We start from the raw sequence: 115,343 nt of genomic DNA, 5'->3' as shown, positions 1-115,343 counted from the left end.
TTCAATGATTGTGGAAGAACTGACCAAAGAAGCGAGACGCCAGAAGATTCCGAAGATTATGGCGCTGACTTATGCCGTTAATTTCTTTTTGAAGAACGGATTTCATATCGTGAACAAGGAGATTTTTCCCGAAAAGGTATGGACAGACTGTGTCAACTGCTCCAAACAGGACGCCTGCGACGAAATTGCCGTACTCAAAATGCTGGACTAATTCCTATTGCTATCTAATATAACCACTTTCCCGCCGGGCGCTCGTCCGTCTGATGGGGGAGTGGTTGTTTGCTTTGTCACAAAAATACTATGAAACGTTTATCTGCTCCCTTTCGTACGGGTAATTAGAAGCTGGAAGGACAAAGATAGAGGATATGTCCGAAGATTAGGATACCCATCGGGAGAGGAGCGGAACAAATGGAATTCTATCGCAGTACTGTGCCTGAAACGCTGAAAGAGGTAAACGGCACCGATGCCGGCCTTACAGCGGAGGAAGCACAGAAGAGGCTGGAAACGAGCGGGTACAACGAGTTGAAAGGAAGAGAAAGGGTTCCGGTCTGGAAGCTTTTTTTGGACAATTTTAAAGACCCGCTAGTTATTGTACTGCTGGTTGCCGCAGGGATTCAGGGCGCGCTTGGTCATGTTGTTGAAACCCTGATTATCGTCTTCGTGCTCTTGCTCAACGCGGTGATCAGCGTGGCTCAGACCCTAAAAGCCGAAAGCTCGCTGGATGCGCTGCGTAAGCTGGCGGCGCCTGAAGCCAAGGTAATCCGCAGCGGCGAGACGAGGAGAATCCCGGCACGGGAATTGGTCAAAGGCGATATTGTGCTGCTGGAGGCTGGTGATTATGTGCCCGCGGACGGACGCATTTTGAAGAGTGAAAGCTTGAAGGTTGAGGAAGGAATGCTGACCGGAGAATCGGAAGCCGTAGAGAAGCATGGGGATGTGATCGATACGGAGGCGCCTTTGGGCGACCGGCGCAATACGGTGTACAGCGGATCTTTAATCGTGTACGGGCGCGGCAGCTTTATAGTTACCGGGACTGCGGGTGATACCGAAATCGGCAAAATTGCGGGGCTTATCGAGAGCGCAGAGGCGAAGAGCACGCCGCTGCAGCGTAAGCTGGAGAGCTTCGGCAAGAGGCTTGGCGTTGTCATTTTGCTGTTATGCATTTTGATATTCGGCATTCAGGCCTTGCGGGCTTGGGTATCCAGTGACGGTGCCGAAATGAGCAATGCCATTCTCGATGCGCTAATGTTTGCGGTTGCGGTAGCCGTAGCCGCCATACCCGAAGCTCTGTCTTCGATTGTTACCATTGTTCTGTCAGTCGGAACGAGCAAGATGGCCAAGCAGCACGCGATTATCCGGAGGCTGCCTGCGGTGGAATCACTCGGCTCAGCCAGCGTTATCTGCACCGACAAGACAGGGACCCTTACCCAGAACAAAATGACGGTTGTCGATTACTACCTGCCTGGCGCCGGGAAAAAGCTGTTTCAGGACGACTACGAGGAATGGTCGGAAGGGGAAAGAAGACTGCTGCATATCGCGGTCTTATGCAATGACTCTCATATTAATGAAGAGGGAAAAGAACTCGGCGATCCGACTGAGGTGGCGCTGATTGCGTTTAGCCGCAGCAAAAATAAAGACTACATGGAAATTCGAGGTAGATTTCCAAGAGAAGCGGAGATCCCTTTTGATTCAGACCGGAAGCTGATGACCACGGTCCATACCTTCAATGGACGCAAGACGATTCTTACCAAAGGCGGCCCGGATGTGCTGTTCAGCCGCTGCGACCGGGTGCTGCTGGACGGGGTGGAGGCTCCGTTTACCGATGAGATGCGCTCTAAGTTCATACAGGCCAACGAAGACTTTTCCAGCCGGGCGCTTCGTGTGCTCGCCTACGCGTACAAGTCGATTGGCGGCGATTCCAAGGATGTCGGCCTGGAAGATGAGCACCGGCTGGTTCTGGTCGGTCTCACGGCCATGATCGATCCCCCGCGCGAAGAGGTATACGATTCGATTGCGGAATCGAACAAAGCCGGCATCCGTACCATTATGATTACCGGCGACCACAAGACGACCGCGCAAGCCATCGGACGGGATATCGGCCTCATGTCAGGGGATGCAATTGCCGTTACCGGACAGGAGCTGGATGCGATGTCCGACGAAGAGCTTGACCGGAGGCTTGAATCCATCGGCGTCTATGCTCGTGTCTCGCCCGAGAACAAGATTCGGATCGTAAGGGCTTGGCAGAAGAAAGGGAAAATCACGGCGATGACGGGGGACGGCGTCAACGACGCTCCGGCGCTGAAGCAGGCCGATATCGGCGTGGCGATGGGCAGCGGCACCGATGTCGCCAAGGACTCGGCCGCCATGATATTGACCGATGACAACTTCGTATCCATTGTGAAGGCGGTCGGCGTCGGCCGGACGGTGTTCGACAATATCAAGAAGGCGATCGCTTATTTGTTCGCCGGCAATTTGGGCGCCATTATTGCGATTTTGTTCGCCTTGATCTTTAACTGGATCAATCCGTTTACGGCTATCCAACTGCTATTCATTAATCTGGTCAATGACTCGCTGCCCGCCATCGCGCTCGGCATGGAGAAGGCGGAGCCTGATGTCATGAAGCGCAAACCAAGAAATATTAAAGAAGGAATCTTCGCCGGGGGGACCCTTCAGGTCGTTATTACACGCGGCCTGCTAATCGGCGCGGCGGTCATCGCCTCCCAGTACATCGGAATGCGGCATTCGCAGGAAATCAGCGTCGCGATGGCCTTCACCACTCTTATTTTGGCCCGTACGCTGCAGACCTTTGCCGCCCGCTCTAATACACAGACGGCGTTCCAGGCCGGATTCTTCAGCAATAAGTATGTTCTCGGAGCGGTCCTGCTGTGCCTTTGCCTGTATGGGTTCACGGTTCTGCCCGGTGTCCGGCAATTCTTCTCCATACCGGCTCATTTCGGGCTTGAGCAGTGGCTGACCTCCGCCGGACTGGCGCTGGCCGCCGTGATTTTAATGGAAGTCGTCAAGCTGCTGAGAAACGGTTTATCCGGCGCCAAAACCACATCTTGATTAGCGAGGGCTAAGCCCTAAACGGAATATAGATCGGCGTCATACTATTATCGAATTTCTTACAACAGCTCCGTGATCCGGCAGCGAAGGCACACTCCCGGCAGAGTCTGAGGCCTTCGCTGTTCCGGCGCGGCGGCTGCATGTTACGGATGCCGGGATCATGCTGTAAGCAAGCGCCGTTGTTCATAAAATCGCCCGTTCTGCCATGCCGACCGACTTGACAATGTTAATGTCATTTTGGTATTTTTGTAATAGCGGTTAGCACTCATCTAAGTCGAGTGCTAACGAAAAAATCCACAGGGCGGTCAGGAGGGAATGATATGTTAACCGAACGCCAAAGAATGATCTTAAATGCCATTGTGGATGACTATATCCGTTCGGCCGAGCCGGTAGGATCTCGCAGCATATCCAAACGGGGCGATGTCAAGTACAGTCCCGCGACGATACGTAATGAAATGGCCGACCTGGAGGAGCTTGGATTCTTGGAGCAGCCGCATACGTCAGCAGGGCGGATTCCATCCCATAAAGGTTACCGCTACTATGTGGACCACCTTGTTCCCTGGAATCCGGCAGGATCGACCGAAACGGAAACAATCCGCGCCTTTTTTGCCGAAAAGCTGAATGCGATGGAGCAGTTGATCCAGCATGCGGCTATGATTTTATCCAATATGACGAATTACACTTCCATCCTTTTGGGACCGGAGGTTTTTCATACTTCACTGCGCCATTTTCAGCTGCTGCCGCTGGATGACAGAACCGCCGTGGCGATCATCGTCACCAGCACCGGACAGGTAGAGAACCGGAAAGTAAGCATTCCGCCGGAGATTTCTGTCTCCGAAATGGAGAAGGTTGTCAATCTGCTGAACAGCAAGCTGGTCAATGTGCCTTTATACAAGCTGAAGAGCAGGCTGTATTCCGAGCTTGGTCAGGAAATGCAGCGTCATATCTCCCATTACGAGGAACTCATGCAGATGCTTGACACGGCGCTCGAAAGCGATTCGGAGCAGCGGGTTTACCTCAGCGGCGCGACGAACATGCTGACACAGCCCGAATTCCGCGATGTGGACAAGGTAAAGGACATCCTCGATCTGCTGGAGGAGACGCCGACCCTGCTCAAAATGCTGGCACCGGCCGTCGGGGGAACCGGCATAAAGGTGCGCATCGGCACCGAGAACAAGCATGAAGCTTTTGCCGACTGCAGCCTGATTACCGCGACGTATTCGATCGATGGCGAAGCGGTGGGAAGCATAGGCATCCTTGGGCCGACCCGGATGGAATATGCGAAAGTATTGGGCATCTTGGGCGTTTTATCCCGAGATTTGACAGCGATGCTGGGTCACTGGTATAAGTGAGTTTAGTGCATAATGAATGCCGTTAGTAATATAAGGGGGTGAACATACTTGAAAGAGGAACAGGTTCAAGATTCGGGTGTGACCGAAGATAACGCTATTAACGAGGAAAGCGCGGCCGATCAGGCCGAGGCGGTCTCGGATAACGATACAGCAGCGGCTGGTGAAGCCGTTCAGGAGGCTTCCGGAGACAGCGATGAAATCAAGCGACTGCAGGAGCTTGCGGATGAGTATCAGGGACGCGTGCTGCGCGTTCAGGCCGACTATGACAATTTCCGCCGCCGCACGCTGAAGGAGAAAGAGGAACTGGCTCAATACGCCACCTCTAAGCTGGTTACGGAATTGCTGCCGGTACTCGACAATTTTGAGCGCGCGCTGGCTACGGCGCCGGCCGGCTCGGACGGCGATGCTTTCTCCAAAGGCGTAAATATGATTTTCCGCCAGTTGGAGGGTGTTTTGAAGTCTGAGGGACTTACGCCCATGGAAACGGTAGGACAGCCGTTCAATCCGGAATTCCATCAGGCTATCATGCAGGTGGAGAGCGAGGAGTATGAAGAGGGCATTGTTACGGAGGAAGTCCAGAAGGGCTATCTGTTGAAGAACAAGGTACTTCGTCCCGCTATGGTCAAAGTCAGCATGTAATCTGCCTACATAAACGCATGAATCGCCGGAGCTTCTTTTCGGCGGTATTGCCGCGTCCAGCCGCCGCATGTGGCGAGGGCATTAAGGCTGCGGGGGCAGAATCCCAATCGCAAAACAACTTAAGCGAATGCTTACGAAGCGAGTTTTACTGAAGTTTTTTTCACGGCAGTATCTCAATCGCAAAAACTTTTAAGGAGGCAATTTACTGTGAGTAAAGTTATCGGTATCGACCTTGGAACCACGAACTCATGCGTGGCTGTAATGGAAGGCGGCGAGGCCGTCGTTATCCCTAACCCGGAAGGCGCGCGCACTACCCCTTCGGTTGTAGGTTTCAAGAAAGACGGGGAGCGCATTGTCGGTGAAACGGCGAAGCGTCAAGCGATCACGAACCCGGACCGCACGATTATCTCGATCAAACGCCATATGGGCACAAACCATAAAGAAACGATCGACGGCAAGGACTATTCGCCGCAAGAAATTTCTGCAATGATTCTGCAAAAGCTGAAATCCGACGCCGAAGCCTATCTTGGCCAAGCGGTTACACAGGCGGTTATTACGGTTCCGGCCTATTTTAACGATAGCCAGCGTCAGGCGACCAAGGATGCGGGCAAAATCGCCGGTCTCGAAGTTCTGCGTATCGTGAACGAGCCAACGGCAGCAGCGCTCGCATACGGTCTGGAGAAATCCGAAGACCAAACGATCCTCGTCTATGACCTTGGCGGCGGTACGTTCGACGTTTCCATTCTGGAACTGGGCGACGGCTTCTTCGAAGTAAAAGCGACGAGCGGCGACAACCGTCTCGGCGGCGACGACTTTGACCAAAAAATTATCGACTTCCTCGTAGCCGAGTTCAAAAAAGAGCAAGGCATCGACCTGGGCAAGGACAAAGCGGCTGTTCAACGTTTGAAAGACGCGGCAGAAAAAGCTAAGAAAGAGCTGTCCGGCGTATTGACCACTACGGTCTCCCTGCCGTTCATCACCGTTGTAGACGGCGTGCCGCAGCACTTGGAGGTCAACCTGACCCGAGCCAAATTCGACGAACTGACAGCAGATCTCGTTGAACGCACGCTCGGACCGACTCGCCAGGCGCTGAACGACGCTGGCATGACTCCGGCCGACCTGGACAAAATCGTGCTTGTCGGCGGTTCCACGCGGATTCCTGCCGTCCAGGAAGCCATCAAGAAGCTGACCGGCAAAGAGCCGCATAAAGGCGTTAACCCGGACGAAGTTGTTGCGCTTGGCGCAGCGGTTCAAGCGGGCGTATTGACCGGCGACGTGAAAGACGTGGTCCTGCTGGACGTAACTCCGCTGTCCCTCGGTATTGAAACCGCAGGCGGCGTATTCACGAAGATGATCGAACGCAACACGACGATCCCGACCAGCAAGTCGCAAATCTTCTCGACCTTTGCCGATAATCAGCCGAGCGTTGAGATTCATGTCCTGCAGGGCGAACGCCAAATGGCGAATGGCAACAAAACGCTGGGACGCTTCATGCTGAGTGAAATTCCTCCGGCACCTCGCGGCGTTCCGCAAATCGAAGTTACCTTCGACATCGACGCCAACGGTATCGTAAATGTGTCCGCTACGGATAAAGGTACGAACAAGAGCCAGAAGATCACGATCACTTCCTCCGGCGGTCTGAGCGATGCCGATATCGAGCAAATGATGAAGGACGCCGAGCTTCATGCTGAAGAAGACCGTACCCGCAAGGAACTGGTGGAAGCGAAGAACAACGCCGACCAGCTCGTCTATTCCACGGATAAGGTCATCAAGGATCTTGGCGACAAAGTAGACGCATCCGAGATTGAAAAGGCGAACCAGGCGAAGGACAAAGTGAAGTCCGCTCTGGAAACCGACAATCTGGAAGAGATCAAGGCGGCTACCGATGCGTTGAACGAAGTTGTACAGCAATTGTCCGTGAAGCTGTATGAACAAGCGGCGCAAGCTCAGCAAGGCGCTGAAGGCGCGGCTGACGCTGGTGAGGGCGCAAAGCGTGATAACGTAGTCGACGCGGATTATGAAGTGGTTGACGACGAGAAGAATCAAGGATAAAGTTAAACGATAGCGCAAGTTAGGGGAAGGTCAAAACCGGGGCATCCCGCGTTTTGGCTTTCCTTTTAATGTGTAATAGGGATATGTTCCTGTACGGAGGTGAAGGCAGTGGCAGATAAGCGCGATTATTATGAGGTGCTCGGCTTAGGCAAGAACGCTTCAGAAGATGAAATCAAAAAAGCGTACCGCAAGCTGGCCCGTCAGTATCATCCGGACGTGAACAAGGCCAGCGATGCCGAGGCTAAATTCAAGGAAGTGAAGGAAGCTTACGATATTCTGAGCGATCCGCAAGGACGGGCCAGATATGACCAATACGGACATATCGATCCTAACCAGGGAATGGGCGGCGGCTTTGGCGGCGGGGATTTCGGCGGCGGTTTGGGCGACATTTTCGACATGTTCTTCGGCGGCGGAGGACGGCGCGATCCGAATGCGCCCCAGCGCGGCAATGACTTGCAGTATACGATGTCCATTGAATTCAAGGAAGCCGTGTTCGGCAAAGAGACCGATATTACGATTCCTCGGACGGAAACCTGCGATACCTGCTTCGGTTCCGGAGCGAAGCCGGGCACGAAGCCGCAAACCTGCTCCGTCTGCCATGGCAGCGGACAGCAGGAGGTTGTACAGAACACGCCGCTTGGCCGGATGGTCAACCGCAGACCGTGTTCGAACTGCGGAGGCACGGGCAAGATTATCAAGGAAAAATGCTCAACATGCGGCGGCGGCGGCCGCGTGAAGAAGCAGCGCAAAATCCATGTCCGGATTCCTGCGGGCGTGGACGACGGCGCGCAGCTGCGCATGAGCGGCGAAGGCGAAGGCGGCCTGCGCGGCGGCCCTGCGGGCGATCTCTATATTGTCATCCGCGTTAAGCCGCATGATTTCTTCGTTCGCGAGAACGACGACATCCTGTGCGAGGTTCCGCTGACGTTCGCCCAGGCGGCGCTTGGGGATGAGATCGAGATTCCGACCCTGACCGAGAAGGTCAAGCTCAAAATCCCGGCAGGCACTCAGACCGGCACGTTCTTCCGCCTTAAAGGTAAAGGCGTTCCACGGCTTCGCGGGAACGGTACCGGCGACCAGCACGTCCGGGTCATTGTGGTGACGCCAAGCAAACTGAGCGACGAGCAGAAGGACCTGCTTCGCCAGTTCGCATCCTTCGATGGCGAGAATACGCATGAGCAGGGGCAGTCCTTCTTTGACCGCATGAAGCGCGCTTTTCGCGGAGATTAGTACAGGCTGCTATTGAACGGATTTGGATCAAAATAACAAAACGGCAGTCCCTCCTTTACCGGAGCGGCTGCCGTTTGTTGTATAATGGAGTACAAGTGCGCGGCGAACGCCGGCAAAATGCAGCAAGGAGCCTAAGGATGAAGACCATAATCGATATTGCCCGGGCTGCGGGTGTGGCCAAGAGTACGGTCTCCCGCTACCTTAACGGCGGATCAGTCAGTGAAGAGACAAGGGAAAAGATCGAGCATATTATCAAGCAGCATAATTATGTGCCCAATACGTTTGCCCAGAGCCTGAAAGCGAAGAAGACCAGCATTATCGGCACCATCGTTCCCCGGCTCGATTCGTTTGCGGTTTCGCAGACTTTGATGGGAATCGACGAAGAACTACGGGACCGGCAGTATCAATTGCTTATTTCTAGTGCCAATCAGGATATGAACCGGGAGATTGAAGAGATTTACGCTCTGGCGCGGCAGAAAATTTCGGGTCTGCTGCTGATGGCAGCGCAAATTACGGAGCAGCATTTGAAAGCGATCCGGGAGTGCAGAATTCCGGTTGTCATGATTGGTCAGCAGCATTCATTGCTTCACAGTGTAGTCCATGACGATTTTCATGCGGGCTATATGATGGGCCAGCATATCCTGAATAAAGGCCACCGCCGCATCGCTTATCTGGGGGTTACCGAACAGGATATCGCGGTGGGTGTAAAGCGCAAGGAAGGCTTTAGAAAAGCGCTGGGCGAACATAAAGACTGCGAGGTCCGGTATTACGAATCGGGCTTCAGAATGAATGAGGCGGTAGCCGCCGCAGAACGTTTACTGGAGGATTGGGTGCCTACGATCATCGTTTGCGCAACCGACAATATCGCGCTGGGCGTGATGAAGGCCGCCTTTTTGAAGCAGATCCCCATTCCGTCCGGCATTTCCGTAACCGGGTTCGGGGGGTACGATGTCACCGAAATCATACATCCGGCTTTAACGACTGTAAAATATAATTATAAGCGGGCGGGCAAGCTTGCCGCCGAAAATATCATTTCTTTAGTAAACCGGGAGCCTGTAGAAATGGTAACCATTTTAAATTGTGAGATTATCGGTAGAGAAAGCGTTGACAATTTGCAGGGACGCATCATATAATAACCTTGGAACCGGTTCCGATCCTTTTCAAATTTCTCTTTGGAGAGGCGCTTTTAAAATATAAGAATTTATAAGCTGAGCGCTTATGATTTTGTCTTATATTTCTACGAGAAACGGTACCGTCCCTAAAAGGACGGCGAAGCCGTTTCTTCTTGTTAAACTGGTTGGAACCGGTTTCTTATTTTTTTAGACTAGTTGGAACCGGTTCCGGTAAAGGGGAGTAAACTATGAAAATGAGCAGAGCGCAATTATATCGGCGAATCGATCAGGCGGAGACTGGGGAGTGGGAATCGCTAAAACAGTTGGCGGAACGAAGTCCCTGGAGGCAGAAGTACCATATCCAACCCGTAGTGGGGCTGCTTAACGACCCTAATGGCTTTTCCTTTTTTGAAGGGGAATATCATCTGTTCTACCAATGGTTTCCGCTGGGAACGGGGCACGGCATGAAGTATTGGTATCACACTTCTTCTTCCGACCTTGTTCATTGGAAGAACCGCGGGATTGGCATCGCTCCTGGCGGCCCCTTCGATTCACACGGAGCCTTTTCGGGAAGCGCCATTGAGAAAGACGGGAAGCTGTACCTGATGTATACAGGGAATACCCGCAGTCCGGACTGGATCAGACATCCCTTTCAGTGTATGGCCGTTATGGAGCCGGATGGGGTCATTACCAAGCTGGAGCAGCCGGTTATTCTGAAAGTTCCCAGAGGCTATACCGATCATTTCCGGGACCCGAAGGTGTGGATGGAGGGCGGAAACTACTACTGTGTAATCGGTGCGCAGCGCCTCAACGAGACGGGAAGCGTTGTCTTGTACCGTTCGCCGGACCTAATCCAGTGGTATTTTGAAGGGGAGATTGGCACAGACTTGAAATCATTCGGCTTTATGTGGGAGTGCCCGGATTATTTTGAACTGGATGGAACAGGCATTCTGCTGTTCTCACCGCAGGGCCTGTCTCCGCAGGGCGACCGGTTCCGCAATATCTATCAGGCAGGTTATCTGACCGGACGGCCTATCCATCTGGCTGATCGGCAATTTGATCACGGCGAGTTCCGCGAGCTGGACAGCGGTTTCGATTTTTACGCACCGCAGACAACACAGGCTCCTGACGGCAGACGTCTGCTGACAGCCTGGATGGGGCTTCCTGAAGTTGAATATCCGACGGATGATCATGGCTGGGCGCACTGCCTGACGCTTCCCCGGGAATTAACCCTTAAGAACGGCAAATTGATGCAGAGCCCGGTTCGGGAATTGGTGAAGCTTAGAGGCCGCAAGACCGAGGTGCAGACGGTTATGAATGACGAATCGCTGTCCATTGCAGAGCTTGCGGGCACGGCATATGAGCTGCTGGTTGAAATACGGGACGGCGGAGCAAACCGCTTCGGCATCGAATTCAGGGCTGGACGGCATGAGAGAACGGTAATCTATTACGATCGCGTAGAGGAAAAATTGGTGCTCGACCGTTCCCTTTCCGGACAAAGCTTCGCCTTGGAATACGGAACGGAACGAAAATGCCCGCTTGAGCTTCGCGACGGAACGCTGACGCTGCATTTATTCGTGGACGTTTCTTCGGTAGAAATTTTTGTGAATGACGGGGAGGAAACCTTCACAGCGAGGATTTTTCCGGAAGAGGAAAGCACGGGAGTCAACTTCTTCGCGGAAGGCGGAAGGGTAGCATTTGACGCAATAAAATGGGATACTGAGTAAATTAGGGGAGGCCAAGATCACTATGTCCGAAAATCAAAAAATCGCCGAGCAGGTTGTAGAAGCTGTTGGAGGAAGAGGAAATATCGTTTCTTTTGCGCACTGCGCCACCCGTCTGCGCATCATGGTACGCGATAAAGAATTGATTGACCAGAAACGTACGGAGAGCATCGATAAGGTTAAGGGAGCTTTTTTCAACTCGGGGCAATATCAGGTTATTTTTGGCACGGGGACCGTTAACCGGATCTTCGAGGAAGTGGAAAAGCTGGGTATTCAGAGTACGTCGAAGGAGAATCTTAAGCAGGAGGGGAAAAAAGCGGGGAATTCCCTTCAGCGGGCCATTCGCACGTTCGGGGACGTATTTGTCCCCATTATTCCCGTCCTGGTGGCGACCGGCCTGTTCATGGGCCTGCGCGGTCTGCTGACTCAGCCGCAGATTCTTTCCCTGTTCGGAGCCGTTCCGGAAGATATCTCGCCGAACTTTCTGCTGTTCACACAGGTGTTGACCGACACCGCCTTTGCTTTCCTGCCCGCTCTTGTCGCTTGGTCGGCATTTCGGGTATTCGGGGGCAGTCCGGTGCTTGGTATCGTTCTTGGGCTGATGCTGGTCAATCCGGCGCTGCCTAATGCGTACGCCGTCGCGGGAGGAAGCGCAGAGCCTCTCAAGTTTCTCGGATTCATTCCTGTCGTTGGCTACCAAGGCTCCGTTCTGCCTGCCTTTTTCATCGGTTTACTTGGGGCTAAATTAGAGAAGCGTTTACGTAAGCGCATTCCGGAAGCGCTTGATTTAATTCTGACGCCTTTCCTTACGCTGCTGATCATGATCACGCTTGGATTATTCGCAATCGGACCTGTGTTTCACTCTCTTGAAACCGTTGTCCTAAATGGAACCACCTATCTGCTTGGACTGCCGTTTGGCATCGCCGGTCTGCTGATCGGTTTCTTTCAACAGATTGTTGTCGTTACGGGTGTGCATCATATCTTTAATTTCCTGGAAATTCAGCTTCTGGAGAAGACCGGCTCCAATCCGTTCAACGCCATCATTACATGCGCAATGGCTGCTCAAGGCGCGGCATGTCTCGCCGTTGGGCTGAAGACGAAGAATCTCAAATTGAAGGCTCTGGCGCTGCCATCCTCGCTGTCGGCTTTTCTCGGGATTACCGAGCCAGCCATTTTCGGGGTGAACTTGCGCTTCATGAAGCCTTTCATCATGGGGCTTGTCGGTGGCGCAGCGGGCGGATTTCTGGCTTCCCTGGTTCAACTGTCCGCTACGGGCATGGCGATCACCGTTATCCCCGGTACCCTGCTCTATATGAACGGTCAGCTTCCGCTGTACATTTTGTGCAATCTTACCGCCATGGCTGTATCCTTCGTTCTCACCTGGATGTTTGGATACCGTGATGCCGAATCGGAAGGTACGGAAGAGCTATCGGCTGCTGAGACGGGGTATGCGCAAGGTGCCGGCTTGACGGTTCAAGCTTCCGGGGACACCGCCGGTCAGACTGTGGAACCAACAAAGGTTCCGGTTTTTGCCAAAGACCGCGCTGCCTTGACGGACGCTCCCGGAACGCTCTCCGTGCTGTCACCTATAAGCGGAACGCTGGTGGATCTGGGGCAGGTGCCCGACCCGGCCTTTGCCGAGAAACAGATGGGCGACGGTATTGCGATCCAGCCGGATGAAGGAAAGGTGTACGCTCCTTTCGACGCCGTCGTGGCACATGTTATGGAGAAGAGCAAGCATGCGGTGATTCTGGAGCATGCCAGCGGAGTGCAGGTGCTGATTCATATTGGAATCGACACCGTATCTTTAAAAGGCGAAGGATTTGTGCTGAACGTTCACACCGGCGATCAAGTGAAGGCGGGACAACTGCTGGTCGAATTCGACCCGGAAACGATCCGCAGAGCGGGACTGTCCACTGTTACTCCTGTAATTATTCCAAACGGAATTGAAGGCGTGCTTGATTTTAGCGTCACTGCATCCGGAAAGGTAACCGCAGCCGCTGACCGGATTATGAAAGTGAACTATGCGGTTGCCAATCATGCCTGAGACGGGAAAAAAGGTTGAGGTTCATATACTCTTGGAGGATTATTAATGATCTTCCTTTAAAAGAGGATGGCGCGATTGAATGCGCTGTCCTCTTTCTGTTGGGACGGGCGCTTATGGGGATAAATTGACGCTTACCTGCGCACTCTAAGCCTGAAATCACGGCGGGTGATTACCCGTACCCAAAGAGGAGCGTGCGACGAAATGATGTCCGAAAAAAATATACTCGCCTATTTCAAAAGCCCGGAGGAAGCGGAAGGCGCTTCGCGCAAGCTTCAGTCGCTGCGGGTCACTGATATATCTATCGACCGTTTCAGCCGTTACGGAGGCGGATTCACTTCCCAGGCCAGTCCGGCCAATGGTTTAATCTCAAGCCTGGGAACGGCTGCTGCCGGATATCCCGACGCGGGCGTAATGGCTGCCGCCGATCCGAGTGCGAGCGGGATGAGCCATGGAGGGTCGGGAGGGCCGACAGGGCGGGATATTTTGCTGACCGTCGTGGTTGATGAGGGCTCCTTTCACCAGGCTCTGTCCATTATTGAGGAAGCTGGGGGTATGATCTGATGTCCAAGAATGAGAAGCTGAAGAAGCTGTTCGAAGCCAAGAATGAGGATGTCGAATTTTCCGCTGCGGAAGCGGACCGGGACGACATCAAGGCTTTGGACCGGGCGCAGGAAGCGGATCGCAGACAGCTTCACGAGATCATAGAGGAAGAAGAATAGCATCACATCATCCTTTGATGATATCAAACCGGGCGAATGGATTTGCCCGCCGTCCAGTGGGCGGCCGATCACGGTATCCCCAAAGGCTGCGTCGGCAAATTCTCTAATTGGTCTTACGCAATGTAAACACGGCCTGTGACCGGCAGCTCCGGAATGGAGCTCGCGGCGCAGGCCGTATTTTTTATAGCATATGTGAAGAAGGGTTCCGCCTTCCTGCGTCGAATTGTGAATGTTTAGGAGGGATACATTAGGATGACAATCATTTTAGGCTATCAATTCGAGGAGTATTCAATACCGCTGTCGTTTGCGAACCGCTATTTTATTCTGGAATCGGCCCCGGATGGTCTCAAGGTCAGCGTTCTGCATCATCAGGAGGATAATCCGGTGTTCGAAATTTTGAAGAATGAGCCCGTTGGGAGTCCGTATTCGAACGTCGTTAATTCCGTTCCCGGCGTGTTTGCAGTTAGAGAGAATAGCGGCCGGCCTGTCTATCAGCTGCAAGTCGGCGCCGAGGCCAGAGCGGCCTTGATCCTGGAGGATGGAAGTGAACTGGAAGTTCGTTTTTCCAAGGATAAAATTCAGGCCGGCAAGCTGGAAGCGGACAACACTAAATTCGCAGGAGGAATAGGGGTTAAAGTTAGCCCGAGCGGGAGGATTGGGATCGGCAACTATTTGCCGCACGGCCTGTTGAAATGGTTTCAATAAGAAATGAAAGTACAGATTTAGGGGACGGTCTGCGGCCGGCCTCTTTTTTTATACCGGCGTGCCTTAAAAAATGAACCTTTTTGCCTCGCCGATTGTTATATAGACGAAACCGACAGAAAGGAGGGCCCTTGTATTGGATGACCGTGAGCTGTTCCAGAGTTACAACCGGGATGTATACAGAACCTGCTATTATATGGTGCATAACGCGGCGGACGCCGAAGATTTATGCCAGGACGTGTTTATTGCTGCATTCCGCAGCCGCCGGGATGAGATCGGGAACCCCAGGGCATGGATTTTGAAAATCGCCGTCAATCATTGCCTGAATCATCTGAGCCGCCGACGCAAATTGAAGCTGAAGGTCGAGGACAACCGGCATCTTCTGGCTGTTGACGCGAATAAGCCGGTGGAGCGGATTGTGGAGGACCGGGAGACGTCGGGGGAATGGGCCGTTTATCTGGAACGTCTCCCCGTCAAGATCAGGGCGGCCGTTACGCTGAGGTATATGCATGATTTCAGCTTGTCCGACATTTCGGAGATGCTGTCCGTTCCGCTGGGAACAACTAAATCGAGGCTGCATAAAGGGCTGAAGCTGATGAAGAAGATGCTGGAGAAGGAAGGACATGCAGACGAGGAGGGGAAATATGAAGAGACTGGAAGACGAACTCAGGCTTCGGTTAAATGATGATGCGCAGGTGCCTTATCCCGACTTTGGCGCCATGTGGGAGCGGATAGAGAAGACTGTCCCGGCCGGGCCGGAAATAAGCGGGACCCTTACCCCTGCGTTCGTCCGGAAGCGGAAGGTGAAGAGAATCGCGGCTGCCGCAACTCTCGGAGCGCTGCTTGTCGCCGCCCCCGTCTATGCGGCCATTCATTATGACTTAGGCTATCTGCTAAACGGGAAAAGCGGCATTCAGGCGGCGCTTGAGCAAAATATGGGTCAAACGCTGGAGCAGTCTGTCACCAGGGAAGGCATTACCATGACCTTACGCACGGCAATAGTTGACGATAACCGAACTGTCATTTTGTACACGCTGAATGCCGGGTTCCGTCCGCCAGAGGAGTTTTGGAATTTCAAGGGCTTCTCGCTAAGGGATGCCGAGGGAAAGCCGATCGAGGCGGAAGTGTCCAACTTACTGAGGTGGGATGCTCCCAATCAGAGATATTATGGTATTCTCGAGACCGATTGGACGCCTTCGCATAACACCCGAGTCCAGCTGGTTGCGGAGGAACTGCGGAAATACAGCCAACAGGAGCAGGAAATCAATCTGAACCCGGCTTCCAAGGAGCCGCAAAGCTTCAACATCGGACGGGAAGGAATGCAAAAAATAAAGATTCAACCGTTTACCCAAGGGACGGATAAAATGATGTTCGCCTCCACAGTTACGTTCGATCGTCCGGAAGTCAAGTCGTGGGCCTTTCCGCAAATTGTCGCTTACCGGGACGGAACGGAAGTAAGGCCACTGCCCGGGGGGACCTTTGGAACGCCAGATGGAAACGGAAATTATAGCTCGCAGCAGTATTTTGACCCGAAGGACATTCCAGCCGGGAAGACGGTATTCAAGCTCCAGTATACGCGGATAGACCATACGGTGGATGGACCATGGACATTCGATCTTCAGCTCAGCAAAAAACAAATGCAAAGCGGAACGATACAGACGGCGCTTAACTTGCCGCTTGAAGCCGGGGACAGCGTCAACATGCTGGAGAAGATGGTGATTACACCGACGCAGATTCGGCTCGTTATCAGAACCTTGGAGAAATATCAGGAAATTCCTTATAAAAGATATAGTTTGGAAGTTGGCGGCAGAACGCTCGAAGGACCGAGATATTATTCCATAGAGGATCCCTATCGGATTAGCCTGCGCATTGAGCGGCCGCTCGATCTGAAGGTGAGCAAAGATACACCGATTGTTTTTGTGGGCAAGTACAAAGTAACCGTTCATGAAGACAAGCAAATGTCGTTTCAATTGACGGGGATATCGGGTAAAAAGCGGACGCTGGATACAACGATCGGCGGTTATCCGGTAACGTGGACCTATTACAAGCAGGGGGCCGACCTGTACGTGGAAACCGGAAGCGAAGATGCCCGTTTCGGCGGCATTAACCAGACCTATATTATGCAGGGCAAAGAGAGATTGCTCGGGAAACAGCTCACGGCCAACTTTACAGGGGACGGCAATAACAAAGCCATCGACGTTTATAAGAATTTCAAAGGGACGGAAGCGGAAATCCATATGTTTTATTACACAATTGACGATCCGGAAAAAGAGACAAGGGTCACGCTGCAACCCGGGCCGACGAACAGCGGCAGTCCGGTACAATAAATCAATGAACGGGCAGGTCAAGGTTGCCATAGGCCCGTTAAGTAGATAGTAAAAAGGAATTTATCAAGCGGCGGCCTGCTGCCGGTACTGGGACGGTAGCAGGCCGCCTAGTTTTCTGAAAACGTTCCTTATTGATGACAAAAATTATTCAGTTCTTCTGCCAATTCCTTCAGATTATCTTCCATCGGACTCTCATGTTTCTCCATCAGCCGGAAGGCCAACTGACTACAGGCTTCCTTGTATTCAGGAGTCAGACTGCCTGAGAAATAGAGGGCTTCTACATAATAATTGACCAAATTATACTCTTTGGATGTCCATTCGTTCAGCGCGACCAACTGTTTCAGACGATGAAGGGATTCCTCTGCCAACGCGCTGCCTAAAGGCTCCATTTGAAGGAAGATATCGTACTGAGAGCGGCCAAGTGTGAATGGGAATACCGAACTGTAACTGTCATGAACGGCATCAAGCCAATAATCCAGATACTGGCTCGCCGTCAAGCTATTGTTTTTGTTGATCTCTTCGGCAAAAAGCTGGTCCTTTTCTCTTATATCCGGAAACAATTTATAAAATAAATTCGGCTCAATCGTTTTGCGCATGACGAGGCTGTAGTCTAAGGAATCATCGCCAATCGAGGCGAAGGCTATAAAATTATCGGTTCGGTTTAGTGCGGCGAAAGCGCCTTCGGCTGTTAACCGCTGCATCGCTTTTAAGAAAAGGAGATTATATCCTGCATCGATGATGCCCGCTTCAAACGCGATGAGCGGATGATCGTCTGCATCTAGAGGCACATCTTCTGTCATGAAAGAGGGGGAGTCGCTTAGCATCCTGAAATTAGCCAGAACTTCACCGTATCTCCCCATATGATCGGTCCAAAAATCGAATTTATAGTCTCCCAGGCTATATTTTAAGCTACTGTCATCTTTAATGTCAGGATATTTGGAACGATAGTTCTGCAAAACTTGTTCATACGCAGGAAGTGTATTGATATATACTAGAACTTCCTTATGCTCACTGGTGTATAAGCTGAACGCGTATACCTCCTGATTGTCGGCACTGTTCGCAAAAGTGTGGATGACTTCCTTACTGCCGTTCACTAAAGTATCAATAAACTTTCCAGCGTCTATTACTTCTGTGTTTCTCGGTGATTCCAAGCTGAATCTAATTTTGTCTCCCTCGCATAATACATAATAACCGGACTGATAAATCGGTGTTTTTTCCTCCAGCAACCTGCCGAGTCTTGAATAATAGGTATTCATTTAGTATCCCTTTCTGTTATATGTTGAATATTTCACTAATTAATTCTTCGGCAGAGATATTCTACATCGTTATAGATGAAACTGAGAGGAAAAGGGGAACATTGGATAAATATGAGCTGTTAGGGACTACAACCGGGCTGTATACCGGGCCTGTTACTATTTGGTTCACGACGCGGCGGATGCCCAGATCAGGGCGGTAGTTACACTGCAGCTATAACGAGGATATTCCTGAGAATGCAGCAACGATTATAAATGAACGTTTTTTGGGAGCGGGCCTTGCGCCCCTCCCTTTTTTTCGTATACAGTTATTAAACTGAAAGATTATGACCGCCTGGCCCAAATGTTGAACGGAAATTTACACGGGCGGTATAAAGGAGAATGAGCCGTGAATGAGACAAGATGCGGGTGGGTAAACAGCGATCCGCTTTATATAGCTTACCATGATGAAGAATGGGGCAAGCCGGAATACGACGACCTCAAGCTGTTCGAGCTGCTGATGCTGGAAGGGATGCAAGCGGGCCTGAGCTGGTACACGATTTTGAAAAAAAGGGAGAATTACCGCGCGGCCTTCGACGGGTTCGATCCGGACAAAATCATGGCATACGATGACGAAAAAATTGAAGAGCTGATGAATAACGCAGGGATCATACGCAACCGTCTCAAAATCAAGGCCATTATTAATAACGCGCGCATATACGGCGAAATTTCCAAGGATGAAGGAGGCTTCGGCCGTTACTTGTGGAGCTTTGTCGGCGGCGAGCCGGTCTTGCCTGACCGGGAGAGCCTAAAGGATGTTCCAGCGTCGACGCCGCAGTCGGATGCCATGAGCAAAGCGCTGAAAAAGAAAGGCATGAAGTTCGTCGGCAGTACAATCTGCTACGCGTTCATGCAGGCATCCGGGATGGTGAACGACCATGTACAGGACTGCATCTGCCGGACAAGTTAGGAGAGACATTATTGAAATCGATTTTACTGATAGCAAAATACGCGCTATCCTCCGTACCTGAATGCGGTGTCCGGCTGATATACGGGTGTCTTCGCTGAAAAGGTAAGCCATTCTATTTTTAATTCTGAAATACTTCCAGGCCTGCTTGCAATTTCAGAAGCTCGGATTTATCCGTTCTTTCCCAAGGGAGATCCAGGTCCTTCCGGCCAAAATGACCATAAGCGGCAGTTTGCTTGTAAATCGGCTTGCGCAGATCCAGCATCGCAATAATGCCTGCCGGGCGCAGATCGAAGTTGTCGCGGATCAGCTCCACCAGCTTGTCTTCGCCAATCCGGCCTGTCCCGTAGGTATCCACGTGAATCGACACCGGATTTGCCACCCCGATGGCATAAGCCAGCTGAATTTCGCATACATCGGCGAGACCAGCGGCTACAATGTTTTTGGCGACATAACGGGCGGCATAGGCTCCGGAACGGTCCACTTTCGTCGGGTCCTTGCCGGAGAAGGCTCCGCCGCCGTGGCGGGCATAACCGCCGTAGGTATCCACGATGATCTTGCGTCCGGTCAGACCGGCATCCCCTTGAGGTCCGCCGATGACGAACCGCCCGGTTGGGTTAATGAAGTATTTCGTATCTTGATCAAGCAGCTCTCGCGGCACAACCTGCAGAATGACATGCTCTTGGATATCCACTTGAATCTGCTCCAGAGAAATCTCTTCGGCATGCTGGGCGGATACAACGATGGTGTTGATACGTTTGGGTTTGCCATCCTGATATTCAACCGTTACTTGGGTTTTTCCGTCGGGACGCAGATAGTCCAGCAATCCGTTCTTGCGGACTTCGGACAAACGGCGCGCGATCCGGTGAGATAGAGCGATAGGCAGCGGCATCAGTTCCGGTGTCTCGTTGGTGGCGAATCCGAACATCAATCCTTGGTCTCCGGCTCCGATATTCGCGGTTTCTTCGGCGACCAGCGCCAGATCACGGTGCTCCAGCGCCGCGTTTACGCCCTGCGCGATATCGGCGGATTGCTCATTCAGCGACACCAGCACCGCGCAGTTATTGGCATTAAATCCGTCCTGGGCCCGCTCATAGCCGATGTCTCTAATCGTATTGCGCACGATGGACTGGATGTCCACATATCCGGATTTGGAGCTGATTTCTCCAATGACCAGCACAAGGCCGGTAGCCACGGAGACCTCGCAGGCAACGCGGGCATGGGGATCATTCTCCAAAAATGCGTCCAGCACGGCGTCGGAAATCTGGTCGCATATTTTATCCGGATGACCCTCCGTTACAGATTCGGATGTAAAGAGATAATTTCCTTTTACAGACATAAGCTCAGCCTCCAACTGATAGTTTGTTTACTGCTGCAAGAGTTATTTTGCCAGCCGATCCAGATGCGTAATAAGCGGATGCTCGTCGCGTTCTTTATTTTTGCGGGCAGTGTAGGTATCATCTGTAATCTCATCGGGCTCAATGATCCAGACTGTGGATAAATCGAACTCCGGATTTCTTTCCAAGGCGAGCTTGTAATAATGCTCAAACACCGGGCCGGAAATCACCGAGTAGACCGGATAGCCTTTGATCTGAAAGCTCTCTTCTCCCTTGGAGAGATGAATGGCGACCTTGCGCTTGAACCAGATGCTGTTCACGAGATTCACATTGCTCCGGGACGTTTCGATCAGCTCAAGATAAATAATCTGTCCTTCGTCGTTTACCGTAATGGTGTTATCCGATACGAGATGAGGGATGCCCTGCTTGTCGACGGTTGCCAGAACTTTTGCCGCCTTGGAATCTTGAAGAAGCGCCTGAACGCTTTCGGTTAAAATAGACATGAGCGTATCATTCCTCCTTATTCTAAATTTCCTCTGTCCAGATCACTATCCGGATGATTGCCGCATTTTCTGTAGTTGTCCATATCGACATTCAAACGGTATTTTTTTCTTAAGTCGCTTAAGCCCTTGGCCAACCGTACATAGTATTCAAGTGAAGGGTTCTGTTGGTTATGGAAGGCCGAACCATGCATGGGCACCCACACACAATGGACGATGCTAACCCCCTGGCTTGCAAAATCCTCCGCCTCTTCCAGCACAGCTTTCAGCGCGTCATCCTCATTGGTAAATCCATGGGGCTGCGCCATTTCGCATCCGCCCACGATTCCGCTGCTGACATTTCCGGCTCCAAAAATATCGACGGCCCGGATGATTCTCCGCTTCCACTCGGCATATCCGACTTCTTTATGCTTGCCTTTGCAAATCCAGGCGAACAACGCCTCGTTCGGGATTTCAATATCCGAAGTGTATGTCATCAGTCCGGTGTTCTCGTAAAGCCTGGCAAGCTGTTTCTCGCTGAAAGCCGAGGCAACTATGGTGCTGGGGAATTTCTTGTCTTTGAAATTGTCTCCGGCGGCCTGCAGCATTTCAATGTACATGTCCACTTCATCATCAAATATTTCCGCGCCGCTGAGAATGGATCCAGAACTCATCTTGATATTGGTAAAAGCGCCTGGCTGCTTCAAAGCCTCTTTCACCGTCTCGTATACATCCTGTGCTGTAAGCTGCTTCGACATATTGCATTCTTTCTCGCTTTGCGCGGAGTTGGCGTTGATATTGCAAAATTTGCAGCCGTTCCCCTTGTTCCAGAAGTGGCAGTGGCTGTTGGGATCGATCTCGAGCCTTTGCGGCCTGGAAGAGGCCACCTGCCACATCGGAGTGCCGGAGCTGGTGAACTTGTCATAATAATCCGGTTTGTACCAATAGTGTACCTCTTCCACGATTTCGCCCTGATCGGTCAGAACCAGCTTGCCGTCAATCTGATCTACCACGTAAGGATTCTTGGCCGTCTTGGAAGGCATGCCGATAATCGACGTTCCGTCCCTGAGCAGAAGTGAGACCGGAACGGCGGCGTTCTCATCTCCGTTGGAGCCGATCAGCACTCTTTGCTGATATTGATGCTTGCTTTTGTCCAGCGCTCCCAGCGCCCGGTCCGTATAAATAAACGACCTGCGGGTAACATCCGATTTGATAATGACAAAAGGGGATACATCCTTGTATTTATCCATAACTTCCCGTAATGTTAATTCTCTTGTCTGTCCAGAAGCGTGAGTTATAACTGCACACATCCGCATTCACCCCAGCCTTCATTTTTTGATGGAAAAATGTCTTCCAAATTCACGCAGCATCAGCCCTGTTAGATTAAAGGTTAACGCCTCTGGTTCCACTGTTCACGAAACAACGGGAGTACCTGTTGTCCAAAATTCTCTGCTTCCTCCAAATGGGGATAACCGGAAAGAATAAAGGTGCTTATACCGATTTCCGCATAGCGGATGAGCACATCCGTAACCTGCTCCGCTGTCCCGACAATCAGCATCGCCCCTCCCGAGCGAACGAGGGATAAGCCGCTCCACAGGTTGGGGCCTATAACGAAGTCGTTCGCTGCAGACTGTTCCCTGAGCTCGTTCTGCCTGCTTTGGTTGGCAGCGTCCGTCTTTGCAAAAGATTGCTGCGCTTGCTGCAGCGTGTCCGATGAGGCACGGCTAATCAAGCTCCACGCAGCCGCCCAGGCTTCTTCCTCGGTGTCTCGTATAAGCACTTGCGCCCTTAATCCGTACCTCGGTTTGCGGTCAATTCCAGTAGTCCTGAGAACCTCCTTTCGAACATCCTCCATCTCGACAATCTGCCCTGCAATCCATTCATGCGGCTCACCCCACATCAGATAGGTGTCCGCGTGCTGGGCCGCAGCTTGCCTGGCGATCGGCGAGCTTCCTCCCAGATAAAGCGGGGGATGCGGTCGCTGTACCGCAATCGGCGTGTGAATCGGTCCGTGAAACTGAAAATACTTACCTTCAAAAGAATCTGCGGCTGCGGCAGAGCCATGTTCAGCTTGGCCAAAGAATTCAGATAATGCGAATTCAGATAACGCTGATCCGGCCGATCCGGTCCAGGCAAGCTTCATCACCTGCATGTACTCCATCGCCCGTTCGTACCGGTCATCATGGGCATGGGCGAGCGGGTCGCCGAGCTGTTCCAAATCCTGAACCGAACTCCCGGTAACGACATTGATCATGGCCCGCCCCCCTGACAATTGATCAAGAGAGGCGGCCATGCGGGCCGCGAGCACCGGGGCAATCAATCCGGGTCTGACCGCTACGAGAGCGTTAAGCCGAGTAGTGTGGCTCATCACTGCTGATCCGACGACCCATGAATCGAGGCATGATCCGCCTGTCGGGATCAGAACGAACTCAAAGCCGGAGCGTTCCGCCATCTGCGCTACCTCAACTAAATATTCAAGCGAGGGTTCTCTCTCCGGAGCAGTCCCTACATAGCGGCCGTCGCCGGATGTCGGCAAAAACCAGCCAAATCGAATCTCTTCTGTATGCAAGCTCATGATAGCCTCCTTATGTCGTATCTTGATGACACCATTGCTGGTTTAGTTCTCCGGTGAACCGGTCGAATTCATATAAAACTTATAGGATTAAATTTATATTCTGATTGTAACAAGCGTTTCAGATATCGGGAATGTCAATTGGTGTTAACTTCTATTTGTCAATTTACGTCTTTTTTCTAGATGCTGAACAGATCGTATTAGAAGAGGGGGAGAGAGAATAGGATAGATTTTTGGCGGAAATATTTATATTTTTCAATTGAGAGGATGGATATGTATTTAAGTATAAACTTGGCAAAAAGAGGGCTCCAAAACCATAAATTCAAATGGCTCTGGGGCACCCCCTATGGTTTGAAATATAAAAATCCCCTCAGCCTTTAACAGAACCTTGTGTAAGTCCGGAAATGATTTGGTTTTGAAAAACGCTGTACATCGCAACGCTTGGTATAATGCTGATGACAATCGCTGCGAACATCGAGGTGAAATCGGTTGTAAACTGGCTGGCGAAATAACGAATGCCCATTTGCAGAGTCCGCACCTGTTCGGAGGATGTCAGCAGCATCGCATACAGGAACTCGTTCCAGCTGCTTAAGAATTGAAACGTCGCCGCGGTCACGATGCCTGTTCGGGAAATCGGCACAATCACCCTAAAGAACTTTTGATAGAAATCGCACCCGTCCAGCAGCGCGGCCTCTTCCAGCTCACCGGGAATCGAATCCATAAAACCTTTGATAATAAAGACGGACAGCGGAAGCGAGATCGCCGTATACGTTAAAATCAGCGCCAGCTTTGTGTCATAGAGGCCGAGCGTCCGAATTAAAGTGAAATACGGAACCATCAGCGCGCTGACCGGCACCAGGATCCCCGTGATCAGGGTTGAAAATATAACCGGTCCGAACTTGAACTTATACCTGGAGAGTACATAGGCGGCCATGGATGCAACTAGTGCGTTCAAGGCGGTTGCCGAGAAACTGATGAGAACCGAATTTGAAAATAACAAAGCCAAATGCGCCGACTTGAACGCATTCACATAATTGCCGAACTGCGGCGGGGCGGGTAACCGGAAAGGATCGCCAAGCAGTTCGACATTCGTTTTGAGCGAAGCCATGACGAGCCAGAGCATGGGGAAGAGTGTGTAAATAAGAAACAAGGTCAAAATAGCCCGGGATAATAACTTTTCAAGCAGCGCATTTATTTTCATAAGACTTCTCCTGAATTACATGTCATATTTGGCGGCGTTAAATAATCTGCGTACCGTTAGAATGACCAAGCCGCCGAGAACAATCAGCACCGTGCCTAAGGCATTGGCCGTCCCGTAATGAAAGTTCTGCAGTTCTTTATAGATATACAGCACCAGGACCGAACTGCTGTTGGCCGGACCGCCGCCCGTCAGCAGCAGAACCTGCTCGAATTGCCGGAGCCCGTTTACCATTGCAAGCGTAACGCAAGTAGCTATGGTTCCTCTAATCAGCGGCAGCGTAATGTGCCAATCCTGCTGCGTGCGTGTCGCTCCGTCAATGCTTGCCGCCTCATAGTAGGACTGCGAAACCGAGGAGATGTCCGCCAAAATAATGACCATGAAATAGCCGATATACAGCAGTCCGTACACGAGTACGGAAGGGAAGGCGCTGCTCAGCCCTCCGAGCCAGTTATGCTCCCATTCGGATAACCCTATCAAACGGAGAAATCCGTTCAGCAATCCCCGTTCATTGTTATAGATGGCTACCCATAACATCGTGATTGCGATACCCGAGATGACATGGGGGAAAAAGTAAATCGTCCGCAGCAGCTTCCAGCCCTTTGGCTTTCGAGCCAGCAGCAGGGCGACTAAGATGGCAAGCGGTACCTGAATCAACGCCTCCGCGCAGGCCCAGACCAAATTGTTGCGAATGGAGATCCGAAATACTTCATCATGAAACAAGACGCTGTAATTTCGGAGGCCGACAAACCCGGGACTGCTCATGCCGTCCCACTTCATTAAACTGACAACGACGACATATCCGACAGGATATAGAAAAAAGGCGGTAAAGAGCAGTAAGGCCGGCAGTAGAAAAAGGATAGCGCCTGTACGGAAATGGGTTGTTCGCTGCATATTCTGCCCTCCTTTGCTCCAGCTTCCAGCGTGCCGGATTTATTTTGATTCAGCTTGTTTAAGCTGTTCCACGAATTGTTCCGGCGTATATTTTCCCAGCACCAGACCGCTTAACGCTTGCGGGAATTCCGCGCCGACGGCGGGGCTCACGCTTGCCCGGAAATGGGGGATAATGTATGGCGCGGCTTCCATTCCTTTTTTCATCCCGGTTTGCAGGCGTTCCACTTTATCGTCCTTTGTAACCTCGTATTTAATGACGAACAATGATCCGGAATCGAGCGATATTTTTTTCACATTGTCCGGGGAGGTCAAATATTTAAGAAATTTCACAATGGCTTCTTCTTTCTTTTTATCCTTTTGTTTGCCTACTGCCAGACTTGCCTGCGTAAAGCCGATGTACTGCCCGGGTTGTCCTTTGCCGCCTTCGTAGACAGGGGCAGGCGCGACCTCGACGGAATCGTACAAATGATCAATGCCTTCCTTTTTGATTCTGCCGATAAACCAGGGCCCGTTCAGCAGCACAGCGGTTTGCTGATTTAAAAAGTGGCCGCCTGCATTGTCCAATCCGACCGCATCTCCCGTAGTGTAGTCAAAGAGCTTTTTCAATACCTCGGCGGCTTGAACAAAGGCGGGGTCGTCCAATCCGTGTTTGTACACATCCGGCCCTCCAATCGCGGACAAGAGCTGGGAGTACCACAGCATGGAGACCCAACCGTCGCCTCCGGTCATTTGCGTGGCGGGAGCGATGCCTGCGGCTTTCAATTTATCAAAAGCGGCGAACAGCTCGTTGTACGTTTTGGGGAATCCGGTAATGCCTGCTTGTTTGAACAGCTTGCTATTGTATAACACCGGCGTTACGCCGAACTCGAACGGAATGGAGTATACTTTGCCGTCGTATGTAGCATTGTCAAAGGCATGATCCAGGAACGTGCTTTTCCACTGCTCGTCCAGATAAGGCGTAAGGTCGGCCAAGTTTCCCGATTTGTAATAGAGCTCCCCGTCCGCTGGATTATCGAAAGAAAAAATATCCGGTGTTGTCCCCGTCGTAATATTGGTGCGGATCTTATCCTTGTAAGCGCCGTAATCGGGGATCTCTTCAACGACGACTTTGATTTTGCCTTGATTCTGTTCATTGAAAGCTTTGACGATTTGAGCGAACGTTGCGGCTTTAGAATCTTTCGCTACCCATATGCTGGGGAATTTGATTTCGATTTCGGATGCTTCGCCGCTGTTCGCGTTTTCTCCGCACGCGCTTAACAGCATGGAAATGACCAGCAAGATCGCAGGCAGCGTAAGCAAGAGCGTTCTCTTGTTCATCGTACGTACACTCCTCAAAAGGGTTATTAGTTAGCAAACAGTATGTTATTATTAGCTTCTCTAGTGGTCTAGTCAATGTCCAATAAATTAACTTGGTTTACTATGTTTTATATATTATCAACCCCGATCTTCATAAGTAAATGTCATTTTAAGTTGTTCATGCTTGTCATTTTAAGGTCATGACGAATGATTCCGTAGAATACAAGAGACATGGATGAGAGGCATTGTGAACCTTGTAGAAATTATATATTATTTATAAAAATGAGATTTCCATATCATTAAAATCGCATGGTAAAAAGAGGTATGTTATATGAAAGACAGGATGATAGAGGATAATCATGAGTTTTTGGAGTTATGCCTTTTTACCCCTTCCGAATACGAAAAGTCCGGAGCCGCTTGGCCGATTCGCCTTGGACACAATATTGCTAAACCGAATTATCATATTGGCCCCCGGACGACGCCCTATTATTATTTGATTTTTGTGCTGGAAGGACAAGGAACATTTCATCAAAATGAACAAACCTTTGAGCTCCGTAAAAATGATATATTCTGTCTGTTTCCACAGGTCATTCATGAATATTACACGCGTCCGGACGATCCGCTCCGTAAAGTGTTTTTTGCCTTCGACGGGAGGCAGGCATCAGGGCTGCTTGAGAGAATTGGGCTGACCATGCACAGCCCGCATGCAGCCGGTATTTTAACACCCGAAGCGATTCAACTGATGTGGGAGTTCTTCAGATTGGTGAATTCGGATAACGATACGGACCTGGGACGGCTTATCTTATTCCACCGTATCTTCGACCAGCTCTCTGCTGCGGTTGACGGTTCTGCCCGTAATGACCGGAGGGATGTCTCGTGGCTGCAAAAAGGGCATGAATATATGGAGATTCACTATGCGGAGGGCATCACAGTCGAGAGAGTAGCTGAGTATGTCGGTATAGACCGCACCCATTTTACCAAACAGTACCGCAAGGCTTACGGAATCACTCCCATTCAGTTTATCCAGGACCTCAAAATGAAGGAGGCCCGATCATTGCTGGATCAGACCTCCTATTCCTTGTCAGAAATCGCCTATTCAGTCGGCTACCCCGATATCTTCTCCTTCTCGAAAGCATTCAAGAAACGTCATGGTGTCGCACCCACTCAGTATCGGGATACGAAAATCAAATGCGAGCAGCAAAAATGAGTCAAGTATGAACGTAATATAGCCGTTTGAGGTCGCCCACGCCTCCCACGCTAGCGCCTCCGGCATAGCCGACACCACAAAGGGTTCACTTGTCTCTGAGCCAGATCATGCGGCCGCCCTTAGACCGGCGCGTTCTGCTGTGGGTTTGGCGCATAGCGCAGCGGTAAGGTATAATAACTACGACTTCCGTGTGGAACATGCGGAGCAAGCGCATGCTTTCGGAGCGAGCTTTGCGCAGAACATCGAAGAAGCATATGCTATCAAAACTTAAGCGACAGCTTCCGAAGCGATTTTTGCGCAGGACTTCGAAGAAGCATATGCTATCAAAACTTTTAGGAGGCTTCAGGACCGCAATGCTATGGCATGAATTGACGATACATACAACCGAAGAAGCGCAGGAGATGATATCCGCGCTGCTCCAGGAAGCTGGAGCGGGCGGAGTTTCGATTGAGGAATCCGGCACGCTGAGCAAGACGCGCGACACGCGCTACGGGGAGCTCTACGACGAGCCGCTGAACGATATTCCCGAAGGGGAAGCAGTGATCAAGGGCTATTTCACGGAAGGATCGCCGATGGACAGCATTTGCGCGGAGCTTGCGCCCCGCGTCATGGAACTGCGTGAATTCGGCATCGATCCCGGCAAGGCCGACATCAGTTGGAAGACGGTTGACGAGGATGATTGGGCTCATGCCTGGAAGCAGTATTTCAAGCCGCTACGGGTCAGCGAACGGCTGACGATCAAGCCGGTGTGGGAGGAGTACATTCCCGTGAGTCCGGAGGAGAAAATCATTGAGCTGGACCCTGGGATGGCCTTTGGCACAGGAACCCATCCGACGACCGCCCTCTGTCTGCGGGCGCTGGAGAAAGCGATCTCGGGCGGGGAAGAAGTAATCGACGTCGGCACGGGCTCGGGTATTCTGGCCGTCGGCGCGATGCTGCTCGGCGCACGATCCGTTCTTGCGTTGGATCTGGACCCCATTGCCGTTCAGAGCGCAGTGGAGAACGTGGAGCTGAACGGTCTATCAGGCGCCATAACGGTAAAGGAGAGCGACCTTTTGTCCCTCCTCGGCGGTGAAGGCGCGGCGGAGACGCCGGCCGGAGCGATGTGGCCCTCGGCCAGACCGTCGCAGACACAGGAAGCGGACGGCGCGGCAGGTGAGGATGCGCCGATATTCGGCGGCGCGGACAGCGAAAGCCGTGATGAAGACGCCGGCCAGGCTGACGGTTCCGGTTCACCACAAGATGGACTCGGCGTGAAGCTGCCGGTCAAGATTGTGGTGGCCAATATTTTGGCAGAAATTATTGTGCTGTTTACGGATGATGTGTACCGGGCCCTCCAGCCCGGCGGAATCTATATCACATCCGGCATTTATAAAGATAAAGAAGGACTGGTAAGGAAGGCTCTGCTGGCATCCGGATTTGAAATTAAGGAAGTAACGAAAGAAGAAGATTGGGTGGCGTTCACAGCCGGAAAGAGGTAAAGATGGATTTTTTGCAAAATATTATTCGTATGCGGCTGGATGAGCTGCCTTTTTTTCTGGTAACGATTTTGATTGCCTTTACGGTGCATGAGTTCAGCCACGCTTATTTTGCCAACAAGTTCGGTGACCCAACCGCCCGCCTGCTGGGACGCATGACATTGAATCCGGCGGTGCATTTCGATTTTTTCGGCATTCTTCTCCTGCTGATCGCGGGCTTTGGCTGGGCGCGGCCGGTTCCGGTCAACCGCGATAATTTCAGCCGTCCGCGTCTGATGGGGATCATCGTGTCCCTCGCCGGGCCAGTCAGCAATCTGCTGCTGGCGATTATTGGCTGTCTGATCTATGGGGTGCTGATCGCGACAGGTGTCTTTAACGCCAATCCGGCGGGTAAGGGGGAGGAAGCTGCACAGCTGTTTTTAAGTTTATTCACTTTCTGGAACTTCTTCCTGTTTCTGTTTAATTTGATCCCGCTGCCGCCGCTGGACGGCTACCGTATTGTTGAGGATCTCGCACCGCGTTCCATACTGGGGAGACTGCAGCGGTTCGAGCAGTGGGCGATGTTCTTGTTCATGCTGATCGTATTTATTCCCGCGCTTCAGGCGCGTACGATCACACCTTTGAGCATGTGGGCATATATGATGCGATCGGATACTTTTAATTTTTTTCTTCAGCTTTTTAAGTAAATGAATCTGCAGGACTGTTCATCATGTAACAAACGTTGTATGATGGAACGTGATTGAATGGAAACGGCGGCAGGGCCCGGTAGGCGAGGGACACCGCCGTTTTCGCCTGAAATAGAAGAATGAATAAGCTCTAAATACAGAACAGGATGTTGATAAGCATGCAGCGATACTTCGTATCTCCAGAAAATTTCGGAGAAGGCAGCGTATCCATCGGCGGCGAGGATGCCCGTCATATCGCCAGAGTGATGCGCGGCAAAGCCGGGGACAAGCTGATTGTAAGCGACGGCGTGTCCCGTGAGGCGCTGGCCGAAATCGCATTGATCGGCGAAGGCGTCGTCACCGTCTCCATTATAGAGAACATGCCGATGACGCAGGAACCGCGTGTCAAGATTACGGTGGCCCAGAGTCTGCCCAAGGGCGACAAGATGGAAATCGTCATTCAAAAATGCACCGAGATCGGCGCGGCGGCTTTCCTGCCCTTTTTGTCCGAGCGCACCATTGTGCAGTACGATGAACGCAAGGAGAGCAAGCGGCTGGAGCGCTGGCGCAAAATCGCCAAGGAAGCCGCAGAGCAGGCGCATCGGAACATCGTTCCGGAAGTAGCCGCGCCGCTGCCCTGGAAGCAGTTACTGAAAGCTGTAAATCGCTATGATGCGGTCTATTTCTGCTACGAGAAAGAAGAAGGGCTCCAGCTGCGCTCTGCGGTTGCACCGTGGGCCGCCCAGCTTGGAACCGCAGATAAAGCCTCAGTATTGGTCATTGTCGGACCCGAGGGGGGCTTTAGCGAGAACGAATGCCGGGAGGCCGAAGAGGCGGGCGCGGTGTCCGTCGGTCTGGGCAAGCGCATTCTGCGCTGCGAAACGGCAGGCATGGTGGCCGCCGCATGCATTTTATATGAAACCGGAGAAATGGGGGAAGCTTGAAACATGCCATCCGTTGCATTTTATACTTTAGGCTGTAAAGTCAACTTTTACGATACCGAAGGCATCTGGCAGCTCTTCAAACAGGAAGGCTACGAGCAAGTGGACTTCGAGGGGCAGGCGGATGTTTATCTGATTAATACCTGCACGGTTACCAATACTGGGGATAAAAAAAGCCGGCAAATGATCCGCCGCGCCGTCCGGCGCAATCCGGATGCGATTGTGGCCGTTACCGGCTGCTACGCGCAGACCTCTCCGGGCGAGATTCTGGACATTCCCGGCGTTGATCTGGTCATCGGCAACCAGGACCGCGACCAGATCATCCGTCATGTGAACAGCATCCGGGAATCGCGGCAGCCCGTCAACGCCGTCCGGAACATCATGAAGACGCGGGAGTTCGAGGAACTCGACGTGCCGGGCTTTGCGGAGCGGACGCGGGCTTTTCTCAAGATTCAGGACGGCTGCAATAACTTCTGCACCTTCTGCATCATTCCGTGGTCGCGTGGACTGTCCCGCAGCCGCGATCCGAAAGCCATCGTGAAGCAGGCGCATCAGCTGGTGGGGGCCGGGTACAAGGAAATCGTGCTGACCGGCATCCATACCGGCGGCTACGGCGACGATCTCGACAATTACCGTCTCGCCAACCTGCTTTGGGAGCTGGACAAGGTGGACGGCCTGGAACGCGTGCGCATCAGCTCGATTGAAGCGAGCCAGATCGACGATAAGCTGCTGGATGTGCTGAACCGCTCGTCCAAAATGTGCCGTCATCTGCACATCCCGCTGCAGGCCGGACACAATGAAGTGCTGAAACGGATGCGCCGGAAATATACGACCGAAGAGTATTTTGCCAAAATGCAGCTGATCCGCCAGGCGATGCCGGATGTTGCCATCACCACCGACGTTATCGTCGGCTTCCCGGGAGAGACGGACGAGATGTTCCGGGCAGGGTATGATTTTATGAAGGCGGTCGATTATTCGGAAATGCATGTGTTCCCTTATTCGAAACGTACGGGTACGCCAGCGGCCCGTATGGAGGATCAGGTGGATGAGGAGATTAAGAACGAACGTGTGCAGCAGCTGATCGACTTGTCCGAGGAAATGCAGCTGGCGTATGCCCGCAGATTCATCGGACGCACGGTCGGCGTCATTCCGGAGAGATCGGCGAAAGGCGCGCCCGGACGGGATGTCCAGCACGGCTTCAGCGACAACTACATGCAGGTGCTGTTTGAAGGTGGCGATGAGCTGCAGGGCCAGCTCTGCCAGGTGAAGATAACCGAAGCCGGTGTGAATGAGTGCAGGGGCGAACTGGTCGGCGCAGCCGGGGAAGCCCTAACGCAGCTTTAGTTAAGCCGCCGCTGCCTGCTCGAGGGTTTCATTCTCCTGAGGATGGGACCCTTGCTTTTTTATGAATTTTTTTCCAATGAGGGTAATGATTTCGGACAGGATTGTCGATATACTTGGAAGGGTTTGGAGAAACCTGTGCAACTATTCATAACCAAAGGAGACCTACCATGTTATCGAACAAGAAAATGACTCATTGGGTTCTGCTTATCACCCTTTTCGTTTCAATCCTGTTCCCGACGGGGACTGCAGGGGCCGCTGCCGGCGACGTTAATAGCATCGAATTCGACAACGCGTCCAAAGTTGAATTGACAGTCGGCCAAACGCCAAAGCAGCTGAAGGTACTCGCTGCGGTGGAAGGAAGCTCCTCCAAGAAGGACATTACGGCGGCCGCCGTCTGGACATCGTCCGATTCCGGCGTGGTGACCGTATCCGGCGGTCTGCTGACGCCCAAAGGCAGCGGCAGCGCCATCGTTAAGGCTACATATAATAATTCGCTGGCAACCATTGAGGTCTCCGTATCCTATCCTTATAAAAATCTGAAGCTTGAACATGAGGGCACCGGCAGCTACAAGCTGGGCGATAGCGGGAGCCTGCTGCAGGTCACGGCGACCGCTTCAGGCGGTGCTTCGGAAACGGCTGTGAACGACGTGACGGACGATGCCGAATGGAGCAGCTCCAATGGAAATGTATTGACCGTATCGGATGGCTTGCTCACGCTGGTCGGCGAAGGATCGGCTACCGTCACGGCCAAATACAAAGGGCTTACCGCTTCCTTCAAGGCGACCGTGGTGCTGCCATATTCCGGGCTGGAGATTAGAAGCGGCGGGGCAGCCGTGGACGAACTGGAAATGCTGATTGGAGACGATGCCGTGTCCTTAAGCGCCTATACCAAGGCGTCCGAGCAGAGCGATGTGAAGAATGTGACCGCAGATGCGAACTGGACTTCCTCCAACACATCCGCCGTGACGGTGGAGAATGGCGCTATGAAGGCCATTGGCATCGGGAAAGCGACGATTAAGGCGAATTATCTGGGAGTTTCACAGTCGGTCGACGTTTATGTGCGCGCTCCTTATGAGGCGCTGCTGCTTACGCCGTCCGGCGATCAGACGCTGTTTATCGGCGAAACATTGAAGATGAAGGCCGAGGTGCGCAATGCCGCGAATTCAACCATCGATGTGACAAGCGATGCGAATTTCAGCCTGGACAACAAGCTTACTGCGGCGCTTAGTACGGGCGCCGAGACCGTCATTACCGCCAAGGCAGCCGGAACTTCGCCGGTTAAGGCGGAATACAAGGGAAGCTCCAAAAGCTTCAAACTTACAGTTTATCCGACACTGAGCGCTATGAAGGCGGACAGTACGAAGCTTGAGCTCTATACCGGGGATACCGCTGGACTTCCGAAGGTCAGCGGAACCAAACTGGACGAATCCACGGTGGATATCAGCCAGGAAATAGAATGGACTTCAGCGAACGAGGATATCGCCATGATCAAGGACGGTAAAATCTCGGCGGTTTCCGCAGGAACGGTCCATCTTACGGGGAAATGGAAAGAGGCTCAAACGGTGTCCTCCAAAGCGGACATTCGCAGTAAAAGCGTGGATGTCGTGCTGACGGTAAAGGACAAGGTGCTTGTGCTGATCGGTCCCGAGGATAATCTCGGGCTTGTAACCGGCGAAGAAGCACAGCTGCCCGAAGTAAATGCCGTTATGGAGAACGGCGACGAGAAGGATGTTACGGACGAGATCGCTTGGACGCTTTCGGGCAGCAATGCCGTCATCAAGCAGACAAGCTCCGGCAAGGTCATCAAGGGACTTGTTAAAGGCTCTGCGACGCTGAAAGGCACTTACTCTAACAAGAGCATTTCCATACCGGTCAAGATTGAGCAGAAAATCGTTAAAATTACGGTGGACCCCGCCGTTCTGGAAATGAACATTAAGAATACCAAATCCATAAAAGCCACTGGATATACGGCGGCAGGCAAGACTGTGAATCTGTCCTCGGGCATGAACTGGACTTCATCTGATACGAACGTGGCTTCCGTCAAGGGAACCAGCGTCAAGGCGTTGACGGAAGGATCGGCTGTTTTGTCAGGCTCTTACCAGGGAATTTCGGTTACGGTCAAAGTATCCGTAGTCCCGAAATTGACCAAGCTTAAAGTGAGTGAGAGCCAGATTAAGCTGTCTCCGGGAAGTACGGCTACGGTATCCGTTACAGCCGAATATGATACCGGGAAGACGGCGAACGTAACGGGCAGCGTCGTGTGGACAAGCTCCAAGCCGTCCGTGGCGTCGATTTCCCAGAGCGGCGGCATTGCTGCTAATTCCAAAGGAACAGCGTTCCTCAAAGGTAAATTCGGAGGCAAGACTGTATCGGTAACGGTGACGGTAAAATAGAATAAACAGTATGAATGGAAGGCGGCCTGCTTACTGCAGCCGCCTTTCCAGCCTTGACCAGACGGGCAGGTAACAGAAAGGCAGCGCCAGCAGCGAGCAGGCGACGTTAAACAGCGTCTGCGCGTGGGCGATCTGCGAGGCAGGTCCCCCGCCGATCCAGGCGGCTGTCTCCTGGATCAGACCGGTCAGGGGCAGGAACAGAATAGCGCCGCCGACATTGAGCGCAACATGCGACCAGGCGACGAAGACGCCGGACGGGCTGCCGCCGATGGAGGCGATGACTGCGGTGACGCAGGTGCCGACATTGGCGCCAAGCACAATAGCGATGCCGAGCTCGGGCGGCAGCGCTCCGGAAGCGGCGACGCCCATCGCCATGCCAATGACGGCGCTGCTGCTGTGCACCAGCGCTGTCAGGCAGGCTCCGGCGGCAAAGCCCCACAGGGCGTTCTCCGCCGCCCGGTTCAGGAACCAGCCGAAGAGGCCGCTTTTATGCAGCGCAGGGCCGATGGACTGCATGACGGAGATGCCCCACAGCACGAGGGCGAATCCGGCGATCGCCAAGCTCGCGAACTGAAGCGGCTGGGCGATTCTGCGTCCGGCTTCCGCGAGACGCAAGCGGTACGGTTGGAGCTCGCCGAGCGTGACGGCCGCGGCCCATAAAGCGAGCGAGGCTGCCAGCAGCGGAGCGGCGAACCTGCCGATCTGCAGGCCGATTAGTTCGGTCGTGAGGCAGGTGCCGATGTTGCTGCCGAGAATAATGCCGAGCGTACGGGCATAGGTCAGCAGCCCGGCGTTGACCATCCCGATCGACAGCACCGTTACGGCGGTGCTGCTTTGGAGTATGGCGGTGAGCAGGCTGCTGGAGACCATGCCCATGAGCGGCGTGGCCGTCGCTTTGTTGAGGACGCCGGTCAGTAGCGGACCGGCCAGCTTGGACAGCGCGGTCTCCATCAGCTTCATTCCGGCAAGAAAGATAATAATGCCGTATAATACGGGGAACAGCACATCGCGCATCATAGCAGCGGTTCTCCTTTTTTAGCAGGGTTGTACACCAATATATGAATGCGGCGACCGGGACATGCATGCGCATGGGACCTATATTTAATTACAACAGGGAGTTGAGGCTAGTGGCATCGGTCATTTTACAGCGCAGCCGCAAAAAAAGGCTGGAAGCAGGGCATCCGTGGGTATACGGAAACGAAGTGGAGACGGTGGAAGGAAACCCCGCCCAGGGAGGGCTGGTGGAGGTACTCAGCCATCAAAGAAAATACTTGGCGACCGGATATTACAATCCGGCTTCGCAGATCCGAATCAGAGTCGTGTCGCACAGTCCGCTTGCGGAGATGGACACGGCCTTTTTCGCCGACCGGTTTGCCCGCTGTCTGCATCACCGCGAGCGGTTTCTTGCCGGGGAGAACGCCTATCGCTTGGTGTACGGTGAGGCTGATTTTTTACCGGGTCTGATTGTCGACCGCTTCGGCGACGTGCTTGTTGTGCAGCTGCTGACGCTCGGAATGGACAAGCGCCGCGCCGAAATCGTCGAAGCGCTGGTGCAAGTGTTGAAGCCTAAAGGCATCTATGAACGCAGCGACGTCAGCGTGCGCGAGCTTGAGGGATTGGAGCAGAAGACGGGAGTTCTGTACGGCGAATGTCCCCGCCATGTCACGGTGACCGAGAACGGACTTAAGCTGATTGTCGACATCGAGCAGGGCCAGAAGACGGGCTATTTTTTCGATCAGCGGGAGAACCGCGCATCCATCGCTCCGCTGATGACCGGCTGGGGGGCGCGCAGCGGGATTACGCTTCAAGAGGTTGACGATGAACATGGATCGAGACGGAAAATCCCCGTCAACAAGAGCGGCAAGGAGGTCACCTTCCCATACTGGGACGGCGCGACCGTGCTCGAATGCTTCTCCCACACGGGCAGTTTCACGCTGAACGCCTGCAAATACGGAGCTAAAAAGGTCACCTGTCTCGACGTTTCCGCCCACGCGATTGAGAGCGCCAAGGCCAACGTGGAGCTGAACGGCTTCAGCGACCGGGTGGAGTTCGTCGTGGACGACGCTTTTCAGTATTTGCGCAGCCAAGTGAAAGGGCTGGAGGAACGGGCGGAACGCGCCGCCGTGAACGCCGAAGATGCTTCGCCGAAGAAAGCCGCAGCTATAGCGGGAGGAGGCAAATCCGCCTCCAAGCCGGATACATCCAAACCGATGACAGCTGGAGGAGGACGGACCTGGGATGTCGTCATTCTCGATCCGCCCGCCTTCGCCAAGACGAAGAGTGCGGTCAAGGGGGCATGCCGAGGCTACAAGGACATCAACCTGCATGGCATGAAGCTCGTGAACGAAGGCGGCTATCTGGTTACCGCAAGCTGTTCCTATCATATGCGGCCGGAGCTGTTTCTGCAGACGATCGCCGAAGCTGCCGAGGATGCGGGCAAAGTGCTGCGTCTTATCGAGTGGCGCGCGGCCGGTAAGGATCATCCGCAAATTCTCGGCGTGGACGAGGGGCATTACTTGAAGTTTGCTATTTTTGAGGTCACCTCAAAGTAATCAAAGAAATGTACAAGCTTCATTGATGGATTTACGGCGCCGCCAATCAAAGGAAGCGTGATGTTTACCGCCTGCATAGTATCATTTATGAGTCAGTGCAAAGGCGTTACCGGGCTGTTCTTGAGGGTCTGACCAACAAAGACCTTAAGGACAGCCTTTTTGCATGGACCTTGATATGTCTGGGAGCCATTCCCTCTTTGCAGCGGGATTCCATCCTAGATGATGGAAAATAACAAACATATGTTCTATTTTGCGTTTGTATGATATAATAATAGGACGGATAACAGCTTTTCTGTCCGCTGAGGGCGGCAGAAGCTGTTATATAGAACGCATAAATTGCATTTTTATTTGTGGAAGGAGTCTATGAAGCATGCCGGTAACGTTTTTGATCGGCCGTTCGGGCAGCGGTAAGACGGCGACAATATGGAGTTCGATCTGTGCGGCACTGCGCGAGGATCCGTTAGGCGCCCCGGTCATTCAACTGGTCCCGGAGCAGGGCTCCTTCAGCGCCGAGCAGGGGCTGCTTAGCGCCTGCGACAACCAGGGCAGCCTGCGCGCGCAGACGCTCAGCTTTCCGCGTCTCTCCTACCGGGTGAAGCAGGAGACCGGCGGAAGAGGCGGCGTGCCGATCGGCGATGAAGGCAAGAAGATGCTTCTTTACAAAATCTTGAGCCGGCGCAAGGAAGAATTGAAATTGTTCGGAGCTTCGTCGGACCGTCCCGGCTTTGTGGACCGGTTGAGCCGGCTGCATTCCGAGTTGAAGCGGTGCTGCCTCGGGACCTCCGATCTGGAGGAACAGTTGTCCCGGATGCGGGAGTCGGCGAACGGTAGTCCGATCCTTACCGGCAAGCTGGAAGACTTGAATATCGTATTCGCGGATCTGGAGCAGGCTATGTCCGGGCTGTATATCGACGAGGAAGATCGGCTGGCCGAGCTTTCGGAGCTGATCCCCTCTTCCTCTTTCGTATGCGGTTCCTCTATTTTCGTGGACGGCTTCCGGGGGTTTACGGCCCGCGAGTTTACAGTACTGCGCCAACTGATGCTGCACGCCGCCGACATGACGATCGCGCTGACGCTCGACCGGCCCTTTCTTGACGGGCACCGGCCGCATGAGCTGGAGCTGTTTCATCCTGCGGCTTCCGCTTACATCAAGCTGAGGGGGATGGCAGATGAGCTCGGCATTGATGTCAGGGACGAAGTGCTGGCGCCTACGGTGCTGCCGCGTTTTGCAGCGGCGCCCGCATTGGCGCATTTGGAGCGCGGCTTTGACCGTAGGCTGATGTACGAGGAACCGAAGCCTGCTGAAGATGAGATAACGATCCGGGCGGCTGCGAACAAGCGCGCGGAAATGGAAGGCGCGCTGCGGGAAATGCGGAGATTGGCGCGCGAAGAAGGGGCGAAGTATGGCGAAATGGCTGTATTCGTCCGCAAGCTGGAGGATTACGATTATTTTGTGCCGGCCCTTTTCCGGGATTACGGCGTACCGTTCTTCCTTGACCGCAAGGCGGGAGAGCTTCACCATCCGCTGGTGGAGTTTATCCGTTCGGCGCTGGACATCGTCCGCCGCCGCTGGCGGTATGAGGATGTATTCCGCTGCGTCAAGACGGGCTTTCTGCTTCCGCTTGACGGCAGCTTGACCAGGGATGATATGGACACTCTGGAAAACTATATTCTTGCCTGCGGCATTCAGGGCTACCGCTGGACCGATGAGAAATACAAATGGAAGGCGATCCCAAGCCTTTCGCTGGAAGGCGGAGGGAAGACCGATGCCCGGCTGGTGCCGCTGATGGAAAAATGCCGGAAGGCGGTAACTGCGCCGCTGAAGGCTTTTGAACAGAGAATTAAGAAGAGCCGCAACGGATTTGATCTGTGCAAATCGGTATTCGGGCTGCTGGAAGACAGCGCCGCCGCGCGGAAGCTGGAATACATGAGCGCCGCAGCGCTGGAAGAAGGGAGAACACAGGAAGCCCGGGAACACCGGCAGCTGTGGGGCGCCGTCCTTGATCTGCTGGATCAGATCGTGGAGATGATGGGCGAGGAGACTTTGAGCTTCGATATGTTCGCGGGAATATTGGAGACGGGGCTTGCCGAGCTGCGGATGGGCCTTGTTCCTCCGGCGCTTGATCAGGTGCTTGTCGGAACGATGGACCGGACGCGGGTCTCGGGAGCCAAGTACGCTTTTTTACTCGGCTTTAACGAAGGGGTCGTACCGGCGCTGTTTCAGGAAGACGGCGTGCTGTCCGAGGTGGAGCGTTCCCTTCTGGAAGGAGCGGGGATGGAGCTTACGCCCGGATCTTCCCGCCGAATGCTGGATGAACGCTTTTTGATCTATACTGCGCTGACTTCGGCTTCACGCAAGCTGTGGGTTAGCTATGCCTGTGCGGATGACGACGGCAAAGGCCTGCTTCCTTCGGAGATTATCCGCCATTTGCGCAGGATGTATCCTCTACTTGCCGAGAAACCTCTGCAGAGTCTTCCGGTGTCCGCTCCGCCCGAGGAGCATCGCGATTTTATCGGCCATCCGGAGCAGACTCTGCGTATGCTGATCGTTCAGCTGCGCCAGTGGAAGCAGGGACAGGATATCCCGGAGATCTGGTGGGAGGTCTATAACTGGTTTGCAGAGAGAGCGGAATGGCGTCCGCGTCTGCAGATCTTGATAAGCTCGCTGTTTTACCGCAATCTTGGCATGCCGCTCCGGAGAGAAACGAGCTTCAGGCTGTACGGCGGCTCCACGCTGCGGGGAAGCGTCTCGCGCATGGAGAAATTCGTCTCCTGCCCGTTCTCCCACTTTGCCTCTTACGGCCTGCGGCTCAAGGAGCGGCAGCTGTACAAGCTTCAGGCTCCGGATATTGGGCAGCTGTTCCACGCCGCGCTGAGCACCATGGCGTCGAAGCTGCAGAGCGAGGGACGAAGCTGGGGCGCTCTGACGCCCGACGAATGCCGCAATGAAGCCGTAAAGACGGTTGATATGCTGGCGCCGATGCTTCAGGGAGAGATTTTGAAGAGCTCGAAGCGTTATGGCTATATTGCCCGCAAGCTTAAGAATATTGTCGGGCGGGCTTCGGTCATTCTGGGAGAACATGCAAGGAGGGGCAGCTTCGACACCGCTTTTTTGGAGCTGGATTTCGGCCCGGGCAAGCCGCTGCCGCCGCTGCGTATCCCGCTCCCGAACGGCTGCTTGATGGAGGTCGTAGGAAGGATCGACCGCGTCGATACTGCTGAGGGCGAGAACGGAATTCTGCTGAGGGTCATCGACTATAAATCCAGCCGCAAGGATCTTAAGCTGCACGAAGTGTATTACGGTTTATCGCTGCAGATGCTGACCTATCTGGATGTGCTGTTAACCTATGCTGAGGAGTGGCTGGGGGAGCCCGCGTTTCCGGCGGGAACGCTGTACTTTCACGTCCATGATCCGCTGCTCTCATCGCCAAACGGCATGAGCCGGGAGCAGGCGCAGCAGGAACTGCTGAAGCGGTTCAAGATGAAGGGGCTGCTCATGGCGGATCGCGAAGTCGTCTCGCTAATGGATACGAGCCTGGACAAGGGGCATTCGAGCATCGTGCCGGTTGCGCTGAAGAGCGACGGCAGCTTTTACAGCAGCGCCTCCGTCGCTACGCCCGAGCAATGGGATCGTCTGTTGTCTTCCGTAAGAGGGACGATCACAGAGATTGGAACGCGCATCACGGAAGGGGACGTAGCCATCACGCCGTACCGGATTCAGCAGGAGACCGCATGCACGTTCTGTTCCTACAGAGCAGTGTGCCAGTTCGACGAGGCCGTTGAAGGCAACGGATACAAGCATTTAGGCAAGCCGGGCAAAGACGCAATCTGGGAGATGCTGTCCCGCAAAGACGAAGGAGGAAGTAGACCGTGATCATGCCGGCAAAACCGGAAGGAAGCATATGGAGCGACGATCAGTGGCGGGCTATCGCGGAGAGCGGGGACGACATTCTTGTGGCGGCGGCGGCCGGCTCCGGCAAGACCGCAGTGCTAGTCGAGCGGATCATCCGTAAAATCAGCGACGAGAGCAGCGGCTTCAGTGTGGACCGCCTGCTGGTGGCGACATTCACAAAAGCGGCCGCATCCGAAATGCGGCAGCGCATCCGTGAAGCGCTGGACCGTGAGCTTGAGAATGATACGGACAACGCCTATTTACGGCGCCAGCTGGCGCTGCTCGGCAAAGCCTCCATTACGACACTGCACTCCTTCTGTCTTGAGGTAATACGGCGTTACTATCAGTTGATCCCGCTTGATCCCGGCTTCCGCATTTTGAATGAACATGAGGCGGAGATCATGCGCCAGGAAATACTGGAGGAGCTGTTCGAGGAAAAATATGAAGAAGCCGGCGAAGACGGCGTGTTCGTACAGCTCGTGGACTGGTTTAGCGGAGAACGCACCGATGACGCCGTGCATGCGCTTGTTCAGCGTCTGCATGATTTTGCGCGAAGTCATCCCTGGCCTAAGGAGTGGCTGAGGGAGACGGCGGCGGGCTTCTCGCTGCCGGATACCGAAACGCTGTCGCACACGTCTTGGGTGCGCAGCATACTCGATGAGGCAAGGCTGGCGATGGCAGCCGCCGCCAGCCAACTGGAACGGGGGCGGCAAATTGCCCTTCAGCCCGGAGGCCCTGCGCCTTACGTCGATAACCTGGCGGCGGATCTGGATATGGTTGAAGGGCTGCTGCGGGCTGTGGAAGAGAAACCTTGGTCCGAGCTGTATGACCTGTTCCGCGGCGTCTCCTTCGGCAAGCTGAAGCCCTGCAAGAAGGATGCGACCGATCCCGCTCTTCAGGAGGCTGTAAAGGGCTTGCGTGATGAAGTGAAGAGCCTCGTCGGCGAGCTTCAGAACTCGCTGTTCGGGCGCCCGGCGGATGCCTTTCTTCGCGAGCTTCATGAAGCGGCTCCGCTAATGAAGGAATTGGCGGAAACGGTGATTCAGTTCGGTGAGCGCTACCTGGCGGAGAAAGCGGGCAAAGGGCTGGTAGATTTCAGCGATCTGGAGCATTACTGCCTGGATATTCTGCGCCACCCCGATTCTACAATAGGGAATTCTATGCCTTCGGACGCCGCGCTGGAATACCGGGCACAGTTCGACGAGGTGCTGCTTGACGAATATCAGGATACGAACAGCGTTCAGGAAGAGATTGTGCGGCTGATATCGAGGGAAGAGCCGGGCAACCGGTTTATGGTCGGCGATATGAAGCAGAGCATCTACCGCTTTCGCCTCGCGGAGCCGGGATTGTTCCTGGACAAGTACCGGAGCTACGCCAGAAGCCGTTCCGCGGACGGACGCAGCCAGAACGGCCCTGAAACGAACGAATCCGGCGGCATTGAGATAAACGCGACTGAAACCGGAAGGTCACAAGGAATCGTCATCGATTTGGCGCGCAATTTCCGCAGCCGGATGGAGGTCGTGAGCGCCGTTAATATGGTATTCCGCCAAATCATGAACGAGACGGTGGCTGAAATCACCTATGACGAGCGGGCGGAGCTCGTATACGGCGCAAATTTCCCCGGATCGGCGGACAAGGGGCCGGATATGTATTTTGCTCCCGAGCTGCTGCTGATCGACCGGGGAAGCTCCAAAGGAACACCGGAAGAAAGAGCCGAAGACGGCGAAGCGGGGCCGGTGGAAAGCGAATTAATCGAGAGCGAGACCGCGCAGTTGGAAGCCCGGGCTATCGCCCGGCGGATCGCCCGGATGACGGGAATGAACGGCGGCGAACCGCTGCAGATCTATGACAAAGGCCTTGGGGCCATGCGCCCGGTAGCATATGGCGATATCGTGATATTACTAAGGTCCGCAAGCCTGTGGGCCCCGCTGATGCTGGAAGAGCTTCGGCTGGAAGGCATTCCAGCCTACGGCGACCAGAACAGGGGCTATTTTCAGGCGACCGAAGTCGAGGTTATCCTTTCTCTGCTGAAAGTCGTAGACAATCCGCAGCAGGATATACCGCTGGCCGGTACGCTGCGTTCGCCTGTGGTCGGACTGACCGAGGAAGAACTGGCGAAGGTACGCCTTTGCAGCGAAGGCTCGTTCTATGATGCGGTTATTGCGGCGGTCTCGGAAGGAATGACAGCGGGCTGCGCGGGAAGCGCCGGGGAGGAGCCCAGGATTGCAGGCATTGAGACAGGCTTGGATGCAGCCGGTTCCGGAAGCATAAGCGGAAATGAAGGCGGCGGAGCATACGAAGTCCGGGGCGGCGTGGACAACGCGGCAGAGACGGCTGCGGCCAGTGAGCCGGTAAACGCCGTAATAGCAGTGTCTGGTGAAGCCGTATACGCTAAACCGGCGATTTCCGGCAGGCTCCGGGATAAGCTGAACCGATTCCTTGTGCAGCTCAATAGGTGGAGAGACGAGGCGCGCCAGGGTGACGTGAGCGGATTGATTTGGCGTATATACGGGGAGAGCGGATACCTGGAATGGGTAGGCGGGCTGCCGGGAGGCGCCCAGCGGCAGAGCAATCTTAAAGCGCTGTACGACCGTGCGGTGCAATTCGAGAACGATACCTCGGCCCGAGGCTTATTCCGCTTCCTGGTGTTCATATCCCGGCTCCGCGAGAACGGCGGCGATTTGGGAGCGGCCGGGGGCAGCGGCGAGCAGGGGGAAGGCGTCCGGATCATGACCATTCATAAGAGCAAGGGGCTTGAGTTTCCGGTCGTTTTTCTGGCCGGAATGTCCAAAGGCTTCAACCGTCAGGATCTGTACGCTCCGTTTCTAATGCACAAGGAGCTCGGCTTCGGCCCGCGCTTTCTCGAGCGGGAGAGTCGGGTCAGCTATCCGACGCTGCCCTACCTCGCCATTGGCCGGCGTTCGCGGCTGGAACTGTTGGCGGAGGAAATGCGGGTGCTGTATGTGGGGCTGACACGCCCTCGTGACAAGATGATTCTTGTTGGCACCGTCCGCGATCTGGTGGGCAAAGCAGTGAACTGGATGTCATCGGGCGGCGGAGATGAAACGCTTCTTCCCGATCATCTGCTTGCCCGGGGGCGCAGTTATCTGGATTGGATAGGACCGGCATTGATCCGCCACCCTGGTGCGGCGATTTTGCGGAAAATCGCCGGCAAGGAAGGAGCGGCACCGGTTGCCCTGCGCGGCGATCTGTCCAACTGGAGCGTAAGCGTTCTGCCATCCTCGGAACTCGAGACAGGCCTTCATTCAGTCAAGGACGACGGAGAGGACGGGGAAGAAACGAGAAGAAAGACGCTTCACGAACTTAGCCGGGGGCTGCAGGTGACGGCTTATACCGGGACGGACGATTCGGTTGCCGAGCGCCTGTCATGGCATTATCCTTATGCGTCGGCTGCACTTATTCCGGCCAAGACCTCCGTTACGGAGCTTAAATCCCTTTTGTCTTTGCAGGACCGGCCCTCGTACGATCTACTGGAAGAGGGACTCCCTTTAGCGAAGGAGCGCATCGCTACCGCTGCCGACAGCCTGCATTTGCGGCGTCCGAGGTTCATGGAGCAGCGCAGCATAACGCCGGCGGAACGCGGGACGGTATATCATACCGTCATGCAGCATATCCCGCTGGAAGGAGATGTCGGCCTTGTGGAAGTGAAAGGGACGCTGGACAGGCTGCAGCAGCTCGGTATTTTGACGGAAGAGCAGGTGGCGGCAGTCGAGCCGGAGAAAGCGGCGGCTTTTTACGAGCATCCGCTCGGCCGCAGGCTGTTGGCTTCACCATGGAAGAGAAGGGAAATGCCTTTCAGTTATTTGGTGCCCGCATCCGAAGCATACCGTGGCCTTGAGGTTCTGGACAGAGCGTCTGCGGAGCTTCTTGGACAGAGCGGCGGGGCTTCTTCATCCGTTCTTATCCAAGGGGTGATCGATTGTCTTTTCCGAGAGGAAGGGCGGCTGATCCTGCTGGATTACAAGAGTGATGCGGTTCTTGAGCATCGGGGCGGGCTGAAAGCCCTGAAGGAGAGATACAGTTACCAGCTTAGCCTGTACTCGCAGGCGCTTCGCGATATTTTGGGGGAAGAGATTGCCGAAGCATGGCTGTATTTCTTTGACGGCGGTCATGCCGTCCGTGCATAGCGTGGAGGATGCCGGGAGTTTTTGGACATTTTCTGAAGTTGAGCCGGTCGTGCTGTAAACTTATATCATTAAACTCTCCATGAACCTTGACAGTCCTTTTACTCTGACGAAGTGGGCGACTAATAAGGCCCGGCGGCTGGGGGAGATTGGTTTTTAATGCTGATGATTTGCAAAATATGATGTTTGTGAAATTTTACATTCGCCCGGGTAGGGGCAGGAAAGAGGCGGAAGATGCGGATTTTGCATACGGGCGACTGGCATTTGGGCCGTACGCTGGAAGGAAGAAGCAGGCAGAAGGAGCAGGAGGCGTTCGTTGACGAACTGGTCGCCATTGCCGATGAGGAGCGTGCTGACCTTATTATGCTGGCGGGCGACGTCTATGACTCCGTCAATCCTCCGGCTGCGGCTGAGCAGTTATTCTATGAAGCGGCTTCAAGACTTGCATCCGGGGGAAGGCAATTGGTCGTTATCGCAGGCAACCATGATCAGCCTGAGCGCGTATCCTCCGTATCCCCGCTTGTCTTCGGACACGGCATTACCCTTGTCGGTCTGCCCGCAGCCGATCCGGTGACGGTCCAGATCGCCCGGACCGGGGAAACCGCGCGTATAGCGGCACTTCCGTACCCTTCCGAAGCCCGTCTTGGCGAGCTGCTGGCCGAAGACAGCGACGAAGCTGGTCTGCGGCTCGCTTACAGCGCGCGCGTAGGCCGACTGATGAAGCTATTGTCCCGGGAATTCACGCCAGACACGGTCAATTTGGCGATGAGCCATATTTATGTGCTGGGCGGCGTGGAGAGCGACTCTGAGCGCCCGATTCAGGTCGGCGGGGCGTATACCGTGGATCCTTCGGCGCTGGCATGCGGCGCGCAGTATACAGCGCTCGGCCATCTTCACCGTCCGCAGAAGGTCAAGGGAGAAGGGGTTATCCGATACAGCGGTTCTCCGCTGGCGTACAGCTTCTCGGAGGCGGGCCAGGCCAAGTCCGTGACGCTTCTGGAACTCTCGCCGGGAGCGGAGGCGAAGCCGGAAGAAATTCTGCTGCGCTGCGGCCGTCCTCTGGTAGAGTGGGACTGCGCGGGGGGATTGGATGAAGTGTACCGGTGGCTTGACGAGGGCAGGGACGCCAATGCGTTTATTGATCTGAGAATCCGCTTAAGCGAGGCGTTGTCGATGGGAGATATCCAGCGGCTTCGCAAAGCTCGGGAAGGTATTGTACATATCCGTCCGGTCTATCCGGAGATGGAACGTGAACTGGAAGCGACCCTTCGCTCCCGCATGCCGGTGCATGAGCTGTTCAGAAGGTTCTACCAGCGGCAGACCGGTGGAGCTGAGCCGGAAGACAGCCTTGTGGAGTTGTTTCTGGAGCTGGCGGAGGAAGAACGTGACGGACAGGAAGCGGAGGAGACCCAATGAAGCCGATACTGTTAAAAGTGAGCGGGCTGCAGAGCTATCGGGAAAGTCAGGAGATCGATTTCCTCAGCTTGTGCGAGACCGGGCTGTTTGGCATTTTCGGGCCAACGGGCAGCGGAAAATCGAGCCTGCTCGATGCCATTACCCTAGCGATGTACGGCAAGGTAGAACGCGCCGTGAACGGGACGCAGGGAATTATGAACCATTCCGAGGATACTCTTGCCGTGGCGTTCACCTTCGAGCTGAGTACTTCCCACGGGCCGCGCCGCTACCGGGTAGAGCGGAGATTCAAACGGACGGGCGAGCAGTCTGTTAGCAATACGGTGAGCCGTTTTATTGAAATAGGTCCGGACGGAGAAACTGTGATGGCGGACAAGCTTGCGGAGGTGACGCGCTGCGTTGAAGACAAAATCGGCCTTAAAATGGACGATTTTACCCGGGCTGTCGTTCTGCCGCAGGGCAAGTTCGCCGAATTTCTGTCGCTGCGCGGCGTGGACCGCAGACAGATGCTGCAGCGCCTGTTCCACTTGGAACAGTACGGCGACCAGCTGGCGCTGAAGCTCAGCCGCCGGGTCAAAGAAAACGAGGCGGCGCTGCGCGCACTGGAAGCCGAACAGCAGGGGCTGGGCAGCGCCGGGGCGGAGGATGTGCAAGCGGCGGAGGAGCGTCTTGCGGAGGCTGTACGCCGCGCCGCGAAGTGCCGCGAGCGCTTGGAGGCGGCGTCCCGACAGGCCGAGCGGTTCGGCAAAATCCGTGAGCTGCAGGAGGAACGCTCCCGCCGGGAGATGAAGCTGCTGGAGTTCCGGGCGCAGGAAGCGCAAATTGCCTCGATGGAGCTGCGGCTGCTTAAGAGCGACGAAGCCGCCAAGATTGCACCAGCGCTGAAGGCATGGCGAAGCACGGAGGAGACCTGGCGCACCCGTGCCGCTTCAGCGGAGCGGCTGGAGGCGCAGCTTGCGGTGTCCGAGCAGGAGGCGGCCCGCGCCGCCGAGGCCGAGCAGCAAGCGCATGAGGCGCTTGCTGCGGAAGAGCCGGCCCTGCGTGAGCGGGAGGGCCGGCTGCGCCAGGCGCTCGAGCTGGAAGCCGAGCTGGCCGGACTGCGGCAGACGCTCGCGGAGCTGGCCGAGCGCCAGGCGGAGGCCTCCCGCGGGCTGGAAGCGTCGCGGGAGACGCTGGCCCGGGAGCGGGAGCTTTTGGCCAAAGGCCAAAAGCGGCAGCAGGAGCTGCAGCGCAGCCTGCAGCCGCTCGAGGTCCGCTCCCAGGAGCGGCAGGCTCTGCAGGAAGCGATGCAGAGCCTGCAGGGCTTGCGCTCCGCCGAGTCCCAGTGGGAGCAGGCGGAGCGGGAGGGGCGCGAGCGCGCCGCTGCGCTCGGCGCGGTTCAAGGCCGTCTCGCGGAGGCCGAGACGGCAGCTGCGCGGCTGGCCGAAGCGCGCTCGGCCGCCGCGCGGGACGCCGCCCTGCATCTGGAGCGGGCGGCGGCCGCGGAAGAGGCTGCAGCCGCCGTCGCCGGGCGTCTGGAGCAAGCTGGCGCGGCGCTGGAAGCCGCGCTCCGGGAGCGGGAGCTGCACCGGCTGTCGCTGGCGCTGTCCCGCGAGCTGCGGGACGGGGCTCCGTGCCCCGTGTGCGGCAGTGAGCATCATCCGGCGCCGGCATCGCTTAAGGGCGGCGAAGAAGATCAGGCGGAGGAGCGGAAGCTTCAGGATGCGAAGGCGCTGACGGCGCGCGCGCTTGAGGCGCGCGGCCTGCTGCGGAGCCTGCGCGAGCAGGACCGCGTCTGGCTGGAGCAGGTGTATGGTGAATCCGGCTCCCTCTCCGGGACTCCCGGCGCTGAGGATGCTTCGCCGGCCGAAATCGGGCAAGCGATCCCCGGCTTAGCCGAAATTGCAGCGGCCTCGGGCCAAGCAGCGGTTACCGGCTTATTAGCCGCTGAAGACACAGCCTCTTCCGCATGGCCTGAAGAAGCTGCCATAGCGGAGCTTGAAGTGCAGCTTGCCGGATTCCAGAGCCGCTCGCGGGAATTGCGGCGCCGGGCGGTACAGTGGCAGGAGGAAGACCGGCAGGCGCAGCAGCGTCAGCTTAAGGAAGCCGCCGAAGCCGAAGCCGCGCGAAGCTGGAAGGAGCAAACGGCGGTTAAGACGGAGGAACTGCAGCGGCAGCTTACGGTTATGCGCCAGGAATGGGAGCGGCGGTTTCCGCAGCTTGCGCCGGGCGAAGCAGAGCACGCCTACCGCGAGCTGCGGCGCAAGGATGAAGAAGCCGAGGAAATCAGAGGCAGGCTGGACATCAGTGTGAAGTTTCTGGACGAGAAGAGCGCTTCCGTCCAGCTGCTGCAGGACAGAATCGCCGAGCTGGATAAGGAACTGGCTGGTTGGACGGCGCAGCATACGGGCAAAGAGGAGCTCTTACACGAGAAAGAGCAGCGGCTGCTGCAATGGACGGAAGGGCATTCAGCCCGTTCTCTTCTGGCGGAATGCGAGCGGCGTCTGCAGGAGCTGCAGACGGCCGCAGAGGAAGGCAGGCGCCGTAACCGCGCTGCCGCGGATAGGGCGCAGCAGGATGCCAGAGAGGCGGCGATCGCACGCCAGGCAGCGGATTCCGCTCGCGAGCACTGCGCCGCCGCGGCTGCGAACTGGGAAGAAAGCCTTGCTTCTTCATCGTTCGATTCAGCCGCTGAAGCCGAAGAAGCGGCGCTGGATGCCGGGGAACGCGAGGCGGCTGCCACGCGTGTCCGGGCGCACCGTGACGGCGAGGCGGAGGTCAGTGCGCAGCTTCGTCACATCGAAGAGAGGCTCGGCGGCGACGCGGTGACCGAGGACGAGTGGCGGGACTGCGAGAATGAGCTCCGGCAGTGCAAGGAGGACGATGAAGCGGCGCTGCAGGCCAAAGCGCGCGGAGAGCGTGATCTGGAGGATCTGCGGCAGAGACATATCCGCTGGAGTGAGCTGGAAAGCCTGCGCGCCGGGCATGAGAGCCTGCAAAGCAGGCTGTCCAAGCTGCAGTCCTGCCTGCGAGGCAATGCTTTTGTTGAATATATCGCGGAGGAGCAGTTGATGCAGGTATGCCAGGCGGCTTCTCAGCGTCTTCGCTTCCTGAGCAGACAGCGCTATTCGCTGGAGGTTGACTCCGGAGGCGGCTTTGTTATACGCGACGACGGAAACGGAGGGGTCAAGCGGCCGGTATCCACTTTGTCGGGAGGAGAAACATTCCTGACCTCGCTGTCGCTCGCGCTGGCGCTGTCTGTGCAGATTCAGCTTCGCGGGCAGTATCCGCTGCAATTTTTCTTCCTGGACGAAGGCTTCGGCACGCTGGACCCCGAACTGCTCGATACCGTGATCACATCGCTTGAACGGCTGCATAACGACCAGCTGTCGGTTGGTATTATCAGCCACGTCCCGGAGCTCCGGGCAAGACTTGCCCGGAAGTTGGTTGTGGTCCCTGCTTCACCGGGCGGAGGGGGTTCAAGCATCATGTTGGAAAAGAATTAAAATGGATGGGGGGTTGTGATAACTGTCACAGAGACAGTATTACCCCCCTGTTATAATACAGCTAAGCCGACATCATTTGAAACACCTCGGCGGACGTATGGCAGGGAAATGATTCCTTTTCATACGTCCGCCGCCGAATCAGCTTAATCAGCTGTGAAGGGTGTTTCTTTTTTTTTGCCTATTTGCTGAGATGAGTGGAATTTTGTTTCCGCTGTATCTGATACAGCTTTAGCGCCGCGAATTCGCATGTAATCATCCGTATTTTTCCAGACGCCTGACGCGTTGCTTTCGAAGAAGAGCAAATTCCTGTATGATAAATGGATAGCGACGACGGTCTTGGCTGGGTGTATTTTGCCAATGAGCCGAGAGTCCGGTTATCGTCAGAGACCGCCCAGACCCATGCGGGAAAGGGTGCTTCAAATATCCTTTAGGAGGAAGCTGCTGTATGGAAACCATTTTTAGCAAAATTATCGAGGGAAGCATTCCCTGCAACAAGGTGTTTGAGAATGAACGGATTTTGGCATTTTATGATATCGAGCCCGCCGCTCCGGTGCATGTGCTGATTATTCCCAAGAAACCGATTCCGTCGATGAACGAGGTGGCTCCCGAGGATCTGCCGCTGATCGGAGAAATGCACAGCGTGGCGCAGCAAATTGCCAAGGAACTGGGCATCGCGGAAACCGGGTATCGTCTGATCAATAACTGCGGACCGGACAGCGGTCAGGCTGTTCAACATCTGCATTATCATCTTGTCGGGGGAGCGAAACTGGGCGCGCTGATCGGCAATTCTACATCCCACGCCTAAGAGAGAAACCGGGAAATATAGGCTCTTTACAAAAAAAGAATGGGCTTAAGGTTGACACTCTATTTCGGTTTGACCTATAATGAAATTTGATGAACCGTGTTATGCTCTTGGACGGTCTGGTCGGAGGGAGGGAAAACTGGTGTCTGAAACGAAAGTTCGCAAAAACGAGACAATTGATGCTGCACTTCGTCGCTTTAAACGTTCCATCGCTAAAGATGGCGTCTTGGCTGAGGTGAAGAAACGCAAGCATTATGAAAAGCCAAGCGTTAAGCGCAAGAAAAAGTCTGAGGCTGCTCGTAAGAGAAAGTTTTAGGAGGATTACCCAAGCATGAATCTTAGCGAACGATTGAACGAAGATATGAAGCAGGCGATGAAGAGTAAGGACAAGTTCAAACTCTCCACGATTCGAATGGTTCGTTCGACGATAAAGAATCTTGAAATAGAATTTAAGAGAACATTAGACGACAACGAAGTGCTTGATATCCTTAGTCGTGAGATCAAACAGCGCAAAGATGCCCTCCAAGAATTTGAAAAAGCGGGTCGTGACGAGCTTGCTGCAAGCAATAAAGCAGAAATCGAGATTATAGCACAATATCTACCCGAACAGCTTTCCGAAGAAGAAATTAAGGTAATTGTACAGCAGACCATCCAGGAAACCGGTGCTTCTTCGAAAAATGATATGGGCAAGGTGATGAGCGCGCTGATGCCGAAAGTCAAAGGCCGCGCTGACGGTAAACTCGTGAACCAGGCGGTTCTGCAATTTCTGCAATAACATAAGTTGAACACTCCTTCTGTAGGGGTGTTTTTCTTTTTCTACATAAGTACAGGTTTGGCGGTATGGCTGGAAGTAAAGTCCTTGAAACGCATAACCTTCTATTTCGTATTAACATGATGTATCCGAATATTATATTATCCAGAAAAATGATCGAAACTAGCTTTAGTAGATCGGAGGGATATGCCTGTGACGGGTTTGCGAAAAATCGCTCTGGCCGTCTGCGCTCTGTTCTTGCTGCTGTTCGTTCCGCTTGGAGCCGTAACGGTCCAGGCCTCCGGCACTCCAGCCGGGACGGCCGGCGGCGGCGAACCGAGCCAAGGCCCGGTATTTATTCTGCCTGTGGATCAGGAGATCGAACGGGGACTGGAGAGCTTCCTGAAGCGGGGATTTCAGGAAGCGGATAAATACGGCGCTAAGTTGATTGTGCTGGAAATCAATACGCCCGGCGGGCTGGTGGACAGCGCGGAACAAATAGGGGCAATGGTCCGGGAGAGCGAAATTCCTACCCTTGCCTTCATCAATGGCAATGCGGCGTCTGCGGGCAGCTATATCGCGCTGAATGCGAAAAGAATCGTGATGAAGCCCGGCAGTATGATCGGGTCGGCTTCGCTTGTCGACGGAAGCGGCAGAAGCGTAGATAATGCCAAGCTGGTCTCGTTCTGGAAGTCAAAAATGGCGGGAGCAGCGGCGCTGAATGGACGCGATCCGGATATCGCGGCCGGAATGACGGATATCAATATGGTCGTCGACAAGCCTGAGCTGGGCGTCCACAAGAGCAAGGGAGAGATTATCGCTCTGACCAGTGATCAGGCGCTGAAAGCGGGATACGCCGATGCCGTAAAGGATTCGCCGGAGGCTGCGGCTTCGTGGATGGGTTATTCAACCGATGACATTTTCCGGGTGCAGCATACCAGTGCGGAAAAGCTGTCGCAATTTCTGACCCATCCCGTCGTCATGACCGTTCTGCTGTTTATCGGGATCGCCGGAGTGGTCATCGAGCTGCTTGTACCCGGATTCGGGATTCCGGGAATCGTTGGAACGCTGGCCTTTGTCCTGTATTTCTTCGGCAACTATGTGGCGGGCTTTGCCGGCGTGGAGACTTGGCTGCTGTTCATCGTTGGCCTCGTTTTGATGGTGCTTGAGCTGTTCGTACCGAGCTTTGGCATTCTGGGCGTTCTCGGCTCCATCAGTCTGATTGCGGGCGTCGTAAGAGCAGCCTACAGCTTTACGCATGCGCTGTTCAGCTTGGGCATTGCCTTTGCTGCTGCTGTGGTGGTCATTATCATTGTGGCGGTAGCCTTTAGGGACCGGGGCATCTGGAACCGGTTCATTCTCAGTGACAGCTTGAGCAAGGAACAGGGCTTCATTCCTACCCCCGAGAAGCTGGATCTCGTAGGCCAGAGAGGCGTAAGCATAACACCTCTTCGTCCGGCAGGCACGGCCCTAATCGCAGACGAACGTCTTGATGTGGTCACCGAAGGCGGATTCATCGGCGTGAATACACCCATTTCCGTTGTCAAAGTGGAAGGCGGCAAAATTGTGGTGAAGGAAACCCGGGAATAAGGTAAACTATGGAAGTGTTTTGTGTTATTCAATATTTATAGGCAGAAAGGGTAGATATAACAATGGAAGCATCCTTAATAACCATCCTGCTGATCGCCGTCGTCGTGATCATTGCTCTGAGCGTCTTCCTCAGCTTCTTTCCGGTTATGCTGTGGATTTCGGCTCTGGCCTCCGGTGTTAGAATCAGCATTATTACACTAGTGGCCATGCGGCTGCGCCGTGTAACGCCAAGCCGGATCGTTAATCCTTTGATTAAAGCAACTAAGGCGGGCCTGGGTCTTAACATCAACCAACTGGAAAGCCATTATCTGGCGGGGGGCAATGTCGACCGTGTCGTCAATGCGCTGATCGCTGCGCAGCGGGCCGATATTCCGCTGGAATTCACCCGTGCGGCTGCGATTGATCTGGCTGGACGCGATGTGCTGCAAGCGGTGCAGATGAGCGTTAACCCGCGCGTAATCGAGACGCCTACCGTGGCTGCCGTTGCCCGCGACGGGATCGAAGTAAAGGTCAAGGCACGCGTTACCGTTCGTGCCAATATCGATCGGCTCGTCGGCGGCGCGGGTGAAGAGACGATCATCGCCCGCGTCGGCGAAGGCATTGTAACGACAGTAGGTTCAAGTAATTCGCATAAGGACGTTCTGGAGAATCCGGACTCGATCTCCCGCACCGTGCTCCAGAAGGGGCTTGACGCCGGGACGGCGTTTGAAATTCTGTCCATCGACATCGCAGATGTGGATGTAGGCAAGAACATTGGCGCTTACCTGCAGACAGAACAGGCCGAAGCAGACAAACGGATTGCCCAGGCGAAGGCCGAGGAACGCAGAGCGATGGCCGTTGCGCAGGAGCAGGAAATGAAGGCCCGTGTCGTTGAGATGAAGGCCTTGGTCGTCGAATCCGAATCCCAGGTGCCTCTGGCTATGGCTGAAGCGCTGCGCGGAGGTCAAATCGGTGTGATGGATTATATGAATCTGAAAAATATCGAAGCCGATACTCAGATGCGCGGTTCGCTCGGCAAGATGGGCGATCAGGATAACGACGGTTCCAAGAATAAATAATGAATACAACGAGTAGGGGAGATGAGACCCCATGAGCTGGATTTATGTCATTGCGGTTATTATTTTCGCGATTGTGTCCCAAGTAAACAAGGCGAGCAAAAATAATAACAAAAACGGAAGATCCCCTCGCGGCGGAATGCCGCCCTTTGGCAGCGGTCCGGGCGAGGGGCCCCATCGCCGTCCAAGAGCCGGCCAGCCGGATTCCGGGAGAGCGGCAGAACCGCGTAACAGCGGCTTCCCCGTCCCCGCTCCATCCTCCCGGCAGGCAGAACCGCAGATGGACGAGGGCCGTGAACCGGGTGCGGCGCCTGCGTTTCCAGAGCCAGCTCTGTTCCCTTCTCCTGATTACATGTCAGGAGAAGGGACGTCGATGGAGCAGCCTGAAGAAATGGACGGGGTCGAGATCCGGCAGGAGCGTATGCGGCAGGAACTGGAACGCGTCCACCGCGCGCTGGACCGGATCTCGGACGATATGGGAGGAGACGGCGGAGCCGGACCGAAATCCCGCTCGGCGGCGTCGTCTTCGCAGAGTTCGCCGTCTCTAGTCGCAGGCAGCGATCTGCGCAGCGGACTCATCTGGGCGGAAATTCTCGGCCCTCCGCGCGCCCGTAGGCCCATGAGCTCCCGCCGTCCGGGCGGGTTGTGAGCTGCGCCTTACCGCCTCTTTTTAAATTTCAACCAAATGAACGAAGATGTATCCTAACGGGTGTATCGTCCGCAAAATAAAGAGTCAACTTGCCTACCCAGGATGGCGAGCTCTGATTGCGGCGGTCTCCCGTTTTTCCTTTTTTGCCGCCTGCTTTCCAATTGATTTCAAACCGTCCGGCTTTCATAAATAAGCGTCTTCGCGCATAAGGTGTACAGTAAAGGAAGGGGGAGCGTCTACTTATGACCCGGATTGGCCGCAGTCTGCGGGGATGGACAAACGGGATGCTGGATTTGCCGCAGGATCTGCTAAGCGACCTGCCCCGGATCACCCTTATCGGGAACAAGGAAATGGTCATTGAGAACCATAGAGGCGTGCTGAATTTTTCCCCCGGACAGCTGACGCTCGCGCTTTCGAAAGGATCGCTGGAAATTGCCGGAGAAGGCCTTGTCATCACTTCCATTCTGGGAAGGGAACTCACGGTGGAGGGCGTGATCGGGGAAATCAGATATAAGGAAAGCGGGGAGAAGCGATGAAGGAACCGCCACTGTCATGGCTGCGGGGGACTGTTGTGCTGCATATTTCCGGGGAACAGGTGGAAGGGCTGATTAATGCCGTCACCGAGGCCGGAATTGTCATATGGAATGTAAAAGCGACCGGAAGCGGCGTAAGTCTGCGGCTGCTGCTGAACGATTTCTATGCTCTCCGGCCGCTTCTGAAGCAGACAGGCTGCAGGATGCATATAACGGGACGGATCGGACTGCCTTTCGTGGCGGCCAGGCTGTGGAAGCGTAAATTTTTTGCCGCAGGTCTGGTGCTGTTTGGCATTGTTTTGGTGCTGCTGTGTTCTCTCGTCTGGAGTGTTCGGGTGGAGGGGAATAAGCGGCTGGCTTCGGAAGATGTGCTGGATGCCGCCCGGCGGGAAGGGATTTACCCTTTTCAATGGATATGGCGAATGGATTCTCCGGACAAGCTCTCCAAGCACCTGGCGGCGCGGCTCCCGGGCGTATCCTGGGTTGGGATCGAACGTAACGGAACAGCAGTGAAAATTCAAATCGTTGAAGCTGCGCTGCCGGAGAAAAAGCCGATTAACAGCCCCCGTCATCTCATCAGCCGCAGCGATGCGGTTATCACCGACATCTACGCCGAGCAGGGCAGGCCAGTGGTTCAGCGCAATGCGAGAGTGAAAAAAGGGGAAGTTCTTATTTCCGGGATTCTGGGCGATGAGGCAAATAGGCAGGCCGTCGTTGCCAAAGGGGAGGTCAAGGGGCTTGTATGGCATGAGTATAATATCGAGGTTCCGCTGCAAAAAAAGAATACCGCTTATACTGGAGAGCGGAAAGATAGAAGCTATTTTGTTCTTGGTAAATGGGCGGTTCAGCTGTGGGGATACGGCAAATCGCCTTTTGAGGAGTCACGTACGCTGACCGAGCTTGATCCGCTGACTTGGCGTAATATCCGGCTGCCGATCGGCTGGATGACAGAGAAAGAAATGGAAGTCAAGGAGACTCGGGAGACGCTGACGCCGCAGGCGGCGAAGGAGGCGGGGATGGCTCTGGCAGAGGCTGATATTGCGGCCCGCTACGGCAGCGACAGCATCATCAAAAGCCAAAAAATTTTGCATGAGAAGAAAGAGAATGGTAAAGTTTATATGAAAGTGCTTTTTGAAGTGGAAGAGAGAATTACGGAGGAACTTCCGATAGTATACAACCAAGGAGAATGAGGCTATTTGTCAGATAAGACTGCAAGCATACAAATATCTTTGCAAAATGCGGGAGAAGCGCTGGCGCTTTTCGGTCCGCAGGACAGCTTCTTAAAGCTGATTGAGAGAGAAATTCCCGCCCGTATCGATTCACGCGAGGCCGAACTTACAGTGCATGGCGGTGAACGGGAAGTGGACATGCTGGCACAGCTGTTCCAGTCGCTGCTCTCTCTTGTTCGAAGCGGTTATATTCTGAGCGAGCGGGACGTACAGTATGCAGTGGAGCTGGCGAAGGATTTTCGCGCTGATCAGCTGCTGGATCTGTTCAAAGGCGAAATTACCACGACCTTCCGCGGCAAACCGATCCGGGTCAAGACGATTGGACAAAAACATTATGTAACGACAATCAAGAAACGGGATATCGTATTCGGCATCGGCCCGGCGGGAACCGGAAAAACGTATCTTGCCGTTGTGCTTGCCGTTGCCGCATTGAAGGAAGGATCGGCTAAACGTATTATCCTCACCCGTCCGGCGGTAGAGGCCGGCGAGAGCCTGGGCTTCCTGCCGGGAGATTTGCAGGAGAAGGTAGACCCGTATCTCCGGCCGCTGTATGACGCCTTGTACGATGTGATGGGGCCTGATCAGGTAGCCAAGGCTCTGGAGCGCGGATTGATCGAGATTGCGCCTCTGGCTTACATGCGCGGCCGGACGCTTGACGATTCATTTATTATTCTCGATGAGGCGCAAAATACGACGCCGGAGCAGATGAAGATGTTCCTGACCCGGCTTGGCTTTGGCTCCAAGATGGTTATAACGGGCGACGTAACTCAAATCGACCTGCCCCGGGGAAAGAAATCGGGACTTATCGAGGCCAATACGATCTTGTCCTCCGTTGAGGAGATCGGGTTCGTGTATTTTGCGGAACAGGATGTAGTGCGGCATTCCCTGGTGCAGAAAATCATCGTGGCCTATGAACGCTCAGCCGAAAACCTTGAATAAAGGGGACTGTCACCATGGCTTCAAAGCAACCGCCCAAATTCAGCGGATTCACATACAATGTGAGCGGATGGAAGTATAGCAGGGCGACTCGCTATGCTCTATTTCTGCTGCTCGGTATCCTGGTCTATTTCAGTCTGGCGCCGGATCTGCTGCCTAAACGGTACGACATCAAGGAAAACACGCTCAGCGCCAAGGAAATCACGGCGCCTAGGCAGATTAAAGACACTAAGGCGACGCTGAAGGCTCAGGAACAAGCGGCGGAGAACGTGCCGCTGAAATATCAGATTATTCCGATCCGGGCGGAGAATCTCGTAACCTCTCTGCTGGACCGGATCGACCGTCTCAATCAGGACGACACCATTTCCCAAAGCGACAAGACCTCCATTTACCGGGAGGAGATTCCGCAGCGGGCCAATGATTTCATATTGAGCTTCGTTGCGTCCAGCCGGAGCAGCGGAACTTATTCGGATAATCTTTTGAATGAAATGCAGTCGAAGATCAAGGAGCAAATCTATTCCATACCGGAAGAGACGTTTATCAAAATACCCAGGTTGACCTCGCAGGACATCATCGAGATGAAGCCCGTGGCCCGTGATATCGTCAGCAGGCTGATGAATGACCAGATTACCGATGCCGATGCTGCGCGCGCCAAGGTAGCGGAGCAGGTTAGCATCAGTTCGCTCTCTCAGCGAACGGCCCGCGAGGTGGTGCAGGAGCTCGCACGTCTCGCCATCACAGCCAATAAATTCTATGATGAGGACGCCACCAAGGAAGCGAAAGTCCAGGCCCGGGAAAATACGCCGCCCGTCTATATCGAGCAGGGCGAGGTGCTTGTCAAGAAAGGCGAGCCCATTACCCCGGAGCTGTACCAACTGCTGGACGAGAACGGCCTGCTGCGGAATAATGTCGATTATTGGCCTCAGCTTGGACTGCTCATCCTTGCGGCGCTCTTTTCGATCGGCCTGCTAATGTTTATCCGGCAATCCGGCGCATCCGGCTCTTCCGGATTTAAGTACAATAATTCCCAGCTTGTAATGCTGGTTCTCGTCTTTCTGATCACGATTATATCGTTGCGTCTTGCAGCGTTTCTGCAGAGCGACACGCGGCCGTTTATGGGCTTCCTGGCGCCGGTCGCCATCGGGGCGATGCTAGTCATGCTGCTGCTGGATATCACGCTTGCCTATTTCTGCTCCGTTCTGTTCGCCGTACTCGCCAGCGTTATTCTAAATGTGCAGCAGAATACGATTTTTGATTTCAACTATGGTTTCTTTACGCTGGTCGTTTCGTATGTAGCCTTATTCGCCACCCATCGGGCGGGGCAGCGTACGACACTGCTAAAAGGCGGCATCATGGTCTGTCTGTTCGGCTCGCTGACCGTCTTTATGACAAATCTGCTGGGAAGCGGCGCATGGCAGCAGATTCATACGCTGTATGCCATCGGTTTCGCTTTTGCCGGCGGCCTGCTGACCGTTGTGCTGGTCATCGGCCTTATGCCTTTTTTTGAGTCGACATTCGGTATTCTGTCTGCGCTCAAGCTGGTCGAGCTGTCCAATCCGAACCATCCGCTGCTGCGCAAGCTGCTGACGGAAACGCCGGGGACTTATCATCACAGCGTGATGGTTGGCAACTTGTCGGAGGCGGCGGCCGAGGCGATCGGAGCGGACGGCCTGCTCTGCCGGGTCGGTTCGTATTATCATGATATCGGCAAGACGAAGCGGCCGTTCTATTTTATCGAGAACCAGAACAATATGGAGAATCCGCATGACTCCATCGATCCCAAGCTGAGCAAATCGATTATTATCGCGCATGCGCGCGACGGGGTGGAAATGCTGAAAGAGTACAAGCTCCCCAAGCCGATCAGGGATATCGCGGAGCAGCATCATGGAACGACTTTTTTGCATTATTTTTATCATAAAGCGCTGCGGCTGGCGGAGGAAAAAGGGATAGAGCCCGACTTCACGGAGGATGATTTCCGTTACCCCGGCCCGAAGGCCCAGTCCAAAGAGTCCGCAGTAATCGGTATTGCCGACAGCGTGGAGGCGGCCGTCCGTTCCCTTCGCAGCCCCACAGTAAACCAGGTGGAGACGATGGTCGAGAAGATCATCAAGAGCCGGCTGGACGATCATCAATTCGATGAATGCGATCTGACGCTGAAAGAGCTGGATATTATCGCCCGGACGCTGAAAGAAACGGTGATGGGCATTTTTCATTCGCGCATTGAATACCCGGAGGAAGCGAAAAAGCCGAAAAAAGAGGAAGGGGCCGTTGAATAGCATGAGCTTGCAGCTGGTTTGGAACAATGAGCAGGAAGAAATGGAAATCGGCGATCGGCTGATCTCGCTGCTGGAAAGCATACTGGAAAAAGCGGGCAAGCTGGAAGGGATCGACGCCGGCGAGGTCGATCTGACCTTTGTCAATAATGAGCGGATTCATGAGCTTAATAAGGAGTATCGCGGCATCGACCGCCCCACCGATGTGCTGTCCTTCGCCCTTAACGAATCCGCAGAGGATGAGCTGGAAATTGTCTATGAGCTTAGCGAGGATGAGGCGGAGGAACTTCCCGATATGCTCGGTGATATTATCATTTCCGTTACCCGCGCTAAGGAGCAGGCGAACGATTACGGTCATTCGCTGGAACGGGAGCTGGGCTTTTTGTTCGTGCACGGGTTCCTGCATCTGCTCGGATACGATCATCAGGATGAGGCTTCTGAGGCGGAAATGATGGGTAAGCAGGAGCAGGTGCTGTCGCAGGTAGGGTTGACCCGCTGATGCCCAAAAATACGGCGGTAGGCCCCAAACGTTTCTGGAAGTCGTTCTGGTATGCGGCCCAGGGGCTCAGACAGGCCTTCCGGACCGAAATGAATATGAAGGTGCACACCTGCCTTGCTATCGTCGTGCTGCTGTTCGCCGCACTGCTGCATATACCGCCTGAAGACTGGATGCTGCTTCTGCTCGCGATCACGCTCGTGCTGGTAGCCGAGCTAATTAATACGGCAATCGAGTCGGTCGTCGACCTCGTGTCGCCGGAAGTCCACCCCTTGGCCAAAGCGGCAAAGGATACCGCTGCTGGAGCTGTGTTTCTGGCGGCGGTGTTTGCCGTCATTGCAGGCATCTATGTTTTTTATCATCCGGTGATAGACTGGATTACAGCACTTATGTCATAATCGGAATACAACTTTATATACGCAAAAAGGCGGATAAGCCGTTAGGCGGTTCCGCCATCTTTGTCTTTGCTCCGCTTTTTTTACAACCGGCCGGGGCAGCCTATAATCAGATGTTGCTGAAGAATACTCAAAGGAGTCTATGCTGACAAAACTAAGTAACGCTTCCGAAGCAAGTTTTGCCGAAGAACATTCAAAGGAGTCTTGCTAACAAAACTTTTAGGAGGACAATTATGGATTCCAATACGCTGCTGCAAGAGGCGATCAAAGCCCGCGCCAAAGCATATATCCCATACTCCCACTTCGGCGTGGGAGCCGCTCTGCTGGATCAGGACGGACAAGTTCATCATGGCTGCAATATCGAGAACGCCGCCTACAGCGTTACCAATTGCGCCGAGCGCACCGCTCTCTTCAGCGCCATGGCCCAGGGACATAAACGCGGCAGCTTTAAAGCGCTTGCCGTTGTAGGTGATACCGACCTGCCGATTACGCCTTGCGGCGCATGCCGGCAAGTCATCGTTGAGTTATGTGATCCCGACATGAAAATCATTCTGGGCAATATAAAAGGGGACATTCGCGAAACAACCGTACGCGAGCTGCTGCCCGGTGCTTTCGGCCCCGATGAGTTAAGGCAGGGACAGGCTCCAGAGTAAGTGCGTTAGCGAAGCGGCGAAGCCGCCAGCGTTGCCCGCAGGCAATGGAAGGGGACTCCCGCCGCTGAAGGTGCACGTGCTCGCGCGTGCGTAAGCGAAGCGGCGCAGCCGCCAGCGTTGTCCGCAGGAAGTGGAAGGGACCCCCGCCGCTGAAGGTGCACGTGCTCGCGCAAGCGTAAGCGATGCGGCAAGCCGCCAGCGTTGCCCGCACGCAGTAGCAGGGCCCCCCCGCCGCAGAATCACGCACGTGTTCGCGCAAGCGTAAGCGATGCGGCGAAGCCGCCAGCGTTGCCCGCACGCAGTGGAAGGGACCCCCGCCGCAGAATCACGCACGGTTCGCGCAAGTGTAAGCGAAGCGGCAAAGCCGCCAGCGGTTGCCTGCACGTAGTCTCTCAGCACACGCTCGCACATCACTCCGCGCTCCGCTCTTCCCGGCACCAACCGGAGCGGGTGACCGCAGGGAACGTAAGCGTGTCATTCGCCGCCCCCCTCTTCAACGCTCCAACCGTGGCAGGCACGCCCAGTTCCGGGTGTCCAGAGGGCGGGGTCCTTGGGGTCCCCCTTGGCTAAGGGGGATTTAGGGGGATCGAAATTTTTAAAAAGGAGAACTCACATATGAAATTCAGATCAGGCTTTGTCGCTATAATCGGCAGGCCCAACGTAGGCAAATCAACCCTGATGAATCAGGTCATCGGGCAGAAAATCGCCATTATGTCGGACAAGCCGCAGACGACCCGCAACAAAATTCACGGGGTGTATACGACAAGCGATTCGCAAATCGTCTTCCTCGATACGCCCGGCATCCATAAACGCCAGTCCAAGCTGGGCGATTACATGAACCAGACGGCAATGAGCACGCTCGGCGAGGTGGAAGCGGTGCTGTTTCTGATTGACGCGGCCGAGGGGCTTGGCGGAGGCGACCGTTTTATCGCCGAGCAGCTTCAAGGTCTGAAGACGCCGGTTATCCTGGTGATGAACAAGATCGACAAGCTGGAACCTGAGGCGCTCCTGCCGCTGATTACGGAATATAGCAAGCTGCATGATTTTGCCGAGATCGTTCCCATTTCAGCCAAGGTAGGCAGTAATGTAAATACCCTGCTGGAGCAGCTGCAGAAATACCTGCCGGAAGGCCCGCAGTATTATCCGGAGGATCAGGTGACCGACCATCCGGAGCAGTTTGTTATCGCTGAGCTGATCCGCGAGAAGATCCTGCATCTGACCCGCGAGGAGGTGCCGCATTCCATTGCGGTGGCCATTGAGGATATGCGGGCGGAGCCGAACGGAGTGGTGCATATCTCTGCGGTTATTTTTGTCGAGAGGGATTCGCAAAAAGGCATTATCATCGGCAAACAAGGCGCTATGCTGAAGGAAGTTGGCAGAAGAGCCCGTACCGATATTGAGAACCTGCTTGGGTCCAAGACGTTTCTGGAGCTTTGGGTTAAGGTGAAAAAAGACTGGCGCAACCAGGAGCGCGTTCTGCGCGATTTAGGCTTCCACAAAGATCAGTGATCTTCACCGCAAATGACTGCCAGTAATTGCAAGGATAGAACCCGTCTCATCGCACATCCTACTTTAGGAAGACATCGTGTTTTGCGAAGGGGGATAAATACGAATGCGAGATTTTTCGTGGAAGTATTTTGCAATGACTGGTGATGTCGATGCCTATCTGCTGTACCGGGAAGCGGGAGAACCGCTGAGTCCGGCGGCCGAGACAGCGGCGGAAGAAGAGCAGGTCTATGACGAAGAAGCGAAGTAAGAACTGGTTGCTTGCCGAGTGGTTGGGGGAAGAGGCATGCTACACAGGGTGGAAGGGATCGTCATCCGCAGTATGGACTACGGCGAGGGGAATGCAATCATTACACTTTGCACCGAGAACGCGGGCAAGATAGGAGTTCTGGTCCGTGGAGCCAAAAAGGTAAAAAGCCGCCATGCTGCTTTGATCCAGCCGTTTACGCTCGGGCAATATGTTTTTTTCAGGAATAACGGAGGACTCGGTACGTTGAATTCCGGCGAGATTATTAACTCCCATCATCCCATCAGGGAGGATCTGATTAAAGCCGCCTACGGCTCTTATGCCTGTGAGCTGCTGGATCGGGTGCTGCATGACGAGGAGACGGGGAGCTTTTGGTTCCGGCAGCTATCGGCCTGCCTGAATGCGCTGGAAGAAGGCAAGGAGCCGGGAGTCATTATTAATCTGTTCGAGATGAAAATACTTCAAGCGGCCGGCTACGGTCCGCAATTGGATTCCTGTATCGCCTGCGGGCGCGAGAGGGCGGACGATGAGCTGCTGCTCAGTCCGCGGCTGGGCGGCACTCTATGCCGCAGCTGCCGTCATAATGACCCGCCGGCAATGGAAGTATCGCCCCGAGCGCTAAAGCTGATCCGGCTGTTCGCCGCGCTTGATCTGACCCGCCTGGGCAATGTGGACGTTAAGGAGAGTACGCGCGAAGAATTGAAAAAAATCATGCGGGCGTTCATGGATGCCCAGCTCGGTCTCCGGCTGAAGTCGCAAAACTTTCTGGATCAGCTTGATAAATACAATATTTGACGAAATCCGAATTTTCCGTTAATATAGGAGCAGTCTCTTCTTGTTGGAGTATGCCTGATTAAAGGCAAATAACGAGAGGATCGCCGCTGGCTGAAGTCGGCACGCATGTAGAACGGGAAAGTAGTGAACGATTGCTTGGCATAGCGAGCCGGGGATGGTGAGAGCCCGGTAAAGCAGCGCTCATGAAACGGCACCCGGGAGTGCGGAGGCGGCAGCATGAAAAGTGGATTTCGTCAGCACCGGCAGCAGTCAGTGAAGAACGGAATCAAGTAGGGTGGAACCGCGGGAGAACATGATTGCTCTCGTCCCTATGTCTGAATTTCAGGCATGGGGGCGGGAGTTTTTTGGTCTGGAACGAAAGAACATTTCTTCTTCATTCCGGAATATATAAACACCGCCTCCATCGCAATAGCGCTTTGCCGGGTTTATTCTCTCAGGCTCAAAGCCTGCAGCGAAATCCGGCTGCTCTCAAACTTAAGCGAAGGAGTCGGTAACATGAATTTTCAGCAGATGATTTTGACGCTGCAAGAGTTCTGGTCGAAGCAGAACTGCATTATCGTTCAGCCATACGACACGGAAAAAGGCGCGGGTACGATGAATCCGATGACATTCCTGCGTTCCCTCGGACCCGAGCCGTGGAAGGTCGCTTATGTCGAGCCGTCCCGCCGTCCCTCCGACGGCCGCTACGGGGAAAACCCGAACCGTCTGTACCAGCATCATCAGTATCAGGTCATTATCAAACCGTCCCCGGATAATATTCAGGAGATTTATCTGGACAGCCTGAAGGCGCTCGGCGTCGATCCGCTGCAGCACGATATCCGGTTCGTCGAGGATAACTGGGAGAACCCGTCGCTCGGCTGTGCGGGACTCGGCTGGGAAGTATGGCTAGACGGGATGGAAATTACGCAGTTCACCTATTTTCAGCAGGTGGGCGGCATTGAGACCAGTCCGGTTTCAGTCGAAATTACCTATGGCATGGAGCGGCTCGCTTCCTATATCCAGGAGAAGGAGAATGTGTTCGATCTGGAGTGGGTGGACGGCTTGACCTATGGCGACGTTTTCCATCAGCCGGAGGTGGAACATTCCACATATACCTTTGAAGTCTCGGATGTCAAAATGCTGTTTAACCTGTTCAACACCTATGAAGAGGAAGCGCGGCGGGCGATGGACCGTCATCTCGTCTTCCCAGCCTATGATTATGTGCTGAAATGCTCGCATACGTTCAACCTGCTGGATGCGCGGGGAGCAATCAGTGTAACGGAGCGTACAGGCTTTATTACAAGAGTGCGCAATCTGGCCCGCCAAGTGGCGGCAACTTTTGTGGAGGAACGCGAGAAGCTCGGCTTCCCGCTGCTTAAGAAAGAAGGTGTTCAGCTTGACTAAGGATCTGCTGTTTGAAATCGGGCTGGAGGAAGTTCCGGCACGCTTTATCCGGGCGGCGATGGAGCAGCTTCAGGATAGAACGGCAAAATGGCTGGAGTCCTCCCGTCTTGAGCACGGAGAAGTGCAGTCGTTCGCGACCCCGCGCCGTCTGGCTGTTCTCGTAAAGGATGTTGCCGAAAGACAAGCTGACGTCAGTGAAGAGGTCAAAGGGCCATCCCGCAAAATCGCGCTTGACGCGGCCGGCGAGTGGAGCAAAGCGGCGCTTGGATTTGCCCGCAGCCAGGGTGTTGCCCCGGAGCAGTTCACTTTTAAGGAAGTGGGCGGAGTCGAATATATTTACGTCACCAAGAGCAGTGAAGGTGCCGATACTTCTTCCCTTCTTGCCGAAGGGCTGACCGGAATCGTAGGTGCCATGATGTTCCCGAAGAATATGCGCTGGGGAGCGTATGACTTCAAGTTCGTCCGTCCGATCCGCTGGCTGGTCGCTCTGTTCGGGGGCGATCGTATCGACTTTGAAATTACAGGCGTCAAGACCGGTAATGTCAGCCGTGGCCATCGTTTTCTTGGGTTCGACGCGGTCATTGGCCAGCCTGCCGATTATATTGAAAGCCTGCGGTCCCAGTATGTCATTGCCGATGTGAAGGAACGCGAGGCTCTGATCCTCGAACAAATCAACAAGCTGGCTTCCGATAAAAACTGGACGATTGCGATCAAGGAAGACCTGCTCGAAGAAGTACTGTTCCTGGTGGAAACCCCGACAGTGCTGTTCGGCACGTTCGATCCGGCTTTCTTGAACATTCCGCAGGAAGTGCTGATCACTTCAATGCGGGAGCATCAGCGGTATTTCCCTGTACTGGATGCTGAAGGCAAATTGCTTCCATATTTCGTCACTGTCCGTAACGGAAATGCCGAACATCTGGAGACGATCGCCAAAGGGAACGAGAAGGTGCTCCGCGCCCGCCTGTCTGATGCGAAGTTCTTCTATGAAGAAGACCAGAAGCTGAAGATTGAAGACGCGCTGGCCAAGCTCGAAAATATTGTTTATCATGAAGAGCTCGGCAGTGTCGCCGACAAAGTCCGCCGCATCCGTCAGATCGCGGACAGTCTGGCAGGCAAGCTCCAGGCAGCGCCGGAAGTGGCGGCGAAAGTCAGCCGCGCGGCCGACATTTGCAAATTCGATCTGGTGACCCAGATGGTGTACGAATTTCCGGAGCTTCAAGGAACGATGGGCGAGGACTATGCGCGCAAAGCGGGTGAAGATGAGCAGGTGGCCAAGGCGATTTTTGAGCACTATCAGCCTCGCTTTGCCGGAGACGCCACTCCGTCCACGGAAGCCGGCGCTATCGTCAGCATTGCCGACAAAATCGACACGATCGTCGGCTGCTTCTCAATCGGCATTATCCCTACCGGCTCTCAGGACCCTTACGCGCTGCGCCGCCAGAGTGCGGGCATCGTGCAGATCGTGCTGGAGCAGGAACTTCCGGTCGGTTTGAACGATATTTTTGAAATCGCTGTTCAAGTTCATAAAAATACTCGAAATTTGAAACTTTCCGCTGAGGAACTCCGTAATAACCTGTATGAGTTCTTCGGACTGCGCGTTAAGCGTCTGTTGTCGGACAATGTGCGTTATGATGTGGTCGATGCGGTTATGGCCGCAGGTTACGACGATATTGTCGCCGTTGTTGCAAGAAGCAAGGCGCTGGCGGATGCCGTCGTGTCCAAGGAGAATTTCAAGAATACGGTTGATTCCTTCAACCGGGTCAGCAATCTGGCGGCCAAAGCCACCGGAGCCGTTCTGGATTCCGCCCTTCTGGGCGAAGCGGCCGAAAGCGCGCTGTACGAAACTTGGCAGTCGATTCATCAGCCTTACCAAAAAGCTCTGGAAGCGGATGATGCGGCTGCGGCGCTTGACCTTCTGGCCGGACTTAGCGATGCCATAACCGTCTTTTTTGACTCGGTCATGGTCATGGCCGAGGACGAGCGGGTGCGGGGGAACCGGCTTGCGCTGCTGGCAGGGATTGATGCCGATTTGAAGAGCTTCGCCGATTTTGGCAAACTGGTCTGGTAGCTTCTGGCTTAAGTCTGCATGCGTTGCGTTTTGAAGAAAATGTAGGTCTGGTGGTATAGAACGCGGGTTAAGGGTATAAATATACGGAATGGTGCCAAAAGCGCAGGCTATGGCTACTGTTCCGTATTTTACGCTTTTTAAGATTGGAAGGATCGGCAGGATTTTTTGGGATCGTCGCGTATATATATTACACAGGAAACGGTGACAGACTATGGGAAGCTTAGACGCTCGGGAAATAACCATCGTGGTCGACGCGGATGCCTGTCCGGTCAAGAGGGAAACGGCGGACACCGCCCGCACTTTTGGAGTTCCGGTGATCATGGTATCGTCCTACGCTCACGAACTCCGCGGCGGTGAAGGCGTCGCAGTCGTGCATGTAGACAACAGCGATCAGAGCGCCGACCTCTACATTGCCAATCACATCAAATCCGGGGATGTCGTACTGACCGGCGACTACGGCCTTGCGGCTCTGGCGCTTGCTAAAGGATGTCATGCCCTTTCTTTCAGGGGACAGACATACGATGAGACCAATATGGATATGATGCTGGAAGGCAGGCATGCCAGGGCGAAAGAGCGCCGGAGAGGCCGTTACTCCAAAGGGCCTAAGCCGTTTACCGCAGAGGATCGAAATACTTTTCAACATAAACTGACAAAACTTTTGAAATTATTGCAGGAAAATGTTCAGCCGTAGCGAATACTATTTATTTGTCAAGGGATGAAGGTGGTTGTTAGTGGCAAGCGGACACGGCAATATCCCCGAGGAAGTTATCGAAAGCGTGCTGGCGCGGCATGATATTGTTGATACCGTTGGGAAAGTTGTCCATCTGACCAAGCGGGGGAAATATTTGTGGGGCCTCTGCCCATTCCATTCGGAAAGCACCCCTTCCTTCACAGTAACTCCGGATCGTGGAGTGTTTCATTGTTTCGGCTGCGGCATGGGTGGAAATGCCATCAAATTTAGGATGGAAATCGAAGGATTATCCTTTCCCGAAGCCGTCAAGATTATGGCCGAAGAGAGCGACATTCCGGTACCGGAAATCGCGGGAGGCATGCAGTCCGCGCATAACCCGGAACTCGACCGGCTGCTTCAAGCGTATGAATGGTCTGCGAAGTTCTATCATTACTTGCTGAAGAATACGGAATACGGCAAAGCCGCAATGGATTATTTAAGATCCCGGAAATTCAGCGACCATATGATTGACCAGTTCCAGATCGGATACGCGCCAGATCGTTGGGATACACTGCTTCAGTTTCTGGAAAGACGGAATTTCGACCTTGCCGAGATGGATAGAGGCGGCCTGCTGTCCTCAAGAAGTGAAGGCAAAGGTTATATCGACCGTTTTCGTGGACGGATTATTTTTCCGATTGCGAACCGCGCCGGTAAAGTGGTGGCATTCGCCGGAAGAATTCTCGGGGAGGGCCAGCCGAAATATTTGAATTCTCCGGAGAGCAAGCTGTTTAACAAAAGCCGGATCTTGTACAACCTGCACCAGTCCAAAGCATCTATCCGCAAAACGCGGCAAATCGTTCTTTTTGAAGGATACGGAGATGTCATTTCGGCCTGGGAATCGGGTGTGCACAACGGTGTGGCGACCATGGGCACTTCGCTAACGGAGAATCACGCGTCGATGATGAAGGCTTTGGCGGATGAAGCGGTGATCGCTTATGACGGAGACCGGGCGGGACAAGCCGCAGCAATGAAGGCCCTTTCGATGCTTGAAGCGACGGGGCTGCGCGTTAAGGTGGCGGTGCTGCCTGGCGGACTCGATCCTAATGAATTTGTGGCGCAATATGGAGGAGACCGCTTCCGGGAACAAATCATTGAATCCGCGGTTTCAACAGTGAAATTTAAGCTTATATATCTGAAAAAAAACCATATACTCCTAGAGGAAGACGGCAAAATCGCTTATGTCAAGGAGGCGCTGCAAATTATTGCTTCCCTGCATTCCTCTACGGAAAGAGAAGTGTATCTGAAAGAAATTGCCTCCGAGCTGGATCTGAGTTATGACAGCTTGAAGCAGGATTGCAATTTGCTCAGAGCTTCGATGCAAAAAAACATGCCCGAAGGGGATAATAACGTCAAAAGGTGGAATAATGGTAGGCATAAAAAAGGGCAGGTTCAAGCAAGGGCCTTGCTTCCGGCTTACCATGCCGCGGAACGGAGTCTGCTGTCCCTGATGTTTCAGGATAGTGAAGCCGCCGCGTATGTAAATGAACATCTGGGAGAAGATTTCAACATCGATGATCATGCGGCTATTGCCGCTTATCTATACGCCTATTACGCGCAAGGCAAGCAGCCGGAAATCAGCCGGTTTCTGTCCTCGCTCCAGGACGACCGGTTGGAAAAGATCGCAGCCTCGATTTCCATAATGGAGTCGCCGCCGGACTGGACCACGCAGTTACTGGATGATTATATCCGCGAGGTGCGGAAATATCCCGTGCAGCGAATGATGGAGAAGAAACGGGAAGAGATGATTCAGGCGGAAAAAGCCGGTGATTTTTTGCGTGCGGCACAAATTGCAAGTGAGATTATAGCCCTAGAGAGACAGTGAACGTTGACAGGATGTATCTAGGGAGGAGGGAGTCGAATAATGGCGAACGATCAGCATACCGAACTGGAGGCGGAATTTACGCTCGACCAGGTCAAAGATCAGCTTATTGAGTCTGGCAAGAAAAGATCTTCACTGAATATTAAAGATATCATGGAGAAACTGTCGCCATTTGATCAGGACCCCGAACAAATGGATGAATTTTATGAGCAGCTTAGCGACTTGGGGATTGAAGTCGTTAACGACAACGATGAGGAAGTAACGCTTCGTCCGAATGATGATAACGAGAACGGAGATAGCGATGATTTCAGCTTTGACGACGATCTGTCGCTTCCGCCCGGAATCAAGATTAACGACCCTGTTCGTATGTATCTAAAAGAAATCGGCCGTGTGCCGCTTCTGTCCGCCGATGACGAGGTTGAACTGGCCATGCGGATCAAGAACGGCGACGAAGAAGCGAAGCGCCGTCTGGCTGAGGCGAATTTGCGTCTGGTAGTCAGCATCGCGAAGCGCTATGTAGGCCGGGGCATGCTGTTCCTTGATCTTATCCAGGAAGGCAATATGGGTCTGATCAAAGCGGTAGAGAAATTCGACCACAACAAAGGATTCAAATTCAGTACTTATGCAACGTGGTGGATTCGGCAGGCCATTACCCGCGCCATTGCTGACCAAGCGCGTACGATCCGGATTCCCGTTCATATGGTGGAAACCATTAACAAGCTGATCCGCGTATCCCGCCAGCTGCTGCAAGAACTGGGGCGCGAACCCACGCCGGAAGAAATTGCAGCCGAAATGGAGCTTAGCGTTGAAAAGGTTCGGGAGATCATGAAGATTGCCCAGGAGCCGGTATCGCTGGAAACTCCGATCGGGGAAGAAGACGATTCCCACTTGGGCGATTTTATCGAGGATCAGGAGGCGCTCGCGCCTGCGGACGCGGCGGCTTACGAGCTGCTTAAGGAGCAGCTGGAGGATGTGCTTGATACGCTGACCGAGCGTGAGGAGAATGTGCTCCGCCTGCGGTTTGGCCTCGATGATGGCCGGACGAGAACGCTGGAGGAAGTCGGCAAGGTGTTTGGCGTTACCCGGGAACGGATTCGCCAGATCGAAGCCAAGGCTTTACGCAAACTTCGCCATCCGAGCCGCAGCAAGCGGCTTAAGGATTTTCTGGAATAACCGCTCTTCATGGACCTTCTGCTGCATGCGGCAGGAGGTCCTTTTATTTTGGACCATAGCCGCGCTAGAAAAGAGGGATAGCCGTTGAATATGGAAAAGCGTGATATTATTTTGAGAGAAATCCAGTACTGGCGCCGCACCAGGCTGCTTTCTGAACAGTACTGCGATTTCCTGACCCATTTATATGAGGATGAAGGCAAAGTAAAAAGCGAAAATCCGATAACGCTGCAGAACCTGCAGCAGGGAAATATTAAAATTTGGCTGTTTTCTTTTGGAATTATTTCCTTGATTTTGTTAATTGGTTTTTATTTTAGCGTTTTTCCTTGGGGTTTGCAACTTGCAACAGCACTCTCTGTACTTATTATTTGTTACGGATATGCCAGCCTATGGAGGGACAAAATGCCGGCAATCGGCCTGTCGCTGGCGGGAATTGGCAGTTTGCTGATGCTTGGCTTCGGCTTATGGATGATTTCGCTGCATAGTCTGAATCCGCAAGTTTGGATTCCCATCCTTGTGGGAGCTTGCGGGCTGGTCTGGATCATCCTTGGATTTAAGCTTCGGATCGGTCTGCTTCAGTTCAGCGGTTACGGGGCGTTAAGTCTTCTGTATGCCGGGTTCGCGGGCAGGCTTCGTCCGGAGGCGGGCCTGTGGGAGCTGCAGCTGCTCTGGCTTCCACTGTGCGTGCTGATGATCTGGCTGAGTTGGCTGCTGTACCATAGGGTGAAAGGTATTTCCGGCGTCTATTTTGCGGTAGGAGTTGCTTTATGGCTCATGCCTGAGATAGACAGCCTGCTGCTGCGCCATGATTACCCGCAGTGGATTTCCCTCCTGCTGATTGGAAAAATTGCGGCCGAACTGGCGGTGCTGTTTCTCTTTCGAAAAAAATGGATTGCGTGGGTGGCTACATGAACAACGTAAAATTATCGCAAAGACTCGGGCTGCTGCTTGAACAAATTCCGCACGGATCGAAATTGGCCGATATCGGCTCGGACCATGCGCTGCTGCCGCTGGCTGCCGTTCAGACCGGACGCGCCGTGTCGGCGGTTGCCGGAGAAGTGAACCCAGGCCCGCACCGTGCAGCCGAAAAGGCCGTTCAGGACGCAGGACTGAAGGATCGAATCTCCGTCCGCCGAGGGGACGGGCTGGAGGTGCTCCGGCCGGAAGAGGCGGACTGCATTACGATCGCGGGCATGGGCGGCGCTTTGATCGCCTCGATTCTGAACAGGGGCAAGGTGGAAGGTAAACTGGCGGCTGTCCGCACTCTGGTACTGCAGCCCAATGTCGGAGAGGATATCCTTCGCCGCTGGCTGCTGGATAACGGCTGGGTACTAACGGCCGAAGCTCTTCTTGAAGAAGACGGTAAACGGTATGAGGTTCTCACCGCCGTGCCGCAAGATTTGGAGGCGGGGATAACTAACGAAGGTCTGTATGCGGATGCGGCGCGGGCGGGCGGAGAGCGCCTGTACAGCATGGAGACGCTGCTATATATGGGCCCTTGGCTGATCCGGCAGAGAGGCCCGGTCTTTGTTGCCAAGTGGCTGGATGAAATATCCAAGCTGGAACGTATTTTGGAGTCGCTCTCACGGTCAGAGCTTGAATCTGCCGAAAGCAAACGCACGGAGATAAAGGCGCGGATTAGAGAGATCACGGAGGTGCTGGCATGCTTGCCAAAGGACAAACCGTAATTCAATATATGGAGCAGCTTGCTCCAAAGCATGTGGCGGAGGAAGGCGACAAGATCGGCCTGCAGCTCGGCAGCCTGCATAAAGAAATTACAGGCGTTCTGGTTGCGCTCGATGTGAACGACGAGGTGGTTGACGAGGCGATATCCCGTGGCTGCAATCTGATTATCGCCCATCACGCGATCATTTTTCGGCCGCTGCAGCAGCTGCAGACCGATACGCCGATGGGAAAGGTGTACGAGAAGCTTATCAAGAACGATATCGCGGTCTATATCAGCCACACGAATCTGGATATAACCGAGGGCGGCATGAACGACTGGATGGCCGAGGCGCTAGGCATCGAGAACGCCGTTCCGCTCAAGGATAGCCATACGGAACAGCTGTCCAAGCTCGTCGTCTTTGTGCCGAAGGACCATCACCAGAAGGTGCTGGATGCCGTCCTGAACGCCGGGGCGGGCTGGATCGGCAATTACAGTCACTGCAGCTTCAACGTCGAGGGCTACGGCACATTTATGCCCCGCGAAGGCACCGACCCGTACATTGGGAAGCAGGGCAGAATGGAGCGGGCGGAGGAAATCCGTATTGAGACGATTGTCCCACTGGGCATTCGGGGCAAGGTCATTCAGGCGATGTTGAAGGCCCATCCATACGAGGAGGTCGCCTATGACCTCTATTCCATGGATCTCAAGGGCCGCACCTTTGGGCTGGGCCGGGTAGGCAAGCTGAAAGAGCCGACAACGCTCGGGCAGTTCGTGGAAACCGTGAAGACCGGCCTGAACGTAGAGAAGGTGCGCGTGGTAGGGGACCTGGACCGGCCTGTCCGCAAAGCTGCCGTGCTTGGCGGATCGGGCGGGAAATTCCTTGGCAGCGCAGTCTTCCGCGGCGCCGATGTGCTCGTCACAGGCGATATTGACTACCATACGGCGCAGGATGCGCTGATGGCCGGCGTCGCGCTGATCGATCCCGGGCATAATGCCGAGAAGATTATGAAAGAAAAGGTTGCCCAGTGGATCAAGGATAAGCTGACAGAGCATAAATATGAAACGCCGGTCTATGCTTCAGAAGTGAATACGGAGCCGTTCCGGTTTGTGTGATGGACTTGAAAGGCCGTGGATCTCTACACAAGTAGAAATGCACGGCCTTTTTAATGCTCTTCCAAAATCGAAGAAAAATTTCGAATTCGGTGTGCAAGTTTAAATCTTTTCCATACCTCGCGGTCATCGGAATGCTTACCGATAAAAAAGAATGGCTGCGGCCGCTCGTGGAGCTAAGCGCGGGGCGTATGGCTAAGGCTTACCAGGTTATCGTCTTTTACTCTGATTTCAATTGGTTCGGAAGGCCTGTTCCGGCGCTGCCGCTGCTCGCAGCAGCTGTTCTGCTGATGTGCATTGCCGCATACTTGCTCGCAGTGAGACAGTTTACGTGGAGGGAGGCCGCCGGATAGGGCCGACTGGAGCACGATTGGTTCACCCAAAGAAGCTGCCGGAGAGAAGGAATTTCCACCGAAAAAAGGGAATAATTACACTTGTTTCGGGGGAACGCAATCTGTATAATATATAATGTTGTTCGGAAAGTTTGACAGACAATCGCCGGCGGCATGAGCCGCGGGAGGAAAGTCCGGGCTCCATAAGGCAGGGTGCTGGATAACGTCCAGTCGGCGCGAGCCGAAGGATAGTGCCACAGAAATGGACCGCCGATGGCCGCTTGCAAGCGGCACAGGCAAGGGTGGAACCGAGGTGTAAGAGACCCCGAGGAACGCTGGTGACTTCGTTCCTGGTAAACCCCACCTGGAGCAAGACCTAATGGAACGCAGCCGATTCCGGGTAGGAAGAGGCAGCCTTCGCCTGAGGCGCGTTCGGGTTGGTCGCTGGAGCTGTGCAGCAATGTACGGCCTAGATAGATGATTGTCGCTCACAGTGGGAGGGTAGTTCCCGTCAGAACCACAAAGAGCACAGAACCCGGCTTACGGCAAACTTTCCTAAACTGGCAACACTTTATATTTGGACAAATTATAAGCGGCGGCGCAACCGGGAACCCGGAAGCGCCGCCGCTTTTTGAATACAGGTATAAATTTTTTATTAGTGGCTCCCCGGATGCAAGGATTCCAGCCCTTGGCCGCTCCATTCTTCCAATGCTTCTTCCAGCCGCTTCACGGCCAGCGGCAGCAGCTGCGGCGGCGTGTGGGTGAAGTTCAGCCGCATTGTGCTGCGGTCCGGCTCCCCTGGGTAGAATACTTCACCCGGGACGAAGGCGACGCCGCGGGCGACGGCCAGCGGCAGCAGTTCCGCAGTATTGATGGACTTGTCCAGCGTCAGCCATAGGAACATGCCGCCTTGCGGCTCCTCCCAATGGGCTCCCGCCCAATTCCTGGACCGCAGCTCGGACGAGAGGGCCTTCATCCGCGCCGCATACTCGCGGGAAATGGCGGAAATATGCCCTTCAAGGTCAAAGCCCGACAGCAGCTCATCCAGGGCGCGCTGGTCGACGGCGCTGGAATGCAGATCGGCCGCCTGTTTGGCTCTTGCGACTGTGGAGACAAGCTCCTTGCTGCCCGCGATCCAGCCTGTGCGCAGGGCGGGGGCGACGATTTTGGAGAAGGTGCCGGTGTAGACGACAGTGCCGCCTCCCATACCGCCGTCGATGGCCGCGAGCGACGGGAGTCCTGCCTTGTCTCCCCCGGCAAACGCGATTTCTCCGTAAGGATTATCCTCCAGAATAAGCGTACCGCTGCGGCGGCACAGCTCTACGACGCTGTGTCTGCGTTCTTCGCTCCAGGTCGCTCCCGTCGGGTTGCCGAAGGTCGGAACGGCATACAGCAGCTTAGGCTTATGGAGCCGGAGCTTGTGCTCCAGATCGCCCGGCAGCATGCCGTCCGTATCGCTGGCAACCGGGACGATGTTAGCGCGGTAAGATCCAAGCACCTGAAGAGCGGCCAGATAGGTCGGTGATTCGACGAGCATCGTGTCGCCGGGATCAAGCAGCACCCGGCAGAGCAAATCGATTGACTGCTGTGAGCCGGTCGTCAGCACCACTTCCGCCGGAGATACCGCGATTCCCTGCCGGGACAGCCTTGCGGCAACTTTTTCGCGGAGTGGAGTATAGCCTTCGGTTATGCCGTATTGCAGTACGGAAGCGTTGCCGGAGAGCGCCCGGTGGTAAGCTTCACGAACCGCTTCCAAGGGAAATAGGTCTTCCGCCGGCAGTCCGCCCGCCAAAGAGATGATATTGCCTCCTTGAGTCAGCTTCAGAATATCGCGCACGGCCGATGAGCCCAGATGACGCGCCATGGTGGAATAAACAATATTCATGCACTTATGCTCCTTACCCTCTGATTTGATGGTATCATAGCGGCAGAGGAGTATAACAGTAAAGCTTCAAATATAACAGTGGAGGTGACCTAAGGCATGCGTATCGAATTGAGCCGCGCCGGCGGCAAACCGCTTCCGCTGCAGATTAGCGAAGCGCTAGGGCAGCGCATATCCTCCGGACTGCTGCAGAAAGGGACGAAGCTGCCTTCTGTAAGGAAGCTCGCCGTCTCGCTCGGCGTCAGCCAGGTGACCGTCAGCAAGGCATACGCCGACCTCGAAAGACGCGGGCGGATTGTGCGCCGCCAAGGCCTCGGCTGCTTTGTCGCCCCGCTGAAAGACGGGAAACAGGGAGCCGGGGATTACCTCGAAAGAAGCGCTGGACGGCCCGGAGAACAGAGCTCCAAGGACGGTAATAAGAATGAGAATCATTGGGACGATACAGGCGGCGGAAGCCGGAGTCCAGGCCGGAACGGATTACATAAGGAGGCCGGATCGCGAAGAAAATTCGCCTGGCAGGAGGACTATGGGGATTATTTGCCCAGAGCGCAACTGTGGAGAAATTTTGACTACTCAGAGGAGGAATATTCCTTCCATTTGGCAGCTATTCATTCCGGAATGCTTCCCTTGAAAGAGATCGGCGAGGCGATGACGAGGCTGGTAGCGAAACGGCCGGAGCTGATGTCGGTCTACGGTAATTTTCAGGGAGATCTGGGGCTGCGGGAAGTGATGACAGCACATCTGCGGGCACGCGGCATCCCCCTCTCCGCTGACAATCTGATGATCACAAGCGGGACGCAGCAGGGAATCGATCTGGTGGCGCGTACCTTTGTCGGGCCCGGTGATGCGGTGTATCTGGAAGCGCCCAGCTATACGGGAGCTATTGACGTTTTTGCGGGAAGAGGAGCGGAGATGATATCTGTTCCCATGGATCAAGACGGCATGCGCATCGACCTGCTGACGAAGCTATGCGACCGGCGTCCGCCCAAGCTGATTTATACCGTGCCTACGTTTCAGAATCCGAGCGGGATTACGATGAGCATGGAAAGAAGACAGCGGCTTCTCGAGCTTGCCCGAAGCTACCGCTGTCTCATCGTGGAGGATGATCCTTTTTCCGATCTATATTTTTATTCTCCCCCTCCTGCTTCCATCAAGAGCATGGATAAGGACGGGCATGTCATCTATATGAAAAGCTTCAGCAAAGTGCTGGCTCCGGGCTGCCGGATTGCCTGCGTTGCCGCTGAAGGGGATATCCTGGAACGGCTGATCGCCGCCAAGGCGGCCAGCGATCTGGGCAGCCCGCTGCTAAACCAGCTAGCGGTGCTCCCGTTCATCGCAGGCAAATATGACGCCTACACAAAGGAATTGCGGGCCGCACTTCGTTCCCGCATGGAAAGAGCGGCCAGGCTGCTGAAACGCTATGCTCCGGATGGAGTCAAGTGGAGACTCCCCGGGGGCGGACTTAATCTGTGGCTGGAGCTTCCTGCTTCCGTCAACATCGGAGAGCTGTACAGAAGGGCGTCGCGGCAGGGCATTTCTTTTTTGGCGGGGCATGTATGTTATGCCGGCGAGCCTCCGTCCAGCCATATCCGGCTCTGCTATGCCCAAATGGAGGAGGCGCAAATGGAGCGCGGTCTGCTGCTCCTGATGCCGCTGCTCAAGGAAGCCATGAATAGCAGAATAATGTAATCATTTGATCGGCGTCTTATTTGGTCTTCAGTCTGCGTTCCAGCAGATTAATCTTCTCCCTGACATGCTGCGGCCACAGCTCAAGCGGAACCTCGCCGCCGGAAGCCGCCTGCAGCGTTTTGTAGATGTCCACCTGGCCCCAGCCGAAATATTTATCATGGCCCGGGCTGCCGAGATCGACAGTACTCTTGGTCATGAGATCCATGACCTCTTTGTTCGTCAGATCCGGATTCAGCGAGCGTACCAGACCGGCGAGGGCGGCGGCATGAGGGCTGGCCATGGAAGTTCCCGACAGTGCGGCGTACTGGCTGCCCGGGTACGTACTGGCGATACTTTCGCCGGGCGCTGCGACATCGACATAATCGCCGTAGTTGGAGAAGGACGCTTTTTCGCCCGAAGCGTTCGTCGCCGCGACAGCCAGCACCTCGGGGTAGGCGGCGGGATAGCCCGGGCGTTCCGTGTTGTCGTTTCCGGCGGCGGATACCAGCACGACGTCTTTGTCATAGGCGTATTTAATGGCATCATGCAGGAACTGCGAGTCGGCGTAATTGCCGAGGCTGAGATTGATGACTTTGGCCCCGTGGTCCACCGCCCAGATGACGCCTTCGGCAACCGAATAGGTGGTGCCGGCTCCGGAGCGGTCCAGCACTTTTACAGGCATGATTTTGTTATACCAACTGATGCCCGCCACTCCCTCGGAATTATTCACCAGGGCTCCGATTATGCCGCAGACATGGGTTCCGTGCCCTACGTCATCGTCCGGCTTGGCTCCGCTGGTAATGGCGTTGTAGCCGGAGAGCAACTGCCCGCGAAGATCGGGATGATCGGCCTGAACGCCAGTGTCGACAACGGCGACGGTGACCTTGTTGCTGCCCTTGGACAGATTCCACCCCCGGCCGGTCTCGATCGCCGGCAGATTCCATTGATAGTCGGGGAACAGCAGATCATTCGGAGTAATAACCGCTGCTTCATTTTCATCTGCGGAATCATTGGTTAAGTACACAAAGTGAGGCTCGGTGTACAGCGGATGCCATTTAGAGGCGAAGTAGGTCTTGAGCTGAGTATAACGCATATTGGAAGAACGGAAGATGTAAGCATAACCCAGCTTGCGGGGGGCTCCGCAGCGAATGTCGGTAGCTATCGTGCTAAGCTGGCCTTGCTTGGGATGGCCTTCCCTGAAACGGACGACGATTTCGTTCTCGTAATAGTGGCTCGCGTTCTCGTTGTCATGCCCGGTCTTGACGCTGATGTCCCGCAGCGTGTCGGCATGAACGGACTCGACGCGGAATTTCCCTTCCTTTGGATAGGGAATGAGGCGCAGATTTTTTCGTTGATGCTCGGCAACCCGGCTCAGCACGGTCTGGTCGATCAGCGCGAGAACGCCGACTTGTCCATCCCGGCTCCGCTGACCCATAATAAAGTACTTCCGGGTTCCAACGGCAAATGAAGGCGATTCGTAGGATTGATGCTTTTTAACAGCCGATTTGGCGGCATTCAGATACTGACGAAGACGCTGATGCTGCTCATGTGTGCCATCCGGCGGAATGGATTTGAATGTCCTAATCTGCTCTGAAGAGAAGTCGATCCACATAAGCATGGCAATATGCCCGTGGCTATGCTCTAGATGTTCCGCATACAATGCAACATCACGCAGCGGTTTGCCTGCGGTTGCCGTAAGCATAGCGCGCAAATCCCGGCCCGCATCAACGCGGTTCAGCCGCTCCGTGGCGGTAACATCCTGGACTAGCGCCGTTTTTTTCAGAGACTGCTCCTCAGTTGGACGCACATATCCCGGCTGCCGCCCGGTGTTCCCCGTTCCAGGATGCGTAGCTATGATAAACACCAGCACGGAAGCGCAGACCGCGGTGAGCAGACCGGCGATGGCAATATTTTTACGAGACATATTTCCCGCTCCTCCCTGACATTGTAATAAGGTTAGAATGGGAGGGCACAGCCTGATTTATACATGTGGAAAAGGGATACCGCCGAACCTATTTTTGTGTTAGGATAGACATGAAAACGATTGAAATGCAAGGAATTATGTAACAACAGGCAAGTTAAATTTAAAGCCGAAGTCAATAAGGGGGAGCAACCGCCATGTCAGCCAATATTCAGAATTTGTGCGAAACGACGAGAGAAAAGCTTAAATATGCCATTGAGAAAATGGAGGCATTCCTGAATCACTATGCGCTGCCGCAGCTTGCGCCCGAACAGGACGAAGAAGCGACGCATTTTTATCAAGGTTTTCTGTCTGACCTCCGTCACTTGCTGGTATTCTCCGAGATGTCGTACGAGAAGCTGGGAATTGCGCTCCGCCGTGCCACATTTAATGAAGAGTTTGCGCAAAAGTCGCTTTATAATGTTTACCACTTTGGCGTCAACAACTTTTTTTATCCGAAAAATGAAAGCTACTCGGAAGATGGCCGTTACGCCTACACGGGGCAGGATGCCATCCGCTTCCGCAAAAAGCCTGTTCGTCCTGTCCGCGATATCATTCTGGACATTACCAAGGTATATGAGGAACTGCGCGATGATCTAACCTATTACGAGAACGATTATTTGACTGAGCGCCGTATGCAAAATCAATTGTAATCTTCCAAAGTCTCCCGGATGAACGTGCGGGGGGCTTTTTCGTATTATTAGGTCAGCCAGAAACTTCTGGTTGGCCTATTTTTCTAGGTGCATTATTCCCAATAGAGGTTTGTCATGCTGTATCCTTGAGCTCCATGCTGTTTCGGTTTACTTCATTCGGAAATTCCCGTACTGCATAATAGCACTGCCGGAAGGACATAATGAATCCGAGGTGATATCCAATGGCAAATGCCGCGAAAACCATGGTCAACTGCAGTGTCAGCAACTGTCATTATTGGGGTGAAAGCAACATCTGCCGCGCCGAGGAAATCATTATTGAAATCGACAAACACTCGGGAAGCCGGATGAAAGAAGAATTCGCCGAAGAAATGACCTACGCGAATCATCATGATGTTGCGGCAAATTCCTCTGCAACCTGTTGTCTTACCTTTAAGCCGAAAGCGTAGGAGGGTTCCCTATGGACAGTGGACACAAGGGTTCAGGATCGAACGGCTCCAAACGCAAAAAAATCAAGCTGCGTCCGCGCAGAGTCGACTACCCACGGAAAGCGCCCGAGCATCGTGAGGAATATGCATCCGAGATCAGTCCGTTTCCGGTTCGTTCTAACTCTCCAGAGGATTCGGAGGAGCGGGGTAGGGACAGGGAAGGGGAGGCGGATAAGACGGCCGGTTATGCCGGACTTGTCTTAGGTATTGCTTCTCTGTTCATTTGGCCAATTATTTTGGGACCGTCGGCGGCAGTATTAGGCTATTATGCTTATAATAAGGGCCGCAAAACAGCCGGAGGCTGGGCGATCGGTCTTGGTATTGTCGCGACGCTAAGTTATTTCGTTATGATTCCTTTCGCTCGTTAGGATGTAACAGGGAACAGTTGGCAAAGAAGGCTTTCGGACCTTGGAAAAGGGCTGAAAGTCTTTTTTAAAACCCGCAAAAGCATAAAATAAACGTATATTTAACAAATTCCATCCAATAGCCGATATAATTATTAAAGTACTAGATTAAGGGAAGAGGGAATGCGGCAGCATGAATATTAATCCCGCCGTCGCCAGCCAGACTGGCCAATTGAAATGGATTAACCTGAGAAGTTCAGCTGATGGAGGCGTTTCGGCAAAAAATAATGAAAACACAGCATCGGAAGCATCCCGTTTTGAGGCGGTTCTTGCAGAGCAATCGTCATCTTCCGGTGAGGTGCAGGCCCGAACTGCTGCGTCCGAAGACGGGCTGCTGTGGAAGAAAGTCGGAGCCGTGGGGGCAGGCGCTATTTCCGGGGAAATAGCGGAAGCGGATATGCCGATTAACGGAGCTGCGGATGCAGCTGCAAAATCGACCGGCTATGAAGATCTTATTCAGGCAGCGTCGGCCAAGTACGGGGTGCCTGCCGATCTGATTAAAGCGGTCATTGATACGGAATCCTCTTTCAATCCGAATGTTGTTTCCTCAGCAGGAGCCAAGGGACTGATGCAACTCATGGATGGCACCGCCCAGGGGCTCGGGGTATCCGATCCATTCGATCCGGCACAGAGCATCGACGGAGGCGTCCGCTACTTGTCGTATCAGCTAAATCGGTTTAACGGGCAGGAGAAAATGGCGCTTGCCGCCTATAACGCGGGTCCGGCCCGCGTAATCAAACTCGGAGTTAGTACGGACGAAGAACTGATGAGGCAATTGGACAAGCTTCCAGAAGAGACGCAGGCCTATATTGCCAAAATTGAACGCGCCCGCGCCAAATATGCGGTATAGCGGTATAATAGAAAGGGTCAAACGGGACAAACCGTTCGCGCCGTGCTCCGGCCGCCGGGTCATCGTTTGATCCTTTCACTTTATTGACAGCAAAGGAGTTATGCCATATATGATTTATTGGGATTATGCCGCCGCCGCGCCGCCCTATGATGAAGTCGCGCGAACGGTGGAGCAGCTGATGAGGCTGCATTATGCGAATCCCTCTTCGCTGCACTGCGCCGGGGCCGAGGCTGCCGCTCTGATTGAACGCGCCCGTGAAGTAAGCGCCGCTGCGCTGGGCGTTCTTCCCGGGGAGATCAGATTCACCTCCGGGGCGACGGAAAGCAACAACCTGGCCATTAAAGGCGCCGCTTTGCAGTATACGGGAAGAGGCCGCCATATCATAACGACGGGGATCGAGCATCCTTCCGTCTATGAGAGCTGCCTGCAGCTGCAAAAAATGGGCTGGGAAGTCACTTTCATCCGGCCTGATGCAAACGGAACGGTGAACCCTTCAGAGGTTGCCGGCGAAGTACGGCGCGATACGGTGCTTGTAAGCGTAATGCACGTCAATAACGAAATCGGCTCGGTGCAGCCGCTGGCGGAGATTAGCCATGCTGTCAAGTCGGCGAATCCCCGGACCCTGTTTCATGTGGACGGCGTTCAGGGGTTCGGCAAGCTCCCCGGAGGTCCCCGGGATTTCGGAGCGGACTTGTACAGCTTGTCTCCGCATAAAATCCGCGGTCCACGCGGAAGCGGCCTGCTGTATGTTAAAGAAGGGGTTCAATTGTTCCCGCTGCTAAGCGGCGGCAGCCATGAGGGCGGCATGCGTGCCGGAACGGAAAATCTCCCGGCGATCGTTGCCGGAGCCAAAGCGGTGCGGATGGCGGCTGAGCGGCGGGGAGAATTTGTCTCCCGCATACTGCCGCTCCGGAACAGGCTGCTGGCATTTTTGCGGGAAATCCCCGAATTCACTGTGAATAGCAGCGAAAAGGGAGCTCCTCATATCGTGCATTTTTCTTATCCCGGCATGAAAGGCGAGGTTATGGCGCGCCAGCTTGAGCAGCTTGGCATGTTGGTATCCACTCGCTCTGCCTGCTCGTCGCGGCTGGCTGAACCGAGCCGCGTGCTGCTCGCGATCGGCAGGGATGAAAGTACGGCGCTTGGCGGCATTCGCATCAGCTTCGGGGATGAACATACCGCAAGCGATGTCACCGCTTTGGAACAGGCGCTGCTTAGCGCTATTAAAGCATTGAAGATTGCTGAAGGAGGCATGCGGTAACATGAAACCGACAGAACCCGCTCATTTGGCGGGAAAAAGCATAGAATACGCCGACATGCTGCTGCTGCGTTTCGGAGAGTTTACGCTTAAGGGCAAGAACCGCACCCGTTTCGAGAAGACGATGCTGCGGCATGTAAGGGAAATAGTCAAGCCTTATCCCAAGGCGAGGCTTCTTAAGGAATATGGACGGATATATGTCGAGTTAAACGGTGAACCGGCGCAGGAGCTGCTGGAAGCCCTAGTCAAAGTGTTCGGCATTTCATCCATCAGTCCGGTAAAAGCGGTTAGGCCAGTACTCGAGGAGATTATAGATGCAAGCCTTCGGTTTATCGAAATGGTTAATCCCGAACCGGGGACAACCTTCAAAGTAAATGCCCGGCGGGTATGGAAGGATTTCCCGCATGGCTCGCAGGAGATGAACCGTCTGGTATCTGCACCGCTGCTTAAGGCCTTTCAGGCGCTTTCTGTCGACGTCAGAACGCCGGAGTTTGAGCTGAGGGTGGAGATTCGGGAGCAGCAGGCCTATATTTTCTGCGAGAATATTCCCGCGGTTGGTGGATTTCCGCTTGGCACCAACGGCAAGGCCATGCTGCTTCTTTCGGGCGGGATCGACAGCCCGGTGGCTGCATGGTCTTCCATGCGGCGGGGGCTGGAAGTGGAATGCGTTCATTTCTTCAGCTATCCCTATACAAGCCGGGAAGCCCGGCAGAAGGTTGTCGATTTGGCCAGAGTACTGTCGCGCTATGCGGGAAAGATTCGGCTGCATCTGGTCCCGTTTACGGAAGTGCAGACTTCATTTGCGGGAATCGGCCAGGACAATCTAATGGTTACACTGATGCGTAGAGCGATGCTGAGGATCGCGACGACGCTGGCAGAACGCGAGGGCGCGCTGGCGCTGGTTACTGGTGAAAGTCTCGGCCAAGTTGCCAGCCAGACCTTACCCAGCATGAATGTCATCGGGCGCGCGACCGAGCTGCCGCTGCTGCGGCCGCTCGTCATGATGGACAAAGCCGAAATTGTAGATCTGGCGCAGCAAATCGGCACCTATGATTTATCCATTCTCCCTTATGAGGACTGCTGCACGCTGTTCTTGCCGAAGTCGCCGACAACCAATCCGAACCTGCATGTAGTTGAAAAGGTCGAGGCGGCGCTGCCCGATTATGCGGATCGGCTTGCCGAGGCGGCTGCGGCGGCTATTACGGTAGAAGTCACTCCGCATGGAGACGAACGTCCTGCCGATGAAGCGGATTTAATCCTAACGGTCAAGGAAGATTGGTTCTAATCCTTTATATGAAAATGGGACAGGAAGCATAGCTTGCCTTAGCCGAGCATACAAGTAGTTACATAGCCGGTTCGGGAGGAATGTTCGATGGAATCGATATGGCTGCTTGGGGAAATCTTAATGGTGAATTTAGTGCTCAGCGGAGACAATGCCGTAGTAATCGCGATGGCAAGCAAAAACCTGCCGGACAGACACCGGAAAAAGGCCATATGGTGGGGAGCGGCGGGGGCTGTGCTGCTGCGCTGCATCCTGACGCTGGCGGCGGTGCTGCTGCTGAAAATCCCTTATATTCAGGCTGGCGGCGGGCTCATGCTGCTCTGGATATCGTTCAAGCTGCTGCTGGAGGAGGAAGATCATATCCGCGTGAGCGAAGGCTCGACCGTGTGGAAAGCGATTCGGACCATTTTGGCTGCCGATTTTATTATGAGCCTGGACAATGTGCTTGCCATTGCCGGACTGGCGAAGGGCGATCTGGCTCTAATTGTTATCGGGATTGCGCTCAGCATTCCGATCGTTGTATGGGGCAGCGGCATTATCACCGGGTGGCTGCATCGCTTTCCGATCCTTATTTATCTCGGTGCCTATATTTTGGCCTACACCGCCGGGGAGATGCTCCTTCAGGACGCCAAGCTGGGAGCGATGCTGTCTTTCCTGCTGCCAACTCTGCATTCTTTATTGCCGGTTGCGCTGGGCGTCGCCGTCGTGGCGGCGGGCGGCATCAAGCGGCATACCCCAAGAGCGGGGTAGAGAATGGAGAAATAAGCTGCGCCTCTTCTGATTTTGCCTCCGAATTTTACAGGTTCTTCACGTTCCAGCCCTTCAAGAAGCTTTGTCCTGCAAAGGGTTACTGTGCAGACTTCAAAGACAAGGCCCCATCCTTCGGGGCTTTTTCTTTGGCTTGCGGTGGCGAATGATGGTGTTTTTTGCGGGATTCGGATAAAATAAAGAAGAATCCTGAAGCGTCGGACAGCCGATGCGGATCGGAAGAGATGCGAGTTGAAGGGATGGGTGGTATGATGTCCTCCAAAAACGATATAAAGCTGGGTCTGTTCGTCGTATGCGCCGGGCTCGTTATTTTACTGGGAAAATTGGGGGTATTCGGGTTTTTGGGACGGGCACTGTGGCCGCTCCTGCTGCTGCTCCCGGGAGTATTCCTGCATGTTCTCGTCTTCGGCCGGCGGATTACGCCTGCTGCGCTTATACCCGCTGGTATTCTTACCGTATACGGCTTGCTGTTTGGCCTGTGCAACACTTGGGGTTGGGGACTGATGGCTTATCTCTGGCCTGTACTGCCGCTGGGCGTGGCGGTTGGCCTTTACGAGTATTCGCTTTTCGTATCTCCGCGGAGCGGCGGATTAACCGCAGGCGCCATCGTACTGGGCGTTCTCAGTGTGGCGCTGATGTTCCTAAGCATCTTGGGCTCAGGCACTATGTACATTATTGGAATTGTACTCGTTCTGGCAGGAATTTGGCTGATCGCGGGACGGAGCGGCGGGCGGAATAAGTGGAACCGGGGCTGGTAGGCTTCTTCTTGGGAAATTGTTTTTTCATGAAAATACTTGCTTTTCAGAGTGCTTTCACGATACAATTAAAAATAATGTTGAAGCGTCGGGTTTTGCGTCCGGCGCTTCTTTTATGAAGCTTCCAATTCTGCTGCAAATTTCAATTGATTTTATTTGATAAATGAAAGGATTTGGATACAAATCATGCATTCAAGAGAACAAATTCGCAACATTGCGATTATTGCCCACGTTGACCATGGCAAAACGACACTCGTCGACCAATTACTGCAGCAGTCGGGGATTTTCCGCGAGCACGAGACAGTACAGGAGCGCGCCATGGATTCCAACGATCTGGAACGGGAACGCGGCATAACGATTCTGGCAAAGAACACAGCCATTACCTATAAAGATTTCCTGATCAACATTGTGGATACGCCCGGACACGCCGATTTCGGCGGAGAAGTGGAACGGATTATGAAGATGGTTGACGGCGTTCTGCTCGTCGTTGACGCGTATGAGGGCTGCATGCCGCAGACGAAATTCGTGCTGCGCAAGGCGCTCGAACAGAATCTGACCCCGATTGTGGTCGTCAACAAGATTGACCGTCCGGCAGCCCGTCCGGCGGAAGTCATCGACGAAGTGCTGGATTTGTTCATTGAGCTTGAAGCCAGCGACGAGCAGCTTGAATTCCCGGTCGTATACGCCTCCGCGCTGAACGGAACATCCAGCCTTGATCCGGAGAAACAGGACGACAACATGCTTGCCCTGTATGAAACGATCATCGAGCACATCCCATCTCCGACGGAGAGCGTGGAAGAGCCGCTGCAGTTCCTTGTTACCCTGATGGACTATAACGAGTATCTGGGCCGCATCGCCATCGGCCGCGTCAATCGCGGTATTATCCGTCAAGGCCAGGCAATTACAGTCATTCAGCGCGATGGCAAGCACAAGTCGGCGCGTATTGAGAAGCTGTTCGGGTTCCAAGGGCTGAAACGTGTAGAGATCGAGGAAGCCGGCGCGGGTGATATCGTGGCAATCGCCGGGATCAAGGACATCAACATTGGTGAGACCATCGCCGACCCTGCGAACCCAGAAGCGCTGCCTGTCCTGAAGATCGACGAGCCGACAATGCAGATGACCTTCCTGGTCAATAATTCCCCGTTCGCCGGCAAGGAAGGCAAGTGGGTAACCTCCCGCAAGCTGCGCGAGCGTCTGTTCAAAGAGCTTGAGACCGACGTTTCCCTGCGTGTGGATGAAACCGACAGTCCGGACGCCTTTATCGTATCCGGCCGCGGTGAGCTGCATCTCGGTATTCTGATCGAGAACATGCGGCGTGAAGGATACGAGCTGCAGGTTTCCAAGCCTGAGGTTATCGTCAAGGAAATCGACGGCGCCAAGATGGAGCCGCTCGAGCGCCTGCTTATCGATGTGCCGGAAGACAGCATGGGCGCCGTTATGGAGAGCCTGGGGACCCGTAAGGCCGAAATGGTTAACATGATCAATACCGGCAACGGCCAGGTACGTCTGGAATTCCTGATTCCGGCGCGCGGCCTGATCGGCTACAATACGCATTTCTTGACGCTGACGCGCGGCTACGGTGTCATGAACCATGCGTTTGACAGCTACGCTCCGCTGATCGGCGGTCAGGTAGGCGGACGCCATCAGGGCGTTCTCGTATCGACCGAGACCGGAACTTCAACGTTCTACGGCCTGATGGGCGTGGAAGACCGCGGCATCATGTTCCTGGAGCCGGGTACCGATATTTATGAAGGCATGATTGTGGGCGAGCATACGCGCGATAATGATATCGTTGTGAACATCTGTAAGGAAAAAGCATTGACCAACGTCCGTTCTGCTACAAAAGACGATACTGTCAAGCTGAAAACGCCTCGCCTGTTCTCGCTGGAGCAAGCGCTGGAATACTTGAATGATGACGAATATTGTGAAATCACGCCGAAATCCGTTCGCCTGCGCAAGAAAATTCTGAACAAGAGCGAACGCGAGCGTGCGGAGAAGCATCGTAAAATGGCCGAAGCCAATATGTAATCAAAGGCACTCTCAGATAAAAGAATCAGCCGCCGGAATCTCATTCCGGCGGCTGATTTGCCTTTACGGGACATAGCGGTGGTATAATGGATACAGCATCCATAACCGGAAGGAGTGACAACCCTTGCAAATTTGGCTTGCCGCGCACCCCTTGATTGCCTATGTAATTATCTTTGTTCTGCTTACTTATGTGTACAACCGGGTATTTCGGGTGAATCAGAAGCTGTCTCTGCTGAAGGAAGTTATGCTCTATGTGCTGATGGCCCTCGGTTCGGGCATCCTGCTTATTTTTCAGCATGATAAGCTGCCGATCATTCAGTGCCTGCTCGTCGCCGTCGGTCTGATGCTGCTCGTCCGGGTTCGCTATTTTCTAGAGGCAAGGCAGAAGCGCAGGGCGGCGGCCGAAGCTGCAAAGAGGCAGTAGAACGCAACCTTTAAGTGTTAATAACGTCTATTGTGTAAGAAGGATTTCACTAATTTCCAAAAAAGAAAAGGACTTAATTTAATTATGAATACTAGGAATGGCAGTTTGCCTCCAAGATCCAGAGGACAGCAGAGCGGTGTCAGAAGGCCCGCAGAGCCGTCTTCCAAAAAGGCAGTCCGCAAAAAGAAACCTGGCTTTTGGGCCAGGCTTGGAAGAATGCTGCTGATGCTCATATTGCTGTCGGCACTCGTCATGGTCGGATACTCCTTGTATTTGTACTACAAGCTGGACAGTAGTGTGCTGGATACGGGTGTAGATAAACCGGTGGCCGCCGGAAACTCAGCCAAGGTCAAACCGCTGACGGTACTGCTGCTCGGTACGGATTACCGGCCGAAGCATAAATCGTATCTGACGGATGTCATCATGGTGGCCTCGCTCAATCCGCAGACGGAATCGGCAACCATCGTTTCGCTTCCCCGTGATACGTTTATGGAGCTGGACGGCTACAAGAGAACGAAGATCAATGCATTTTATCCGCGTTTCAAAGTCAAGGAGGAGACCTCCGGCATCTCCGCTGAGGACGAAATGAAGACGATGATGGGCAAATATTTGGGAGTCAAGATCGACTACGTAACCGTGATTAATTTTCAGGGCTTCCGAGAGGCGGTCGACGAGCTTGGCGGGGTGAAGGTCAACATCAGCGAGGATATGTGTTATACGGACAGCGTGGACGGCACTGACATCAATCTGAAAAAGGGTCCGGCCGAGCTAAAAGGCGACGACGCGCTCGATTATGTCCGTTACCGCAAATCCAACTGTAAACCGGAAACGAAACCCTCCGATGATCTCGACCGCAACCGGCGCCAAAGCGAGGTGCTGCATTCGCTCATGGATCAGATGCAGTCGCTGGGGGGAGCTGTAAAAATCGGCGGGGTGCTGGATGCGATCAACGATAACATGAAGACCGACATCGAGAAGGATCAGATCAAGAATTTGATCGCGGCGTATTGGAAAATGTCCAAGGATAACGTGGAATTTAAGCCGGTGACCGGCACCTGGCGCAGCCCTTATGTATATATTAACGAAGAGTCTCTTAATGCCGCGAAGCAGAGTCTGAGGGACCGGCTGGCTGGAGCGGCTCCGGCCGCATCCGCAGCTCAGTAGACGCGCGGCACGAGCAAGCTCTGACTTTCCCAAATTGAATGCAAGTTTGGGCATATGTTATAATATAATTAACTAAGTTCTAACATGCTGCACAAGGGGGCCTGTCAACATGTCCGAATCCGCTGCCCAGCTTACCGAATCCCTGCTGAAGTTGCTGCAGAACGAAACATTTGTGCTGCTTAATACCGTTGATGCGGAAAGCGGCGGCCCTACGTCTACGGTTATTTCGTGGGTCTATGCGTTGGATTCTTCCACGCTCAGACTGGCGATTGATCACCGTTCGAGGCTGGTCAGAAATATGAAGGATAATCCCCTGGTAACCCTGACTGTCTTTGGGGAAGAAACGGTTCATGCTATTAATGGCAGCGCCGTCGTTAAGATTGATCCGCTTCCGGATGTTCCGTTCGAGATATGCTGCTTCGATGTGCAAATCTCGGCGGTGCGAAATGCGCTTTTTTATGGCGCGCAGTTGGAATCCGCTCCAAAATATGCCAAGGCATACGATCAGCGTGCGGCGGAGAAGCTGGATGGACAAGTATTTGCCGCAATGCAAAAAGCCTAGTGAGAGTTCACTGGGCTTTTTTTGACCTTTGGACCATTGAATCTGTGGGCAGGACTGCCGATATAAAGGTTAATGCTGGCCTCGGGGTGTTGTATCTTCGGGAGCCTGAGGAATGATCCGGCCGATGATATCGGCCATCTCGGCGGCAAAGCCGGAGATAGGGCGGCCTTGGCGGAAGTGGCGGCTCAGCTCGGCAATTCGTGAAGCCAAGTCGATATCCGCGGTCACGAGCGCGTTAATGCCTCTGTGGTCTTTGCGAAAAGCCTCGGCGACCGAGTATTTCACTGTTCCCACTCTGGAGCGGCTGAGCGACCCGTCCACGTCGATGCCGACAACCGCGGTGTTGCCCATTACGACGCAGTGCGCTCCTTTGACGCCAGGCACTCTTTTGGCCAGCTGTTCCAGATGATCTTTAAGCTCGGTGTCTCTTGGGGAGACAACAGCCGTTCCATCATTGGCTAGCGGTCTTACCCCGCGGTCCCCGTAATTCACGCCATGCATTGCCGATTGTTTATCCTGAGGAGAGGGTGATGATCCTTTTTTAGCCATACCGCAGCTTGTCAGCAGCAGTAGAAGGACCAGCAACAGACAAATTGATTTTCTCATAGATGCTTGCTCCTTTCGTCCAAGATGAAATCTGATTTTATCTTTGCCAGCGGCGAAAAGAGTTATGTATCTTTAAGACAAACCAGGCGCTGTGGAGGGGATAACATGAAAAAGATCTTTGTACTGGATACCAATGTACTGCTTCACGACCCCAATTCGATTTTTTCGTTTAAAGAGAATGAAGTCATCATTCCCGCTGTGGTGCTGGAAGAGATCGATAATAAGAAACGGAACGCCGATGAAATCGGACGCAATGCCCGAACGGTGTCCCGCCTGCTCGACGGACTTCGCGAGCGTGGTCATCTGCACAGCGGCGTGGAGCTTGAGCACGGGGGCAAGTTGAAGGTCGAACTGAATCACCGCAGCTTCATCAAGGTGCAGGAGATGTTCGGCGAGGTATCCACTGACAATCGGATTTTGGCTGTGGCGCTTAATTATTTGCAAGAGGAGAGCGAGAAGGTCGATCCCCGGCCCGTCGTGCTCGTAAGCAAGGATGTTCTGGTCCGTATCAAGGCCGATGTGCTCGGCATTACACCGGAGGACTATTTATCCGACCGCACAGGCGACTTGAATGAACTGTACGCCGGGTACCAGACACTGCCTGTTCACCCGGCGCTGATCGACGAGTATTACAGCAACCGCTCCCTTTCGGTCAAGCAGCTGCAGTTGTCCTATCCGCTGTATCCCCATGAATTCATTATCCTGAAGGATGAGATCGGCAGCGGCAAATCGGCACTGCTCAAGGTAAGCAGCGACGGCAGCCGTCTGGAGCCGCTCTATCTCGGCAACGATCCTGTATGGGGAATCAGCGCCCGCAATGCGCAGCAGCGGATGGCGCTTGAACTGCTGCTTAACGAAGAAATTCCGCTTGTCACCATCACCGGCAAAGCGGGAACGGGCAAGACGCTCCTGGCGCTTGCCGCCGGCCTGTTCAAGGTTGAGGATGAGCATAAATACAAGAAGCTCCTGATCGCCCGGCCTGTCGTTCCGATGGGCAAGGATATCGGTTATCTGCCTGGTGAAAAAGATGAAAAGCTCCGGCCGTGGATGCAGCCGATATACGATAATCTGGAGTTCCTGTTCGATACGAAGAAAGCCGGCGACATCGACAAAATTCTGATGGGTCTCGGAAGCATTCAGGTTGAGGCGCTGACCTATATCCGCGGCCGCTCCATCCCGGGACAATTCATCATCATCGATGAAGCGCAAAATCTGTCGCGCCACGAAGTAAAGACGATCGTCTCCAGAGCGGGCGAGGGCAGTAAGGTTATTCTGATGGGCGACCCTGAGCAGATCGACCATCCTTATCTCGATGCCGCAAGCAATGGGCTCAGCTATATTGTCGAAAAGTTCAAACAGCAGGGCATAAGCGGTCACATTACGCTGGAAAAAGGAGAACGTTCCCGTCTGGCTCAACTGGCTGCCGATTTGCTGTAGAAACGTCCCTTTTAAAATTATACAGGAGGGGCCGGGAGGAAACTTCCGGCCCCTTCTGTATGTAGAATTGGTTGAAAGCGCTATCATTGAGTGGGCAGACAAATGCTCCGCAGACTGGTAAAATAGGGAGACGGGCCTCGAAACGGACAAGGAGGAGAACATGCTGAAACGCAAAAACTACTGGCTGCTGTTTGCAATTTTATTGCTGTCGCTGACGAGCTTGTCTCCCAGTATGGACCTGAACCAAACGGATGATCCTCCTGTCTTGAATGAAGATCAATCGCAATCCCAGAGCTCCTCCCTCCGGCAAAAGGGCGAGCCAGCCCATCTTCGGATATCGGTGTCGCTAAGCAACAAGGAGTTCCGCGAACTGCAAAAAATTAGCGGCCATTACGCATTATCTACCGGAGTAACGGTAGAGCTGAGCAATCTAGGAGAAGCAGCCGGAGAGGATGCTTTGATGAATGAGCTGACGATCGGGAACAGACCCGATATTGTGATGACAGAAGCGCATCATATCAAGGAACTGGCGCAGCAGGGGTTTTTGCTGCCCGTTGACGTATACCGGAGCTCGCCCGGGGGGACGCCGTTACCCCCGCTGCAGCCGCTGCTGCAATGGAACGGTTATGTCTGGGGCATGCCGCTGGATATTGATCCGTATGTCTTTGTCTATTCGCTAAAGGTGATGGGGGAGCTCGGAGTAGAGGCGCTGCCGAGAACTCTTGATCAGTGGACCCGGCTGCTGGAACAAAGCTTCAAGAAACCCAATACATACGTGCTGGCGATGGATGCGGGCAGCGCTTATGGTGTGTCCGCCTTTCTGGAAAGCGTGAGCAGCTCTCTGTATCCCGGGAGCCGAGATGCGCTTGACTGGATCGGGCAGGCGCGCAGCTCCATCTATCTGACGGACGGGCAGGACGATAGTGTCTGGAATATGCTTCGGGAGGGGAAGATAGCCGCAGCGGTGCTTCCGCTTTCTGAGTGGCAGGAGAGTGGGGGCGGCGATCTGGCAGCGGAGGCGCCGTGGTTAGGAGACGCTGTCGGAGAAGAAACGCTGTACAGCCGCACCTTCTCCCTCTCCGCTCAGACCCGAAGTCCGAAGGCGGCGGCCGACTGGCTGTCATATATAACATCGGCGAGATCGCAGCTGGATTGGCTGGCTGGCACCGGGCGGCTGCCGGCGGCGGAAGAAGCGTACCGGGGCGGGCTGCCGGGCGGAGACAGTCTTCCATTTGACGCTGGCAGCCTGCTGATGGGTGGAGGAGGCCTTGCCGGAGAGCCCCAGGCCGATTGGAGCGAAATAACGTCAGCGGCGGGTTTGCTGCTGACAGGCAAGCTGGATGCGGCGGGATATATCAAAGCGCTCTCGTATTCACCTGAGGAAGAGGATAATGGGCTCTAAACGGGCGCATTATCCTCAGAACGACAGGGTAAGCTTCACATGAAGCACGCCATCCTTGCTGTCCACTTCAGAGGCGCGAAGGAAAGAGACGATCTTGGACGGATAGAAGCCCAGATCAAACTCCTCTTCCAGTGATTTGCGCGTCATATCAGGCAGTTCAAGGCCATTGAAGATGATGCTGTCCACATGAAACATCAGCCCGTTCATTGGCTCATCCTGTATGGTGTAATGCCCCTGAAGGCGAAGCGACAAGTCCCCGCTCTTGCCGGAAGCGATAACCGAACCGTTCTCGAACGTAAAAGCGAAATTGTCGAACAGCTTGTTCTTGGAATGTAAAAATTCATTCAAATCCGCTTCTTTCAAATTCAATTCGTAAGTCATCCCCCGGCGCGTCAGAACGCCCTCGCGGTTCTCTACGAACTGCGGCAGATCATTCATCGCCGCGGACAGCGCTTTAAAATAGGTCTTAACTTCATGGATTCCGATATTTTGCCAGTATGCTGTAAATTCCTCCAAAAGGGCTGCCATGCTCTCCGGATTCCCGCTGCTCTGAATAGCGCCGTTAATGTCCTTGTGCAGAGCCTCAACCCGCAGCTTCTGTTCCTCTAAGGCGCTTCTCAGCTCCGCCAACTCCTGAGAAGAGCGCTCTGCCGCCTCCAGTGTGGTCCGCAGATCTTTATACTCCTTCTCATACTCCGCCAGTATTTCCTTGTCATGCCCCATAATCATTTCATAGTAATCGAGCAGAATGAACCATTTGCTTAGTGTCTTTGCAGACAGCAGGGCGGTGAGCAGGGGGTCCCTGTCCCCCGTATAGTAAGCGCGCACAACGGCGCCGGCCCGTTTTTCCTTTTCCGTGATGTCCGCCTTTTTCTTGGCGGCCTGGCTGCTTAAAGCGGCCGTGCTAAGTTCAAGCGCGTGCTGCTCGGCGCCGATGCGTTCAATTTCCTTTTCGATTTCAGCCGCAGACAGCGTTTGCTGCATCAGCTTGCGGGCTTCTTCATTATCCGAAAAAGACGGCATGGAAGCAGACGGCATGGAAGAAGGCGGGGAAGCGGAAGGAGCGGCGGCCGTTGCGCTTTGCTCCGGATCGGCAGACAAATAAGGCGCCGGCGGAATCAGCAGCAGCGAGCAGCAGAGCAGTATGAGCGGAAAGGCAGTCAGTCGTTTGCGGAAGAGCACCGCACTCACCTCCTTGGAAGACTTAGCTTATGCTAGGTATAATATGTTCGATCCTGTAAAAATATCATACCGCTTTTCAGGCCGGCAGCCTATATCAAGGCACACAAAATAACCCCACAGCGCGTGGGGCTTTGATTTCGGTGTTTGCTTAGACGGGGTTCACAGGGGAAGGCCCATCTCAAAGATCGTCCAATAGCTGAAGCCTGTAAAAGTGACGATCATATAGCCCCAGAACAGCAGGATATAGGTTTTCTCGGTGAACTTCATATACCCCATAATCACGAAAAATGCGGTCTGTAAAAAGAACAGCAGCGCCATTTCGACCATATCTCCAGCAAAAGCCATCAGACCGATTGTCAGCGTGAAAAATCCCAGTACCCGAAACATCCGAGCCACGTTACCATCCCCCTCCTAAGGTTCTGAACGTACGGATAAACCTATATTTATTATACCCGGCGGACAAAATAGTGTAAACGAATACAATGGAAAAAGAGGGCGATTTTCCTGGGAATGTGATCGATATGATTGACGTTGGGGGAAGATGATGAAATCGCTATTTTCCTGGATCGCGTATGAGCGGAAGCCAAAATGGAAATACAAAAGAGTATCAAATAGATTCTATGAACTCTATGAGAGGCATAGGAATGGAGTAAGCAGCTTTTATCCCCATTCACTTGCTGGCGGGACCGCCGGTTACGAAGATGGTTATTTCAAGATGTTACTAGGAGGTTTGGCTTTATGACAGCCATTAGACAGGATGCCTGGAGCGAGGAAGACGATCTCATTTTGGCGGAGGTTACACTGCGTCATATCCGGGAAGGCAGTACACAACTGGCCGCATTTGAAGAAGTGGGCGAAAGAATCGGCAGGACATCGGCGGCCTGCGGATTTCGCTGGAACAGCAGTGTTCGCAAAAGCTACGAGGAAGCGATATCTATTGCGAAAGGCCAGCGGCAGAAAAGAAGCTATCTGAAAAAACAAAACTCGTCCAGAGGCGCTCAGGTAGCCGGCTTCATTATCGGTGACGGTGATGAGGTTTACGGAAGTGAAGGAGCCGAGAACTCCTTGTCCATCGATGCCGTTATCCGGTTTCTGAGACAGTGGAAGGGTACTTATCAGGAAGCGGGCCGTCAGCTAAAAATGCTGGAAAGGGATCTTCGCGATAAGGAGGAGGAGCTGTCCGAACTTCGAGCCGAGAATGAGAGATTGTCCAAAGAAGTGAATACCGCTCAAAGCGATTATCGAGTGGTTAACGATGACTACAAGGCGCTTATTCAGATTATGGATCGCGCCCGCAGGCTCGCATTCTTAAGCGAAGAGGAAGAGGAGATCAAGAACCGCTTCAAGATGGACGCTAACGGAAACCTGGAAAGAATCGAATGAAGGAGAGCAATATTTACGAAATCCCGCCTGCGGCTTAAAGATAGGCCGCACTGGCGGGATTTTCCTTTTGTCCGCCGCCCGATATACTAGAAAAGTAACCTAATCAAATGGGGCCGTGGCTTGGAAGCATACTCAGCTGCTTTTGCGAAGACCCCGGAAACTTAAATGATGGATGGACGGTGGACAGAGCTTTGAGAATCGATATTATTGGCGCGGGCTCGCTCGGACTTCTGCTGGCGGGAAAGCTGATCTTTGCCGGAGGCAGAGTCCGGCTATGGTGCAGAAGCGAAGAGCAGTGCGCGGCGCTTTTGGAAGACGGTATTACGATAAGCTATGAGGGCGGACGGCAGCCGATCCTGGTTCCAGGCAGCGAGGTTGAAGCACTGCCTATGAGCGAGTTCTCACGGTTCTATGCGGATGAGACCGCAGACTGGCTCGTGCTGACGGTCAAACAAGGGCCGCTGCACCAGATGCTACCGGAACTCCTTGCTCCTCTTCGGCATACTGAATTGAATCTTCTGTGTCTTCAGAACGGCTGGGGGCATATGGAGCTGCTGCGGGAGCTGCTGCCTGCGGCCCATCTGTATGCGGCCGTAACAACGGAGGGCGCGAAGCGGGAGTCTGCGGTCCGGGTCGTTCACGCCGGGAAGGGACAGACCTTCATCGGTTTGTGGGGCGAGAGCGGAGCCGTTCAAATGAATCAGGCCGCTCATTTGGCAGAGACGCTGGCGCTAGCAGGATTTTCCGCAGCTGTGTCGAATCAAGTGGAAACTATGATTTTTCGGAAGCTTCTGATTAATGCCGTAATTAATCCGCTGACTGCCGTATGGCGTATTCCGAACGGTGAACTGCTGTCTTCAGATCTGCGCCTAAGCATGATGAGGGAGCTTTACGAGGAAGCGGTTTCCGTCTATGACGCCTGCGGTATTTCCTACGAACACAGCTTATGGAATGACATACTTGAGGTATGCCGTGCGACATCCGGCAATCTGTCCTCCATGCTGGCTGACGTTCTGGCTTCCAGGGAAACGGAAATCGGCTGGATTAACGGCAGTCTGGTTGAATTGGCGAAACAGTCGGGCGTAGATGTGCCCGCGCACCGATTGATAATCAAGATGGTGGAGGGCATGATTGTAAAGGAGAGGTGAAGCCGCTTGGAATGGCTCCGCAATTCGCTGATCGTATTAAGCATAACGCCTGTACTGCCTTTTTTGCTCGTCTATTTTATTTCTGTTGCTATGGGGCGGGACAAGAAGCCGGCTCTTCAATTGGCTATGGATGTGACGACTGTTTTTCTGCTGTTCTCCGTATCGGCGCTGTTCAATAATATTTTTCATTCGGGCTTCGGATTCTATCTGATTCTCCTGCTTGTGCTGATTGCGGCGGGATTGATCGGCGGCGCTCAGAACCGCCTGAAGGGAAAGGTAGACGGGAAAAGATTGCTGCGGGCGGTCTGGAGGCTTGGCTTTTTGTTCATGGGGACAGGCTATGTGGTGTTCATGGTTGTCGGAATGATTAAGTATATCTTGAAGGTGATGTCATAAAATCTAACATGAGCAGAATGAGATTGTCACACAATTTTAAAAAAAATTAAAAAAGTTTATTTACGAGTACATTCCTCTGGATTTTTTTTGACCACTGGTTGTATAATCATAAACCATATAACACCATTCTATTTAGGGGGAACTGCTAGATGAAGAAGAGTAAAAGTCTTTTACTCCTGTTCGCACTCGTTCTTGTCATCGGAACCGTGCTTGCAGGATGCGGCGGTGGCAACAATGCTGCCACGAACACTGGCAACACCGCAGGCAATACACCGGCCGCTACTGATGGAAGCGCATCGGGAGAGAAGCTTGCCGCTGATCAAACGCTTAAAATTAACCTGACCTCCGAGCCTCCGACATTCGATCCGGCTCTTGCTAACGACAGTCAAGCCAATACGGTTCTGAAGACTATGTACGAAGGTTTGACCCGCATGAATGACGAAACTGGACAAGCCGAGCCGGGCATCGCCGAGAAATGGGATGTATCCGCTGACGGTTTAGTATATACATTCCACCTGCGCGACGCCAAGTGGAGTAATGGAGATCCTGTTGTAGCCGGAGATTTTGTCCGCGCCTGGAAACGGGTCCTTGATCCTGCCGCTGCCGAACCGGCTCCATACACTTATCAATTGTATTACCTGAAGAACGCTCAAGAGTACAATGAAAAGGAAAAGAAAATTACCGACTTCAACCAAGTTGGCGTTAAAGCGGTTGACGATAAGACGCTGGAAGTGACGCTGAAAGCGCCAACTCCATATTTCCTAGGTCTACTGTCCTTCTATACTTACTATCCGGTTCATAAATCGGTTGAAGGCAATGCAAAATGGGCAACAAACAAAGATACCATGGTCGTTGACGGTCCTTTCACATTGACCGAGTGGACGACAGGACAATCGATCCAAGTATCCAAGAACGATAACTACTGGGATAAAGATTCCATCAAACTTAGCACAATCAACTTCTCGCTCGTGAACAGCAGCGCTACCGAACTCCAAGCATACGAGAGCGGCCAATTGGACTATGCAGGTAATCCTAACGGGGAAATTCCGACGGAGCAGCTTCCGATTGTACAGAAAAAATATCCGGATGAGTTTATTAGAAAAGGTATTGCAAGTGTGTACTACTATGAATTTAACGTAACCGAGAAGCCTTTCAGCAACGTGAAAATCCGTAAGGCTCTTGCGATGTCGATCGACCGCCAAACGCTGATTGACAAGGTTACTTTGGGCGGACAACTGCCGGCATTCGGCTTCGTTCCTCCGGGTATTGCTGGCGGTAACGGTGAATACCGTACGGCTATTAAAGACAACTACTTTACTGAAGATGTAGCCCAAGCCAAGACTTTGCTAGAAGAAGGTCTGCAAGAAGAAGGATTGACTAAACTACCGACATTTACCTTGTCATACAATACTAATGACAATCATAAGAAAGTCGCTTTGGCAATCGCTGACATGTGGAAGAAATCCCTGGGCATTGACGTGAAGCTCGAAAACCAAGAATGGGCCGTATTTATCGAGAACCGTCAACATCAGAACTTCCAGGTTGCCCGCTCAGGCTGGACAGCGGACTACAACGATCCGATGACCTTCCTTGACATGTGGGTAACGAAAGGCGGCAACAACGATACTGGTTATGCCAACCCTGCATATGATAAGCTGATCGCCGAGGCGAAAGCAACGGGTGATGCTGCGGTTCGTCAAGAGAAATTCGCGGCTGCCGAGAAAATGATTATCCAAGACGACATGATCGTGATGCCGATTTACTACTACACCAATAACACGCTGATCAAAACTTATCTGAAAGGCGTTACACATGATTTCAGCGGCGCTGTTGACCTGACTCGCGCTTACCTGCTCGAGCACTAAGATTGAAGAAATTGCTTTAAGCTTCAGTAAGCATATTTAATTGAATGATTAAATATCTGAAGTAGATCTTGCACTTCGGGATATATATGTGGAATTCCATATATATCCCTTTTTTTTTGAAAGTTAAACTTACAAACTGCGCGCTTATCCTTTGCCTTATATTTTTACGAGAAACGGATGACGTCCCTGCTTGGACGTACAGTCGTTTCTTCTTAATGTGTCTGCTTGCTTTTGTAAAAGATATGGTAAATTACAAAATATAGAATTATGGACAATTGGTCAATAATTGCATAAAATCATATTGTGTTGTGAAAAAAATGTCGAAGGAGGTGTTGACGGGCATGGTACGCTATATTGCGAATAAGTTTTTTTATATGCTGGTTTCCCTGTTTGTGCTGATCTCAGCAACGTTTTTTCTGATGAAGGCTATTCCGGGTGATCCGTTCACATCCGAGAAGAAAATACCGGACGAAATCCGCCAGCGGCTGTATGAACAGTACGGTCTGGACAAGCCCGTCTCGCAGCAGTATTTAAAATATTTAGGTAATATCTTGCAAGGTGATTTTGGGGTTTCCATGAAGCGCCTGAATCAGGATGTATCGCATATTATTGGCCAGACGTTCTCCGCTTCACTGAAGCTGGGGCTTGTTGCCATTATTGTGTCGATTATTGTCGGTATTCTGCTTGGGATGCTGGCGGCGCTGTACCATCGTAAATTCATCGATACAGCGGCTATGGTGCTGGCTGTTCTAGGAATAGCTGTGCCAAGCTTTGTGCTTGCCACGGTGCTGCAGTATATTTTTGCTTCAAAGCTGGGTTGGGTTGATGTTATGGGCTTTAATGATCCTTTGGACTATGTTCTTCCAGTCGCCGCATTGTCGGCTCAGCCGATTGCTTTTATCGCCAGGCTGACCCGTTCCAGCATGCTTGAGGTGCTGCACGCGGATTACATCAAAACGGCGAAGGCCAAGGGCCTTAGCTGGATCGTTATTCTCTTCCGCCATGTGCTGCGCAACGGCATTTTACCTGTAGTGACTTATTTGGGACCTATGACAGCCAACATCGTTACCGGCTCCGTCGTAATCGAACAGATCTTCGGCATTGGCGGTATCGGCAAGCAGTTCGTCGAAGCGATAAGTACTCGGGACTACCCGATCATTATGGGCATTACGATCTTCTACGGCATTCTGCTCATGGTGACGCGCTTTATTACGGACGTCGCCTATGTCTTTGTAGATCCGCGCATTAAACTGACCGGGGGAAAGGAGGGCTAAAGAGTGGCATCTGAACAACATATGGTACCATCGGGCGCTAGTCTGAAGCCCGAAGATTTCCGCAAGATTGGCGTGGATGAGAAGCAGGCGGAAGTCATTTCGCGTGAGAGTTTATCGGCCTGGAAGGACGCTTGGCAGCGGCTGCGCCAGAACAAGGCGGCTATGGCAGCATTGGGCTTGCTTGTATTGATTATTCTGGGCGCCATTATCGGCCCGCATTTAACGCCTTATACTTACGATTCGAATGATTTGCTGAATACCAACCAGCCGCCGTCTGCAGCTCATTGGTTCGGTACCGACGAACTGGGCCGGGATGTGTTCGTCCGCACCTGGAACGGTGCGCGTATTTCCCTCATCGTAGGTCTGGCCGCAGCTTTGATCGACCTTCTGATCGGGGTTGTATACGGCGGCATCATGGGATTCTTTGGCGGACGTACGGACAGCATCATGAACAAAATTTCTGAAGTGCTGTATTCCATTCCATACCTGCTGGTGGTTATCCTGCTTTTGGTTGTGATGGACCAGAACTTGTGGACGATCATTCTGGCGCTGACGATTACGGGCTGGATTAATATGTCGTGGATTGTGCGCGGCGAGATTATGCAGCTTAAGAACCGCGAATTTGTGCTGGCTTCCCGTTCGATGGGTGCAAGCTCCAGTCGTCTCCTGTTCAAGCATCTGCTTCCGAACGCTATTGGACCAATAATCGTAACGGTTACGCTGTCTGTCCCGAACGCGATCTTCGCGGAAGCTTTCCTGAGCTTTCTTGGACTCGGCGTACAAGCTCCGAGAGCTTCACTCGGTTCAATGATCAATGACGCGCTGACCGGCTGGTTGGCTTACCCATGGCGCATGCTTTTCCCGGCCATCCTGATCAGTGTGACCATGCTGGCCTTTAACATTTTTGGCGACGGTCTTCGCGACGCGCTTGACCCTAAACTGAAGAAATAGGAGGTGAACGATAATGGACCCGATTTTACAGATAAAAGATTTGCATGTTTCGTTTTTTGTAAAGGGCGGTGAAGTACAGGCCGTCCGTGGTATGAACTTCGAGATCGGCAAAGGGGAGACGGTAGCGATTGTCGGCGAGTCCGGCAGCGGAAAGAGCGTTACCGCCCAATCGATTATGCGGCTGATCCCATCGCCGCCGTCGAAAGTGAAGAAGGGCGAAATCATTTTCCAGGGACAGGATCTCCTCAAGAAAAGTATCAAAGAAATGGAAGCTATTCGCGGCAAAGACATTGGCATGATATTTCAAGACCCGATGACCTCTCTTAATCCCACGATCAAAGTGGGCAAGCAAATCACGGAAGTATTGATCAAACATCAGAAAATGTCAGCGGCCGAAGCTGCCAAGCAAGGCATTGAAATGTTGAAGCTTGTCGGCATCAAGAATGCCGAGGCCCGCTTTAATCAATATCCCCATGAATTTTCCGGCGGTATGCGGCAGCGGGTGATGATCGCGATTGCCCTTGCCTGCCGCCCGGCGCTGCTCATTGCGGACGAGCCAACAACGGCGCTCGACGTAACGATCCAGGCGCAGATTATGGACGTTATGAAGGATATGCAGCAAAAGCTCGGCACCTCCATCATTCTGATTACGCATGACCTTGGCGTTGTCGCCGGCATGTGCGACCGGGTTATCGTCATGTATGCTGGCGAAGTGGTGGAAACGGGAACAAGATGGGAAATTTTCAAAAATCCGCAGCATCCGTACACGAAGGGGCTGCTTCGTTCGATGCCGCGTCTGGACCAGAAGAAAGGCGAGCCATTGATCCCGATCGTCGGCACGCCGCCCGATCTGATCAAACCGCCGATCGGCTGCCCATTCACTGCCCGCTGCAGTGAAGCGATGGCGATCTGCGAAAGAATCGATCCGGGCATTACGGAATTCAGCGATACGCATACGGCGCGCTGCTGGAATCTGCACCCGATGGCCAAGGAGGTGCAACAATCTTGAGCAAGCAACTGATTGAGGTGGAAGGCCTCAAGAAATATTTCAATGTAGGCCAAGGCAAGGTACTCCGAGCGGTCGATAATATCAACTTCTCGATCCGCGAAGGTGAGACGCTCGGCATGGTGGGCGAGTCCGGCTGCGGAAAAACGACAGCGGGCCGCACGGTCCTGCGTTTATACGAACCGACCGCAGGCAGCGTTAAGTTTAACGGTACGGACATTTACAAACTGTCTCCAGGTAAAATGAAAGCTATGCGCCGCGACATGCAGATGATCTTCCAGGACCCTTACGCGTCGCTTAACCCGCGATTCACGGTGTCGGATATTATCGGCGAAGCGCTGGATATTCATAAAATGGCCGGCAGCCGAGCCGAGCGGAAGAAACGGATCGAGGAACTGCTCGATATGGTTGGTCTTAACCATGACCATGCATCACGGTATCCGCACGAATTCTCGGGCGGCCAGCGCCAGCGGATCGGGATTGCCCGCGCCCTTGCGGTTAATCCGAAGTTCATCGTCTGCGACGAACCGATTTCAGCGCTTGACGTGTCGATTCAGGCTCAGGTCGTCAACCTGCTCAAAGAGCTTCAGAGTCGTCTGGGTCTGACTTATTTGTTCATCGCGCATGATTTGTCCATGGTTAAGCATATCAGCGACCGTGTGGCGGTCATGTATCTGGGTAAGATGGTCGAGCTGGCCGAGAGTGAAGAACTGTACGCCAACCCGATTCATCCTTATACCAAAACGCTGTTGTCGGCTATTCCGATTCCCGATCCGGAAATCGAGGTCAACAAGAAACGCCTGCATATGCATGATGAGCTGGCCAGCCCGATTTACTCGGCTGACGCGAAGACCAGTGAAGAAGAAACGAAGCTGGTTGAGGTTTCAAAAGGCCACTGGGTAGCCAAGGCATACGCCTAAGTTTCGGGAATAGCCTGAATTCTCTTGTCCTCAAGGAAAATACTTGAAAGTTCCGGGGTTTCCGGCACTCTTGATGGAGCGCCGGAAATCCCGTTTTTTTCATCAATTAATGATAAATTTTGAGAATGATCTTTGACGCGGCGTGCTCCTTTGGATACAATCATTTAAGAAGTTTGAGAACAGGAGGCTACCTGAGATGAATGTTGTACCGGAGCCGCTGCCGGGCGGACCGGCGCTCGCCCGAGGGTTTATGCACAGCTATGAAACGGTCGCTCATTTATTCGGCGGCAATTTTACGCATGAGAACAAGAGGCAGCGTGCCGTTTGGCTGGATCAAAGCGAGAGCCTCCGGGCTGACCGCAGCCAACTTGCGGAAGTGCTGCGGGCCTATAACTTAAGGTATAATAACCATGAAAAGGTAAGGTTATCGCTCGATCTGCTGGAACAGCCGGAGACACTGGTCGTTGCCGGTGGACAGCAAAGCGTCCTGTTTACAGGTCCGCTCCTTGTTATCTATAAAGCGGTCACGGCTATCCTTGCTGCACAAGAAGCGAGCAGGGAGTTGGAACGGGCGGTTGTGCCCATTTTTTGGATTGCTGGCGAAGACCACGACTGGGATGAAGTTAATCATACATATTTGCTCAACCGGTCGGGAGAAGTAACGAAACTGAAAGTCGAGCATCCGGATGCGGGGCATTCCTCGGTCAGCCATATCGATGTGGAAGAGGGGCATTGGCGCCGCCCGCTTGAACAGCTGGAAGAGCTGCTTCAGGAGAGTGAATTTAAGGCGGAGATGATGGAGCTTATGCGGGCAGCCGCCGCAGGCGGCAGCATGTGCGGCTCTTTTGCGGAAATTATGGGTTCGCTGTTCGGCAAATACGGTATGGTGCTGCTGGATTCGGCGGACCCGGCCCTGCGGCGGCTGGAGCAGCCGTTCTTCCGCTCGCTGATCGAGAACAATGATACGCTTGAAGCCTCCTACCATAAGACGGCTGCCGACATTAAAGAGGGAGGATTTCAGCTTCAGGCTGATGTGACGGCTGGCGGAGCGAATCTTTTTTATATCCATAAAGGGGCCCGGTTGCTGCTGATCAAGAAGGACGGGATATTCACCGACCGGAGAGGCACTGTCTCTTTTTCCCGCGAGGAGCTGCTGAATCTTCTGGACCGGCACCCCGAACGCTTCAGCAACAATGTGTTGACCCGGCCGCTTATGCAGGATTATCTTCTGCCTGTATTGGCGACGGTGCTTGGTCAAGGCGAAATCTCATATTGGGGGATTACCGGCCGGGCGTTTGCGCATATGGGGCTGCGGATGCCGCTGATTATTCCCCGCATGTCTTTTACTATCGTGGAAGGCACGCTGCATAAGCATTTGGAGAAATACGGACTGACTTTCGCCGATGTCCAAGGCGGACTGGAAGACAAGAAGCGGCGGTGGCTTGAAGCACAGGACGAGCTGGAGCTTGGCAGAAGGTTCGAGGAGGCGAAAGCTGCTTTCGCGGCGATGTACGACCCTCTTATCGAACAAATCGGCACGGTCCAGGCTGGACTTATCAAGCTTGGCGGCAGCAACAAGGAGAAAATACTGGATCAGATTTCCTTCTTGCAGCATAAAGTGCAGGACGCAATGGCGAAACAGAATGAAGCCGCGCTGCGGCAGTGGGAGCGGATTGAACGTTCGCTTATGCCGCTGGGCAGACTGCAGGAGAGAGTTTATAATATTATCTATTATTTGAACCGATACGGCCGATCCTGGCTGGACGGGCTGATGGAGCTCCCCACAGATTACAGCGGGACGCACCGGATTATCTATATGTAAGAAGTTAAAATAATAAATCACGATCAGGAGGTCATCCAATGAGTTCCCTATCCAAGCAAAATAGTATTGTGGCCGATATGTCGCTCGCTTCAGAGGGACATCTCAAAATTGACTGGGTTCGCCAGCATATGCCCGTGTTGAACCGTATCCGTGAGCAGTTCGAAGCGGAGCAGCCGTTCAAAGGGCTGAAAGTATCCATTACGCTGCATTTGGAAGCCAAAACCGCTTACTTGGCCAAAGTCGTGCAGGCTGGCGGCGCGGAGGTAACGATTACCGGCTCGAACCCGCTCTCCACGCAGGACGATGTATGCGCTGCGCTGGTCGAAGACGGCATTACCGTATTTGCCAAATACAATCCGACACCCGAGGAGTTCAAGGTGCTCAACATCAAGGCGCTCGAAAGCAAGCCCGACCTCATTATCGACGACGGCGGCGACTTTGCGACGCTGCTGCATTCCGAGCGGCCCGACCTGATGGTGAACATCCGCGGCGGTGCGGAGGAGACAACGACCGGTATTATCCGGCTGAAGGCTCTGCAGAAGCAGGGTGTGCTGAAATTCCCGATGGTTGCCGTCAACGATGCATACTGCAAGCATCTGTTCGATAACCGCTACGGCACCGGCCAGTCCGCTTGGGATGGCATTATCCGTACAACCAATCTGATGGTTGCGGGCAAGACGGTTGTGGTTGTCGGTTACGGCTGGTGCGGCAAAGGCGTCGCTATGCGGGCCAAGGGACTTGGCGCGAACGTTGTCGTCACGGAAGTCGATGCGATTAAGGCGGTTGAAGCGCATATGGACGGGTTCCATGTCATGCCGATGCTGGAAGCGGCCAAGCTGGGCGATTTCTTTGTTACCGTAACCGGCAACCGTTATGTCATCCGGGGCGAGCATTACGATGTGATGAAGGACGGGGCCATTATGTGCAACGCCGGTCATTTCGATGTGGAGGTCAACAAGCCGGAGCTTGCGGAGAGAGCGGTAACGCAGCGCGTTGTCCGTAAAAATATCGAGGAATACCAGCTCAAGGACGGTCGCAAGCTGTACCTGTTGGCTGAGGGACGGCTGGTCAACTTAGGCGCGGCGGACGGTCATCCGGCGGAAATTATGGACATGACGTTCGCGCTTCAGGCGCTCTCGCTGAAATACGTAAATGACAACTATGAAAAAATCGGCGTCAAGGTCGAGAATGTTCCTTATGAGCTGGACGAGCAGGTTGCCCGCTACAAGCTGGAAAGCATGGGGCTCGGCATTGACCGCCTGACACCCGAGCAAGTTGCGTATTTGGATAGCTGGAAGCTAAATGATTAATCGCGGTACCGTTTCTCGCAGAAATATAAGGCAAAATGATAAGTGCTCAGCTTATAAATTCTGATATTTTGAAATAGGCAGCAGGCAGCTTGGCCAATATTAAATTGGTAAGCTGCCTTTTTTATTTGGTGCTTTCATAAAGTCCGCTATGAAATTTCGGTCTATTTAATAGAAGGAATTTTTCAAAAATGAAGGGATGAACAAGGTCGAAACGCGGATTAGCGCAGGGCCGGCGGTTAATTTTATCTTCGACACAAAGCACGACCCCGTCATTCGCTTCGATAAATTTACCGATGGTTTTACCTCCGGCATGGTTGGCGTATGTCTTTTTCGTCAATAGTCTTTCACACGGTTCGTATTGATTCCCTGTTTTATGTCACATTGCACCGGACTCCCGAATAGTACCACGCGATTTTCTTAAGGATGCAAGGAGGATAAAGGCAGGAATAAATTCCCTTTAACCGGAAAAAGGTTTTTGATTTTTAGTGACGAATCTATTATGCTTAAGTGGTGAAAAGTGGGGCAAAGTGGGGACCAGAGGGATTAAGGAGTGGGCAGCCAATGTTTATGGGGGAATACCAGCATAGCATTGACGATAAAGGCCGTATCATTATTCCGGCCAAGTTTCGTGAGCTGCTCGGCGTCTCTTTTGTGGCCACCCGCGGACTCGATTCCTGCCTTTTCGTTTATCCCATGGAAGAATGGGCAATCATGGAACAAAAGCTGAAAAGTCTGCCGCTCATGAAGAGCGACGCCCGTGCGTTCAGCCGTTTCTTTTTCTCGGGAGCGACGGAATGCCAGTGGGACAAGCAGGGGAGGGTGACCCTTCCCGCTAATCTGCGTGAGTATGCGAAGCTGAACAAGGACTGTGTTATTCTGGGCGTATCGAACCGGGTGGAAATCTGGAACAAGGAGCTTTGGGAACAGTACTTCGGGCAGTCGGAAGAATCGTTCAACGAGATCGCCGAGAAGCTGGTGGATTTCAACTTTGATTTATAATTTATTTACCGAATACTGTCTTGGAGGGATAAGTCTTGTTTCATCACATCACGGTTCTGAAGGAAGAAGCGACGGAGGGCTTACATGTCAGAGAAGACGGCATCTATGTGGATTGTACGCTCGGAGGAGCGGGGCACAGTGCCTTAATTGCTTCCCGCTTGGGCAGTCAGGGCCGGTTGATCGCGCTCGATCAGGACGACTGGGCCTTGGACAACGCCAAGGAAAAGCTGGCCGCCTTCGGAGACAAAGTTATCCTGGTCAAGACGAATTTTCGGGATTTGGAGGAAGTACTGAGAGCGCTGTCTATCGTACCGCAGAGGGACGGCATTCCTCAGGTGGATGGCATCCTGTTCGATTTGGGCGTCTCCTCCCCGCAATTTGATGAAGGAGAGCGCGGCTTCAGTTATAACCATGACGCTCCGCTCGATATGCGGATGGACCGGAGCGCCGAATTGACCGCTGCGGAAATCGTTAACACCTGGCCCGAACAGGAAATTGCCCGTGTGCTGTTCCAGTATGGAGAGGAGAAGTTCTCCAGGCGGATTGCGGGAAAAATTGTGGAGCGGAGAGCAGTTCGACCTATTAATAGTACGGGGGAACTAGCCGATATAATTAAGGAGGCAATTCCGGCCGCGACGCGCAGGACGGGCGGACATCCCGCCAAACGAAGCTTTCAGGGGCTGCGCATTGCCGTGAATGACGAATTGGGCGCTTTTGAAGAGGCCCTTCATGCGGCTGTGCGATGCTTGGCTCCCGGAGGCAGAGTTTCCGTGATTACGTTCCATTCCCTGGAGGACCGGATTTGCAAGCAAATCTTGAACAGCTATGTCGGCCGCTGTACGTGCCCGCCGGATTTTCCGTTATGTGTATGCGGAGGCGAAGGCCAGATGAAACTGATCAATCGCAAGCCGCTTACGCCCGGCGAAGAGGAGCTATCCTTGAATCCTCGCGCCCGCTCGGCCAAGCTGCGCATTGCGGAGAAATTGTAAAAAAGACGATAAAAGGAGAGTCAGAGATGGCCTATACCCGCGGCAATTTGGCTGTGCAGCAACAAAGGGAACCGAAAGTTAATCCACGCTACCGCGAAAAGACAAAGGTTATCACAAGGCGAACGGCGCTCCCCGTGCAGGAGAAGCTTCTATACCTCCTGACTCTAGCCTTATTCGTCCTAGTGTCCAGCGTCTTGGTATGGCGCTATGCCCACATTTACGATTTGAACAAGCAGGCGCAGAACTTAGATTCTGAGATTGCAAAGGCTAAGAAGAAGATTGCCGTTTATCAGAAAGAGAAGCAGGACCTGGAGCAGCAGATTCCAGCCAAGGCCCGTTCCTGGGGCTGGACCTCTCCTGACGACGAGCAGACGATTTTTGTTCCTCGGAATGTTGCTTATACTAATGAGAAATAGTCATAGGGATCGTAAGAACGCGAAAAAGAGTTGTGAGGTTTGCGTATGATAAAAAGAATAAAGCTTCGCACGCTGTTCATAGGGGGATGTATTACCCTCTTTTTTCTTGTTCTGGTCGGACGGGTATTCTATATTCAGGTGCTTCAAGGGGATTTTTGGCAACAAGAGGCCGCAAAGACTTGGGCGCATACGACAATTATCAAAGCCCTGCGCGGAGAAATTACAGATCGCAACGGAAATGTCCTTGCCAGCGACGTACCCGCTTTTACGGTGGTCGTGGAGCCGGACGTCATTCATGAGCGGGGCCTTCGAGACGAAGTCATTCAGGGACTGCATGAGATTTTGAACAAGCCGGTTTCGGAACTCGAAGAACTGATCGATGCGAAGGATAAGGACGGCAATTTATACAAGAACCGCGAGGTGCGCAACGAGGGCTGGAAAGTCGATCAGGAAGTGGCCGACAAGATTGCCGAGTTCGCGAAAAAGCTGGAAGAGAAGCATGATATCCGCGAAATCGGTATCGGCACGGTCAAGGACCAGAAACGCTATTATCCCAAAAACTCGCTGGCCGCTCATATTCTTGGGTATACGAACCGTGAAGGCAACGCCGTGGCCGGGCTTGAGTATTTCTACGACAAGCAGTTGAGGGGAATGGACGGAAAGCTCAATTACCAGAGTGATGGCAAGGGCGTCAAGCTTCCGGATGCTGAGGAAAGCTACAAGCCAGTTGTCAATGGCGATAACCTCAAGCTTACTATTGACAGTACGATCCAGTATTACATCGAAGATGCCATGAAAGAGGCCTACGCGGAATATCAGCCGAAGAGCATGACGGTCATTGCCGCCGACCCGAACACGATGGAGATTCTGGGCATGGCCAATCTGCCCACCTTCAATCCCAATGAATACTGGAACACGCAGGATCAGGCCGATTTCTATAATCATGCCATCAAGTCCATTTATGAGCCGGGGTCGACGTTTAAAATCGTGACGCTGGCGGGCACGGTGCAGGAGAAGCTGTTCGATCCGAACGCGAAATTTCAGTCGGGCTACATCATGATCGGTAGACGACGTCTTAATGATATGCATGGAGGTTGGGGGAGAATTACCTATCTGGATGGCGTGAAGCATTCCAGTAACGTGGGTTTTGTCAAGCTGGGCTATGAAATGCTTGGGAAAGATAAGCTTGTTAAATATGCTGATGATTTCGGCTTCGGCCAAAAAACGGGGATTGATCTGCCTGGGGAAGCGAAAGGCTTAGTCAAGCCGTATTATGAAGTGGATTTCGCCACTCTGGCTTACGGTCATGGGAAGGTGCAGGTCACCCCGATCCAGCAGCTCGCCGCGGTATCGGCGGTCGCCAACGGCGGCAAGCTGATGAAGCCGTACGTGGTCAAGGAAATCGACGACCCGAATACCGGGAAAATGACCGTTACGAAACCGGAAATGGTGCGTCAGGTCATCTCAGCGGACACCGCCAAAAAGACGGGCAGCTATCTGGAGCAGGTGGTCGCCGATCAGAAAATTGGAACCGGGAAGAGAGCCTATATTGACGGTTACCGCGTGGCGGGCAAGACCGGTACAGCAATTAAAGTGGGTATCGATGGGAAGTATGATCCCACCAAGAATTTGGTCTCCTTCATCGGTTACGCTCCGGTTAACGATCCCAAGATCGCGGTCATCGTCATCATGGACGAACCGAAAGGAGATGTCGGCGGCGGCACGGCGGCGGCGCCGGTGTTCAAGAAGATCGTTTCCCAGTCTTTGGAGTATATGGGTGTTCCCAAAGTGTATGCGGATGGGGGCAAGAACGGAAAGAAGTCCGGGGATGATGCGGTGTCGGCGCGCACTGCTCCGAACATGGTCGGCCAAACGATGAAGTCCGCGAAAGAACAGCTCCTTGATCAGGGCTTTGATTTCGAAAGTGTCGGAGGAGGTCCGACAGTGGCCAGCCAGTATCCGTCCGCGGGTACGGCCCTTGCTTCCGGGCAGAAGGTATACCTGCTCAGCGAGCAGGGCGATAAGCCGACCATTCCCGATCTGCGCGGTGAATCGCTGCGTGACGCGCTTGAGGTGCTGAGCCTGCTGAAGGTCGGCATCCAGGTCAGCGGAGAAGGGTATGTCACGGAACAGAAGGAATCCGTGAATAACGGCAAAAAGCAAGTTGCATTGACCCTGAAGCCTAACAAGCAAGACGGACAAGACACCGAGACAGCCTCGGGGAAAACGACCGATCCGAATATCAAATCGGCCTCCCCATCAAAACCGGCCGGATAGTAACTCCGAACAGAACGCCGCATCCTCGAACTAGGCTTGTTCTAAGCCCTGTTTGTCCTGAATAGTCATGAAGAAAGAGCGCATGTCTATGCTTTGGAAAGCGGGGATGACAGAGATGAAAGTTTCGAATGTTGTGTCGCGGCGGCGGATGCTATGGACTCTGCTGGGGCTTGCCGTGTTATTCATAGCTCTGGTCCTGCGTCTTGCCTATGTGCAGCTGTCCAAGGGAGAAGAATTGTCAGCCAAGGCGGAGAATTCATGGCGCCGTAACATTCCGTTCACGGCCAAACGCGGCGAAATTCTGGACCGCGAAGGGACTGCACTGGCCTATAACATCAGTTCGCCGACCGTGTATGCCATTCCGGTGCAGGTCAAGGACAAAGAGGGGACGGCGGTAAAGCTGGCTCCGCTTCTGGGAATGACGCAGGAGAAGCTGGTAACCCTGCTATCAAAACGTGAATCCACGGTGAGACTGCAGCCCGGCGGACGCAAAATTACGATGGAGCTCGCCGGGAACATTCGTGATTTGCAGCTGCCGGGCATCGTTGTGGCCGAGGACAGCAAGCGTTTTTACCCTTATGGAGATTTGGCGGCGCATATACTCGGCTTCACAGGCATAGACAATCAGGGAATTACCGGGATCGAAAATGTCTATGACAAGCTGCTGAGAGGCATCGGCGGGAATATTTCGTATTTGTCCGATGCGGGGGGACGGCTGATGCCCGGCTCTTCGGAGAGATACGCGCAGCCCCAAGATGGCCTGAACCTCGAACTGACCATTGACAAGCAGATCCAGTCCATTATGGAACGGGAACTGGATCAGGCCATGGTCAAATATCAGGCCAACGCAAGCTGGGCGATTGCAATGAATCCGAAGAACGGGGAGATTCTGGCGATGGCAAGCCGTCCCGGTTATGAACCGGGCCAGTATAAAGAGTATGACTCCGCGATCTATAACCGGAATCTGCCGATCTGGATGACATACGAACCCGGTTCAACATTCAAGATCATTACGCTGGCTGCTGCGCTGAACGAGCACAAGGTGGATTTGCAGCATGACCACTTTTACGATCCCGGCTATATTGAAGTAGGCGGGGCCAGGCTGCGCTGCTGGAAAAAAGGCGGCCACGGTAGCGAAACATTTCTGCAAGTAGTGGAGAATTCCTGCAATCCCGGCTTCGTTGTTCTGGGACAGCGGCTCGGAAAAGACGCGCTGTTCCAATATATCCGCAACTTCGGCTTCGGCAGTAAAACGGGAATTGATCTGAACGGCGAGGAGAACGGCATCCTGTTCAAGCCGTCCCGGGTAGGGCCGGTGGAACTGGCAACTACAGCCTTCGGCCAAGGGGTATCCGTAACGCCGATTCAACAGATTGCGGCGGTGTCGGCGGCGGTCAACGGCGGGAAGCTTTACAAGCCGCATGTTGCCAAAGCGTGGGTCAATCCGGATACCGGGCAGACCGTATCCGAAGTGAAGCCGGAGATGATTCGTCAGGTCATCTCGGAGGAGACGTCGAAGAAGGTGCGCGAAGCGCTGGAGAGCGTCGTCGCCAAAGGAACGGGCCGGCCGGCATTTATTGACGGCTACCGGGTCGGCGGCAAGACGGGTACTGCGCAAAAAGTCATTAACGGACGCTATTCCTCGTCGGAGCATATCGTTTCTTTTGTCGGCTTCGCGCCTGCGGATGATCCGCAAATTGTCGTATACACCGCTGTGGACAATCCGCAAGGCATCCAATTCGGGGGCGTTGTGGCTGCGCCGATCGTGCAGAATATTCTGGAGGATTCCCTGCATTATTTGAAGGTGCCTCAGCGTAAAGATCAGCTGGCCAAGGTCTACAAGCTCGGGGAGACGCCCATTGATGTAGTACCGGATTTGGTCGGCGCTACAGCCCAGGACATTTACGAGGATATGAATATGAATTTCAATCTTGTCCGTTCTGGCACCGGGGATACGGTTATCAATCAGGCGCCCAAGGCGGGAACAAGAGTGGAACGGGGATCGACGATCCGGATTTATATGGGTTCTTCCAGTCCATAATGATAAAGAGAGATTATTCGATATAATGGAGCGAGGGATTGAAAATGAAACTTGAAGATTTATCATCCTGTCTGGCGGCTGCGCGTTTATACGGAAATGGCGGGATAGAAATTACCGAATTGCAGGCGGATTCCCGCCGTGTAAAGCCGGGTGATCTGTTCATCTGCCTGCCCGGATTTACCGTGGACGGACATGATTTTGCCCCTCAAGCCGCATCAAGCGGGGCGGCTGCGCTTGTAGTCGAGCGAAAGCTTGAAATCGATCTGCCGCAGATTGTGGTCGATGACAGCCGGTTCGCGATGTCCGTCCTGTCGAATGCATTTTTCAAGTCGCCCAGCAGCCGGATGAAGATGATCGGTGTTACCGGTACGAACGGAAAGACGACGACAACATATTTGATCGAACGCATCATGGAGGACCATGGTATAAAGACGGGGCTTATCGGAACAATTCAAATGCGCTATGGCGGGGACAGCTATCCGATGCCCCGGACGACGCCGGAATCGCTGGAGCTTCAGCGTTCTCTGAATGATATGGCGTCTAGTGGCGTGCAGTGCTGCGTGATGGAGGTTTCCTCGCATGCGCTCGAGCAGGGGCGGGTAAAAGGAACGGATTTCCGTACCGCCATTTTCACCAATCTGACACAGGATCATTTGGATTATCATCATACGATGGAAGAATACCGCGCGGCGAAGGGACTGTTCTTCTCCAGACTTGGAAATGTGATTTCCCCTTGGAAAGAAGAACGGAAATACGCTGTATTGAACGCGGACGACGCGGCAAGCTCCTATTTTGCGGCCCAGACGGCGGCGGAAGTCATTACGTATGGCATTGACAACGACGCCAACGTCCGAGCTTCGCAAATCTCCATCACGGCCAAAGGCACCTCTTTTCACGTGGACACCTTTAAGGGCGAAGCTGATATTTCACTTAAGATGGTAGGCAAATTCAATGTGTACAACGCGCTTGCCGCCATAAGCGCCGCTCTGCTTGAGGAAGTTCCGCTTGCGGATATCAAGGCCAGCCTTGAAGCAGTTCCGGGTGTAAGCGGGCGTGTGGAGTCGGTTGACGAAGGCCAGCCTTACGCGGTCGTTGTAGACTACGCGCATACTCCGGACGGACTGGAAA

97 protein-coding genes and 1 other RNA gene (2 of these 98 only partly in view) are annotated in these 115,343 nt (G+C 53.8%); 83 read left to right on the top strand and 15 right to left on the bottom strand.

Annotation, left to right across the window (positions count from 1 at the left end; genetic code table 11):
• The 14 genes from PDUR_RS19505 to PDUR_RS19445 form a co-directional block, all read left to right on the top strand.
• On the top strand, nucleotides 1-211 hold the final stretch of the coding sequence (locus PDUR_RS19505; protein WP_269079192.1) for an N-acetyltransferase. The gene continues 296 nt to the left of window position 1, outside the view; only the last 211 of its 507 coding nucleotides appear in the window; its start codon lies off the left edge, out of view; it ends in the stop codon at nucleotides 209-211.
• 197 nt (nucleotides 212-408) lie between these two features.
• The gene (locus PDUR_RS19500) at nucleotides 409-3,066 is read left to right on the top strand and encodes a cation-translocating P-type ATPase (RefSeq protein ID WP_042207793.1); all 2,658 of its coding nucleotides are present in this window, start codon (nucleotides 409-411) and stop codon (nucleotides 3,064-3,066) included.
• A 320-nt stretch (nucleotides 3,067-3,386) separates the two neighbouring features.
• Nucleotides 3,387-4,418, top strand: coding sequence for a heat-inducible transcriptional repressor HrcA (gene hrcA / locus PDUR_RS19495; RefSeq protein WP_042207792.1), 1,032 nt, complete (start codon nucleotides 3,387-3,389; stop codon nucleotides 4,416-4,418).
• A 48-nt stretch (nucleotides 4,419-4,466) separates the two neighbouring features.
• Complete coding sequence (gene grpE / locus PDUR_RS19490; RefSeq protein WP_052410308.1) at nucleotides 4,467-5,057, top strand: nucleotide exchange factor GrpE; 591 nt, start codon at nucleotides 4,467-4,469, stop codon at nucleotides 5,055-5,057.
• Between the two features lie 207 nt (nucleotides 5,058-5,264).
• Nucleotides 5,265-7,109 carry a molecular chaperone DnaK gene (dnaK, locus tag PDUR_RS19485; protein ID WP_042207790.1) on the top strand — a complete coding sequence of 615 codons (1,845 nt, stop codon included), beginning with the start codon at nucleotides 5,265-5,267 and terminating at the stop codon, nucleotides 7,107-7,109.
• Nucleotides 7,110-7,217: 108 nt separating this feature from the next.
• A complete protein-coding gene (dnaJ, locus tag PDUR_RS19480; protein ID WP_042207789.1) occupies nucleotides 7,218-8,339 on the top strand; it encodes a molecular chaperone DnaJ in 1,122 nt (373 codons plus the stop codon).
• Nucleotides 8,340-8,476: 137 nt separating this feature from the next.
• Nucleotides 8,477-9,472 carry a LacI family DNA-binding transcriptional regulator gene (locus PDUR_RS19475; RefSeq protein WP_042207787.1) on the top strand — a complete coding sequence of 332 codons (996 nt, stop codon included), beginning with the start codon at nucleotides 8,477-8,479 and terminating at the stop codon, nucleotides 9,470-9,472.
• Between the two features lie 227 nt (nucleotides 9,473-9,699).
• Nucleotides 9,700-11,178, top strand: a complete 1,479-nt coding sequence (locus tag PDUR_RS19470; RefSeq protein WP_042207786.1) for a glycoside hydrolase family 32 protein — start codon at nucleotides 9,700-9,702, stop codon at nucleotides 11,176-11,178.
• Nucleotides 11,179-11,200: 22 nt separating this feature from the next.
• A complete protein-coding gene (locus PDUR_RS19465) occupies nucleotides 11,201-13,222 on the top strand; it encodes a sucrose-specific PTS transporter subunit IIBC (protein ID WP_042207784.1) in 2,022 nt (673 codons plus the stop codon).
• A 204-nt stretch (nucleotides 13,223-13,426) separates the two neighbouring features.
• Nucleotides 13,427-13,783, top strand: a complete 357-nt coding sequence (locus PDUR_RS19460; protein ID WP_042209530.1) for a hypothetical protein — start codon at nucleotides 13,427-13,429, stop codon at nucleotides 13,781-13,783.
• Entirely contained in the window at nucleotides 13,783-13,941 is a 159-nt protein-coding gene (locus tag PDUR_RS28235; protein ID WP_081949592.1) for a YfhD family protein, read from the top strand. The genes PDUR_RS19460 and PDUR_RS28235 overlap by 1 nt, the downstream gene beginning before the upstream one ends.
• Nucleotides 13,942-14,193: 252 nt before the next feature.
• Nucleotides 14,194-14,646 carry a hypothetical protein gene (locus tag PDUR_RS19455; RefSeq protein ID WP_042207783.1) on the top strand — a complete coding sequence of 151 codons (453 nt, stop codon included), beginning with the start codon at nucleotides 14,194-14,196 and terminating at the stop codon, nucleotides 14,644-14,646.
• A gap of 133 nt (nucleotides 14,647-14,779) precedes the next feature.
• Nucleotides 14,780-15,328, top strand: a complete 549-nt coding sequence (locus PDUR_RS19450) for an RNA polymerase sigma factor (RefSeq protein ID WP_042207782.1) — start codon at nucleotides 14,780-14,782, stop codon at nucleotides 15,326-15,328.
• Nucleotides 15,288-16,970, top strand: a complete 1,683-nt coding sequence (locus PDUR_RS19445) for a DUF4179 domain-containing protein (protein WP_042207781.1) — start codon at nucleotides 15,288-15,290, stop codon at nucleotides 16,968-16,970. Before PDUR_RS19450 ends, PDUR_RS19445 begins: the two co-directional genes overlap by 41 nt.
• Nucleotides 16,971-17,098: 128 nt before the next feature.
• Here the strand turns inward: PDUR_RS19445 and PDUR_RS19440 are convergent, their stop codons facing one another.
• Nucleotides 17,099-18,226 (bottom strand): DUF4303 domain-containing protein, encoded by a 1,128-nt coding sequence (locus PDUR_RS19440; RefSeq protein ID WP_042207780.1) that lies wholly within the window; start codon nucleotides 18,224-18,226, stop codon nucleotides 17,099-17,101.
• A gap of 385 nt (nucleotides 18,227-18,611) precedes the next feature.
• Between PDUR_RS19440 and PDUR_RS19435 the strand changes: the two genes are divergently transcribed.
• Complete coding sequence (locus tag PDUR_RS19435; protein ID WP_042207779.1) at nucleotides 18,612-19,172, top strand: DNA-3-methyladenine glycosylase I; 561 nt, start codon at nucleotides 18,612-18,614, stop codon at nucleotides 19,170-19,172.
• Nucleotides 19,173-19,290: 118 nt separating this feature from the next.
• Here PDUR_RS19435 and metK read toward each other — a convergent pair whose 3' ends face one another.
• The 7 genes from metK to PDUR_RS19400 form a co-directional block, all read right to left on the bottom strand.
• A complete protein-coding gene (gene metK / locus PDUR_RS19430) occupies nucleotides 19,291-20,508 on the bottom strand; it encodes a methionine adenosyltransferase (RefSeq protein ID WP_042207778.1) in 1,218 nt (405 codons plus the stop codon).
• 42 nt (nucleotides 20,509-20,550) lie between these two features.
• Nucleotides 20,551-21,009 (bottom strand): pyridoxamine 5'-phosphate oxidase family protein, encoded by a 459-nt coding sequence (locus PDUR_RS19425; RefSeq protein WP_042207777.1) that lies wholly within the window; start codon nucleotides 21,007-21,009, stop codon nucleotides 20,551-20,553.
• Between the two features lie 17 nt (nucleotides 21,010-21,026).
• A complete protein-coding gene (locus PDUR_RS19420) occupies nucleotides 21,027-22,235 on the bottom strand; it encodes a radical SAM protein (RefSeq protein WP_218918417.1) in 1,209 nt (402 codons plus the stop codon).
• A gap of 140 nt (nucleotides 22,236-22,375) precedes the next feature.
• Entirely contained in the window at nucleotides 22,376-23,560 is a 1,185-nt protein-coding gene (locus tag PDUR_RS19415; RefSeq protein WP_042207776.1) for an LLM class flavin-dependent oxidoreductase, read from the bottom strand.
• Nucleotides 23,561-23,927: 367 nt separating this feature from the next.
• Nucleotides 23,928-24,758, bottom strand: a complete 831-nt coding sequence (locus PDUR_RS19410; RefSeq protein ID WP_042207775.1) for a carbohydrate ABC transporter permease — start codon at nucleotides 24,756-24,758, stop codon at nucleotides 23,928-23,930.
• A gap of 15 nt (nucleotides 24,759-24,773) precedes the next feature.
• Entirely contained in the window at nucleotides 24,774-25,649 is an 876-nt protein-coding gene (locus PDUR_RS19405) for a carbohydrate ABC transporter permease (RefSeq protein ID WP_042207774.1), read from the bottom strand.
• A 39-nt stretch (nucleotides 25,650-25,688) separates the two neighbouring features.
• A complete protein-coding gene (locus PDUR_RS19400; protein WP_042207773.1) occupies nucleotides 25,689-26,966 on the bottom strand; it encodes an ABC transporter substrate-binding protein in 1,278 nt (425 codons plus the stop codon).
• A 310-nt stretch (nucleotides 26,967-27,276) separates the two neighbouring features.
• On the opposite strand from PDUR_RS19400, the gene PDUR_RS19395 reads away from it, so the two are divergent.
• From PDUR_RS19395 to PDUR_RS19370, 6 genes are all read left to right on the top strand, one after another.
• Entirely contained in the window at nucleotides 27,277-28,152 is an 876-nt protein-coding gene (locus PDUR_RS19395) for a helix-turn-helix transcriptional regulator (protein WP_042207772.1), read from the top strand.
• Nucleotides 28,153-28,505: 353 nt separating this feature from the next.
• Nucleotides 28,506-29,633, top strand: coding sequence for a 50S ribosomal protein L11 methyltransferase (gene prmA / locus PDUR_RS19390; protein WP_042207771.1), 1,128 nt, complete (start codon nucleotides 28,506-28,508; stop codon nucleotides 29,631-29,633).
• Between the two features lie 2 nt (nucleotides 29,634-29,635).
• Nucleotides 29,636-30,316 carry a site-2 protease family protein gene (locus tag PDUR_RS19385; RefSeq protein WP_042207770.1) on the top strand — a complete coding sequence of 227 codons (681 nt, stop codon included), beginning with the start codon at nucleotides 29,636-29,638 and terminating at the stop codon, nucleotides 30,314-30,316.
• Nucleotides 30,317-30,474: 158 nt separating this feature from the next.
• Entirely contained in the window at nucleotides 30,475-31,239 is a 765-nt protein-coding gene (locus tag PDUR_RS19380) for an RsmE family RNA methyltransferase (RefSeq protein ID WP_042207769.1), read from the top strand.
• A 3-nt stretch (nucleotides 31,240-31,242) separates the two neighbouring features.
• Nucleotides 31,243-32,580 carry a tRNA (N(6)-L-threonylcarbamoyladenosine(37)-C(2))-methylthiotransferase MtaB gene (gene mtaB / locus PDUR_RS19375; RefSeq protein WP_042207768.1) on the top strand — a complete coding sequence of 446 codons (1,338 nt, stop codon included), beginning with the start codon at nucleotides 31,243-31,245 and terminating at the stop codon, nucleotides 32,578-32,580.
• 167 nt (nucleotides 32,581-32,747) lie between these two features.
• Nucleotides 32,748-34,973: an Ig-like domain-containing protein gene (locus PDUR_RS19370; protein WP_042207767.1), complete on the top strand. Its 2,226-nt coding sequence runs from the start codon at nucleotides 32,748-32,750 to the stop codon at nucleotides 34,971-34,973.
• Nucleotides 34,974-35,003: 30 nt separating this feature from the next.
• Here PDUR_RS19370 and PDUR_RS19365 read toward each other — a convergent pair whose 3' ends face one another.
• Nucleotides 35,004-35,990: a Na/Pi cotransporter family protein gene (locus PDUR_RS19365; RefSeq protein ID WP_042207766.1), complete on the bottom strand. Its 987-nt coding sequence runs from the start codon at nucleotides 35,988-35,990 to the stop codon at nucleotides 35,004-35,006.
• Nucleotides 35,991-36,100: 110 nt separating this feature from the next.
• Between PDUR_RS19365 and PDUR_RS19360 the strand changes: the two genes are divergently transcribed.
• The 18 genes from PDUR_RS19360 to PDUR_RS19275 all read left to right on the top strand — a co-directional run bounded on the left by PDUR_RS19360 (nucleotide 36,101) and on the right by PDUR_RS19275 (nucleotide 61,822).
• The gene (locus tag PDUR_RS19360) at nucleotides 36,101-37,525 is read left to right on the top strand and encodes a class I SAM-dependent rRNA methyltransferase (RefSeq protein WP_042207765.1); all 1,425 of its coding nucleotides are present in this window, start codon (nucleotides 36,101-36,103) and stop codon (nucleotides 37,523-37,525) included.
• Nucleotides 37,526-37,895: 370 nt separating this feature from the next.
• Complete coding sequence (gene addB, locus PDUR_RS19355; protein WP_042207764.1) at nucleotides 37,896-41,399, top strand: helicase-exonuclease AddAB subunit AddB; 3,504 nt, start codon at nucleotides 37,896-37,898, stop codon at nucleotides 41,397-41,399.
• A 2-nt stretch (nucleotides 41,400-41,401) separates the two neighbouring features.
• The gene (locus PDUR_RS19350; RefSeq protein WP_042209527.1) at nucleotides 41,402-45,565 is read left to right on the top strand and encodes a UvrD-helicase domain-containing protein; all 4,164 of its coding nucleotides are present in this window, start codon (nucleotides 41,402-41,404) and stop codon (nucleotides 45,563-45,565) included.
• Nucleotides 45,566-45,796: 231 nt separating this feature from the next.
• A complete protein-coding gene (locus PDUR_RS19345) occupies nucleotides 45,797-46,978 on the top strand; it encodes an exonuclease SbcCD subunit D (RefSeq protein WP_042207763.1) in 1,182 nt (393 codons plus the stop codon).
• A complete protein-coding gene (locus PDUR_RS19340) occupies nucleotides 46,975-50,460 on the top strand; it encodes an AAA family ATPase (protein ID WP_042207762.1) in 3,486 nt (1,161 codons plus the stop codon). The genes PDUR_RS19345 and PDUR_RS19340 overlap by 4 nt, the downstream gene beginning before the upstream one ends.
• A gap of 445 nt (nucleotides 50,461-50,905) precedes the next feature.
• Nucleotides 50,906-51,265, top strand: a complete 360-nt coding sequence (locus PDUR_RS19335; RefSeq protein ID WP_042207761.1) for a histidine triad nucleotide-binding protein — start codon at nucleotides 50,906-50,908, stop codon at nucleotides 51,263-51,265.
• 139 nt (nucleotides 51,266-51,404) lie between these two features.
• The gene (gene rpsU, locus PDUR_RS19330; RefSeq protein ID WP_005547957.1) at nucleotides 51,405-51,578 is read left to right on the top strand and encodes a 30S ribosomal protein S21; all 174 of its coding nucleotides are present in this window, start codon (nucleotides 51,405-51,407) and stop codon (nucleotides 51,576-51,578) included.
• Between the two features lie 15 nt (nucleotides 51,579-51,593).
• A complete protein-coding gene (locus tag PDUR_RS19325) occupies nucleotides 51,594-52,037 on the top strand; it encodes a GatB/YqeY domain-containing protein (RefSeq protein ID WP_042207760.1) in 444 nt (147 codons plus the stop codon).
• A 189-nt stretch (nucleotides 52,038-52,226) separates the two neighbouring features.
• Entirely contained in the window at nucleotides 52,227-53,603 is a 1,377-nt protein-coding gene (locus PDUR_RS19320; RefSeq protein ID WP_233277400.1) for an NfeD family protein, read from the top strand.
• 62 nt (nucleotides 53,604-53,665) lie between these two features.
• Complete coding sequence (gene floA / locus PDUR_RS19315) at nucleotides 53,666-54,661, top strand: flotillin-like protein FloA (protein WP_169744926.1); 996 nt, start codon at nucleotides 53,666-53,668, stop codon at nucleotides 54,659-54,661.
• Nucleotides 54,662-54,692: 31 nt separating this feature from the next.
• A complete protein-coding gene (locus PDUR_RS19310; protein WP_042207756.1) occupies nucleotides 54,693-55,307 on the top strand; it encodes a hypothetical protein in 615 nt (204 codons plus the stop codon).
• 242 nt (nucleotides 55,308-55,549) lie between these two features.
• Nucleotides 55,550-55,843: a sporulation protein YqfC gene (yqfC, locus tag PDUR_RS19305; RefSeq protein WP_042207755.1), complete on the top strand. Its 294-nt coding sequence runs from the start codon at nucleotides 55,550-55,552 to the stop codon at nucleotides 55,841-55,843.
• On the top strand, nucleotides 55,840-57,030 hold the full coding sequence (gene yqfD, locus PDUR_RS19300) for a sporulation protein YqfD (protein WP_042207754.1): 1,191 nt from the start codon (nucleotides 55,840-55,842) through the stop codon (nucleotides 57,028-57,030). Before yqfC ends, yqfD begins: the two co-directional genes overlap by 4 nt.
• A gap of 6 nt (nucleotides 57,031-57,036) precedes the next feature.
• Nucleotides 57,037-58,008, top strand: a complete 972-nt coding sequence (locus PDUR_RS19295; protein ID WP_042207752.1) for a PhoH family protein — start codon at nucleotides 57,037-57,039, stop codon at nucleotides 58,006-58,008.
• Nucleotides 58,009-58,022: 14 nt separating this feature from the next.
• Nucleotides 58,023-60,281, top strand: coding sequence for an HD family phosphohydrolase (locus tag PDUR_RS19290; RefSeq protein ID WP_042207751.1), 2,259 nt, complete (start codon nucleotides 58,023-58,025; stop codon nucleotides 60,279-60,281).
• Between the two features lies 1 nt (nucleotide 60,282).
• Nucleotides 60,283-60,777, top strand: coding sequence for an rRNA maturation RNase YbeY (gene ybeY, locus PDUR_RS19285; protein WP_042207750.1), 495 nt, complete (start codon nucleotides 60,283-60,285; stop codon nucleotides 60,775-60,777).
• Complete coding sequence (locus PDUR_RS19280) at nucleotides 60,777-61,172, top strand: diacylglycerol kinase (protein WP_042207749.1); 396 nt, start codon at nucleotides 60,777-60,779, stop codon at nucleotides 61,170-61,172. Before ybeY ends, PDUR_RS19280 begins: the two co-directional genes overlap by 1 nt.
• A 188-nt stretch (nucleotides 61,173-61,360) precedes the next feature.
• Complete coding sequence (locus PDUR_RS19275) at nucleotides 61,361-61,822, top strand: cytidine deaminase (RefSeq protein ID WP_269079221.1); 462 nt, start codon at nucleotides 61,361-61,363, stop codon at nucleotides 61,820-61,822.
• Here the strand turns inward: PDUR_RS19275 and PDUR_RS28885 are convergent.
• Nucleotides 61,796-62,221 (bottom strand): hypothetical protein, encoded by a 426-nt coding sequence (locus PDUR_RS28885; RefSeq protein ID WP_169744925.1) that lies wholly within the window; start codon nucleotides 62,219-62,221, stop codon nucleotides 61,796-61,798. The genes PDUR_RS19275 and PDUR_RS28885 overlap by 27 nt on opposite strands.
• Before the next feature lie 216 nt (nucleotides 62,222-62,437).
• Between PDUR_RS28885 and era the strand changes: the two genes are divergently transcribed.
• From era to rnpB, 13 genes are all read left to right on the top strand, one after another.
• Nucleotides 62,438-63,331: a GTPase Era gene (gene era, locus PDUR_RS19270; RefSeq protein ID WP_042207745.1), complete on the top strand. Its 894-nt coding sequence runs from the start codon at nucleotides 62,438-62,440 to the stop codon at nucleotides 63,329-63,331.
• Nucleotides 63,332-63,434: 103 nt separating this feature from the next.
• The gene (locus PDUR_RS28230; protein WP_081949591.1) at nucleotides 63,435-63,578 is read left to right on the top strand and encodes a YqzL family protein; all 144 of its coding nucleotides are present in this window, start codon (nucleotides 63,435-63,437) and stop codon (nucleotides 63,576-63,578) included.
• A gap of 36 nt (nucleotides 63,579-63,614) precedes the next feature.
• Entirely contained in the window at nucleotides 63,615-64,370 is a 756-nt protein-coding gene (gene recO, locus PDUR_RS19265; protein WP_042207744.1) for a DNA repair protein RecO, read from the top strand.
• Nucleotides 64,371-64,865: 495 nt separating this feature from the next.
• Nucleotides 64,866-65,753, top strand: coding sequence for a glycine--tRNA ligase subunit alpha (glyQ, locus tag PDUR_RS19260; protein WP_042207743.1), 888 nt, complete (start codon nucleotides 64,866-64,868; stop codon nucleotides 65,751-65,753).
• The gene (gene glyS / locus PDUR_RS19255; protein WP_042207742.1) at nucleotides 65,746-67,821 is read left to right on the top strand and encodes a glycine--tRNA ligase subunit beta; all 2,076 of its coding nucleotides are present in this window, start codon (nucleotides 65,746-65,748) and stop codon (nucleotides 67,819-67,821) included. The genes glyQ and glyS overlap by 8 nt, the downstream gene beginning before the upstream one ends.
• A 211-nt stretch (nucleotides 67,822-68,032) precedes the next feature.
• A complete protein-coding gene (locus tag PDUR_RS19250; protein ID WP_042207741.1) occupies nucleotides 68,033-68,512 on the top strand; it encodes a YaiI/YqxD family protein in 480 nt (159 codons plus the stop codon).
• Between the two features lie 40 nt (nucleotides 68,513-68,552).
• Nucleotides 68,553-70,373 carry a DNA primase gene (dnaG, locus tag PDUR_RS19245; protein WP_042207739.1) on the top strand — a complete coding sequence of 607 codons (1,821 nt, stop codon included), beginning with the start codon at nucleotides 68,553-68,555 and terminating at the stop codon, nucleotides 70,371-70,373.
• 39 nt (nucleotides 70,374-70,412) lie between these two features.
• Nucleotides 70,413-71,543, top strand: a complete 1,131-nt coding sequence (gene rpoD / locus PDUR_RS19240; RefSeq protein ID WP_042207737.1) for an RNA polymerase sigma factor RpoD — start codon at nucleotides 70,413-70,415, stop codon at nucleotides 71,541-71,543.
• An 84-nt stretch (nucleotides 71,544-71,627) separates the two neighbouring features.
• On the top strand, nucleotides 71,628-72,452 hold the full coding sequence (locus tag PDUR_RS19235; RefSeq protein WP_042207736.1) for a hypothetical protein: 825 nt from the start codon (nucleotides 71,628-71,630) through the stop codon (nucleotides 72,450-72,452).
• Nucleotides 72,449-73,228, top strand: coding sequence for a tRNA (adenine(22)-N(1))-methyltransferase (locus tag PDUR_RS19230; RefSeq protein ID WP_042207735.1), 780 nt, complete (start codon nucleotides 72,449-72,451; stop codon nucleotides 73,226-73,228). Before PDUR_RS19235 ends, PDUR_RS19230 begins: the two co-directional genes overlap by 4 nt.
• Nucleotides 73,204-74,319: a Nif3-like dinuclear metal center hexameric protein gene (locus PDUR_RS19225; protein WP_042207734.1), complete on the top strand. Its 1,116-nt coding sequence runs from the start codon at nucleotides 73,204-73,206 to the stop codon at nucleotides 74,317-74,319. The genes PDUR_RS19230 and PDUR_RS19225 overlap by 25 nt, the downstream gene beginning before the upstream one ends.
• Nucleotides 74,320-74,450: 131 nt before the next feature.
• Nucleotides 74,451-74,669 (top strand): hypothetical protein, encoded by a 219-nt coding sequence (locus tag PDUR_RS19220; protein ID WP_156130520.1) that lies wholly within the window; start codon nucleotides 74,451-74,453, stop codon nucleotides 74,667-74,669.
• 126 nt (nucleotides 74,670-74,795) lie between these two features.
• Nucleotides 74,796-75,206, top strand: an RNA gene (rnpB, locus tag PDUR_RS27630) — RNase P RNA component class A.
• 97 nt (nucleotides 75,207-75,303) lie between these two features.
• Here rnpB and PDUR_RS19215 read toward each other — a convergent pair.
• Entirely contained in the window at nucleotides 75,304-76,533 is a 1,230-nt protein-coding gene (locus tag PDUR_RS19215) for an aminotransferase-like domain-containing protein (RefSeq protein WP_042207731.1), read from the bottom strand.
• Between the two features lie 96 nt (nucleotides 76,534-76,629).
• Between PDUR_RS19215 and pdxR the strand changes: the two genes are divergently transcribed.
• Nucleotides 76,630-78,219, top strand: a complete 1,590-nt coding sequence (pdxR, locus tag PDUR_RS19210) for a MocR-like pyridoxine biosynthesis transcription factor PdxR (RefSeq protein WP_042207730.1) — start codon at nucleotides 76,630-76,632, stop codon at nucleotides 78,217-78,219.
• A gap of 16 nt (nucleotides 78,220-78,235) precedes the next feature.
• On the opposite strand, the gene PDUR_RS19205 is transcribed toward pdxR, so the two are convergent.
• Nucleotides 78,236-80,122, bottom strand: a complete 1,887-nt coding sequence (locus tag PDUR_RS19205; RefSeq protein WP_042207729.1) for a S8 family peptidase — start codon at nucleotides 80,120-80,122, stop codon at nucleotides 78,236-78,238.
• A 194-nt stretch (nucleotides 80,123-80,316) separates the two neighbouring features.
• Here PDUR_RS19205 and PDUR_RS19200 point away from each other — a divergent pair, with 194 nt between their 5' ends.
• From PDUR_RS19200 to PDUR_RS19145, 12 genes are all read left to right on the top strand, one after another.
• Entirely contained in the window at nucleotides 80,317-80,811 is a 495-nt protein-coding gene (locus tag PDUR_RS19200; protein WP_042207728.1) for a YpuI family protein, read from the top strand.
• A 221-nt stretch (nucleotides 80,812-81,032) separates the two neighbouring features.
• A complete protein-coding gene (locus tag PDUR_RS19195) occupies nucleotides 81,033-81,257 on the top strand; it encodes a DUF1540 domain-containing protein (RefSeq protein ID WP_042207726.1) in 225 nt (74 codons plus the stop codon).
• An 11-nt stretch (nucleotides 81,258-81,268) separates the two neighbouring features.
• Nucleotides 81,269-81,664 (top strand): DUF4190 domain-containing protein, encoded by a 396-nt coding sequence (locus PDUR_RS19190; protein ID WP_042207725.1) that lies wholly within the window; start codon nucleotides 81,269-81,271, stop codon nucleotides 81,662-81,664.
• Nucleotides 81,665-81,833: 169 nt separating this feature from the next.
• On the top strand, nucleotides 81,834-82,550 hold the full coding sequence (locus tag PDUR_RS19185) for a lytic transglycosylase domain-containing protein (RefSeq protein ID WP_042207724.1): 717 nt from the start codon (nucleotides 81,834-81,836) through the stop codon (nucleotides 82,548-82,550).
• Nucleotides 82,551-82,659: 109 nt separating this feature from the next.
• Nucleotides 82,660-83,811: a cysteine desulfurase family protein gene (locus PDUR_RS19180; RefSeq protein ID WP_042207723.1), complete on the top strand. Its 1,152-nt coding sequence runs from the start codon at nucleotides 82,660-82,662 to the stop codon at nucleotides 83,809-83,811.
• Between the two features lies 1 nt (nucleotide 83,812).
• Nucleotides 83,813-85,093, top strand: coding sequence for a tRNA uracil 4-sulfurtransferase ThiI (gene thiI / locus PDUR_RS19175; protein WP_052410307.1), 1,281 nt, complete (start codon nucleotides 83,813-83,815; stop codon nucleotides 85,091-85,093).
• A gap of 87 nt (nucleotides 85,094-85,180) precedes the next feature.
• Nucleotides 85,181-85,840 (top strand): TerC family protein, encoded by a 660-nt coding sequence (locus tag PDUR_RS19170; RefSeq protein ID WP_042207721.1) that lies wholly within the window; start codon nucleotides 85,181-85,183, stop codon nucleotides 85,838-85,840.
• 269 nt (nucleotides 85,841-86,109) lie between these two features.
• A complete protein-coding gene (locus PDUR_RS19165) occupies nucleotides 86,110-86,616 on the top strand; it encodes a hypothetical protein (protein WP_042209525.1) in 507 nt (168 codons plus the stop codon).
• A 183-nt stretch (nucleotides 86,617-86,799) separates the two neighbouring features.
• Nucleotides 86,800-88,641, top strand: coding sequence for a translational GTPase TypA (typA, locus tag PDUR_RS19160; RefSeq protein WP_042207720.1), 1,842 nt, complete (start codon nucleotides 86,800-86,802; stop codon nucleotides 88,639-88,641).
• Between the two features lie 124 nt (nucleotides 88,642-88,765).
• Nucleotides 88,766-89,065: a YlaH-like family protein gene (locus tag PDUR_RS19155; protein ID WP_042207719.1), complete on the top strand. Its 300-nt coding sequence runs from the start codon at nucleotides 88,766-88,768 to the stop codon at nucleotides 89,063-89,065.
• An 84-nt stretch (nucleotides 89,066-89,149) separates the two neighbouring features.
• A complete protein-coding gene (locus tag PDUR_RS19150; protein ID WP_042207718.1) occupies nucleotides 89,150-90,229 on the top strand; it encodes an LCP family protein in 1,080 nt (359 codons plus the stop codon).
• A gap of 109 nt (nucleotides 90,230-90,338) precedes the next feature.
• Nucleotides 90,339-90,791: a pyridoxamine 5'-phosphate oxidase family protein gene (locus PDUR_RS19145; RefSeq protein ID WP_042207717.1), complete on the top strand. Its 453-nt coding sequence runs from the start codon at nucleotides 90,339-90,341 to the stop codon at nucleotides 90,789-90,791.
• Between the two features lie 69 nt (nucleotides 90,792-90,860).
• On the opposite strand, the gene PDUR_RS19140 is transcribed toward PDUR_RS19145, so the two are convergent.
• Nucleotides 90,861-91,397: a YhcN/YlaJ family sporulation lipoprotein gene (locus PDUR_RS19140; protein WP_042207716.1), complete on the bottom strand. Its 537-nt coding sequence runs from the start codon at nucleotides 91,395-91,397 to the stop codon at nucleotides 90,861-90,863.
• 105 nt (nucleotides 91,398-91,502) lie between these two features.
• On the opposite strand from PDUR_RS19140, the gene PDUR_RS19135 reads away from it, so the two are divergent.
• Entirely contained in the window at nucleotides 91,503-92,834 is a 1,332-nt protein-coding gene (locus tag PDUR_RS19135; RefSeq protein WP_042207715.1) for a PhoH family protein, read from the top strand.
• A 160-nt stretch (nucleotides 92,835-92,994) separates the two neighbouring features.
• The gene (locus PDUR_RS19130) at nucleotides 92,995-94,236 is read left to right on the top strand and encodes an extracellular solute-binding protein (protein WP_042207714.1); all 1,242 of its coding nucleotides are present in this window, start codon (nucleotides 92,995-92,997) and stop codon (nucleotides 94,234-94,236) included.
• Between the two features lie 15 nt (nucleotides 94,237-94,251).
• Here PDUR_RS19130 and PDUR_RS19125 read toward each other — a convergent pair whose 3' ends face one another.
• Both PDUR_RS19125 and PDUR_RS19120 read right to left on the bottom strand, forming a co-directional pair.
• Nucleotides 94,252-95,418, bottom strand: coding sequence for a hypothetical protein (locus PDUR_RS19125; RefSeq protein ID WP_233277399.1), 1,167 nt, complete (start codon nucleotides 95,416-95,418; stop codon nucleotides 94,252-94,254).
• A 159-nt stretch (nucleotides 95,419-95,577) separates the two neighbouring features.
• Nucleotides 95,578-95,814: a DUF2626 family protein gene (locus tag PDUR_RS19120; RefSeq protein WP_036596732.1), complete on the bottom strand. Its 237-nt coding sequence runs from the start codon at nucleotides 95,812-95,814 to the stop codon at nucleotides 95,578-95,580.
• Nucleotides 95,815-96,156: 342 nt separating this feature from the next.
• Between PDUR_RS19120 and PDUR_RS19110 the strand changes: the two genes are divergently transcribed.
• The 16 genes from PDUR_RS19110 to PDUR_RS19030 all read left to right on the top strand — a co-directional run.
• Complete coding sequence (locus tag PDUR_RS19110) at nucleotides 96,157-96,801, top strand: RsfA family transcriptional regulator (RefSeq protein WP_042207710.1); 645 nt, start codon at nucleotides 96,157-96,159, stop codon at nucleotides 96,799-96,801.
• A 191-nt stretch (nucleotides 96,802-96,992) separates the two neighbouring features.
• Nucleotides 96,993-97,949, top strand: coding sequence for a ketopantoate reductase family protein (locus tag PDUR_RS19105; protein WP_042207709.1), 957 nt, complete (start codon nucleotides 96,993-96,995; stop codon nucleotides 97,947-97,949).
• Nucleotides 97,950-97,955: 6 nt separating this feature from the next.
• Nucleotides 97,956-98,345 (top strand): DUF3397 domain-containing protein, encoded by a 390-nt coding sequence (locus PDUR_RS19100; protein WP_025691627.1) that lies wholly within the window; start codon nucleotides 97,956-97,958, stop codon nucleotides 98,343-98,345.
• A gap of 149 nt (nucleotides 98,346-98,494) precedes the next feature.
• Nucleotides 98,495-100,210, top strand: coding sequence for a peptide ABC transporter substrate-binding protein (locus PDUR_RS19095; RefSeq protein ID WP_042207708.1), 1,716 nt, complete (start codon nucleotides 98,495-98,497; stop codon nucleotides 100,208-100,210).
• A 341-nt stretch (nucleotides 100,211-100,551) separates the two neighbouring features.
• The gene (locus tag PDUR_RS19090; RefSeq protein ID WP_042207707.1) at nucleotides 100,552-101,484 is read left to right on the top strand and encodes an ABC transporter permease; all 933 of its coding nucleotides are present in this window, start codon (nucleotides 100,552-100,554) and stop codon (nucleotides 101,482-101,484) included.
• 21 nt (nucleotides 101,485-101,505) lie between these two features.
• On the top strand, nucleotides 101,506-102,435 hold the full coding sequence (locus tag PDUR_RS19085) for an ABC transporter permease (protein ID WP_042209523.1): 930 nt from the start codon (nucleotides 101,506-101,508) through the stop codon (nucleotides 102,433-102,435).
• 13 nt (nucleotides 102,436-102,448) lie between these two features.
• A complete protein-coding gene (locus PDUR_RS19080) occupies nucleotides 102,449-103,444 on the top strand; it encodes an ABC transporter ATP-binding protein (RefSeq protein WP_042207706.1) in 996 nt (331 codons plus the stop codon).
• Nucleotides 103,441-104,361 carry an ABC transporter ATP-binding protein gene (locus PDUR_RS19075; protein ID WP_179945166.1) on the top strand — a complete coding sequence of 307 codons (921 nt, stop codon included), beginning with the start codon at nucleotides 103,441-103,443 and terminating at the stop codon, nucleotides 104,359-104,361. Before PDUR_RS19080 ends, PDUR_RS19075 begins: the two co-directional genes overlap by 4 nt.
• A 196-nt stretch (nucleotides 104,362-104,557) precedes the next feature.
• On the top strand, nucleotides 104,558-106,183 hold the full coding sequence (bshC, locus tag PDUR_RS19070; protein WP_042207704.1) for a bacillithiol biosynthesis cysteine-adding enzyme BshC: 1,626 nt from the start codon (nucleotides 104,558-104,560) through the stop codon (nucleotides 106,181-106,183).
• A gap of 38 nt (nucleotides 106,184-106,221) precedes the next feature.
• On the top strand, nucleotides 106,222-107,493 hold the full coding sequence (locus PDUR_RS19065) for an adenosylhomocysteinase (protein WP_042207703.1): 1,272 nt from the start codon (nucleotides 106,222-106,224) through the stop codon (nucleotides 107,491-107,493).
• Nucleotides 107,494-108,054: 561 nt separating this feature from the next.
• Nucleotides 108,055-108,492 (top strand): division/cell wall cluster transcriptional repressor MraZ, encoded by a 438-nt coding sequence (mraZ, locus tag PDUR_RS19055; RefSeq protein WP_042207701.1) that lies wholly within the window; start codon nucleotides 108,055-108,057, stop codon nucleotides 108,490-108,492.
• A 35-nt stretch (nucleotides 108,493-108,527) separates the two neighbouring features.
• The gene (gene rsmH, locus PDUR_RS19050; RefSeq protein WP_042207700.1) at nucleotides 108,528-109,481 is read left to right on the top strand and encodes a 16S rRNA (cytosine(1402)-N(4))-methyltransferase RsmH; all 954 of its coding nucleotides are present in this window, start codon (nucleotides 108,528-108,530) and stop codon (nucleotides 109,479-109,481) included.
• A gap of 26 nt (nucleotides 109,482-109,507) precedes the next feature.
• Nucleotides 109,508-109,897, top strand: a complete 390-nt coding sequence (locus PDUR_RS19045; RefSeq protein ID WP_042207699.1) for a hypothetical protein — start codon at nucleotides 109,508-109,510, stop codon at nucleotides 109,895-109,897.
• Between the two features lie 45 nt (nucleotides 109,898-109,942).
• Entirely contained in the window at nucleotides 109,943-112,174 is a 2,232-nt protein-coding gene (locus tag PDUR_RS19040) for a penicillin-binding transpeptidase domain-containing protein (protein ID WP_042207698.1), read from the top strand.
• Nucleotides 112,175-112,289: 115 nt separating this feature from the next.
• On the top strand, nucleotides 112,290-114,215 hold the full coding sequence (locus PDUR_RS19035; protein WP_042209521.1) for a stage V sporulation protein D: 1,926 nt from the start codon (nucleotides 112,290-112,292) through the stop codon (nucleotides 114,213-114,215).
• Nucleotides 114,216-114,259: 44 nt separating this feature from the next.
• Nucleotides 114,260-115,343, top strand: the 5' portion of a protein-coding gene (locus PDUR_RS19030) for a UDP-N-acetylmuramoyl-L-alanyl-D-glutamate--2,6-diaminopimelate ligase (RefSeq protein WP_042207697.1). Its footprint extends 404 nt past the window's final position; the window shows 1,084 of its 1,488 coding nt (coding positions 1-1,084); it begins with the start codon at nucleotides 114,260-114,262; its stop codon lies off the right edge, out of view.

Origin of the sequence: Paenibacillus durus, assembly GCF_000756615.1 — a bacterium.
GTDB lineage: Bacteria > Bacillota > Bacilli > Paenibacillales > Paenibacillaceae > Paenibacillus_AQ > Paenibacillus_AQ durus.
Note: the sequence above shows the minus strand (reverse complement) of the source record. Positions and strands in the feature narration are given on the sequence as shown.

Excerpts from the sequence above, each read along its gene's own strand:
- PDUR_RS19150 (WP_042207718.1), top strand. The coding sequence starts at position 89,150 with ATGAATACTAGGAATGGCAGTTTGCCTCCAAGATCCAGAGGACAGCAG.
- yqfC (WP_042207755.1), top strand. The coding sequence starts at position 55,550 with ATGACCCGGATTGGCCGCAGTCTGCGGGGATGGACAAACGGGATGCTG.
- PDUR_RS19380 (WP_042207769.1), top strand. The coding sequence starts at position 30,475 with ATGCAGCGATACTTCGTATCTCCAGAAAATTTCGGAGAAGGCAGCGTA.
- typA (WP_042207720.1), top strand. The coding sequence starts at position 86,800 with ATGCATTCAAGAGAACAAATTCGCAACATTGCGATTATTGCCCACGTT.
- PDUR_RS19440 (WP_042207780.1), bottom strand. The coding sequence starts at position 18,226 with ATGAATACCTATTATTCAAGACTCGGCAGGTTGCTGGAGGAAAAAACA.
- PDUR_RS19385 (WP_042207770.1), top strand. The coding sequence starts at position 29,636 with ATGGATTTTTTGCAAAATATTATTCGTATGCGGCTGGATGAGCTGCCT.
- PDUR_RS19400 (WP_042207773.1), bottom strand. The coding sequence starts at position 26,966 with ATGAACAAGAGAACGCTCTTGCTTACGCTGCCTGCGATCTTGCTGGTC.
- PDUR_RS19425 (WP_042207777.1), bottom strand. The coding sequence starts at position 21,009 with ATGTCTATTTTAACCGAAAGCGTTCAGGCGCTTCTTCAAGATTCCAAG.
- PDUR_RS19135 (WP_042207715.1), top strand. The coding sequence starts at position 91,503 with ATGAAAAAGATCTTTGTACTGGATACCAATGTACTGCTTCACGACCCC.
- PDUR_RS19200 (WP_042207728.1), top strand. The coding sequence starts at position 80,317 with ATGTCAGCCAATATTCAGAATTTGTGCGAAACGACGAGAGAAAAGCTT.
- PDUR_RS19230 (WP_042207735.1), top strand. The coding sequence starts at position 72,449 with ATGAACAACGTAAAATTATCGCAAAGACTCGGGCTGCTGCTTGAACAA.
- PDUR_RS19085 (WP_042209523.1), top strand. The coding sequence starts at position 101,506 with ATGGTACCATCGGGCGCTAGTCTGAAGCCCGAAGATTTCCGCAAGATT.
- PDUR_RS19250 (WP_042207741.1), top strand. The coding sequence starts at position 68,033 with ATGGGAAGCTTAGACGCTCGGGAAATAACCATCGTGGTCGACGCGGAT.
- PDUR_RS19365 (WP_042207766.1), bottom strand. The coding sequence starts at position 35,990 with ATGATGCGCGATGTGCTGTTCCCCGTATTATACGGCATTATTATCTTT.
- PDUR_RS19325 (WP_042207760.1), top strand. The coding sequence starts at position 51,594 with ATGAATCTTAGCGAACGATTGAACGAAGATATGAAGCAGGCGATGAAG.
- PDUR_RS19350 (WP_042209527.1), top strand. The coding sequence starts at position 41,402 with ATGCCGGCAAAACCGGAAGGAAGCATATGGAGCGACGATCAGTGGCGG.
- PDUR_RS19180 (WP_042207723.1), top strand. The coding sequence starts at position 82,660 with ATGATTTATTGGGATTATGCCGCCGCCGCGCCGCCCTATGATGAAGTC.
- era (WP_042207745.1), top strand. The coding sequence starts at position 62,438 with ATGAAATTCAGATCAGGCTTTGTCGCTATAATCGGCAGGCCCAACGTA.
- PDUR_RS19290 (WP_042207751.1), top strand. The coding sequence starts at position 58,023 with ATGGCTTCAAAGCAACCGCCCAAATTCAGCGGATTCACATACAATGTG.
- PDUR_RS19475 (WP_042207787.1), top strand. The coding sequence starts at position 8,477 with ATGAAGACCATAATCGATATTGCCCGGGCTGCGGGTGTGGCCAAGAGT.
- PDUR_RS19410 (WP_042207775.1), bottom strand. The coding sequence starts at position 24,758 with ATGAAAATAAATGCGCTGCTTGAAAAGTTATTATCCCGGGCTATTTTG.
- floA (WP_169744926.1), top strand. The coding sequence starts at position 53,666 with ATGGAAGCATCCTTAATAACCATCCTGCTGATCGCCGTCGTCGTGATC.
- recO (WP_042207744.1), top strand. The coding sequence starts at position 63,615 with ATGCTACACAGGGTGGAAGGGATCGTCATCCGCAGTATGGACTACGGC.
- PDUR_RS19370 (WP_042207767.1), top strand. The coding sequence starts at position 32,748 with ATGTTATCGAACAAGAAAATGACTCATTGGGTTCTGCTTATCACCCTT.
- bshC (WP_042207704.1), top strand. The coding sequence starts at position 104,558 with ATGAATGTTGTACCGGAGCCGCTGCCGGGCGGACCGGCGCTCGCCCGA.
- PDUR_RS19080 (WP_042207706.1), top strand. The coding sequence starts at position 102,449 with ATGGACCCGATTTTACAGATAAAAGATTTGCATGTTTCGTTTTTTGTA.
- PDUR_RS19195 (WP_042207726.1), top strand. The coding sequence starts at position 81,033 with ATGGCAAATGCCGCGAAAACCATGGTCAACTGCAGTGTCAGCAACTGT.
- PDUR_RS28230 (WP_081949591.1), top strand. The coding sequence starts at position 63,435 with ATGCGAGATTTTTCGTGGAAGTATTTTGCAATGACTGGTGATGTCGAT.
- metK (WP_042207778.1), bottom strand. The coding sequence starts at position 20,508 with ATGTCTGTAAAAGGAAATTATCTCTTTACATCCGAATCTGTAACGGAG.
- PDUR_RS19340 (WP_042207762.1), top strand. The coding sequence starts at position 46,975 with ATGAAGCCGATACTGTTAAAAGTGAGCGGGCTGCAGAGCTATCGGGAA.
- addB (WP_042207764.1), top strand. The coding sequence starts at position 37,896 with ATGCCGGTAACGTTTTTGATCGGCCGTTCGGGCAGCGGTAAGACGGCG.
- mtaB (WP_042207768.1), top strand. The coding sequence starts at position 31,243 with ATGCCATCCGTTGCATTTTATACTTTAGGCTGTAAAGTCAACTTTTAC.
- PDUR_RS19405 (WP_042207774.1), bottom strand. The coding sequence starts at position 25,649 with ATGCAGCGAACAACCCATTTCCGTACAGGCGCTATCCTTTTTCTACTG.
- PDUR_RS19165 (WP_042209525.1), top strand. The coding sequence starts at position 86,110 with ATGTCCTCCAAAAACGATATAAAGCTGGGTCTGTTCGTCGTATGCGCC.
- yqfD (WP_042207754.1), top strand. The coding sequence starts at position 55,840 with ATGAAGGAACCGCCACTGTCATGGCTGCGGGGGACTGTTGTGCTGCAT.
- PDUR_RS19395 (WP_042207772.1), top strand. The coding sequence starts at position 27,277 with ATGAAAGACAGGATGATAGAGGATAATCATGAGTTTTTGGAGTTATGC.
- PDUR_RS19040 (WP_042207698.1), top strand. The coding sequence starts at position 109,943 with ATGATAAAAAGAATAAAGCTTCGCACGCTGTTCATAGGGGGATGTATT.
- PDUR_RS19140 (WP_042207716.1), bottom strand. The coding sequence starts at position 91,397 with ATGAGAAAATCAATTTGTCTGTTGCTGGTCCTTCTACTGCTGCTGACA.
- PDUR_RS19095 (WP_042207708.1), top strand. The coding sequence starts at position 98,495 with ATGAAGAAGAGTAAAAGTCTTTTACTCCTGTTCGCACTCGTTCTTGTC.
- PDUR_RS19190 (WP_042207725.1), top strand. The coding sequence starts at position 81,269 with ATGGACAGTGGACACAAGGGTTCAGGATCGAACGGCTCCAAACGCAAA.
- PDUR_RS19225 (WP_042207734.1), top strand. The coding sequence starts at position 73,204 with ATGCTTGCCAAAGGACAAACCGTAATTCAATATATGGAGCAGCTTGCT.
- PDUR_RS19415 (WP_042207776.1), bottom strand. The coding sequence starts at position 23,560 with ATGAGCTTGCATACAGAAGAGATTCGATTTGGCTGGTTTTTGCCGACA.
- PDUR_RS19215 (WP_042207731.1), bottom strand. The coding sequence starts at position 76,533 with ATGAATATTGTTTATTCCACCATGGCGCGTCATCTGGGCTCATCGGCC.
- ybeY (WP_042207750.1), top strand. The coding sequence starts at position 60,283 with ATGAGCTTGCAGCTGGTTTGGAACAATGAGCAGGAAGAAATGGAAATC.
- PDUR_RS19035 (WP_042209521.1), top strand. The coding sequence starts at position 112,290 with ATGAAAGTTTCGAATGTTGTGTCGCGGCGGCGGATGCTATGGACTCTG.
- PDUR_RS19065 (WP_042207703.1), top strand. The coding sequence starts at position 106,222 with ATGAGTTCCCTATCCAAGCAAAATAGTATTGTGGCCGATATGTCGCTC.
- PDUR_RS19090 (WP_042207707.1), top strand. The coding sequence starts at position 100,552 with ATGGTACGCTATATTGCGAATAAGTTTTTTTATATGCTGGTTTCCCTG.
- PDUR_RS19335 (WP_042207761.1), top strand. The coding sequence starts at position 50,906 with ATGGAAACCATTTTTAGCAAAATTATCGAGGGAAGCATTCCCTGCAAC.
- PDUR_RS19500 (WP_042207793.1), top strand. The coding sequence starts at position 409 with ATGGAATTCTATCGCAGTACTGTGCCTGAAACGCTGAAAGAGGTAAAC.
- PDUR_RS19465 (WP_042207784.1), top strand. The coding sequence starts at position 11,201 with ATGTCCGAAAATCAAAAAATCGCCGAGCAGGTTGTAGAAGCTGTTGGA.
- PDUR_RS19110 (WP_042207710.1), top strand. The coding sequence starts at position 96,157 with ATGACAGCCATTAGACAGGATGCCTGGAGCGAGGAAGACGATCTCATT.
- PDUR_RS19145 (WP_042207717.1), top strand. The coding sequence starts at position 90,339 with ATGTCCGAATCCGCTGCCCAGCTTACCGAATCCCTGCTGAAGTTGCTG.
- PDUR_RS19280 (WP_042207749.1), top strand. The coding sequence starts at position 60,777 with ATGCCCAAAAATACGGCGGTAGGCCCCAAACGTTTCTGGAAGTCGTTC.
- PDUR_RS19185 (WP_042207724.1), top strand. The coding sequence starts at position 81,834 with ATGAATATTAATCCCGCCGTCGCCAGCCAGACTGGCCAATTGAAATGG.
- PDUR_RS19470 (WP_042207786.1), top strand. The coding sequence starts at position 9,700 with ATGAAAATGAGCAGAGCGCAATTATATCGGCGAATCGATCAGGCGGAG.
- PDUR_RS19445 (WP_042207781.1), top strand. The coding sequence starts at position 15,288 with ATGAAGAGACTGGAAGACGAACTCAGGCTTCGGTTAAATGATGATGCG.
- hrcA (WP_042207792.1), top strand. The coding sequence starts at position 3,387 with ATGTTAACCGAACGCCAAAGAATGATCTTAAATGCCATTGTGGATGAC.
- PDUR_RS28235 (WP_081949592.1), top strand. The coding sequence starts at position 13,783 with ATGTCCAAGAATGAGAAGCTGAAGAAGCTGTTCGAAGCCAAGAATGAG.
- PDUR_RS19455 (WP_042207783.1), top strand. The coding sequence starts at position 14,194 with ATGACAATCATTTTAGGCTATCAATTCGAGGAGTATTCAATACCGCTG.
- PDUR_RS19205 (WP_042207729.1), bottom strand. The coding sequence starts at position 80,122 with ATGTCTCGTAAAAATATTGCCATCGCCGGTCTGCTCACCGCGGTCTGC.
- PDUR_RS19130 (WP_042207714.1), top strand. The coding sequence starts at position 92,995 with ATGCTGAAACGCAAAAACTACTGGCTGCTGTTTGCAATTTTATTGCTG.
- mraZ (WP_042207701.1), top strand. The coding sequence starts at position 108,055 with ATGTTTATGGGGGAATACCAGCATAGCATTGACGATAAAGGCCGTATC.
- PDUR_RS19170 (WP_042207721.1), top strand. The coding sequence starts at position 85,181 with ATGGAATCGATATGGCTGCTTGGGGAAATCTTAATGGTGAATTTAGTG.
- thiI (WP_052410307.1), top strand. The coding sequence starts at position 83,813 with ATGAAACCGACAGAACCCGCTCATTTGGCGGGAAAAAGCATAGAATAC.
- pdxR (WP_042207730.1), top strand. The coding sequence starts at position 76,630 with ATGCGTATCGAATTGAGCCGCGCCGGCGGCAAACCGCTTCCGCTGCAG.
- PDUR_RS19045 (WP_042207699.1), top strand. The coding sequence starts at position 109,508 with ATGGCCTATACCCGCGGCAATTTGGCTGTGCAGCAACAAAGGGAACCG.
- PDUR_RS19460 (WP_042209530.1), top strand. The coding sequence starts at position 13,427 with ATGTCCGAAAAAAATATACTCGCCTATTTCAAAAGCCCGGAGGAAGCG.
- rpoD (WP_042207737.1), top strand. The coding sequence starts at position 70,413 with ATGGCGAACGATCAGCATACCGAACTGGAGGCGGAATTTACGCTCGAC.
- prmA (WP_042207771.1), top strand. The coding sequence starts at position 28,506 with ATGCTATGGCATGAATTGACGATACATACAACCGAAGAAGCGCAGGAG.
- PDUR_RS19220 (WP_156130520.1), top strand. The coding sequence starts at position 74,451 with ATGCTTACCGATAAAAAAGAATGGCTGCGGCCGCTCGTGGAGCTAAGC.
- PDUR_RS19345 (WP_042207763.1), top strand. The coding sequence starts at position 45,797 with ATGCGGATTTTGCATACGGGCGACTGGCATTTGGGCCGTACGCTGGAA.
- glyQ (WP_042207743.1), top strand. The coding sequence starts at position 64,866 with ATGAATTTTCAGCAGATGATTTTGACGCTGCAAGAGTTCTGGTCGAAG.
- PDUR_RS19420 (WP_218918417.1), bottom strand. The coding sequence starts at position 22,235 with ATGGATAAATACAAGGATGTATCCCCTTTTGTCATTATCAAATCGGAT.
- PDUR_RS19310 (WP_042207756.1), top strand. The coding sequence starts at position 54,693 with ATGAGCTGGATTTATGTCATTGCGGTTATTATTTTCGCGATTGTGTCC.